This window comes from Chryseobacterium ginsenosidimutans (genome assembly GCF_039536845.1).
In the GTDB taxonomy this organism is placed as follows: domain Bacteria; phylum Bacteroidota; class Bacteroidia; order Flavobacteriales; family Weeksellaceae; genus Chryseobacterium; species Chryseobacterium ginsenosidimutans_B.
Genome location: NZ_BAAAZJ010000010.1, coordinates 782,778 through 898,120, shown reverse-complemented (window position 1 = coordinate 898,120; position 115,343 = coordinate 782,778). Strand labels below are relative to the sequence as shown.

The window sequence follows — 115,343 nt, the reverse complement described above, 5'->3', positions numbered from 1 at the left end:
CGGCTGAATGCTTTAAAAGCAAGTTTCACCGCAAAAGGAATGACTCCCGATGCAGCGACGAATGCCGCTTACAAAATGCTCGATCTATCGGTAACGAAACAGGCAACGGTACTTTCTTATATGGATGTTTTCCTTTATTTAGGGATTGCGTTTCTTATCTGTATTCCGTTTATATTGTTTATAAAAGAAAGAAAAAGTAAAGAAAAAATAGATTTGAGTGGTGTACACTAAATTTAAATTAATAGAAAAAACCTCCGCAATTGTGGAGGTTTTTTTTATGTCTAAAATCAATGTCGTTATTTTCACACTGTCATTCCGACGATAGAAGGAATCTGTTTGTGTATTTTACCATGGATGATGCTTCATATGAATTTTATTCTGAGGCATCTTAGTTTAATTAAATGCTTTCTCTTTTTCTAAAGATATTTATTTTCTATTTACAAATCTAAAGGAGGTTCTCGAAGTATCTATAAACCACTCATAAAAGATTTTAAATATCAAACCACAAAAAGTCTGTTCTTTTTTGAACAGACTTACCGATAACCTAACTGAAATTAAGGGAATTAATTAAACATTGTAAACACATTTTCCCATATATCTTTATGTTGACATTTGTATTTTTAGAGTAATGAAAAATGAGGGAAATTTCATTACAATGTATTGCTGTAGCAACTGATTAATTATGAAGATAAAAATCAGAACTGCTAATTATTAATATAAGATGCATTGAAAGACATGGATATAATTCTGCAAGTCATATTAACACCCGATGTGGTTCCGTTATTTACAGCTCTGATCATTCTCGCATCGATGGTATGACTACCTTCTGACAGTGATTTAACAGTGCTGAAAGAAAATGAAGCGTTACTGCCTCCCTGATCTTTTTCCTGAACGGTTAAATAAACATTTGTAGGCTGATTGTCTATAAACAATTTTGCTTCATAATAAGCGGCTCCTCCTCCTGCAGGGAAACTTCCGTAATCTACTCCCAACATAAAATTAATAAATACAGCCTTACCTCCCGCCGGAATATTAAGGATTTGTTGAGTCGTAGGAATCATGGTATATGCCAAATCGTTCACAAAGTACCCTGTATTGGAAGTATTAGCTACTTCTGCAGTAACGACACTTGGTGCAGAGGCATTGGGAACGGTAACAAGATTTCCTGAGGTATCTACTCCCAAAGTTTGTCCGGCTGAAGCCACAGGTGTAGATGATGTAAGATTTGTAAACTTTAAGCCGCTGGTGTTGGTAGTTCCTGAAGTGATTTCCACCTTTGAGGTAGGTGTTGAAGTTCCTATACCAAGACTTCCTGAAGAAGTTGTTGTAAAATCATTGAGCTGTTGGGCTGCAGTAGGAGCTCCGGAAGTATTGTTATCTTTTGCTCCGTCTACATGAAAAGCCGTCTGAGGATTTTGGGTGTTTATTCCCACTTGTGCAGACAAAGTATTTATGACTAAGAATCCTGCAAATAATAGATACTTTTTCATAAATCATTTAGTTTAAGTAAGAAGCATTGAATGACATGGAAATAGGTTTACATATGTTTACCGCTCCTGCTGCAGTACCATTACCTGCTGTTCTTCTCATCCTTACATCAAGCGTATGAGTACCTGCCGGAAGTTCTTTTACAGCACTTAAAGTATATTGAAGCTGTTGTCCTCCAGTATTCGGAGTTGCTGTTGAAACAGGCTCCTGTGTAATAAGATAAGTGTTGGTAGCCACCCCGTCGATAAACAGCATTGCTCTGAAATATCCTGCTCCTGTTCCTGCATAAGGAGCGACAAAATCAATACCTAACATAAAATTAATAAACACGGCTTTTCCACCGGTAGGAATTGTAATTGTTTGTGTTGATCCGGAAACTACAGTATCTGAGCTGTCATTCACATTAAAGTCTGCTCCTGATGAAGAATCTACTTCTGCTGTTGTAACGCCTACAGCTGTAGGATTGGGTAAGGTAACCACATTTCCTGCAGCATCTACGCCGATGGTTTGCCCGGCTGAAATTGGTGTTGTAGAGGTTAAATTGGTGAGTTTAAGCCCGCTTGTATTGACTGTCCCCGAATTGATTTCTATTTTAGCACTTGGCGTTGTGGTTCCTATTCCTACATTTCCAGTACTTGTGACTACAAAATCATTAAGTTGCTGAGTTGTGGTTGGAGTACCCCCACTGTTGTTATCTTTTGCTCCGTCAACATGGAAAACTCCTTGTGGGTTGGTAGTATTTACACCTACTTGTGCAAATGTAGCACTGAAGGTTGCCAAAGAGCAGATTAAAATAAGCTTTTTTTTCATTGTTCTAAATTTTTGTTATGCTTGACATTGAGTACAAAAGTATAGGGAAGCCTATTTCAAAAAAAGAAATACCCTTTTCGTTTTCGGAAAACAGAAAGGTTTTTGTTTTTAAATTATTGAAATTAAGTTGTTTATATTTTTATGCTAAGACGCTAATAAATCTTATTTTGGTGATAAATTTTGTGGCTTTACAAATTTTAATGTGAAATGATAGCCTGATAAAGATTCTTTTTAACATTCGGAACATAGGGGCTACGGGTAATTTTTTAGGGGGAGGTTAGATACTTCGGTAGTCGCTGCAGATCGTTCGATAAGTTACTGCAGACACTTAAAGAGAAACGTTTAATTAATACATGGGAAAAATTGATTAAAAAATAAATTCTTAACTGATAAAAAAAGAATACAGGGATTTGACCCCTGTATTCCAGTCAAAAACCGTGACTTCATATCAATTGAAAAAGTATTAATAAGGGACATAATAGCAAACAATTGTTCCGACCGGAAAATGTTTTAAAACATGTGTTTGTAAATTCTGTCAAGCCTTTACATATCCTGTCGGATATCCGTCACGGTTGGTTTACGATTGATTCGTATTGCCTTACAAATGTATCGCGAGATATCTTTTTCTAAAAGTGAAGGTCTTTTCATTTTCGGAAAAGAGAAAGTTATCTGTTTTAAAGTGTTGATTATAATTATTTTATTTTTTATATATTAAATCTTTATTAGGTGATTATTATGGCGTTTTTATTATGATGATTACTGAAAACCCCTCAAAAACACAAAAAAGTCTGCACCAAAATGGTACAGACTGCTGTAAAAAATTAATAATTGTATTTTCTAATTTGATGCTTTCTTTTTAGCCTCTTCCTGCTCTATAAATGAGATGAAAACGGAAGGGGATATTCCTGTAATAGATTTGAAAATCGTTGTGAATTTACTGTGTGATGAAAAGCCACACTCTTCAGCTAAAGCTCCGACTTTGTATCTTCTGTATTTTTCGGAGGTATTCAGTTTATGGATAATAAAGTTGATTCTGAGTTTATTGATATAACTCTTAAAATCGGCATTTTTATGTTTTTTAACGACATAAGAAATGTATCTGATATTTGTATTAAATTCTATAGCAAGATAAGAGAGAGAAACATTACTGTTATTGAACATTTCGGCTTTTTCAAACTGATCAAGCTGTGTCAGGATTTTTGCTTCGGTTTCTTTGTTAATAGCAATATCGGTCGGTCTGTTTTCAGTTTCTATCTCTTCTGCAACAGTTTCTTCTTCATTTTCAGTTTCTTCAATATGGGAAGTATCGACTTTAGTTTCCATGACATATTCCTCTTTTTCTTTGTAATGATCAATAATGCTTTTGAACTTTTGGTATTTTTCTTTATGCTTTCTTCTGTTAATAATGAAGATAACAATCAGACCTAAGATCAATAAAGATGCGATAATAATAAGTATATTTTTGGTGCTGTTCCAGCTTGCGTATTGGTCTTTTTCTTTTTCTACTTTGTCATAATCCTTATCAACTGTTTTGTTGTACTTTTCTTCTGTTTTCTTGAATACTTCTACATATTTTTTTCTGTAAATACTTGCTTTTTCGTATTGTTTTGTCTGTTCATAGTATTTTGCCAAGCCATCATAAGCTGTTCTTTTTGCTGCCGGATGATCAGCAGTTTCAGCATATTGCAACCCCTTTAAAAGATATTTTTCGGCTTCATTATATTGTTTTTGATTGGTTTTTGATATTCCTAATCCAATATAGCTTATTGCTGTACCAACATATTTTTCCGGTAAAATTTCTATCGCTTTCAGATTATAGTTATCTGAATTTTTGTAGTCATGTAATTCAAGATAACTTTCTCCTAAAAGTTGATAAGTCTTTCCTAAATTAATTTTATCACTAGGTATTTTTGAAAGATATTCAAGAGATTTGTTAAGATTGAGAATGGCTCCGGTATAATTTTTTTTATCAATTTCATAGTATGCTAATTCCTGATAAAATAGAGATTTTACTTGAGCTTTTTTTTGTTCGTCTGCAATTTTATCAGCTAGTTGTAAGCCTTCATCGGCATATTTTTTAGCTTTGTTATTAAGTCCTATAATTCGGTATTCAGAAGTTAAAAGCCCCCGGATTTTTGCTTTTAGTTCATCATTTTCTGAAGTATCCAGAATATCTTTTGCTTTTTCTGCAAACTTTATACTTTCTTCATTTTTATTTTGTTGTAAGTAAAGATTGGCACTCAGCATAAGACTTCTGCCTTTATGTGCAGGAGTTTTAGCTGTTGCAGCCATAGAATCAGCAATTTTCAATGCATGGGGCATATCTTTTGCGGCCACTTCAGTTAGCGTTTTCATGTAAAGTTTTTCAAAAGGATCATCATTTTTCTGAGCTCCAATTATTGAAGAATAAAGAAGAATGAGAAGAAATAGACATCTAGTCATAGTTTATTTTAATGTTAAAATTTTGTAATATTAACTGTTTGTTTGTAAGTATTAACAAAGATATGTTAAAAATTAAGCATTATGGTTAAATTTTTCATTAAATGTGATAGCGTCTGAAAACCAGATTTTTAACATTTATAACCGATAAAATAAACGTTTGGTTATTAACTGGACGTTGTATTAGTATAAAATTTTTTAAATCTTATTCCTTCTTTTTTTTCAAAGTTTGTCGAAGTATTTTGTTTCAATAGTATTTAGAGTGGCTTGATCTTATTCTTGAAACATTCACCAAAATTAGATTCCTGTTCTGATAGTTTGATAACCGAATGTCAGGGTTGGTCAGCTTTAAGAAAGTAAATCATATGGAAGAATAAAAAATAGAAGAATTCGAAATAGTTCAGGAATTAATTAAAATTCAGGATCCGTCAAAACAGCTACAAATAAACTCAATTCGGCTACGTGAGAATTTTCGGATTTAAGGAATTTTGCATGATAAAATTAAACAAAAATCAAAATGCAAAAAACAATTTTTATTACAGGAACATCATCAGGCTTAGGAAAAACAACGGCAAAATTATTTCAAAGTAAAGGCTGGAATGTTATTGCAACCATGAGAAATCCTGAAAGCGAAACAGAACTTATCCAATTGGAAAATGTTACGGTTTTGAAGCTTGATGTTTCAAAGAATGAAGAATTGGAAAAGACAATCGCTGAAGTATTAGAGAGTCACAATGTTGATGTTGTTTTAAATAATGCGGGCTACGGATTAATCGGACCTTTGGAAGCATTCACAGACGAGCAGATTCATAAACAGATCGAAACGAATTTAATGGGAGTAATTCGTGTTACAAAAGCTTTTACGCCTTATTTCAGGCAGAAAAAAAACGGAGTTTTGATTAATATTACTTCCACTTTCGGATTGATGGGCTACCCGACATGTTCGATTTACAGTGCCACAAAATTTGCGGTTGACGGATTTTCAGAAAGTTTAGGATATGAATTGGCTCAGTTTGGTATAAAAGTAAAAGTGGTCGCTCCGGGCGGTATTCAGACCGATTTTGCGGGACGTTCTTTAGATGGAGCTTTTCATGAATCTTACGGAAAATTAATTTCAAAAGTTGAAGAGGGATACAGTCCGGAACAGATTGCGAATTATTCAAAACCGGAAGATATTGCCGAGATTATTTTCGAAGCGGCAACCGATGAAAAGGAACAATTAAGATATGTTGCCGGAAAAGATGCCAATGCTTTATATCATGAAAGAAATGAAATCGGTGTTGAAAATTATGTGCAAAAAGTAAAATCTGGATTTATACTGTAGAAACAGAAATTAAATAACCGTTTTTCAACTCATAATTCATAACTTATAGCTCCTAAATTATCAGCCTCCTGCCAAACAGTTGTCACAAGCCCATCTTATATTTGCAGTATGAAAACAGTAAAATCTCCGGTTCATTTCAGATCTTTGTCTGCGTTGCATGAAGCAATGGGACAATCTTCACCGTTGCATCCGTTGATGAGTGTTATTAATTACGGCGACGCGGTTTTTGATCCGAAAGATTTTGAAAATGGGATTAAACTTGATTTTTATAAAATTTCATTCAAGACAAAATTCAACGGAAAAATAAGATACGGACAGGGATATTACGATTTTGAAGAAGGTGGAATGTCTTTCGTTTCACCCGGTCAGATTCTTAAAATGAATGAAGAGGAAGCCGATTACAGCGGAATGTCTCTGCATATTCATCCGGATTTTCTGCAGCCTTATTCTTTAATTCAGAAAATAAAAAAATACGGATTCTTTTCCTATTCTGCGGCGGAAGCACTTTATCTTTCTGAAAAAGAGAAGAGAACAGTTTTAAGCATTTTCGATAATATTCAGGGGGAATTGAATGAGAGAATAGACCAGTTTAGCCAGGATGTGATTATTTCACAGATTGAATTGTTGTTGACTTACAGCAATCGTTTTTACAACCGGCAATTTATCACCAGAAAAGCTGTGAATAATGATCTGGTGTCAAGAATGGAAAAGATTCTGGATGATTATTTTAATGATGAAAAGAGTCTTCAGGGTCTTCCTACAGTAGAATATCTCGCTTCTGAACTGAACCTTACGGCAAGATATTTAAGCGATATGCTTCGACAACACACCGGACAAAATGCACAGCATCATATTCACGATAAACTGATTGAAAAAGCCAAAGAATATTTATCAAACGAACAGTTTTCTGTTTCTGAAACGGCTTACCAACTGGGTTTTGAGCATTCTCAGTCTTTCAGCAAATTCTTTAAAAAGAAAACCGAATTGACCCCAAACGAATTCAAACAATCATTTCAAAAATAAAAATAAATGAACCAGAACAATTTAGATATCATCATTGAACGTTCTCTCGAAATCAGAGAAAAATATCATCAGCTGGAAATTCGTCAGAACGGCCAGGAGTGGACCGTAGAGCAGGACGCTTTAGCTTTTCTGACAGATGCAGGTTTGGCAGGAAGAAATATCATGTCTCACGAGAAAACATGGTCAAAATCCAATTCTGCGGAAGAACTTGAGCATAAATTAGCCGAAAATATCTGGTGGCTGATCATTTTGTCAGACCGTACGGGAATTGATATCAAAGAAGCTTTAGATAAATTTTTAACGAAAACGGAAAATATACTGAAATGAGTTATTGTGTAGCCATAGATAAAATGCAGCCTGAAAGCAGGAGAGAACTTCATAAAAAATACCATGACAATCATTACGGTTTCCCGATTCATAATGATAATGAATTATTCGGAAGGTTGATTATGGAAATCAATCAGGCGGGTTTAAGCTGGGAAACGATTTTAAAGAAAGAAGAAAGTTTCAGACTGGCTTATGATAATTTTGATGTTCAGAAAGTGGCGGCTTATACAGAGCAGGATCGCGAAAGATTATTAGCAGATCCCGGAATTATCAGGAATAAGTTAAAAGTAAATGCGGCCATCGAAAACGCAAAAACAATTATCGGATTGCAAAAAGAGTTCGGTTCTTTCGAAAAGTGGCTGGAACATAATCATCCTAAAGATTTGCAGGAATGGATGAAGTTATTCAAGAAAACCTTCAAATTCACAGGCGGTGAGATCGTAAATGAATTTCTAATGAGCATCGGCTATCTTAAAGGTTGTCACACTGAAAGTTGTCCCATATTCGATGAGGTTTTGAAGCATGATCCTATGTGGATGAAAGGGTAATTTATTCCCATAATCTGTCATTTCGACGAAGGAAAAATCTATAAATAATAATGTGCTAATGCTTCGAGAGCTTCAGCATGACATCTTTAATACTATCTGTTTTTATTAATAGAATTTTTAGTATTGTTATGCTGATACTCTTGAAATATCCGGCACATTATTAGCGATGTCATGCTGAGATTCTCAAAGCATTCATTAATAACAATTAAATTAAAAATTGCTATTTTTAATCATTAAGCTGCTGAAGTAGTTTATAATTTATTTTCTCGCTGTCCATCTCATTGATTCAAATTATTTGTAAAGATTCTCTTAGATCTAATTTGTTGATCATTCTTTTTGTTGATTAATTTGAAATTATTTCAGCTGTTTTTTACCCCACCGTCTTCGTATCCTCCTCCTTCAAAATCTTTTTCTCCTTCATCGACAGCATCATTCTCTCGTATTTATATTTTTCCCAGTCGAAATTATTGAGAAAATCTAAGGCAGCGACAAATCCGCGGTTGAAAAGTTCTTCTTTTTCCTCTTTTTTCATAAAGAAATTCAGCCAGTTGCTTGTTCCGCAATTCACGGTCTGAATACTGAAAAGGTGATAAAAAGTATGTTTTGTAAGGAAAGTTTTATCGTTAAAACCTTTTAAAGTACTGATGATATTTCCGGCAAATGATAAAGGTGATTTCAGGATTTCTTCACTTGTTTTTCCTCTTTCGGAAAGAATGTCGGAATCGCTGGTCAGTTGTACTCCAAACAAAGGCATTCTCGGATAAAAAATATCGGCGGAGTGGAAAAGGTCGATCGGGAAATTGGAAATACTTCCGCCGTCAATGAAAACTCCGACAGGATTGATGTTTTCCTGTTGTGTATTCATCCAGAATTTCCATGCATATTTTACAGAATCATCATCTTTATTGATTCTTTTCTGCATGGGTTCAAAAAAGAAGGGAACCGACATCGAAGCACGCACAAATTCAGCCGGACTGATGTGCTTCATTTCGTCTTCAGACCAATACAGATTTGCCATTGTAGGAAGTTCAACCTTAATTTTAGCATTAATATCGGTGGTGATTACGATGTATTCGGATTTTAATAAATAGAAAGGATCTTTTCTGTAATAATCGTTGTTTACTGCACTTTCGTAGAAAATTTTGTAGCGGATTTCGTCGATGTGTTCTTTATTGTTTACCCTGATTTCTTCGATGCTGTTCAATGCAATAGCGTAATATTCCATTCCGTTTCCGTAGCGGTAATCGAGGTTGAGGTCTTTTCCCGATTGTACAAATTTTTCATTAAGTCCGGCAACGGTTTTTATCCCGAAACCTTCCAGTACTTCTGTCATTTGATTCAAAAAAGTATTTCCCGGATTCAGTCCGGAATTCTTTTTCTTCAGATCAGAATATAATTTCCATAAAAACAGGATTCCGATAATTACAAGTAATAGAGGGATGGAAAATAGAATTTTTGTTTCCCAAATTGCTTTTGTAGGAAAAACAAACGCCAGAATTCCAAAAAATACAAGAATTGCAATGGCAATGTAACTGTTTATTTTCAGGAAGTTTTTGTTGTTCAGCATCGCATGAATGGTGGTTTTTACATATGTTTTTCCATCCATAAAATCGGCAAAATTCCAGTTGAACAAAATATCTTTGATTACTTCACTTTTCGCTTCTTCTTTTGTTTTACACGCTGCGATAAGCATGGTATTAATCGCACCTGCGCTTGTTCCTGCAACCTTCAGAAAACGGATTCCGAAAATTTCCAGACCATACAGATAACCAACTAATGCACTTCCCCAAACTCCGCCGCCTTCCTGCACAAATTCCACATATTGATTGCCTTGCGCATCCAAAAGGTCAGAAAATTCTTTAGACGAAATATTTTCATGCAAAGCGGCAAGCTTGTCTTTAGAATCTTTTGAAAGAACGTCTTCTTCAAGGATTTTGTTTAGGATTTCGGGTTTCATGGCGTGGTTTGGTTTTGGTTATTGTAAGTTGGTCAATCACAAAAGCGCAAGTATTTACTCTTTTTACTGTTTGTAAGGCGCAAGAAAATCGAAGATTTTCATTTTTATTATTTCAATTTTCCATCCAGTTTGTCATTCCGTAGGAATCTGAGCTTGGCTGTTTATTTATAGCTGAGATTCCTACGGAATGACAAACATGGTGTTTATAGGATTAATTCAATGAACGTGGTGTCTTTATGTTTTTAACATAATAAAAATACAACGATTTGATAATTAGTTTGATATTTTAAAATTAATTATAATTAAAATCTTTACTTACAGTATTTTCACGATACTTTACAGGTGAAATTACCATTGTTTTCTTCTTGCATAAATAAATGTACAGATCACAACAACAGCCATTAATCCCAATGTGAAAAAGTACCCGTTTTTATGATGAAGTTCCGGCATATTGTCGAAATTCATCCCGTAAACTCCGGCAATAAAAGTGATGGGTAAAAAGTAAACCGAATAAATCGCCAAAACTTTCATCACCTGATTCGCTTTCTGATCCGAAAGAGCCAGAAACATCCCGATTAAGTTGGTGATCTGAATATTCAGATGATCAAAATCGGCAACAACATCTTTGTGCTTATCTTTCAGATCGACCACTTCAGAGTCCTGTAATCCCAGTAATTTAAATTTATCAATGGCATCTGTAGAAATTGTCAACACTCTTGAATTTAACCCGGATTTACGTTTTAGTTTATATAATCTTTTGATCTGACTGGTATGGTTTGTGTTTTTCAGGAAAATTTCGTTTTCGATATTGTCCATTGTTTCTAATAAACTTACAGATTCATCATCGAAACTTTTCATAATTAATAATGTAATTCTCAGTGCGATATTCTCAGCGGTAGTTTCCTTTTTAAGACATGAAACCTGTTTTTTTGTTTCATTGATGCTTTTGGTTTTCATCCTGTGAATCGTGATGATTGTTTTTCCTAAAAGAAAAATCCCGATTTTAGTACTGATATCGCTTATGGTGTTGAGGTTTTTACGCTCAAGTTCTGTGCTTTCTCGGAGGAGGAAAAATTTTACGTCTCCGTCTTCCTCGTATTTCGGTAAGTGATTAGGGTCCAACGTGTCTTCGAGAAGAAGATTATTGATCTCGTATCTTTCATGTAAAAATTTCAGGTCTTCCGCTGTCGGAGCCTCTACATCCACCCATTCGCATTGGGAATCTCTGTAAATCGTGTCAATTGGCATAGAGTAAAAATAGTAATATTTTGAAAAACTATGTGTTAAATAAGTTTTATCTTTGCCAAAATTAAAAAACTATATGATTAAAAGTACAATAAAAGGAATCGGATTCCATGTTCCGGATAACATTGTTACGAATGATGATCTAGCTAAATTAATGACCACCAATGACGAATGGATCACGGAAAGAACGGGGATAAAAGAAAGAAGACACAGAAAAGACAGAAACGATTCTCAGGAAACTACAGCTTATTTAGGTTTTAAAGCATCAGAAAAAGCTTTGGAAAAGGCGGGTATGACGGCTAAAGATATCGATTATATTGTTTTTGCGACGCTTTCTCCCGATTATTATTTTCCGGGTTGTGGAGTTCTATTGCAGGATATGCTGGGCTGCGATACGATCGGAGCTTTGGACGTGAGAAATCAGTGTTCCGGTTTTGTGTATGCGATGAGCGTGGCAAATGCTTTTATTAAATCAGGGACTTATAAAAATATTTTGGTTGTAGGCGCTGAAATTCATTCTTTCGGACTGGATTTTTCTGATGAAGGAAGAGGTGTTTCTGTGATTTTCGGAGATGGGGCAGGAGCGATTGTGCTTTCTGCAACGGAAGATGAAAATGCAGGAGATATTTTAGCGGTAAACATGCATTCTGAAGGTAAATTTGCTGATGAATTGTGTACTCAGTTTCCGGGTTCTAAATTCGGATGGAGCGACAGGATGAGAAAAGAGCCTGAAAACGTAACCAATAAAGAAGTTTACCCGATCATGAACGGAAATTTCGTTTTCAAACATGCGGTAACCAGATTCCCCGAAACGATGCAGGAAGCTTTGGATAAAGCGGGAAAAACGATTGAAGATCTTGACATGTTTATTCCGCATCAGGCGAATTTGAGAATTGCACAGTTTGTGCAGCAGAAATTCGGATTGCCGGATGAAAAAATTCATAATAATATCCAGAAATACGGTAATACAACGGCAGCTTCTATCCCAATTGCTCTAAGTGAAGCTATTGAACTCGGCAAAATAAAGAGAGGAGATTTGGTGCTTCTTTCGGCTTTCGGAAGTGGTTTCACTTGGGGAAGCGTTTTGTTTCAGTATTAATAATGTAGCAAAAGCTTTTAAAATAAAAAAAACCGCAGAATGTTCTGCGGTTTTTTGTTTTATGAGATACTTTTAATTGTTTAAAAGCTTTTCTATCAGTTTATTCTGCATTTCCATTAATTGACTGATTTGTTGTTGATTTTGCATTACACTTTTAAATAAATCTCCATCAACAGTATTATTTACAGTAGGTATATTACCAATAGCAGAATTATTACTCGTTTCAACATTATTATTAATAATGGTATCACCTTCCAAGAAATACTGTGGTTCTACCTTAAAGAACTCAGCAACTTTCTGCATGAAAATAAAGTCTAATTTTTCAATTGCACCATTTTCAATTTTACTAAGATAGCTTTGAGAAACATCAAGCTGAAAAGCCAGATCTTCCTGAGATATTTCTTTCTGTTCTCTCAACTTTTTTATTTTAAAGCCAACACTGTTATTCATAATTATGGAAATTGAAATGTAAAGATAATGTTTTTGCAAGAATATTTTTATTCCAAATGGAATTGTATTTTATTCTATTTGGAATAGATAGTTAGGGAGCGGGATTCTATTTTTGAAAAAAGTTTCGCGAAATACTTTTAGTGTAAAAAATTTATTTTAATTTTAAATTCAAATCAAATGAAAAAAATTATTTTATTGGCAGCTTTTAGCGTTGCTGGATTAGTAAGTGCTAATAATAGCATCTTTAAAAAGGAAGAACCAAAATCTAAGGAAAAAACACAAGTAAAAGAAAGCTCTTCAAAAGAAAATGAAAAAGAGAACAAAAATGAAACAGATGATGAAAACTCGAGAAGAACTTGTACTCTTTGGTATACAGTAGAAGCTCCTTGTGGAGCTGTTTATTATCTTTGTGGTAATAACTATTGGGACTATCATGATTTGCATCAAGCAATGGATGAAATTAACGAAATTAAATGTAATTAAATCTTTTTAGAACTGTGTAATATTATACAGTTCTTTTTATAATAACAATAATGAAAATATATTACTTGTATTTAATACTGATATGTAGTTTCTGTAATGCACAAAAAATATCTTTAACAAGTGCATCAATGAAACCATTTCCTTACAGTGCAACAATTATAGAAGAAAGTAATCAAAATATATATTATGATTTAAAATTCGTACGTGATACAAAAAATACGCAAAGTAAAAGACAGGCGATTTGTATATTACAGATAGGAAGTATATTTTCGAGATTTGCGGATAATAATTTTGTAAAATTAGATTCTCTAGATGAAAAATATAGCCATCAGCAAGAAATTACTCCGAAAGAATTTGGTGTATATAATTCTTTCTTTGGTAATTGGGACAATGTTTTGGTGAAAAATTTAGTAGACAAAAAAAATATTATACAAGACTACGCAAAAAATAAATATCAATACGAAGAATTACAACCAAATTTTAATTGGAAATTAGAAAAAGACACTAAAGAAATTTTGGGATATGTATGTTATAAAGCAACGACAGAGTTTCGAGGAAGAAAATATATAGCTTGGTATGCCAAAAATATTCCTATTAATAATGGACCATATATTTTTGACGGGCTTCCTGGTTTGATCATGGAGATCGAGGATATAAATGATCATTATCATTTTACAGCTATTGCAATGGATAAAAAAACAAAAGATATCTATTTGAGGAAGGAAAAGCAAATTTTACATGTGACAAGAGAACAATTTAGGAAAATTCAGAAAGATCTTCATGATAATCCCGGATTTTTCTATGGAGGAAACTCTTATGATGCAAACGGAAATCCTATAAATGAAAAATGGAAAAAGAAGCCATACAATCCAATAGAATTAGATTAAAAACAATAAAATCCGCAGAACACTCTGCGGATTTATTTTTATTGAACACTCAAACTCTTCAGTAATTTTTCAGTATCACCGGAATCCTGTCCTGTCTTTTTCGCCAGTTCGATGGATTTTTCTGCCCAAAGTTTAGCGTTTTTCTTGTCACCAACTTTGTTGTAAAGATTTGCTAAAGTGTCGGTATTTGCGTAATTCTCGTCTTTCTTTACAGATTCCTGAGCCCAAACAACGGCTTTTTCTAAAGATGCCTTATTTGTCACATTTTCAAAGAAATTCCAAGCCAGAGAATTTAATTCTTCTGAACTTGCTGCAGATGTATCTTTATTTAATTCTAAGCTTAATTTCTCATACGTTGCAATGTCTTTTGCTCTTAATGCTCTTGAAGCCTGTGCTTTTTTCAAGATTTTTTCAGCTTCGCCCTTTGATAAGAATTTCTGAGCTTCCGTTAAGAAATAATCATCATTCCATTTCTTAGTTTCAGTATTGTATGATTTCTTGAAGATATTGCTGATTTTTATATTTTTGTCAAGTTCTTCATACTTTTCAGATGTAATAACTTTAGCAATTTCAGCCTTTTTTGTTTGGAAAATTTTGTAAAGCGGACTGTCCATATTCTGTGCTCCTGAAAGTAACATTTGAATATCATCTCTGTCAAAATCAGTTTTTACCTGAAAATAACGCTCTATAACTCTGGTTGAGAACGCTGCATCACTATACATGGTAAGTTCTGCAAGATTTTTCAAAAATTCAGGATCTTTTTCTCCGTCTTCGAATTTTTGCTTTAATGTTCCTATTCTTTTGCTGGGATCTCCTGCATCTTTTGCAAACTGGATAAAGTCATTTTCTTCCACATATCCTAAAGTTCTGTGTACCACTTCACCGTTTCCGTCTACGAAAAGATAAGTAGGGAAGGCTTTTACGTTATACTTTTTAGCAAGGTCAACTCCTTCACCTTTTTCCATGTCGATTTTTGCATTCACAAAGTGAGCGTTGTAGTAATCTCCGACAGGCTTTTGCGGGAAGACATTTTTTACCATCAGTTTACAAGGTCCGCACCAAGAAGCATACGCATCGATAAATACAAGCTTGTTTTCTTTTTTTGCTTTGGCAAGAATGGTTGTGAAGTTGGTGTCCTCAAATTTTATCCCTTGTGCAAGAGCAAACGCTCCGATGAAAAGGGCTGAGAATATTGATAATTTTTTCATAATACTTTTTATTGATTGCAAATGTAATAATTATGTTAATAAATCAGTCTGTATAAAATAAAAATAGTTACAGCTACAATTTGATTATTTTTTTTAATTTAAGTTAAAAGAATGTGATCATTAATAAGATAGATGCTGATAATTCTTTAATTATAGAAGCAATTGGGGATATTAGATTTTATTAAAAACTAAATTATTCTTAATTTTGTGAAAAACAAAAAGACACCCCCGGAAATGATGAACTATTATAATAACCAACATAATAATTTGTTCATCTATGTCTAAGAATTTTCATAGGCTTGTGTGTTTTTTAATGACTGCTGTCCAAATATCAGCTCAGAAAAAAAGGAATTTCGATAAAATCTGCGATAAAAAACTTATTACCGCTACACAAAAAGAAATGTCTTCAATTTTACTGACTTCTGTAAATAATACATATGACCAGATCAGTATTGCCAAAAATGTTATCATTATAGTTTTATGCTCTGCCTTGATTGGTTCTTTTTTACACTTTAGATCTAAGCAAAGAAAACAGCGTTCAAAATTCAGAAATATTATAAGAAATCTAAACAAATCAACTCATAATAATTCTGAAATTCTTCTGCGTAAAAGCGAATCAGATTTTTCTCATATTTCGATAGAGGAAGTGTCTGAAAAAGACGGAGAAACCAATAAAAAGCGGAACGAATCTTTAATGACCTCCGAAACCGAAACTAAATTACTGGAACTCCTCGATGATTTTGAAAAAGGCGTTTTATATAATAATAAAAATATGTCTCTGCCTTTTCTTGCAGGAGAATTAAATACGAATACAAAGTATCTTTCGTACGTGATCAATCAGCACAAAAGTTCAGACTTTAAAACCTACATCAACCGATTGAGGATAAATCACATTGTTGATAAACTCATTAATGACGATAAATACCGCCAATACAAGATCAGTATTCTTGCCGATGAATGCGGATTTTCTTCTCACAGTAAGTTTGCTTCTGTTTTTAAAATAGTTACCGATTATTCTCCTTCAGCCTATATAAAGCTTATTGAAACTGAAAATCAGACAGATAAGATTAGCCGTTTTCAGGAAAATAGTTAAACAGCATACTCTTTTGATACTCTGTTCTTTTCATTTTCAGGAAAACAGATAAGTATTTATTTTTTTGTGGGATAAGCACTTTTATATATTTGCGCCAGTTTTACGGGACAAACCAATACTGCAGTTTTATAATTTTTCTGGAAAAAATAAAATTCCTTACTCACCTAAACACTAAAAACTAAGAAAACCAGGAACAGTGGTTAATAATCTTGGTGCAGGCTGTTATCAGAGTGATGGAAACTCAACGGTATGGAGAGGTATTGGCTGCTTGGAAATACTGCACCTGCGGGAACCCATATCCATACTGTTTCCGGAACTGCACCAGTATCAATAGGAGATACCGGAAAGTCGATAGATAAAAGATCTGCTTATTTGGTGGTAGATATGTTTATCTATTTGGGAGAATAATTGTTAGAATTAAAAAATATGATCGGGATTGCCCGGTTTTTTTCAGTCAAGTTTTTTTAAGTGCAAAACCGCAGAATTTTCTGCGGTTTTGTTTTATTCTATTTTGTTTTTGTAGTATCTGTTTTTACTTTTACCGTATCAGAAGGAGTGGAAGGAACTGGTTCAGAATTGGCAACGGCAGAATCTCCCATTTTATTTCTTAAAGAGTCTTTATCATGAGATTCTTTAAATTCTTCCCTGTTTTCTTTTTTATCAGCACAGCTTCCTAAAAATAATAAGCCTAAAACAGCACCTATCCATAATTTTTTCATAGCAATTTCTTTTTTTAATGTTTAGTATTAGATCAAATATAGTGATTTAATTAAAATTTTACGGGAAACAAAGGCATAGTGTTAGAAATTTTAAGATATTCTGTACAAAATTTAAATGAGAAAAAATACAAACAATTTTGGAATCTAGGATAGGATGAAAAATCTTATTAACTGTATCATAACCGATCAAAAAAAACAAAAAAATCCTCAGAGCTTTCATCTGAGGATTTTCCATTTTAAAGTTAAACTTTTATTATTTAACAGTAGTTGCTGAATCCATTTTTATCTTGATACTGTCAGGATTGGCTGTCTTTGTAGTCATGGTATCCGTCGTGGCAGGTGATACAGTTTTTGAATTATCTACCGCCGTCGAATCTATATTACTTGTTGACATAGAGGATTCTTTTGTTCCGCAACTGACTGCGAATATTGCGACTGTTGCTATTAACAATAATTTTTTCATAATATTTTGGTTTAGTGTGTATTAATAGTATTTCAAGAATTATTCCGAAGTAGAAAATTAAATATTAAAGTATTAATAAAGTAATTTAAATTTTGTTAATTATCAAAATTAGGATAGTAATAAAAACAAAAAAGCCCCGAAACCGAAATTCCGAAGCTGTATTTAATTAACAGGCAATTACTCATTACCTATTACTCATATTATCCTAGGTATGGATATTTGTAATCTTTAGGAGAAACAAAAGTTTCTTTGATACTTCTTACAGACGTCCATCTTAGTAAGTTCATTTTAGAACCTGCTTTATCATTCGTTCCTGAAGCTCTGCCACCACCGAAAGGCTGCTGACCAACAACTGCACCCGTAGGTTTGTCGTTGATATAGAAATTTCCTGACGCATTTTCCAATGCTTTGAAAGCTTCATTTACAGCATAACGATCTTGTGCAAATACAGAACCAGTCAATGAATAAGGAGAAGAAGAATCAACAACTTTCAACGTTTCTGCCCAGTCTTTATCTTCATAAACGAAAACAGATAAGATAGGTCCGAAAATCTCTTCAACCATACTTTCGTATTGAGGATTTGTAGTTTCGATTACTGTCGGATATACAAACCATCCTTTAGAATCGTCAGTTTTTCCACCGATGATAACGTTTGCTTCGCTTGATGCGTTGGCTCTGTCGATGTAACCCTTGCATTTTTCGAACGAATTTTTATCGATTACGGCATTCACAAAGTTGGAAGGATCTTCAGGAGAACCGATTTTTATAGAAGAAATCTGAGCTTCCATTACTTTTTTCACATCAGCCCAAAGAGACTGAGGAATATAAGCTCTTGAAGCAGCAGAACATTTTTGTCCCTGATATTCGAAAGAACCTCTCACCAAAGCAGTTGCAACTGCTTCTACATTAGCAGAAGGGTGAGCGATAACGAAATCTTTTCCACCAGTTTCACCAACAATTCTTGGGTAAGTTCTGTAATTGTGAATATTGTCACCGATCATTTTCCACATTCCCTGGAAAACTTTTGTAGAACCTGTAAAGTGAAGTCCTGCGAAATCTCTGTGTGCCAAAACTTTCTCGGCAGTTTCTTTTCCATCTGTGAAAATCATGTTGATTACCCCTTTCGGAAGACCTGCTTCTGTAAGAACATCCATGATTACTTTTGCAGAATAAACCTGCTTGTCGGATGGCTTCCAAACCACTACGTTTCCAAGCATTGCCATACAAGTCGGCAGGTTTCCGGAAATCGCTGTAAAGTTGAATGGAGTTACTGCAAAACAAAATCCTTCTAATGGTCTGTACTCAACTCTGTTCCAGATTCCTGCGTCAGAAACCGGCTGTTCAGAATACATTTCCGTCATAAATTCTACGTTGAATCTTAAGAAATCAATTAATTCACAAGCAGAATCAATTTCAGCCTGATGAACATTTTTAGACTGTCCGATCATTGTCGCAGCGTTGATTACATCTCTGTAAGGTCCTGCCAATAGATCAGCAGCTTTTAAGAAAATCGCTGCGCGTTGTTCCCAACCTAGCTCATTCCATTCTTTTTTTGCAGCCAATGCAGCGTTGATGGCGTCATCTACGTGTTGCATTGTTCCTCTGTGATAAAAACCGAAATCATGAGCATGATCCTGAGGCGACTGAAGCTGAACCGTATCACCGGTTTTTACTTCTTCACCATTGATTACCATTGGAATTTCTATCTTTTCAGCCCACATTTTTTTGTATTGAGCGATAAGGCTTTTTACTTCAGGAGTTCCCGGTGCGTAAGAATTTACCGGTTCGTTTACTGCAAATGGTACTTGCGAAATTGCTTTAGACATATTACGTTGTATTATTTTTTAATTTGCTAATGATACAAATTTACAACTTTTAATTTGGACAAAAAATCGACAGAAACTATTTGCATTTTATTATTTATTAGTTAGAATGATTATATTTGATTTGTTCTTAAACTTAAAAAAATGAAAAATATTTTTTTAGCCTTTTTGCTTGTATCACAGGTCGTTGCTGCACAACATAAAAAGAAAGTGCAGAAAGAAATTCCTTTAGCACCACAAATTGAAGTATATAAATATCCTGATAACGAGCTTTTAAATGGCATTTTAAAAGGCTCAAAATGGTATTTCGATCTTGCCAGTAAAGTTGAAAAACAACTTTTTTTAGACAAAGAAAAAATGAAACCTGATGTTTTGTATTTTGTTGATGCTGAGAATTTTCAAATTAACATTAATCAAAAAAACTGCAAAAGTATTATAAAAGGAACTTATCAAATTTTGAAAGAAAGAGATGAAAATACAACTGTACAAAAAGGGCTTCAGCCTTTTAAAATTACTTCACCTCATCAAAAATGTAGTGCAAAATTATCCGGATTTCTATCGGGAGCACTCGATGTTTTTTTTAATGAAAGAGAACAGACGATAGAATTGAGAGAGGGGGAGACTTCGTCACCAATTACGGTTCCTGGTTTTTAATCCGGATATTAAAACTACATCTTTTCATTTTCTAATATTTTCAAGACTAGCTTTTCTTCATGAGTAAGGTCTGCTTTGCCATCATTTTCTTCTATTTCTTCCAGCTCATCAAGATATTTTTTGATGGTATTATTTTCATAAAGATTGATAACCAGTGGATGAACATAATATTTCCGGCAAACCGTACTTGTGTTTCCGAGATGAGAAGCAACAATATCTAAGGCTTCTTTTACTTTTTTCTTGTATTCTGTGTGAGTTTCGGCATATCCGATTTCTTTAAAAGCTATTAAAGCACTTACTGTTCCCGACCACGTTCTGAAATCTTTAGCTGTAAAATCTTCACCGCTGATTTCTTTTATATAATCATTTACCATACCCGAATCGATGGTGTGGCGGTGTCCTTCATCATCCAGAAACTGAAAAAGTTCTTTTCCGGGAATGTCTTTACATTTCTGCACCAATCGGGCTAATTTTTTGCTTTTAAGATCGATATTGTGCATAACTCCTTTTTTACCTTTAAAATTAAAAGTAATTTTTGGCCCCTTAATTTTGACGTGTTTATCTTTTAAAGTCGTTAACCCAAAAGAACCATACAGTTTTTCATATGCATTATTGCCGATTCTAATGTTTGTTCTTTGCATTAAACTAACAATGAGTGCTAATATTTTTCTTTTTTCAAAATTCCTTAATGCTAAATCTTTTTCTACATGAAGTCTGATTTCGGGCAAAGCATACCCAAACTGAAGCATTCTGTAAAATTTTGTATGGTTTCTCAACGCACTCCACAAAGGATGATAACGGTATTGTTTTCTCTTTTTAACATCAAAACCTGTTGCCTGAAGATGCCCATTATCCAAAGCACAGATCCACACGTTTTCCCAGGCGGGAGGTATAACCAGCTTGTTGATTCTTGTGATTTCGTCTTTGTCTTTGATTTTTTCGCCGTCTTTGAAATAGGAATATTTTTTTCCTGTCTTTTTGCGTGTGATACCGGTCGTTTCTGCATCGGTGGTATATATGAGATGTACCGCCTTTGCAGAAGCCTCCGGATCCTTCATAATTTTTACAATCTTTGCGGGTTTCAGATGGGAAATGAGGTCTAAGTCTGAATTTTCCATAAGATTATTTGGTTAAGAGTTCTTACCCCTTGAAAATAGCCATAATATAACGGCTACTACGCCAACTACTAATATTATTCCCCACCACATTCCTGCTTTAAAGATTGTTTCTACCGCTTCACAACTCGTTAATGTCAGTAAACAAATCAATGTTATACTGTATAAGGTCCATTTTTTCATGATAATTTATTTTTGGTGTTTTATTATTTTAAATTCTTTGAAGGTCTGCTTTCCATCTTTTAATGGACTTTTTAATTTCGTCTCCGGAAATATTTTCTTTTAATGCCTTTTCCAAAAGAATTTTAAACTCATCGTCGTAAGCAAACCTTAAAGCTGCAATCTGGCTGAACTTCAGTTTTTCTTCAACTTCATCGGATCTTACATTGAAAATCTCAAAATATCTTTGTTTGAATTCCAATCTCACCAAACGGTTTTGAAGTCCCAACGCATAATGCTGCCGAACCATAATTGCCAAATAGAAAATCAGAAAAATTACAAGTGAAAATAAAATCCAGATCAGTTGATAAAGTTCATCATTAAAAATTTTCCAGATTCCGAAAATTTCCAGAAAAATTAATAATGGAAGATAAATAAAATGATGCGGAGGATAAAATTTCCTGTGATTTTTATAATTCTGGCTTTCCATGGAAGCAATACTGCAAGAATCTTTCCAAAAAGTTAAATTTTTGCTGTTAATTACTATTTGTGGTATGCGAAAATTAGAAAATTAAGTTTGTTTACTTTAAAATATTATGATTTAAATAATAATGATATTAGAAATTAAAGTATCATAACTATTTGTTATCAGCTAAATTTAGATTTTAGTTTAAGGAAATAGTTTTCAAAATATTTGTAAGATATATGAGAAATAAGAAAAGTTAGGATAAGGGTAATAGGGTAAATAATCCAGTTCATCTGGAAATAGATCGAAGCTTTTAAAGCTATTATAATTGCTATACCATGCCACATATAAATTCCGTACGAAATTGATCCCAGATAATTGGTTATTTTATTTTCAAGTAAGGTTGAATACCTATCGTTACAAGCTAAATTGATAATAATAACAGCAAATAAAAAGGAGTAAATGTCATCATGAAAATATGGAAATTTTACACCAAATAATATTAATACAGAAGCTATCAATGAAGCTATCAATAAAACATGTTTTTTGAATAAAATATCTATTATAAAAGATTTTTTATAAATTAATATGGCGAAAACACCACCAATTGCCATACAATTTATTTTAAATTGAGATAAAAATCCTGTCAGAGCATTTTGTTTGAAACTTGAGAATAATTTGATACCTGTATGATTAAGAATAAAGCTAAGAATCCAATAAAATAAAAGTATTGAGATAACGAAATAAAAATATTTTCTTTTCAAAAAAAGAAACGGCCAGATAAGATAAAATTGTTCTTCTGTTGCAATTGACCATGTTTGAGAAGTATAGGCTATTTCCCCAAATAAAACAACACCAAGATTGGCAAAAATAGTTAAATAGTATATAATGCTAGAGCTTCTATGATCCAAAACATGAGTAAAGATTGTTCCGGGAATATCAAAAAAATGAATGTATGGAAAGACAAAAAAACCTAAAAGAATTACCAGATAATATAATGGCCATATTCTTAAAATACGTCGGATGAAAAAATTTTTAATACTAACTGTTCCCTTAAATTCTCTCTCATGTAATAGTAAAGAAGTGATAAGAAAACCACTTAAAACAAAAAATAAGACCACACCTAGTTTGCCGACTATTTGAAAAAAGGGGACATTGGCTAAATTTTCTATGCCAAATAATGATTTGTATAATTCAACATGACTGACAATAACAAGCGAAGCAGCTATAAATCTGAGGGAATTAAGATTAGGATAAAATTTTTTCATGGACAAAAATAAAGAAAATCATTTAAAGGCTATTTAACATTTTCTTAAAATATGAAGGTGAATATGAAAGCAGTGAATTAATATTAAATTCAAATTTTTCGTAACTTCCCGTCTTTAAAAAATTATAGAAAAATGACTTCAAAGGAAAAAGTAGCTGCGCTTCGTGAAGAGATGCAGAAAAATAATGTTGATGCATTTATAGTATATTCTGCGGATCCTCATATGAGTGAATATCTGCCTCAGGAATGGCAGGAAAGGTCTTGGTTGTCCGGATTTTTGGGTTCTGCGGGTTTTGTGGTAGTGACAAAAGATAAAGCAGGACTTTGGACAGACGGAAGATATTTTACTCAGGCTCCTATCGAATTGGCAGGGTCGGGAATTGATCTTTTCAAAGACGGAATGGAAGGAACCCCAAATTATATCGACTGGATTATTTCTGAAATTCCCGAAAACGGAAAAGTAGCGGTAAATGCTGTTGCCACGTCTCATGCCAACTGGGAACTTTTAACTCAAAAATTAAATTCGAAAAATATAACGCTGGTTGATTCTCCACTTTTAAAGGAAATCTGGAAAGACAGAGGAACGCCGTCAGAAAATCCAATTTTTGTACATCCGGTTGAAAGAGCAGGAAAATCTGTTGTAGATAAAATAGCAGCGATCCGTCAGAAAATGGAAGACCAGGAAGCAACGGTTCATATCATTTCAAGTTTGGATGATGTTGCATGGACATTGAATTTAAGAGGAAGTGATGTAGAAAGCAATCCTGTATTTTTAGGATATATTATTATCACTAAAAATGATGCAATATTGTTTACAGGGCTTGAAAAATTAGAAGTTGAATCAAGAAGGTCAATGGATGAATCTTTCGTCAAGATGATGCCTTATGAAGAATTTTACAATCATTTAAAAATATTCAAAAACGAAAAAGTTTTAGTTTCTCCAAATAGTAATCAGTCGATTTTTGAAGCTTTAAAATCAGATAATCAATTTATCAAAGCTCCGGTTCCGGGAAATTTAATGAAAGCTCAAAAAAACGAAACTGAGCTGGAAGGTTTCCGAAAAGTAATGGTAAGAGACGGCGTTGCTATGGTGAAATTCCTGTATTGGTTAACTCACAACGCAGGAAAAGAAGCAATGAACGAATATTCTATCGGCCAAAAGCTGAGAGGTTTCCGTGCAGAAGGTGAAAATTTTGTCGGAGAAAGTTTCGGAAGCATTGTTGGATATAAAGATAACGGTGCAATTATGCATTATTCTGCGAAAAGTGAAGGAAGTAAAGAGGTTACAAACGATGCAAGTATTTTAGTAGATTCAGGAGGTCAATACCTTGAGGGAACTACTGATATTACGAGAACTTTAGCTTTAGGTGCTGTTTCTGATGAATTTAAAAGAAATTCGACATTGGTTTTACAGGGATTGATCCGTCTGTCGATGGTGAAATTCCCGAAAGGAACAAGAGGTGTTCAGTTGGACGCCATTGCGAGACTTCCTTTATGGATGGAAGGTAAGGATTACAACCACGGAACAGGTCATGGCGTAGGAAGTTTTATGAATGTTCATGAAGGTCCGCAAAACATCAGAAAAGATATGAATCCGCAGGAATTATTGGTAGGAATGGTTTGTTCAAACGAGCCGGGGTATTATCTGGAAGGAAAATACGGAATCCGTCATGAAAATTTAATTGCTGTAAAAGAATCTGAAACAACCATTCACGGTACATTTTATGAATTTGAAACTTTAACGTTCTGCCCGTTCTTTAAAGACACAATCGTTAAAGAAATCCTTTCTGAAAATGAAATCGTTTGGCTGAATAATTACCATAAAACATGCGAAGAAAAAATCGCTCCGTTTTTAGAAGGAGAAGTAAAAGAATGGTTTTTGGAACTGGTAAGTCCACTTTAAAAATTAAATTTATAGATTTCAGATTTTAGAACTTATAAATAATAAATAAAAGTCTTGTAAGTTACATTACAAGGCTTTTTTATTTGCACAACCGTATTTTTACGGATAAAACTTTAGGGTTTATCCTGAGTATTTGAAGAGCGAGTGAGTCTATCTTTGTATCAACAAAAAGAAACATCATTCATACTTCATATAACTTAGTAAATTCAAAGCAGCAATCACCTCAGTTCTTGAGGTGATTTTTATTTTATATCAGGATTTCTTTATGAATTAAAATCATATCTCCATTGGGAATCTATTATCCGAAAAACGTCTGATACAAAAGATAGAGATTTAAAATAATAATAATAAATGAAATAAACCAAACAGATATTTTCATGACCGGTTTGTTTACAAATTCGCCCATTTTAGCCTTATCGCTTGTAAACATCACTAACGGAACCACCGCAAAACTCAACTGCATCGATAAAATAACCTGACTTAAAACCAATAATTCCGTTGTACCTTGTTCACCATAAAGAATAGCAACAATCAAAGCCGGAATTACCGCAATTAATCTGGTAATTAAACGTCTGAGCCAAGGTTTTAATCTGATATTTAAGAAACCTTCCATTACGATTTGCCCGGCAAGAGTTCCGGTTAATGTAGAATTTTGTCCGGAAGCTAACAATGCAATCGCAAAAACAATACTCGCCATTGAAGCACCCAAAATTGGAGTCAGCATTTTATACGCATCATGAATGTCTGCAACATGTTTGTTTCCGGTTATATGAAAAGTTGCGGCGGCAAGAATTAAAATGGCTGCATTAATGAAAAATGCAAGCATCAAAGAAACTGTACTGTCTAATGTTGCAAATTTTATCGCTTCTTTTTTACCTTCTTTGTTACGCTCATAATCTCTTGTCTGAACAATACTGCTGTGTAAATATAAGTTGTGAGGCATTACCGTTGCTCCTAAAATCCCGATAGCAATATAAAGCATCGCAGGATTCTGAATAATTTCTTTTTTGGGGACTAATCCTCCCAAAAGCTCATTAATAGCGGGTTTTGAAATTATCAATTCATAAACGAAGCAGGCGAGAATAATGAAAATTAATCCGCCAACAATACTTTCGATCCAACGAAAACCTTTTGACTGAAGCAAAAGAATGACAAGAACATCAATTGTTGTGATCACAATTCCCCAGGTTAAGGGAATATGGAAAAGTAAATTTAAAGCAATCGCAGAACCGATAACTTCTGCAAGATCACAGGCGGCAATCGCAATTTCACAGAAAACCCAAAGCATAAAATTAGTTTTCGGACCAAAATGATCTCTGCAAGCCTGAGCTAAATCTCTTTCTGCTACAACGCCCAATTTTACAGATAAATGCTGCAAAACCATGGCGAAAATATTAGAAATTAAGATCACGGAAAGCAGAGTATAACCAAATTGCGCACCTCCCGCAATATCGGTTGCCCAGTTTCCAGGGTCCATATATCCAACAGCAACCATTAATCCCGGACCTGCAAAAGCCAGATATTTTCTCCAGAAACTACCATTTTTTGGAACTTTTACAGAGGAATAAACTTCTGATAATGAGTTTGATATTTTATCTTTTCGCCAAGCGGGTTTTAAATTCAGATTCATAAAATGTTAGAAATGACTAACAAATGTAATTAAATAAATGAAATTGAGAAAATTATATATGAAAAATCCCGGAAAATATTTTCCGGGATTTAGCTATTTTATGTTTTTAAGATTATTTTGCGAATCTTACTGCCATTTTTCTGTCAATAGCTCTTTCAGCATCAGATGCTTTAGCATCAACTGTTGCAAACTGGCTTCCGTATCCGTCAGCTCCTGCAACCTGAGAACCTACACCTTGCTTGTCTAGCCAAGATTTGATGTAGTTTGCTCTTTCGGCAGACAATTTTAAGTTTTTAGCTTCATCTCCTGTTTTATCAGTATATCCTCCGATTTTTACTTTCGCTTCAGGATATGCTTTTAAAATAGCAACTAAGTTTTGTAACTGTCCTTCAGAACCTGCTTCCAATTGATTAGAACTACCCATTTTGAAATTTACATGGTCAAAGTTATACCAAGTTGTTTTCAACGCGGCATCGTCTTTTGCATTTTTATAACCGTCAGATTTCAGGAAAGTGATCATTTGATCCTCCATTCCTCCTTTGTAGCCTTTCAATGAAGTACCGTTTAAGTCAATATTTTCATCAACTTTAGAAGTAGTAGCTGCTGTTCCTGCCGTATCAGCTGGTGAAACTGTATTTGCTGTGTCGGTAACAACCTTACCTGAATCTGTTGCTGTTGTAGTAGTGGTCGTTTGCTTTTTATCACATTGTTTCCAAATGAAATATGCTGCCGCAATTAAAAGCAAAAGCGGAAGCAACCATTTCCAGATCGAGCTTCCGCCTTCATTATTGTTTCTGTCAGGAAAAGTTCCTGAAGATGTTGTACTTCTTGTAACCTCAATTTTAGGTTCTTCCGAAGCAGTAGTTTTTATTGTATCATTATCGTTATCAAACTTGTATCCTTTAGCCCAATCTCCAATATTTAAAGAAGCTAAAGAAAGTCCTGCAGGTAATAATGTAGAAACAATTCCTTTTTGGTCATTCAATAAACTTGAAATTCCGGATTTGTCTAAATTATTATCAGTTGCATATTTTCCGATCGATCCAACAGTAGCTCCTGTAACCAAATTCAGTAAAGAACTTGAAGAGTTATTGCTGATTCCTGCAAAAGTGGCAATAGAATTAACCAAACCACCCAATTTATCACCAAAAATAGTAGATAATAAAGTTGTAATGATTGAATTATTGGAAGATCCTCCCAATAAATTTCCTAAAATTCCACTTGATGAAGCATTTGTAATGGCATCCAAAACACCCGGATTACTAGAATTGTTTGCCAATCCACCCAAAACGGCAGGTAATAAACCTCCGATTGCTTTTGAAATTCCTGATTCACTTTCTCCAAGCTGTGATGAAGCTTGAGATACTAAAGCGGGACCTAATTGTCCTTTAATTAAATCGATAACATTTAAAGACATAATAAATTTATTTTAAAGATTAATGTTGAAGTAAATTTAAACAAAAAATAGTCCAAACATCATTTTTTAAAAAAAATCTGCAAAAATTCATGGAATTTTTGCAGATTTAATAATTTATTATGTTAAGTTTTAATAGGCTTTTGCGAATAAAACTCGTCTTTTAGATGGCTTTCCGGAGATTAGGGAAACTCCTTCTTCGATATCATCATCCAAAGGAATACATCTGATTGTAGCCTTGGTTTCTTCCTTAATCTGCTCTTCTTCTTCAGCAGTTCCGTCCCAATGTGCATAGATGAATCCAGCTTTTTCTTCTAAAACTTTTTTAAACTCTTCATAAGTGTCAACTTTTGTAATGTTGTCTTTTCTGAAATTTACAGCTTTAGTATATAGATCTTGTTGGATTGTTTTTAATAAGTCCTCGATATAAGAATCCAATCCTTCGATAGAACGAACCTCTTTTGTTAAGTTGTCTCTTCTCGCTATTTCCACAGATTTGTTTTCTAAATCTCTTGGTCCCATTGCGATTCTTACAGGAACACCTTTCAATTCGTATTCAGCAAATTTCCAGCCTGGTTTGTTTTGAGTATCATTATCAAATTTCACAGAAATTCCTTTTGCTCTCAATTTAGCCTGAATATCTAAAGCTACTTCACTTATCTGCTCCAATTGTTCTTCTCCTTTGAAAATAGGAACAATCACTACCTGAATCGGCGCCAAAGTAGGAGGTAATACCAATCCGAAATCATCCGAGTGAGTCATAATTAAAGCTCCCATCAGACGGGTAGAAGTTCCCCAAGATGTTGCCCAGGCATGTTCTATTTTTCCTTCTTTGTTTGTGAATTTTACATCAAATGCTTTCGCAAAATTCTGTCCTAAGAAGTGAGAAGTTCCTGCCTGAAGAGCTTTTCCATCCTGCATTAAAGCTTCGATACAATAAGTTTCATCAGCTCCCGCGAATCTTTCCGAAGGTGTTTTTATCCCCTGAATTACTGGCATTGCCATAAAGTTTTCTGCAAAATCTGCATATACTTTATTCATTTTTTCAGCTTCTTCCACTGCTTCATCTTTTGTAGCATGAGCGGTATGACCTTCCTGCCATAAAAATTCTGCTGTTCTAAGAAACAGACGGGTTCTCATCTCCCAACGAACAACATTTGCCCATTGGTTAATTAATATTGGTAAATCTCTGTAAGACTGGATCCAGTTTTTATAAGTATTCCAGATAATTGCCTCTGAAGTAGGACGTACAATAAGTTCTTCTTCTAATTTGGCATCAGGATCTACGATAAGCTTACCGGGATTATCAGGATCATTTTTTAATCTATAGTGAGTGACAACTGCACATTCTTTTGCAAAACCTTCTGCATTTTTTTCCTCGGCCTCAAACAAGCTTTTGGGCACAAAAAGCGGGAAATAAGCATTAACGTGACCTGTCTCTTTGAATTTTCTATCCATTTCGTCACGCATTTTCTCCCAGATTGCATAGCCATATGGTTTGATAACCATGCATCCTCTTACTCCTGAGTTTTCAGCTAAATCGGCTTTTACAACCAACTCATTATACCATTTGCTGTAATCTTCGCTTCTTGAGGTTAATTTTGCCATTATTTTTTTTAATTTTTTTAACTTTTTGCTATTATTGTTATCTAAAAATAAAAATCTATTTTTGATAGATTTTTGTACCCGTGTTTTGGTACATTTTTGGTACAGATTGCAAATATAATTTAAATTAAAAATCTTTACGTTATCATGAAAAGAAATATACATAAAAATTTGCTTGGTATGTTAAAGTCTAAAGGGATTTTAGCAATATCAGGCGGATTATTACTTGTGTCTTGTGGTGCTCAGATGGGCGGCTACAGTGAGACCGATGGCGTTTACTACGACCCTAATAAAGATACACTTCCTGAAGGAGTGATCATCAGTGATAGAGGAAACAGGGTAGGAGAGAACTACGATTATTATCAAGATGATACAAACGTTGTTCAAAACGCCGAAGATAATTCCCGAGAAGGAAGGTATGATTCCTGGAACGATTATGCCTGGAATACAAATTCTACCGCAACTGATTCTGATTGGGGAAACTATGCCGGAAGCCAGACTAACTATTACGACAATTCTTGGGGATGGGGTTCTCCGTGGGGTTGGGGCGGTTATTATGGTGGTTATAACCCTTATTGGGGATATGGCGGCGGTTTCGGTTGGGGTCTTGGACTTTCATGGGGTGGCTCATGGGGCTGGGGCGGCGGCTGGAATATGGGTTGGGGATATTCACCTTATTGGGGAGGATATAATCCATATTGGGGCGGCTATTATGGTTACGGTTATCCTTATTGGGGATATGGCGGATATTATGGTGGCGGATATTGGGGAGGTAATTACTACAGACCTAATTACAGAAGAAGCGGTGCCGACGGAAGAGGATTTAATTCTTACAACGGAGGATTTGCCAATAAATACGGTATGAATTCAGGAGGTTTCAGAAGAAGCAATACTAATTCAGGTGGATTCAGAAACGGAAATACTACAAATGGAGGCTTTAGAGGATCTGACAATGGAGGTTTCAGACAAGGAAATACTAACGGAGGTTTCAGAGGTCAAAACGGAACAAGACCTCAGGGCGGATTCCGTAATCCAAATCAAAGCCAGCCAAGACCAAGTTATAATTACCCACAACAGTCTCAGCCGAGAAATGACGGAGGTTTCAGAAACAATGGTGGAAGCTTCAACAATTCCAACAGTGGAGGTGGTTTCAGATCCGGTGGCGGTGGCTTCGGAGGCGGAAGCGGCGGCGGATTTAGATCTAGCGGCGGTGGAGGCGGCGGCTTCAGAGGTGGTAGATAATTTTTCAAATTAATAACTATTCAAAAAAATAATGTTAAAAAAATCTTTAGCAATAATGAGCATTTCTGCAGCATTTTTTGCGCAGGCTCAAGATGTTTCTGTGATAAGAAATACTGTAGATGTTTATTCTAATGCTCCCAATGTAGGTTCTGCTAAGTTTAATGCAATGGCGGGTTCCAATGGAGCTTTGGGAGGCGATGCGAATTCTTTATTGACTAACCCGGCAGGTCTGGGTGTGGCAATTTCGGGAGAAGTTTCGGGAACATTGTCGGTTACGAGCAATAAGAATACATCTTCGTATGCAGGATCATCTTATGGATACAATATTAACAAAGGAGATCTTGGAAATCTGGGAGGGGTAATGACTTTCCAGCTGATGACTGAAAGTGCCTGGAAATTTATCAACATTGGGGTCAATTATTCGAACCAGTCTATTGAAAATTATGTTGAAACTCCGGGAAACAGTAATCTTATCTACGATTTTGATGCAACGAACAGCTCTTCTTTCGGAAGACATGCGTATGACAGATACGGTTATTTATCAAAAACGAGTGTAGGTGTAGGTGCGAATTATAACAACAATTTGTATTTAGGAGCCGGATTGAATTTCTTCAATTCATCGATTGATCAGTCTGATACAGCTATTTTCAATTCCTTGTCAAATGGAAGCCAGGAATATTTCAGCAAACAAAATACACCTTTCTATGAAAAAGGAAACGGTTTTTCCGCTTCATTAGGGGTTATTAGCAAGCTAAGTCCGAACTTTAGAATTGGTGCGGCATTAGAAACTCCAACTTTCTGGAATATCGACAGAAGCTATAATTTCTATAATGATCCTATTTATGGAGATGATTATGCTGTTGAAAATAGAAAACTGACTACTCCGCTTAAGGCGACAGTGAGTGCAGCTTTCATTGCCAGCAAAAGTTTCTCTTTAAATGTTGATTATACACTTGGATTAACAAAACCTAAGTATAAAGTTTACGGAGATGCAGAAACTGAATTAAACGACTTCTTTAAAGACAATTATAAAAATTTATCAGAAGTAAAAATCGGAGCAGAATATAGAGTTAAGCAGTTCAGATTGAGAGGCGGTTATTCTTATGCTTCAAGTCCTTTTGATGCGTTAACGGTTAGCAGATATGCTGATAACGGAGATGTAGTAGATAACCAATCATACAACAACTTAATTTTAAGTGACAGAAATGCCTTGTCAGTTGGTCTTGGATATGATTTCAAATCATTCTATGTAGATGCTTCCTATCAGAATATAACTTCAAAATATAGCAATCCATTATTAAGAGGGGTAGTAGACCCGGCTAATGGTATAGAATCTGGTTATTATTCACCAAACAATTTGATCTCAAGCAAGGCGTTTGTAGTATCAGATGTGAAAAACAGCAGAAATAACTTCTTTCTTACATTCGGATGGAAATTCTAACCTTCGGATTGTGTAATGAGTGATTAAATGAGGCTCCGAATTAAAAATTAATTCGGAGCTTTTATTTTTTTATAATTGAATTAATGATGATGTCCCACGGGAGAATGACTGTGGAAAAGATGCATAATTAATGCTAAAGAAACGCCTAAAATCACCAATCCGATTTTTACCCAGTCGATATTGTGATTCTTGTTGCTTTCAAAAATAATTACAGAAGAGATGTGTAAGAAAATTCCTCCGACAATAGCCAGGAAATAAGGCTGTAAATCAGGATTGAAATAATTCCCCAACAACATACCCATCGGTGAAGCCAATGCAAACAGGGCTACAATTAATAAAGAAGGATAAGAACTTGATTTCGAACCTTCTTTTCTGTTAAATAAAAACGCTCCCAAAATAAATGAAATCGGAAGGTTATGAAATACAATTCCCAAAAGATAAGGCGAGAACTCATGCTCTTCATTTGCCAAAGGAATTCCTTCGATGAATGCGTGAATGAAAAGTCCTACCATTAAAGCAACAGGAAGAATATTATGTTCGCTGTGATGATGAAAGTGTCCGTGTTCGAAACCTTTGGTAAGAGCCTCTAAAATCATTTGAAGCAGAACTCCGCCGATGACGAAAATCCCCAGATTACTTCCTGTTTCAGAAGTATAAACTTGTGGAAATACCTCATTCAAACAAATGGTAATCAGAAATCCGGCACTCAGAATCAATAAATTTTTAGCCAGCTTTTCTTTTTTACCAAAATGTTTTCCAAGAAATACTCCTGTAATGACACTTAAGATCAGTAAAAGTACTGTTATCATTATTTTTTCTTAAATAAATTAATGCAACGGAGAGAAGTTTCTTTATTAAATTCATTCAATTGATAATCTCCCCAGATTTTTATCCTTTCAAAACCACAGTCTGTTGCGTAAGAATTAATGGCTTCCAAGGTGTGAAGTTTTACTTTTTCAAAGAAATGGTAAGGTTTTCCGTCGGCTTCGAATGTAATATCTTTTACAATATGTCTTCCTTCGATTTTTTTGCAGATTTTAAATTCTATATCACCTCTTTTGATAAGAGATTCAGGAACGATATTTTTCCTTACATATTCTTCGTTAAGATAATCCAAAACAAAAAAACCTCCTGGTTTTAAAGCATTATAAACGGATTGAAAAACTTTTTTATCATCATTTTCATTATCAAAATACCCGAAACTTGTAAAAAGATTGAAAACTGCATCCGTAGGATCAGCGTCAATCGGATTTCTCATGTCGTGAACATCGAACAGTAAAGTCTGATTCTCAAACTGTTTGTCGAATTCTATACTCTGCCTAGAAAGATCAAGCCCTAAAACATCATAGCCTAATTTATTAAGAAAAACGGAGTGTCTTCCTTTTCCGCATGCAAGGTCGATAATTTTAGAATTTGGCGGAAGCTGCAGATCTGCAGTCAGTTTTGTAATGAAGTTTTCCGCTTCTGTATAATCTCTGTTGTTGTAAAGTAAATGATAATAAGGGGTATCAAACCAAGATTCAAACCATTCCATAATGCAAAAATAGTGTTTTTTGGCTGATAGTTCATCGTTGTCAGCTGATGGTTTTTATCAGTTGCAACGATTTCTATCAACTATAAACTGACAACCAACAATTAAAATTGTTTATTTTTGCAAAATGAATATAGAAAATATACAGATTCAGATAAAAACTTTCTTCGGATTAGAACAAATTTTGGCTGAAGAGATCAAAAAATTGGGCGGAAGAAATGTTGAAGTAAAAAACCGAGCGGTAAATTGCGAAGGTGATTTAGGCTTTCTTTATAAAATTAATTATTCTGCGAGAACGGCTTTAAAAATATTAGTTCCGATTCATGAATTTAAGGCTTTCAACCAACATCAGTTTTATGACAGGCTTTTTAAAATGGAATGGGAGCAGTTTATGGATGTTGACCAGTCTTTTGCGATTGATGCAACAGTGAATTCTGAAACTTTCAAGCATTCACAATTCGTGACTTTGAAAATGAAAGATGCAATTGTTGATTATTTTCAGGATAAATTCAAAAGACGTCCTAATGTAGAACCTAAACATCCGGACATTAAATTTCACCTTCATATCGACAGAGAATTGGTGACGATATCTTTAGATTCTTCTGGTGACGCTTTGTTTAAAAGAGGGTACAGAAGAGAACAGGGTGAAGCTCCTATTAACGAGGTTTTGGCAAGCGGAATGCTTCAATTGGCAGGTTGGGACGGAAAAGGGAATTTCCTTGATCCAATGTGTGGTTCCGGAACGCTTTTGATCGAAGCGGCGATGATTGCACTGGATCTTCCGGCACAGATTTTCAGAAGAGGATTTGCTTTCCAAAACTGGAAAAATTATGATGCTGATTTGTTTGCTAAAATTAAAGAATTCAGAATCAATCGTGTAAGAGAATTTACCGGAAAAATTGTTGGGTACGACATCGACGGAAAAATGCTGAATGCCGCAAGAATGAATATCGAAGCAGCCGAAATGGAAGACGTTATTGAAGTGACAAGACAGGATTTCTTTGATTCTAAAAAGGAACTTTTCCCGTTATTAATGGTCTTCAATCCGCCCTATGATGAGAGAATTTCTATTAATGATGATGATTTTTACAAGAAAATAGGAGATACTTTCAAAACGCATTACCCGAATACATTGGCTTGGCTGATTTCTTCTGATCTGGAAGCGGTGAAGAAAATCGGTCTTCGTCCGTCAAGAAAAATCAAGCTTTTCAACGGAAAATTGGAAACGAGATTCCTTCAGTATGAAATGTATGAGGGAACGAAGAAAGTACATAAATTAGAAGAAAAATAAGAGCAAAACCTTCCTGTTTACGGAAGGTTTTTTATTTTTTTTCCAATTCTGAAATTCTTCCCTTCAATTCCTGAATTTCTTTTTTCAATAAATTGATATATTCCTGTTGATTTTCAAGTAAATATTCAGGAACGTTGCAATAAACATTATTACTACCAATATAATTGCCCGAATTATTTTCAAAGTTCTGGTTTATTGAATTCTCTTTCTCTGTTTGTTTTATATCATCAATCTCCACATTCAATAATTTTGCAATGCGTTCCCATTCGTCATCTCTAATTTCAACTTCGCCTTTTTCTTTGCGTAAATAATGAGTTTGGCTTATTTTCAGATGTTCAGCTATATCTTGCTGAGAAAAATTTTTTTCTTTTCTTGCCCGTATTAATTTTTCCTTTATCATAGATAATTTTTTTTACAAATATAAAACAAAATTATGCGAATAAATTCGAATAATTTTTATTTGGTTTTTAGAAGCTAGGGATATAGATTTGCAACAAAGTTATCCGGAAATACTTTTAATGAAAATAATTTATTAACAATTCTAAAACAAAGAAATGAAAAAGAAAATTTTATTTTGTGCTATGATAGGAATTTCTGTTATGGCATTTGCGAGAACTCAAGCGGTGTGGATGTCTACTTGTGGTGTGAAACATTATACTACATTTTCAGATAGTGCAACTTATCAACAAATGGCAGATGCTATTGCAGCAATCAACCTTCTTGAATGTGGTACAAGCCCACATGTTACAATCAATCCTTAATATCAGATTTGGGCGGGAATTTTTTCCGCCCTTTATTCAAATATAAGAAGCATGAAAAAAGAAATTATTTTATTTTTAACGATTTGTTCTTTACACATTTTCGGGCAAAAAATAAATTTTAACCCTACTATAAGGGTAAATTATGACTCATCATTAAAATTCGGTGAAAAATTTCAACAATTTCAAAAATTTGTATTAGTTGGAAATTCTCAGGATTATTATTTTGCTGCGGGTCAAAATTATCTTAATGATACAGGTCAGTATAAAGCAAAAGCAGGAATAGACCTACAAACAGTAAGTGATTATTTTCAGGAAAGATTAATAAAAACCGAAGGAAATACAAATATTTTTTTTAGATATGGAGAAGATAAAATTCGTTATGAAGAAAAAGTAAATCTGAAGTGGGTTCTATATGCGGAAACTAAAATGATAAATGGTGTAAAGTGTCAAATGGCAGCGACTAATAAATATGGCAGAAGATGGATTGCCTATTTTTCTAAAGATTATCCTCAATCTTTGGGACCATATAAATTTACAGGTTTACCGGGATTGATATTTGAACTGTATGATACGAGAGATGATTATCATTTCACATTGACAAAGATCGAAAGGTTTACAGATGATTTTACCTTCAGCCTTTCCGCGTTCAAAGATTATTCAAAAGACAAATATTTAAAAGCTAAATATAATTTAGAAAATACATTTTTAGCTTTTCCTGGGCTAGAGATAAATGCAGAGGAAAGAAAATATTACCAATCTCTTTTAGATAAGAGGAAAAAAATGTTTAATAATCCATTAGAACTAAAGCCTTTTGAGTAAAACTTCATTTTAATAATAGAATTTTAACTTTATTTCATTTCATCAATAACGGCTCGAAACCATACTGTTTTTAAAAGCAAAAGAAAAATGTGAAAGATCTTCAAATTAATTTCTATTTTTACCAAAACCCCAATTATGTCTTGGAATGCATTTGATTTTATAGATCTTGTTCTTGATCTTTTAGAGTTGATATTTACCGGATCTAAAAGAAAAGACAATAAATAGAGACTGTTTCAAAAAGTAAGCAGTCTCTATTTTTCTATTTTACTAAAGACGGCGCAAAACCATACTGCTTTTTGAAAGCAAAAGAAAAATGCGAAAGATCCTCAAAACCGACTTCCATAAAAACATCCGACGGCTTTTTATTTTTTTCAATTAAATGATAATATGCCAGTTCCAGCCGCTTTTGGGTAAGCCAACGTTGAGGTGTCGTCTGAAAAATTTTCCTGAAATCTCTGTTAAAAGTAGATAAACTTCTCCCTGTCAAATATCCGAATCTTTCCAGAGACATATTGAACATATAATTTTTCTCCATGAAATTGATGAGGTCAATCTTTCCGGGTTCATTAAAATCGGCAAGAACTGAGTCGATGTTTTTATCTATTTCCCTTAAAATACTGATAGCTTCGGTGATTTTTAAAGCTGCAATATTTTCAGGAAGAGAATCTTTCATATCAAAATAAGGAATCAATGAAGCGAGACAGCTTTCCAGTAAAGGATGTTTGTCGAAACTGTGAATTTTTACTTCCTCACGAATGTTTTTTTCCTTAATCTCAATATTGGAATAAAAATCTTTCAAAAATTCTTTCGTAAGATGCATTACAACAGCTTTGTGCGGAAGTCCGTCTTTTGGATAATTAATGATCGTCGCCAAATGATTTCTCGGAATCAGAAAAATATCACCGGCTTTAAAAAGATAAGATTTATCAGCCTGAATGATTTTCGTTTCTCCGGAAATAAACCAAACCAGCATATGAAATTCGAAAACCGTTTCTGTTTTGAAAAGCTTGTCATCATACGTTGAAAGTTTGATATCGGGTGTGATATATTTAATTTGAAAATCCATTTTTAGCTCATTTTCAGGAATAAATTTAATGAAAACAAATTTACTCTACATTGAATTTTATACCAATCATTTCTTCGCTCAATTTCCAAAGGCGTTCTGCATTTTCGTGATCGATAGAATAAGACTGAACTCCTCTGATTGTTGATGGCTCATCATATCTGTGCTCAATTTGTCCGTTGTCGATTTCTGCAATATCACAGTTTTCACAATAAACACCGCCAATATTTTCAAGAATCGGACTGGTAGCACACCAAACCGTTGTGGCAGCACCTTGCGGGATGGTTTTTAATTTGGCTTCCACTTCAGGTTTTATTTTTCCGTTTTCGTTATGAGTTCCCATCTGAATAAACAAATCGATCGGCTCTTCTCTGCCCAAATCTGTTCCGTAAACAGAACCGGGATGCAAAGAATAAGCTCTCACATTGAATTTTTTTGTTCTTTCATCCAAAGCAACAGCAAATAAATTGCTCGCCGTTTTCGACTGTCCGTAACCCAATAAAGTCTGATATTCTCTGTTTTCGAAATTCGGATCTTCAAAATCGAAAGGGGACATCTGATGTCCGTAAGAAGATACATTAATAATTCTTGCTCCATCGGTTTTTTTCAAAGCTTCCCATAATTTTGCAGTAAGGTGAAACTGTCCCAAATAATTCGTTGCCAACTGTGATTCAATTCCTCGGCTGTCTCTTTTTAAAGGAACCCACATAATTCCGGCGTTGTTAATCAATAAATCTAATTTTCTGCCGGAAGAAATGAACTTTTCAGCAAAAGCATCAATGGATTTAGGATCAATTAAATCCAGTTTTTCAATTTCAATGTTTTGAATTCCTTCAAGATTTTTCTTTGCTTTTTCAAGATCTCTTGCAGGAACGATCACGGTTGCACCTGCTTCTGTCAATATTTTTGTTGTTTCCAAACCAATTCCGGCATAACCACCTGTAACGATTGCAATTTTTCCTGTAAGATCAATTCCGCTAATGACTTCTTGAGCTGTTGAATGTGCATTAAACCCAGAATTGATCGGTTGTTGTAAATTATTAAGTCTCATTTTTAAATTGTTTTAAAATTTTGTTGAGACAAAGTTATGGTGGGAATGAATTTTTGATTTTGTTTAAAATGTCAATTTGTTTTGTTTAAAGTTTCAGTTTGGATTTAAATTGATTATCCAATCAGATTTAATTAATAATTAGTATTCGCGCTGTCATCCTGAGGCTCTCGAAGGATCTTTTGAATAAGGCTTCGAGAACCTCAGCCTGACAGAGTGTGTAATTTTTTAAACTATTGAATTTTTATAGAAGCAAACAATTAGTATTCGCAATGTCATCCTGAGGCTCTCGAAGGATCTTTAATAAGGCTTCGAGAGCCTCAGCCTGACAGCGTGTGTAATTTTAAACTATTGAATTTTTACTAAATCAAACAATTAGTATTCGCAATGTCATCCTGAGGTTCTCGAAGGATTTTTTAATAGGGCTTCGAGAGCCTCAGCCTGACAGCGTGTGTAATTTTTTAAACTATTGAATTTTTACTAAATCAAACAATTAGCATTCGCAATGTCATCCTGAGGCTCTCGAAGGATCTTTTTAATAGGGCTTCGAGAGCCTCAGCCTGACAGCGTGTGTAATTTTTAAACTATTGAATTTTTACTAAATCAAACAATTAGCATTCGCAATGTCATCCTGAGGCTCTCGAAGGATCTTTTGAATAAGGCTTCGAGAACCTCAGCCTGACACAACGTGTGTAATTTAAGGTATTGAATTTTTACTAAATCAAACAATTAGTATTCGCAATGTCATCCTGAGGCTCTCGAAGGATCTTTTTAATAGGGCTTCGAGAGCCTCAGCCTGACAGCGTGTGTAATTTTTTAAACTATTGAATTTTTACTAAATCAAACAATTAGCATTCGCAATGTCATCCTGAGGCTCTCGAAGGATCTTTAATAAGGCTTCGAGAGCCTCAGCCTGACAGCGTGTGTAATTTCTTAAACTATTGAATTTTTTAGAAATAAACATTTAGTATTCGCAATGTCATCCTGAGGCTCTCGAAGGATCTTTTGAATAAGGCTTCGAGAACCTCAGCCTGACAGCGTGTGTAATTTAAGGTATTGAATTTTTACTAAATCAAACAATTAGTATTCGTGCTGTCATCCTGAGGCTCTCGAAGGATTTATTTATTAGGAGTTCTTCTTTTAGAAAGATTGGGAAGTTTTTCCCATTCATCATTAATAATGGCTTCTTTCTTTTTTCTACTCCAGCCTTTTACTTGTTTTTCAAAAGCTATCGCTTGATTAACATCATTAAATTCTGTATGAAAAACTACCTCAACTGGTCTTCTTGTGTAGGTATACGAATCGGGGCTGATCCCTTCTTGATGATATTGTAATCTTTGTTCAATATTGTTTGTAACACCTGTGTAATAGGAATTGTCGGAACATTTAAGAATGTAAACGTAGTATTGTTTCATGTTGTGTTTTTATTTGGTTAAAAATAATAATTTTTTTGAAATAGGGCTTCGAGAACCTCAGCCTGACAGAGTGTGTAATTTTAAACTATTGAATTTTTATAGAAGCAAACAATTAGTATTCGCAATGTCATCCTGAGGCTCTCGAAGGATTTTTTAATAGGGCTTCGAGAGCCTCAGCCTGACAGCGTGTGTAATTTTGAACTATTGAATTTTTTAGAAATAAACAATTAGTATTCGCAATGTCATCCTGAGGTTCTCGAAGGATTGTCCAATAAAATACCAAAGAAGATAATTTAAACTTCAAATATTATTTTATTATTCTTTCCGTTTAATTATTACAAAACAAGTTTGCGCATTCATCCGTGAATAAGTAATTTTGAAAAATTTTCAGATTTGAAACCTACAATTTCCATCATCGTTGCTATTTTTAATCGTAAAGACGAGCTTTTCGAACTCCTGACTTCTCTCACTGCACAGACAGATAAAGAGTTTGAAATCATTATTGTGGATGATGGTTCTTTAATTGATTTAAAACCTACTATTGCAAAATTTGAAGAATTCTTAAGCATAAAATATTTCCGAAAAGATAATTCCGGACCGGGTTTATCAAGAAATTACGGAGCAAAAAGAGCTTTAAACGAATGGCTGGTTTTTGTGGACAGCGACGTGATTGTAGAAGAAGATTATATCGAAAATATTAAAAAGAGCATTGTTGAAATTCCTTGTGATGCTTTTGGTGGAGCTGATAAAGCGCATAAGGGGTTTAATTTGATGCAGAAAGCGATTTCTTATTCTATGACGTCAGTTTTTACAACGGGAGGAATTCGTGGAAATAAAAAAGCGGTTTCAAAATTCCAGCCCAGAAGTTTTAATATGGGAGTGAAAAAAGAAGTTTTCGAAAAAGTCGGCGGTTTTTCTGAAATGAGAATAGGAGAGGATCCTGATTTATCGATGACACTTTGGGAGAATGGTTTTACGACGGCTTTTTTTGATACCATTGCAGTATATCACAAACGTAGGGTAGACTTCGGAAAGTTTTCAAAACAAGTCTACCAGTTCGGTTGTGCAAGACCGATTCTTAACCAGAGACATCCGAATTATGTGAAAATTTCATTTGCTTTTCCTACATTGTTCATGTTAGGTTACATAATGGGATTTTTGGAGTATTTTATTTTAGGAAGAGGAATTATTCTGGCTTTTTATGGTTTGTATACTTTTATGGTACTTTTCCATGCCTTATTTGTTACTAAAAATATAAGTATTGCCGGAATGGCGGTAATTTCCACCTATATCCAAATGTTTTCTTACGGATACGGCTTTTTGAAATCATGGATTTTATTAAATGTTTTCAGAATGAAACCGGAAGATGCTTTCCCAAAACATTTTCATAAAAATTAATTTAAAACAAAAGCTGTCGAATCAACAACAGCTTTTATTAACAATAATTAGAATATAGAGATAGCTTCATGGCTGAGAACACCTGTTTTTAGCATGCATTCTCTCATCTTTTCATAAGTTCGCTTGATGTCATGATCCAAACCGATTGAAAACCTGATCAATCCATCGGAAATTCCCATTGCTTCTCGCTCTTCTTCAGGTATTTCAGACGAAGTTGAGCTTCCTGAGCAAGAGAATAAAGTTTTGTAAAATCCTAAACTTACCGCCAGATAACCCAGATTTTCCTGCTGCATCATTTCCATTAATTCATTGGCTTTATCGGTAGTTCCTGCATCTAAAGTTAACAGTCCACCAAATCCGTATTCTTCATGCATTATGCTTTTCATTAATTCATGATTTTTATGGGATTTTAATCCTGGATAAGAAACTTTTAAACCATCTTGCTCAAATCTTTTTGCCAAATACATGGCGTTGTGGCTATGCTGCTTCATTCTGATGTGAAGCGTTCTCAGGTTTTTCAAAATACTTGCAGAGCGGAGACTGTCCATTGTTGGTCCCAACAACATACAAGCTCCAGTATTTACATTTTTTGTATCATTAATGAATTCCTGGGTTCCACAGTAAACTCCGCCTACCGTATCGCTGCTTCCGTTAATAAACTTCGTTAAAGAATGAATCACAACATCTGCTCCCAATAAAGTTGGTGAGATGGAAAGTGGCGAAAAAGTATTGTCAACAATCAGTTTTAAGTTGTGTTTTTTACAGATTTCTGACAATTTTCTCAAATCTGAAACCTCCAAAAGAGGATTGCTCACACTTTCGCAATATATAATTTTTGTGTTTTCCTGTATTGAATTTTCAATAGACTCAAAATTGTTGATATCCAGAAAAGTCGTTTCTATATTGAATGGAGGGAGAAAATTTTTCAAGAAAGCAAACGTTCCGCCGTAAATTGTTCTGCTGGAAATAATATGATCTCCACTTTTACAAACCTGCATCAATACGGAAGTTATAGCTCCCATTCCTGAAGCGGTAACATTGGCTGTTTCAGTATTTTCCAGTTTTGCCAATGCCTGTGAAAGATACAGATTCATCGGTGAAGAATGTCTAGAATAAAGATAACATCCGTCTGCATTGCCTTCAAAGGTATCAAACATTGTTTTTGCAGAAAGGAAAGTATAAGTAGAACTGTCTGAAATAGATGGATTTACTCCACCAAATTCCCCGAAATATTGTAGATCCTGAATTTCGTTTGCAGCATTAAAGTCTTTCATATGTACTTAGATTTTTGTCTGCTAAATTTGAATTAATTGCAGAATTATTACAACATAAATTTAATTTATTAGAATATAAATCTATTTAACTTTGATTTAATAGAAATAAAGTTTATTATATTTGGAAATCGTAAACTTTTAACAAAAATTTATCTATGACCTTCGACGAAATCGATAAAAAACTGCTTTTATTTTTACAGGAAGATTCAAAACAAACTACCAAAGAACTGTCTTATAAGTTAGGATTATCAGTTACGGCTGTTTATGAGCGCATCAGAAAAATGGAAAATACAGGGGTGATTTCCAAATACGTTGCGATTCTTGACCGACATAAAATCAGCAGAGATTTTATTGTTTTGTGTCATGTGAAATTAACACAGCATAAAAAAGAATACGTTCTTCAGTTTGAAAAAGAAGTGATGAACTTACAGGAAGTTACAGAATGTTTTCATGTGAGCGGAGATTACGATTATATCCTAAAAATCGGTGTAAAAGACATGGAAGATTACCGGAATTTTATGTTGTCAAAGCTCACGACATTGCAGCATATTTCAAGCACTCACAGTTCTTTTATGATTTCTGAGGTGAAAAATACGACGGCAATTGTTTTGTAATTTTTACATTAAAACTCCATTTTTAGAAGCAATCGGATCGGGAAGATCAGTCTCTCCTGTCATTTGAAGAAGATCAATCTCAATCGTTCTGCAAATCGAAAGTATGGGAACGTCGAACATCAATCCGGCAAAAGGATTTTCAGAATAATCTCCCACCAATTCCATGATAATATAGATCCAGCCAATTGTGATACAAAACGGAATGGATGTCCAGATTCCCCAATCTCCCAATTTTGCAAATTCGCTCACCAAACCTAACGGAAGCAGCATAATAAAAAGAACATTAAAAACAAATGCAGTGCTTGCAAACTGTCTTGGAGAAGGAAACTTTTTGATTCTTTCTGCCTGTCCCTGAAATCCGTAGAATTCATTTAAACATGTCTGCAGCTGAGTTTGATTGAAATCTGAAATAGCTTTAAGATTTTTTAATTCATTCACATCTTTTGCCTGTTGAGAAATCAGGTAAGTTGCAAAATTTTTATAGTGAGACTGAAGCTCGGCTTCCTCTTCCGAAAGATATTTATTAAGAAAAATCGGAGTTCTCCCATAATCAGGAAATCCTGCTTTGATCAATCTGTTACGTCTTTGATTAATGTTGTTATGTGAATGCTCTTCCTCAGCGCTGATGTGTTCCCATTCCGTTGGAACCAAAAGCTGTTCACGAAAAGCGTACAACCAGGCAATATGTCGGTAAACGATTTTCTTTCTTCGGTCTTGAAGGTCAAAAGTTCCTATGTCTTCATTTTCTGTATTAAAAGCATAGACCATTGAAGCGAACGATCGGCTTGAATTCACAATTCCGCCCCAGATTTTTCTGGCTTCCCAAAGTCTGTCGTATGCCTGATTGTTTTTGAAACCAACCAAAAATGCCTCAGCAGTACCGATTAACGCCACCGGAACCCAAGGAATAATCATCCATTCCCAATGAAAAAAGTGAAATAAAATAGCAATCAATGTGCACCAAATTGAAATCCAGATCAGATGAATTCCCGATAGATTAAGAACCTGTTTGTAATTGACGTATTTTGTAGTGATCATAAGTGTTCCTGAAATTTGTAATCCAAGTTATTAAAAATTAACAACAAGACACAAAAAACCTCTAAAATATTTTAGAGGTCTTATATTTTTTATCTGATTAATATTTCAGCATTTCTTCAATTTTTGCGGAAAGTTTTTCTGCGTTTGGAAGCATCTCTTTTTCCAGAATTAAATTGATCGGAACAGCCGGAGTATCCAAAGATCCCATTGTTTCAACCGGGGCATCAAGATATTTGAAGCAGTTCTTCGAAATTCTGTGCGCAAAGGCTTCGGCGAATGAATTATTTAACTGCTCTTCTGTTAAAACGATACATTTTCCGTGAGCTTTTACTCTTTCGAAAACCAGTTCTTCATCAAGAGGAATTAATGTTCTCAAGTCAATAACTTCAACTCTTCCGTTAAAGTTTTTCGCAGCTTCTTTAGCCCAATAAACGCCCATTCCGTACGTTACCACCAATAAAGTTCTGCCTTTTTCAGTCTCCTCTTTGTTTGCTTCGATAATTACTTTTCCTTTTCCGAAAGGTAAAATGTAATCTTCTGCAGGTTCGATTGTTTTTGCATCTTCAGTCCCCGGAACCTTACTCCAGTAAAGACCTTTATGCTCCAACATTATCACCGGATTCGGATCGTAGTAAGCAGCTTTTAATAATCCTTTGAAATCTGCCGCATTACTTGGATAAGCGATTTTAATCCCTTTAATATTCGCTAAAATACTTTCAACGCTTCCACTGTGATAAGGACCGCCACCTCCGTAAGCTCCGATCGGAACACGGATGATATTGCTTACAGGAAATTTACCCTGGCTTAAATAACTTGATTTTGAAATTTCCGTAATCAACTGATTGATTCCCGGATAGATATAGTCTGCAAACTGCACTTCAACAATTGGTTTCAAACCAACTGCACTCATCCCTGTTGTAGAGCCAATAATATATGCTTCCTGAATCGCTGTATTGAAAACTCTCTTACTTCCGAATTTCTTTCCTAAAGTCACCGTTTCACGGAAAACCCCACCGATTCTTTCTCCAACATCTTGTCCGTACAACAAAGCTTCAGGATGTTTCCACATAATCTCCTGAATCGCATGAATGGCTGCATCAACCATTACGATTTTTTCTCCACCTTCAGGTTCACGGGTTCCCACTTCTTCCGTAATCGGAGTCGGAGCGAAAATATGTTGCATCACCGTTTCAGGTTTCGGGTCTTCAGCTTTTTGAGCTCTTTCGAAAGCTTCTTCAACTTCAAAACGCGCTTTTTTAGTAATTTGTTTTAATAATTCTTCATCAACTCCAGATTCAATCAATTGATTTCTAAGGATTTCTCCCGGATCTTTTGCTCTGTGCTTCGTTAAATCTTCCTCATCTCTGTAAAATTCTCTTCTTACTCCGGAAGTGTGGTGACCAATCAACACTGTTTTTGCACAGACAACTAAAGGTTTTCTTTCAGTTCTTACAAAATCAACCGCTTTTTTCATCACTTCGAAACTTTCAATGAAATCGGTTCCGTCCACTCTCATTCTGCTTAGACCAGTGAAACCAGCCACAAAATCGTAGGCATCACAAGTTCTTGCTTCTTCTTTCGTTACAGAAATTCCCCATTCATTATCCTGAACAAGGAAAATGATCGGAAGCTGATGCAACGCTGAAAACTGAAGTGCTTCACTCACTTCACCTTCTGTTACCGAATTGTCTCCAAGACTGCAAACTACAACCGGATTGTTTTCAAATTGTTGTAAATTAAAATCCTGAATATATTTTATTCCCTGAGCAACTCCAGCCGTCGGAATAGTCTGCATTCCTGTTGCCGAACTCTGATGAATGATTTTTGGTTTGTCTTCATCTCTGCTTGAAGGGTGAGAATAATAAGATCTGCCTCCGGAAAAAGGATCATCAGCTTTTGCCAATAACTGCAGCATCAATTGATAAGGTTCGAAACCGATTCCCAAAAGAATACTTTCGTCTCTGTAGTAAGGAGAAACCCAGTCTTCTTTTTTTAACTGATAAGCTGTTGCCAACTGTATGGCTTCATGACCTCTTGATGTACTATGAACATATTTTGTAACATTTCTGTTTTCTTCGTAAATGTCTGCCATAGCTTTTGCAAGCATCATGTGGTTGTAGGCCTTAAGCAAAATGTCCTGTGAAACTTTCTCGTGAAGTGTATTTTCCATAGAAAGCAAAGATAAACAAAAAATCAAAATACTAACAATCGTTAGTGTTTTTGGGGTAATTGAATGATTTTCATTGAGTTTTCATTGAGATAATTGGGTTAAAGTTAATTTAAGATACTCCAATATATATGCTGTGATTCGGAATGATTTATAAAACTAATTTCAAAAGACAAAAAATTGAAGTAACTTTACATTCTCTTTTAATTAAAAGCTGAAAAAAGTTACATGTATTTAGTTTTTGACACAGAAACCACAGGTTTACCAAAGAATTTCAACGCTCCGCTTTCAGACTCAGACAACTGGCCAAGAATGGTACAGATTGCGTGGCAGTTGCATGATGATGACGGAACTTTGATCGAAAATCAGGATTATATTATAAAACCTGAAGGATATGATATTCCCTTTAATGCTGCGAGAATTCACGGGATTACAACGAAAATTGCCAATGAGGAAGGTCGTGATCTTGAAGAAATTTTAAATGAATTTGCTAAAGTTTTAGATCGAGTAAGAGTAGTTTCCGGGCACAATGTTGAGTTTGATTACAATATTGTAGGCGCAGAATTTTACCGAAAAAATATAAAAGACAATCTTCAGGAAAAACCAAAAGCCGATACCATGATTTTGGGTACGGACTATTGTAAACTTGGAGGAGGTCGTGGAGGCAAATACAAGTCTCCGAAACTGGAAGAATTATACGAAAAATTATACGGTCATAAGTTTGATGAAGCCCACAACGCAGCAGCCGACGTAAATGCAACCGCTCAGGTTTTCTTCGAAATGATGAGAATCGGGGTGATTCCTGCTGAAATTTTGAAAACTTCGGAAGATCAGCTTGCCTATTTCAAAACGCTTCATCCGGATCCGATTAAACCTTTCGGAATTGTTATCCGGAGACAGGTTGCAGACTTTAACAACAAGAAAAAACAATCCGATGTCGGAAGTATTGATGATATTGATCTTGGAAGATATTTCAATTTTGATAATCACAGTGTTTTTTCAACATTAACGGCAACTTCAAGCATTAATGATCTGATTAAAAAAGCTACTGATGATAATTTTCCTGCCGTCGGAATGGTGGATTTAGGAAATATGATGGGTGCCTTCAAATTCGTTTCTGCAGTTGAAGGAGCAAATGGAGACAGGGCGAAAAAACATAAAGAATATTTAGCAAAAAAACAGGAAGCAGAAGAAAACGGCGAAGAATTCAATGAAGAAGAACCGGTTTCAGAACCATTGATTCCTGTTGTGGGTTGCGAATTTTATATTTCTGACCGTTACGAGCAGAAGCAGTTTACAAAAGACGATCCAGACAGAAGAACGCAGGTTGTTTTGCTGGCGAAGGATTTTAATGGATATAAAAACTTGGCAAAACTTTCAAGTATCGGTTTTTTAAAGGGATTTTATTTTGGAGTTCCGAGAATCAGCCGAGAATTGATTGCTGAATATAAAGAAGGGCTTATCGCTTTAACTTCGGGGATTCTGGGAGATATTCCCGATGCGATTTTAAATACCGGTGAACAGAAAGGGGAGGAGCTTTTCAAGTGGTGGAAAGATACTTTTGAAGACGATTTTTATGTTCAGATCCAAAATCATAAACTGCCTGAAGAAGAACATTTAAATGATGTTTTACTGCATTTTGCAGATAAATATAATGTTAAAATTTTAGCTCAGAACGAAACTTTTTATTCCAATAAAGACGATTCTAATATTCAGGATATTGTAAGTTGTATCAAAGACGGTGAAAAATTAACGACACCTGTCGGAAAAGGCTTCGGAAAAAGAAGAGGTTTGGCAACAGGTGAATATTATATGAAAAATTCTCATGAAATCAAGGAAACTTTTCTGGCTTATCCGGATGCTTTTGATGCTTATGAAGAATTTACAGCGAAATTTAAACCTTATACTTTAAAAAGAGACGTTTTACTTCCGAAATTTGATATCCCTGAAGAATTTATTCATGCCGAAGATGAAATTGATGGCGGAAAACGTGGTGAAATGGCTTATCTTACTCACTTAACCTATGAAGGTGCGAAAAAAAGATATGCTGCAACAGGAATTACAGATGAAATTAAGGAACGTCTTGATTTTGAATTGGATGTAATTGCCAACACAGGTTATCCCGGTTACTTTTTGATTGTACAGGATTTCTGTAACGAAGCCCGAAATATGGGCGTCTGGGTTGGTCCGGGTCGTGGATCTGCAGCAGGTTCCGCCGTTGCTTATACGATTGGAATTACCAATGTTGATCCTATTAAATACGATCTCCTTTTTGAGAGATTCCTGAATCCTGAGAGGGTTTCGATGCCCGATATTGATATTGATTTTGATGATGAAGGTCGAGATAAAATTATCAAATGGGTAGTTGAAAAATATGGTAAAAATCAGGTCGCGCAAATTATCACTTACTCAGTTTTGGGTGGAAAATCGGCAATTAAAGATGCTGGAAGAGTGTTGGATTTACCGATTCCGGACACAATTAATATTACTAAACTGATTCCTCCAAGTCCGGGAATGAATATAGCGAAAGCTTTAGCAAAATATGATAAATTAAAACCCGAAGAACAGATGCTCGTTGATGAAATGAGATATGTTCTTAATACCCCGGATGATCAGCGTCACGATGTACTGTCGAGTGCCAAAAAAATGGAAGGCTGTATCAGAAACACCGGAATTCACGCTTGTGGAGTGATTATTACACCTGAAGATGTGAGTAATCTGGTTCCTGTGACAATTGCGGCAAAAGATGCCGATATTTTGGTATCGCAGTTTGACAACTCGGTGGCGGAAAGTGCGGGTCTTCTGAAAATGGACTTTTTAGGTCTGAGAACTTTGACCATTATTAAAGATGCTTTAAAATTGGTGAAAGCCAGACATGGAATTGACATTAATCCCGACGATATTGAACTTGATGACGCAAAAACGTATCAATTATTTAAGGAAGGAAGAACGGTAGGGATTTTCCAGTATGAAAGTCCGGGGATGCAAAAGTATATGAGAGAGCTTAAACCGACGGTTTTTGCCGATCTTATTGCCATGAATGCCCTTTATCGACCTGGTCCGATTAAATATATTCCGAACTTTATTAACAGAAAACACGGAATCGAGGAAATTGTCTACGATTTACCTGAAACCGAAGAATATTTAAAGGAAACCTACGGAATTACCGTTTATCAGGAGCAGGTAATGCTTTTATCCCAAAAACTGGCAAACTTTACAAAAGGTGAAGCCGATACACTGAGAAAGGCGATGGGTAAAAAGCAGATCGACGTTCTGAACAAAATGTATCCTAAATTCATTGAAGGAGGAAGAAAAAATAATCTTAATGAGGAAAGATTAGAAAAAATATGGAATGACTGGAAAGCTTTTGCGGAATATGCCTTCAACAAATCTCACTCAACCTGTTATGCTTTAATTGCTTATCAGACAGCCTATTTAAAAGCAAATTATTCTGCAGAATATATGGCAAGTGTTATGAGTAATAACATTAATAATACTGAATCTATTACCATGTTCATGGAAGATTGTAAAAGTATCGGAGTTGATGTTTTGGGTCCTGATGTAAATGAATCTCAATACAAATTTTCGGTAAACGAAAAAGGGCAGATTCGTTTTGGATTGGGAGCGATTAAAGGAATTGGAGAAGGTCCGAGTGAAGCGATTACGAGAGAGAGAGCCAACGGAAGATTTAAAAATATATACGATTTCTTTGAGCGGATTTTACCTTCTCAAATGAATAAAAGAGTATCTGAAAGTTTAGTATTGGCAGGAGCTTTTGACGAACTGGATTCTTTCCACAGAGGTCAGTATTTCGATATTGATATGGCAGGAAGAACCAATTTGGAACGATTGATCAGATACGGACAAAGCTTTCAGGAGAGTAAAAATGAGATGGAACATTCTCTTTTTGCAGATTTTGCGGAAGAAGTTCAGATCGAACAGCCCAAATTAGCACCTTGTCCGGAATGGCCAAACATGCATAAACTTAATAAAGAAAAAGAAATTATAGGTTTCTATCTTTCTGCACATCCTTTAGATGAGTTTAAATTTCAGTATCAGTTTATGCAGGGACAGCTTTCTAAAAATGCCGTTCTGGAAAAGGATCAGGACGAAAAAATTATAGATGAAATTCCGATTTTAGAAAAGGATTCTGTGGATGAAGTGGCAGATCTTATAGAAATTGTTTCTGATGATCTGGAAGTCGGCGAAGAAGAAATTATTGAAGAAGTTAAGAAAAAAGCAGAACCGAAAGGCGTTTTCCACTTTTTGAATCTGGATGAGGTCGATGCCTATAAAGAACAGGCTTTTGCGAATAAGCAGGAAGAATTGTTTGAAGAAAAGAAAAAAGACTGGAAAACGTTGCAAAAAGAAAGAGAAAATGGAGGTGGCGGAAAAGAATATACAGTTGCTGGCTTGATTACAGAATATGTTGTAAAAGATGGTTTCAGAAGTGGTGAAAAGGTAGCTTTTGTCACGTTGGAAGACTATTCGGGATCGTATTCTTTCAGGTTGGGAGACCGGGATTATATGAAGTTGAAGGAAAAGCTTGAAGTTCAGAGATTTGTTATTTTAAAAATAAAATTTGCTCAGGTAAAAGACGGACGTGTTTTTGTGAATGTGAATGAAGTAATTGAGCTTCAGGAGGCTTTTGAAAGATTTGCCAAAAGTATTTCTTTAGTGATGGATGTGATGGATTTCAGACCGGAAGATTTGGCCTTTTTCAGAACAGTTTTGGAAAGAAACCAGGGAAATCAAAAACTGAAATTTTATATAAAAAATGTCGATGAAGATTCTAAAACTGAGCATTTAGAAGTGCAGTCAATGAAACATTCGGTTAATTTGAATGGTGATCTGATTAAAGAAATTCAATTGCTCAATAAATATGAATTTTATCTGAATTAAGGATTTTAAAAGCTTAGTTTAAATTTAAAGTGATTATAAACGCTCAAAAACCAATACAAGTCTGATAAGAGTTATAATCACTTTAAAAAAAACTTCGATGTAACTTTATTTATTATGTTAAGTGAAGTTTTATATTATATTACACTACGGGAAATTAATTAGTTCATTTTATAGAGACTGTCTCAAAAAGACAGTCTCTTTTTTTATAAATATTTTATGTTAAGTTGTATGGTGTTGTAATTCAAACATTTGTGAGTATAAAGCAACTGATTAATAAACAATGTGTTATAAATATTTATAAATTGTGATTATGGTAATTATTCAAATGATTGTTTAATAAAAGTGTATTAAATTCTTCTTTTTGTTGTTGAATGTTAATTATTTGTGAATTTTTGGTTAATTAAATTGAATTTTATTTATACTTTTACATCACCTAATTTTAATTTTTACTATTTATGAAGAAAACTTATCTTTGGCTCTTATTGATTTGCAGTTTTGCAACAATGAAAGCACAGACCACGTATTATTCTAAAGCCTCGGCCACGGATTTTACAAATGTGGCTTCGTGGGGAACCAATACTGATGGGACGGGCACGTCCCCTGGTTCTATTAGCAATGCGGACAATTTTGTTATTCAAAATGCTTCCGCAATGACACTTCCCGGAAATGCTTCAGTCAGACAGCTTACCATTAATACTGGAAGTTTAACTGTTGCAGCAAATATGCTTACGGTAGCAAGAAGTACAGGTAATAATAGTACTTTATTGGTTGCTGGAGGAACATTAAATTTATCAGGTACAGGAAACATTACTTTAAATGGTAATTTTTCTATGACTTCTGGTGCTATTAATCAAACTGGAGGAAGTATAGTATTAGATGGTAATGATAATAATACAGCGGCTTCTTCAGTACCTACAGGGACACATTTATTTAATATTACAGGAGGTACACCTAATTGTTCTGCGGGTACAATAACTATTGTAGATCCTGCAGTTAATACTTATACTGTTTCTACAGGAACAAACAGGTCTGTAAATATTGGAATAACAGCTGGGACAACATATTTTTCAGGAACACACACTTTTATTTTAGGGGATGGAATCAGTACTACTCCAGGAAATACAGATGGTTTTGTTGTAGAAACGTATTCAAGTGGTTATGCTCCTATTCAGAATTTAATAGTCAATGGAGGTGCGGTAACTGGTCGTTGGGGAGCAGCATCTAATAACAATTCTACAAGTTTTGGTTGTCACATTAAAGGAGACCTGACAATTAATACAGGTTCTGAATTTAGACAAATTTATACATTGGGTCTTTTTGCAGTAGGAGGAAACATTCTAAACAATGGAATACTTACAACTCTTGGATCTTCCGCAACTTCTGCATTAGTATTGGGTAGTAATGCTGCTTTTACAGTTACAAATGCTCAAACAGTTTCAGGGACAGGAGTATTTAGAAATGCAGCTTCTTCTCCCACAGCAAATTTTACCAATTTGACAATTAATAATCCGAGTGTTGGAGGAGTAACTTTTTCTGATGCGAACTCATTATTAAGTGGAACAAACACAGGTACTGTTTCAGGAACTTTAACACTTACTAATGGAGTCATCAATACAGGTTCTAATACATTTGTATTGGGAGTATCAGGTACAACATTAGGTACATTGTCTTATACTGCAGGGGGATTCAGTTCAGGCTCTACTTTTAGCAGATGGTATGGAACCACTGGATCGGGGACTACTATAGCGACAGCTACGGTTCCAACCCCAGGTGCAGGTACTTATCCTTTTGTGACGGGGAATTCAGGGTCTTACAATGCTGACCATTTTCACAGAGCTACAGCAGCCTTAACTACAGCAGGTCAAATGGCAGTTAAGTTCAACGGTGCTACGGGTACTTCTGCAATAACCCCTGTAACCGAAAATTCATCAACCTATGACAGGCAAACGAATGCTAATTGGGTAGTAACTACTTCTGCAGGATATGCTTCCTCTGCTGCACATACTCTTGCAATTCAAGGGCAAGGAACTTATACAACACCCACTATTGCAAATATTGCAGTATTAAACAATGGAACATTGGTAGGGACTGCCCAGGCAGGTACAAACCAGCCTATGGGGCAAAGAACTGCAATACCCGCTGCAAATATAGCAGCTACTTATACGTTAGGTTCGATTTCGTCAGAAAATCCTATAGAATCCGCACAATCAGGACCATGGGAAAGCGCAAGTACATGGGTAGGTGGAGTAGTACCTTCTTGTGCTACTGCAGGTATTCTTTCTGGGCATACAGTTACTGTATCTTCTTCTACAACGGCAACCCCAAATAATGTTATCATTAATTCAGGGGGAACTTTAGCAGTTACAGGAGGTTCTATTGCTGTAGGTTGTACTAATAAGAATAATTACATTACTAATAATGGTACAATGAATGTCTCAGGAGGTAGTGTTATTGTTAATGGTAATATTAATAATGCATCAGGCTCTACATTTACTCAATCAGCCGGAGATATTAAAATAGATGGTAACAGTGGTACAGTAGGTACTTCTGTATTAACAGGAACGCCTTTGTTATGGTTTCAAAGTAATACCCTTAATTTGACAGGAGGTAAAATTACTTTTGTTGCGGGTCATATTGGTACAGCAACTGCTGACAGAGTATTAACGTATGTGCCTACAGCAAGCCCTTTTCCTAATGTTACTACATCACATACAATTCAATTTGGAGATGGTGTTTCAACAGTTGCAAACAGTACTAAAGGTTTCGAAACTGCATTAGGAACCAGATTTTATTTTGGTAATGTTATTGTTAATACTTTGGCTTCTGCAAATGCTTTTGTAGTATCAAGTTCTACAACAGTAATTGTTAATGGAGATTTAACCGTAACTGCAGGAGAATACAGAGGAGGTACAACAGCTCAAATCATTGGAGGAAACATTGTTAATAATGGTACTTTAACTAATACAGGAATATTGACTTTTGGACAGGTAGCTCAAGCTAATATATCAGGTCCAACAGTAACTGCACAAACTATTGCTCAATCAATAAGTGGTTCAGGAGTATTCAGAAACTTAACAGCATCGCCTACAGCTAACTTTACCAGTATGACAATTAACAACTCGTCTGCAACAGGAGTTACTTTCTCTAATGCAAATTCATTGTTAAATGGTACAAATATCGGGACAGTTTCAGGAACTTTAACGATGACTACAGGTTTTGTAAATACAGGTGCTAATACTTTTATTTTAGGAACTTCAGCTACTTCTAACGGAACTTTATCATATACTGCAGGTGGCTTTAGTACAGGTAGCACTTTTGCAAGATGGTGGCCAACCACTACGGCTACTGGTGCAAGTATTGCTGCATCAACAACAACAGCTGCAACGGGAGCTGGAGTTTACCCATTTGCAACAGGAACAAGCACTGCATTTGCGGCTAGAAACATGTATTTGTATCAAAGTGCTGCTGCTACAACTGGTGGAAAAATTGCAGTACAATACAATGATGTTGCAGGAACAAATGCTGTAAGCATTGTAGACGGAGCTTATACTGTAGATACTCAAGCAAAATCTAATTGGATTGTTTCACAATCAGGGATTACAGGAACGCCTACTTATAGTATGGCAATAAACGGACAAAATATTTATGGTGCTGCTAATGGAAACAGCAGGATTACTTTAGCAGCAGCTCCAGCTTTTGGAACACACCAGACAGGAACAACTTATGTAAATGCACAAAGAACAGCTGTACCATTGGCTAATTTGGCTGACACTTATTACTTAGGTATTGCAGCTTCGGATATTCCTTTTGTATCTGTAGCAAATGGCAATTGGAGTGCTGCTGCTACCTGGAACAAAGGAACAGTGCCTACTTGTACAGATGTAGTGCAAATTGCAGCGGGTACTACAGTAACCGTAAACTCTGCAGGAAACGTATCTAAAAATGTTACAATTAATGCAGGAGGAACTTTAGTGAATGCTTCAGGAGATTTAACAGTAGGTTGTACATTGAACAATAATTTCCTTACAAACAACGGAACATTGACTGTTTCAGGAGGAATATTAAATATCAATGGGAATATAGCAATTAATTCAGGAGCTACATTCAATCAAAGTGGAGGTAATATTTCCGTAGATGGAAACAATGCAGGTTCAGCTATAGGAAGTGTGGCTTCTGGAACATATATTGTATATTTTGCTCCAACTGCTAATACAGATATTAATCTTACGGGAGGGATTTTTACCATTGTAGATCCACATTATAGTACTACTGAGACTTTCAGAGTGTCAGCTCCTACAGCAGGAGCAATTTCAGCTACGGGAACACATACGTTTAAATTTGGTGATGGAATCTCTACAGATAGTGGAGGAACTAATGGATTTTATTTTTACGGTTGGGCTGGAACAGGAATTTTTAAATTTAAGAATGTTATTTTAGAGACTGTTACTGGAGGATCAAATAGATTCTTTTTAATTAATGGAACATATTATAATTTTGTAATTAATGGAGATTTAACTATTAACCCTGGTGCAGAATTTAGAAATTCAGGAACTAATGCAACTACTGGAGCAAGTTATTTTTCAGGGAATATTATAAATAATGGTACATTTACAAATTTAGTGACAGTTTTTTTTGCAGATGCTACATCTGCTACATCTACTACTTTAACTGTTTCTGCATCAACAAATGCTCAAACTATTTCAGGGAGTGGTGTATTCAGAAATTTAACTGCGTCTCCTACTGCCAGCTTAAATAGTTTAACAGTAAACAATACAGGTACAGCTGGAGTTACATTGAATGTACCGTTATCGGTAAGTGGAACTTTAACACTGACAGCAGGAAAAGTAAATACAACTTCTACTAATTTATTGACATTGGGAACAGTAACAGCTGCCGGAACTCTATCGGGTGGATCAAGTACGGCATATATTACTGGACCTTTTGCCAGAACTATTGCTAATTCCAATACAAGTTATATTCATTATCCGGTTGGAAAAACGGCTTATGCGCCAATTTGGCTATCTCCTGCAACTACTGCAGTTGCTAATATGAAGGCAGAAGCATTTGATTCTAATTCAGGAACAGCATCTGCTACGATCCAAAATTTATCTACAACAAGAAGATGGGAAGCACCTTTAGTATCTGGTACTTTCTCAACAATTAATGTAAGATTGGGAGATAATGCAATTACAAATGTTAATTTCCCAGTAATTGCACCAACTGCAAGTGGAATGTATGATAGTTTATTTGGTACTACAGGTACTTATGCTGCTGGTACACCAAATACCACACAATCTACTACTGCATTAGCATCTGCTAGTTATACAGGTTTTCTGTCTTATGCAGAAATATCTTCTACACTTGGTACGAGCGAAACAATATCTAAAGAAAAAGGAATAAAAGTTTATCCTAACCCATTCTATGATACATTGAATATATCTGATGTTTCCAATGTTAAGAATGTTTTAGTAACTGATATTTCAGGAAGATTAGTTAAAACTATTGCAAATCCTTCTTCTGCTCTTCAATTGGGAGAATTGAAACAAGGAATGTATTTAGTTATACTAGAAATGAAAGATGGTTCTAGACAAGCATTTAAAGCAATCAAAAGATAATTTCTAAATAGATTTTATTTGAAATAATAGTAGCGGCTAAAATTTAGCCGCTATTTTTTTTATTTATTATTATGCATTGAATAGTTAATTTTTTAATAATATAAATGTTTAAGATTGAAATTAAAGAATAAATCATACAATGTTGATAAATTATTAAGTTATTGGATTATAATACATTAAGTAATTTATTTTAATTATTAATTTTTCAATAAAAGGTGAGTTTTATTTTAGATAATTCAATAAAATAAGATTTAAGTTTGTTTAAGTTTGAATATTTGTGTGATTTTGAATTTTTAATGCAAATTGATTTGTAAATTTATAATCCTAATTTTATTTTACTAAGAATGAAAAAACTTTTACTAGCGTGTATGATGGCTTTTGGAATAGGAGCATCTGCGCAAATTTCTTACACCTACGGGTGGGATGTTACAGGCTTAGGTTCCTGGACTACAAGTGGTTCAGGTTCTTTTAGCAGAAGTACAACAACACCTTGTAATGGAGCAGGAAGCGTAAGGGCAAATAATTATTATGCCGGATCTTCTTACCTTGTCTCTCCAGCACTTACAGGAACTAACGGTGGTGATCTTACTGTTGGTTTTTCTTATAAGGTTACGCAGTATTCTGCTAATACAACAGGAGCAACTTCTGCAGACTTTGGAGTGATTAATTTACAGTGGTCAACTTCTACTTCTGGTCCTTGGACTACCGCTTATACAATTGACAGCAGTACACACGTTGTTTCTGCATCTTGTGCCACTAAAACAGCTACCATTTCTGGCTTGCCCGCTTCTGGGAATGTTTATTTAAGATTTGAAGCCAAATCTGGATTGTCCACTTCGGATAATTATGTTTATTTTGATGATGTGACGGTTTCTCAGGGGGCAGCGCCTTCATGTTTGCCGCCTTCAGTGCCTACAGCATCAAATATTACTTTGGCATCTGCTGATATATCTTGGACAGCACCAACTTCGGTACCGGGATCGGGATACGAATATTATTTATCAACATCCAGTACAAGCCCAACTGCAGCAACACCTGCGACGGGAACTTCTGCTACTGCAAATAAAAGCTTAAGTGGTTTGATAGGTAATACAGTGTATTATATTTGGGTAAGATCTGTTTGTTCTACTACTGATAAGAGTGCTTGGTCTCAAGCAGGAACTTTTGTTACGGGATATTGTGTGCCAACAGGAGGAACAGGTTCTACTTCTTATTATCTGAAAACCATCAGTACAACCGGAGCTCTTACTAACTTGTCATACTCAGCAAGTTCTTACTCGGCTTATGTGAATAATTCTGCAACGACTTTTTCAAGTTATCCGGGAGGAACGTTTAATTATTCTTTGGCAAACTCTAATTCTTCAACATGTTATTTCTATATTTGGGTAGATTGGAATAATGATTTAGATTTTGACGATGCGGGAGAAACTGTATTAGCAACAACTACTTATTCCGCCGCTAATTCTGGAACGATTACAATTCCTGCTGCTCAGGCTTTAGGTTCTTACAGAGTAAGAATTGGTGAATCAGAATCTGGAGCTATTACAAGCTGTGGTCCTTCTGCATATGGAAATTATGTAGACTATACACTTAATGTAGTTACGCCTCCAAGTTGCGTAGCTCCTACTGCGGGTACAATTACCAATATTACAACAAGTGGGGCAGATGTTTCTTGGACAGCACCTGCAACAGCACCTGCAAATGGTTATGATCTTTATTACAGTACAAGCAGTACAACTCCAACTTCTACAAGTACTCCTAATTATTCAAATATTAGCGGAACTTCTAAAACATTGTCAGGTCTTACATCTTCTACAACGTATTATGTGTGGATAAGATCAAGCTGTACTACAACTGATAAAAGTGCTTGGGCAGGTCCTTACATGTTTTCTACTGCTATTACAAATGACAATTGTAGTTCTCCATTACCTTTAACAGTAGGAACTTCATTTGCATCAAATGCGATCGTAGCTTCAAATATTGGATCTACAACAGACGAAACACCATTATCTTGCCAGTCAAATTCAAACAATAATGTTTGGTATTCGGTAGTGGTTCCGGCTTCAGGAAATCTAACTATTGAAACTAACGCTGTTTCAGGCTCACCATATACGGATTCGGTTGTCAATGTATTTTCAGGAAGTTGTGGGGCTTTAACAGGTGTAGGTTGCGATGACGATGGCGGAGATGGAGCTTTTTCTAAATTAGTTTTAACAGGTCAGACTCCAGGAGCTACATTATTAATAAGTGTTTGGAGATGGAGTAATAGTAGTGTATTTGATGGGCAATTCCAAGTTTCTGCTTATGATTCAACTGTTTTAGCAACAAATGAAGTAAAAGACACTAAAAACAATATCAAAGCTTATCCAAACCCATTCTCTGATGTAGTCAATATTTCTGATATTAAGAATGTTAAAAATGTTTTGGTAACAGACGTTTCCGGAAGATTAATAAAAATAATTGCAAGCCCTTCTTCATCTCTTCAATTAGGAGAATTGAAACAAGGAATGTATCTATTAATTTTAGAAATGAAAGATGGTTCTAAGCAAACGATAAAAACAATTAAAAAATAATTTTTAATAATTAATTATAGATAATTATAGCGGCTAATTTATTAGTCGCTATTTTTTTTGTTAAAAAAATTAAATATTAATCCTCATATTTAATTTTTATTATTAATTTAGTAATCCAATCAGCAAAATATAATAGTTTATGACAAAATTTCTACTCTCATGCTTATTATTCTTAAGCATGACTCTTTCTGCTCAAATAAATTTGGGCACTGGAAGCACTAATGTTGGAGCAGCTCCAATTAGCACGTATTACGGATATTCTTATGCACAACAGATTTTCACGAAACAGGAAATCAATGCTAATGCAGCAGGCAACATTACCGGGCTTAAATTTTACATAGATCCGGCTATGTCTATCGCAAGCTCTTCACAATGGGTTGTATACCTTGGGCTTACCACAAAAACATCATTTACAACAGATTCAGACTGGGTTCCTCTTGCGCAATTAACGCAGGTGTTTTCAGGAACTGTTACTAATGCCAACGGAGTAATTGACATTACTTTTGCAACACCTTTTCCTTATGACAATATTGCTAATTTGGTAGTAGCTGCAGAAGAAAACTCGTCAGGTTATGATAATAATGATTATGACGAAGCCATGTATGTATATTCCGGTGCACAAAATTCTACTATTTATTACAAGAATGATTATACTGATCCGGATCCAGCATCACCACCAACGGATGGTAATTTGGTAGATTATAAATCTGTAATTACTATTGAAGGTTTGTCACCAAATCCTATTCCTGGTTGTCCATTGATTACATATCCAAGTAATAATGCGACATTTGTTCCTTTAACTTCAACAATTAATTGGAACAATTCTTCAGGAGCGACAAGCTATAAGGTTTCTATAGGAACAAGTCCTGGTGCAACAGATATAGCAAATCAGTTATCTGTAGCTACGAATAGTTTTACACCTCCAACACCATTTGCTCCAGGCGCAGATCTTTATCTTAAAGTAATAGCAGTTGGTCCTGGAGGAGAATCTTCAGGTTGTACCGAAATAATGTTCACGACTGCACCGCCGCCGCCAACAAACGATGAGTGCGTAACGGCAATTACTTTAACAGTAAATCCTGATTTGAATTGCGGGACCGTTACTTCAGGATATACGATCGGAGCTACAGATTCAGCAATTATTCCAGATCCTTGCTATGGAAATCCTGATGATGATGTTTGGTACAAATTTGTTGCAACATCAACCAGTCACAAAATTTCATTATCGAATATACAGGCTGTCGGTACTAATACATGGGATTCCGATGTTTATTTCCAGGTTTTCAGTGGAGGATGCGGAGCATTATTAAGTAGTGTATGCGGTTCTACTTCTGCTTTAGCAACAGGACTTACGGTGGGAGAAACTTATATGATAAGAGTTTACAGTTATGGTGACACGGGAAGCCATCAAAGTTTTGATATCTGTGTTGGTACATTGCCACCACCACCTGCAAATGACGAGTGTTTTGGAGCGATAGCTGCAGCTACAATTCCATATACTTATTCACAAAATGATGGAGGAGGAGCTACCAATAATGGCGGAATGATTACGTCTTGCAGTGATGAGATGAATGATGGAACATGGTTTACTTTTATAGGAGATGGTGATACATTTAATATTACAGTGACAATGCCTGCCGGAAGCGATTTTGATGCTCAAATTGGAGTTTACAGCGGAACTTGCTCAAGTTTATCATGTGAAAATACAGTGGATAATACAGGAGAAGGACAAAGCGAAACCATTGCTATTCCTACGCTTGCAGGAAATACATATTATGTGAATGTTGGTCATTACAGTGGCTGGTCAGATGAAATGGAAGGAGCGTTTACGATTAATATCAGTAAGAATACTTTAGGAACTTCTGATGTTAAGGCAAATAAAAATAATATCAAATTATATCCAAATCCTTTCACGGATGTATTGAATATTTCAGATGCAGCCAATGTAAAATCAGTTTCTGTTTCTGATGTTTCCGGAAGATTGGTAAAAGTAATTGACAATCCTGGTTCTGCACTTCATTTAGGAGAATTAAAACAAGGTATGTATTTAATGAATCTTACGATGAAAGATGGTTCTAAACAAACGATTAAAACAATTAAAAAATAGTTTGTATTTTTAAAATAATTAGAGACGATCAGCTTTTGGTCGTCTCTTTTTTTGAAAGATATATTAAAATAAAAAGACGGTAAAATTTCCGTCTTTTTTTATTGTATTTTAATTTTATTTGTTTGGAACAGGTTGTATATCTCCCGTATTCATATGTTCAAAGACAGTCGGGAAAAACATTGCAAGAATAAAATAGATGATAATCATTAATACAACTAAAGCAAAAAGTATAATTACTAAACTGTTTGGCTTATTTTTCTTTTTTGGTTCCATGATGTTTGTGGTATTTGGTTAATAGATTACATTAATATTTAATACTAAGCTAATTTCTTGCCACATTGTTTGCAGTACCTTGCATCGTCATCAATATCTTCATTTCCGCATCGTTCGCATATTTTTTCTAAATTTTGTCTTTTGTTTCTCATCTCGGCAGTTACAATTCCCGTGGGGACGGCGATGATGGAATATCCGGCTAACATTAAAACTACAGCAAAGAACTTTCCCATCGGAGTAATTGGGGAAACATCACCATAACCAACGGTTGTTACCGTAACGACTGCCCAGTAAATCGCTTGAGGAATAGTTTCAAATCCTTCTCTTCCGCCTTCTACCATAAACATCAAAGAACCTACGATCACGGAAAAAATAATAAGAAATAAAAGGAAAATATAAATTTTTCTTGAGCTGTTTTTTAAAGCTCTCACAATTACAGTACCGTCATTCATAAAATCCAGAAGATTGAAAACCCTGAAAACTCTAAGCATTCTCAGCATTCTAAAGATCAGAAAATATTTTGTCACAGGAAAAACAAAACTCAGATAAAAAGGAATAAGTGCCAAAAAATCAATAATCCCGAAGAAACTGAAAATGTAATTCTTTTTGTTTTTTACAACTGCAATCCTGCTGAAATATTCTAGGGAAAAAAATATAGAAATAATCCATTCAAGGATAATGAATGTGTAATGAAATCTTCTGTCCAGTTTGGGTATACTTTCCATCATGATAATGGCAGTGCTAATAAGAATTAACGATAACAAAATAATGTCAAACAGTTTACCAAGCCTTGTATCGGAGCGATAAATTATTCGATAAATGTGTCTTTTCCAGATTTTTTCTTCAGGAACAAGGTTATGTTCTTTTTCCATTTAATTTTGTTTATATCACTGCGAAGTTAGTAATTTTAATAGTGGGGCAGAAGAAAGTACGAGTGTTAAAATATTTCTAAAAATGTTAATAGTTTTTTCGTCATTTAAATGTGAATTATTACAGTTTAAAGTAATGGTTTTCAGTTACTTAATTTATGTAAATTTACGAATAAAAAACGGGAAATAAAAGTGTGTTTTTTAACATGAATTTGCTGAAACAGTGTAATTTTATTTTATAAAAGCTTACATCATGAGAAAAATTTTAACTTTGTTCATCCCAATTATTATGTATAGTTTTTTACAAGCTCAAGTTGGGATTAATACTACTACTCCAAATGGAGCAACCGTATTAGATATTTCTTCGAATCAGAAAGGTATTTTAATTCCTCGGCTTACAGATGCCGATAGAAATACAAATTTGGCAGACAACGACCCTCTTACAATTCCCCCTGTAGGTGTCGTGAATCCTAATCTTACTACCGGAACTCTTATTTTTAATACCACATCCAATAACTTTCAATATTGGGACGGTACTGTCTGGAAGCAGCTTTTTGTTCCCACATCTTCTCAGGCTGGAAATGACGGTGTTGTCAAAGTGAATTCTGGAAACGCAAATGTGAAACCTTCTATTGCCTTAAGTTCTTCAGGAAGTGGTTATGGCTCTAAACAGCAGGTGCTTTACACGGCACCGTTGGTTTTTGCCGCAAGTCCTACTACAAGCTGGCCTGAAACGACAGTTCCTTTTCCCGGTATTACGTCTAATATTTATACGGCAGCAACAGGAAAATGGAGAGAAAATGAAATTTATGGGCAGGTTCATATCTGGAGACTTATAGCGAATGTAACTCCAGGGAATAATTCTTCGGGATCTATAAAGGCTACCTTTAGAAATCCAGATTCTGGTTTTGAAATTACTTCTATTCAGTTCGTTCCGAGTGGTTCCAGTGGAGTAGGAAACCTGTTAACTTTTTATTTCTATACCATTGCAGATGCTGCAAGTCTGGATCCGGGAAGAGGTTATCAGCTTTTTCTGGAATCCGACAGTAACTGTAATGTTATGGTAGATTCTTTTACCAGAGTGTCCTTATTTAAGGATTAATCGTGGTTTTTTAGTTTTTGAATGTGATCCGGCTTAATGAGTTGGATCATTTTATGTAATAATTACAGTTTTACTATTTTATTTGTATCAAAAATATCATCATAATTGTATTATTTAAAGGTGTTGAGCTGTGTAGGTTTCAGGCTCAATAAAAATTAATATCTTCGTTGCAATTACAAAAATTTTACATAATGAAGCTAAAAGCAGTAATTTCAAAGATTGAAGAAAGGATAAAAATAAATCAGGCGGAAGATTTTGATAATGTAGGATTGTTATGCGGATCGTGGGATCGCGACGTTAGTGGAATTTTGGTTTGCCACGACGCTTTGGAAAATGTCGTAGATGAAGCAATTCTTAAAAACTGTAATTTAATAGTATGTTTTCATCCGATTATTTTTTCAGGATTAAAATCTTTAACAGGAAAAAACTATGTTGAAAGAGCTGTTTTAAAAGCCATTGAAAATAAAATTGCAATTTATGCGATTCACACCGCTTTCGATAATGATTTCTTTGGGGTAAATCACGGAATTTGTAATCAATTAGGATTAAAAAATTTAAAAATTCTTCAGCCTAAAAAGAATAATTTGAAGCAGTTAACGGTTTTTGTCCCAAAAGAGTATTCCGAGAAAGTAAAAGAAGCTCTTTTTAATGCAGGAGCCGGAAATATTGGTTTTTACGACGAATGCAGTTTTACAATTAACGGAAACGGAACTTTCAGACCGGTTGAAGGTTCAAACCCTTTTTCTGGACAGCAAAATATCAGAGAAAATGCTGATGAAGATATGATTTCCGTGATTTTTGAAGATTATAAACAAGGACAAATTGTAAATGCAATGAAAACTTCGCATCCTTATGAAGAAGTTGCTCATCAGATTTACAGTTTGGATAATACAAATCATTATTCGGGATTGGGAATGTATGGCGATTTTGAAGAACCGATGGAGGAGACAGATTTCCTGAAATTTGTGAAAGAAAAATTCAATCTGGAAATGATCAGGCATTCTGATTTTAACGGTAAAAAAATTAAAAGAGTAGGAGTTTTGGGAGGTTCCGGAGCAAGCGGAATACGATCTGCAATATCCAGAAAATGTGATGCTTATATTACAGGAGATGTCAAATACCACGATTTTTTTCTGGCGGAATCTAAAATGCTGATTTGTGATATAGGACATTTTGAATCAGAACAATTTGTGACTCAACAATTATTTGAAATTTTGTCACAAAAATTTAGTACATTTGCAATCTCAAAATCTATTGAGAAAACAAACCCGGTAAATTATTTCATTTAAAATATGGCAAAAACCAACGATATTTCAGTTGAAGAGAAGTTAAGAGCTTTATACGATTTGCAGATCATTGATTCTAGATTGGACGAAATCCGAAATACAAGAGGAGAGTTGCCAATCGAAGTAGAGGATCTTGAGATTGAAATCGAAGGTCTTGAAAAAAGAGCTGAAAAGTTTCATGCAGATATCAAAGATCAGGACGACCAGATCAAAACGAAGCATGAAGTAATCAACCATGCAAAATCTTTAATTGAAAAATACAAGTCTCAACAGGATAGTGTAAGAAACAATAAAGAGTTTGAAGCATTAAGTAAAGAAATTGAATATCAGGAACTTGAAATACAACTTTCTGAGAAGAGAATCAAAGAATTCGGAGCTAAAATTGCTCATAAAAACGAAACTTTGGATGAGTTGAATACAAAAATCAACGATCTTAAAAATCACTTGAAATTCAAAAAAGAAGAATTAGAAGGTTTAGTTTCTGAAACTCAGAAAGAAGAAGAGTATCTAATCGAGCAGTCTAAAGAATATTCTACCAAAATCGACGAAAGATTATTGGCTTCTTACAACAGAATCAGAACAAATTCTCCAAATGGTCTTGCAGTAGTAGGATTGGAAAGAGGAGCTCCAAAAGGATCTTTCTTCACAATTCCGCCTCAAAAGCAAATGGAAATTGCTCAGAGAAAGAAAATTATTATCGATGAACATTCAGGGAAAATCCTTGTTGACGATGAGTTGGTAATGGAAGAAAACGAAAGAATGAATTCTGTGATTAAGTTTTAATTTTAATTACAACTAAAAAATATAAAAGCTGTTTCAATTTTGGAACAGTTTTTTTTGTTTTATTGATACTTAAAGCATCTCGCATAATTAATAATTTTAATCTAAAACGATTTTAAGCTTATAAAATAAAGTTAAAAAATTATAAAGTTTAGAATGTATTTCTCTTTTGATAAAATAATTATTTTTTACATTTAATTTTCATATATATTTGACATCTCATTAAAAAACACAAATAGCTTATTTTTTTCCAAAAGCTGTTTTAATGTATTATAATAAATGGTTTTGTTTTTAAACAAAGCAGTAAAAAATATGTTGCGCAACAAAAGGTGGGAACGAACCGAAAACCTGCCCCCGAAAGGAAAGTTGAAAATTTCTCTGTTGAAGTTTTTAACAAAATAAGTAGGAAGATGAAAATAAATTATTACAAATGAAAAAACTAATTGTTTTATCGGTATTGTTGGGCAGTACACTTTTGCCTTACAACCACGTCAGTGCTCAAAGTGAAAAAGAAAATACTGAAACACAAGAGACTGGAAAAAAAGGAGGATATATTTATCTTAGTAATGATGGTTGTTATTATCAGGTTGTTACACATAGTATTTTATGGGGATTAATTGAATGGGAAGATGAACCAAGACAAATTGGTTGTGGAAGTGGATTCGCATAATTAAGCTGAAAATTAAGGCTTTCTTTTTAAGAAAGCCTTTCTTAAAATAAAGTATGAAAAATATATTAAAATTCTTTTTACTATTTTTTACTGTTTTTGTCAATGCACAAAAATTAACAAAAGATACCCTACCCGAAAAATATAAGGATATAGAAACAGTTGTTATTAATGACAAAGATTATGAAAAAATAGATTATTCCTTTGCACTGAAACAGGAAATTAATTTTAGACTAAGATCTGTTAATCCTTATTCTTCCTATGAACTTGGACTAAAATTTAAAAATGATCTGAAACAAAAAGGAAGAATAAGTAATGTAATTTTATACTTACATAAAACGGAATCTGATGTAAATCTTACTAATCTGGAAATTAATTTTTATAAGATGGATCCCGTATCAAATATACCTGTAGAAAAATTAAATTCTCAACAAATAATTTATACTCCTAAAAATAAAAGAAGAGGACAGGTAAAAGTTAATGTAGAAAATTATCATATTCCTTTTCCTGAGGAGGGAGTATTAGTATCAGTAAAATGGCTTCCCAATGCATCTAAAGATAAAAGCGTAGGACCAGCTATTCGACTGACTAATTATACTGAAAGACTAACTTATGTAACGTTTGATAATGATATGACAAAATGGAATAATGGATTTAATTTTTCTAAAAAAAATAATGTTTATACCAATGTTATGATGGGTTTAGAGGTGTATGTAAAAAGAAAAAAAATTGAATAAAAAAAGCCTCCTATTATTCATTATGAAAAAAATAATATTTTTATTCTTGATTTTTTTTATGATCAGTATAAGATCTCAGGAAACAAAAAGAGACACTTTCCCTGAAAAAATTACAGACATAGAAAGGGTAACTATCAATGATAAAGACTACGAAAAAATAAACTATTCTTTTGGCCTTAAAAAGGTAATCAATTATGGGTTTGGATCCGGTACTGCAAACTCCAGTTTTGAAATAGGACTGAGATTTAATAATAATCTTGGGCAAAAAGGCAGAATAAGTAATATCACACTGTTCTTACTGAAAACGAAGAAAGAATGTAAACTGGCAGATCTGGAAATCAACATCTATAAAATAGATACTTTAACCAATAAGCCTTCTCAAAGACTCAATAAAGAGCAGATTATCTATACTCCTACAACATGGAAAGCAAACAATGTAGATATTGATGTTACAAAATATAACATTTCTTTTCCTGAGGAGGGAGTTGTGATAACCGTAAAATGGCTTCCTGTAAAAGGATATTATGGATACGTTGGTCCTGGGATAAGGTTTACCAATTACACTGAAAGATTAACTTATACCCGTTACAACAATGATGACTCTAAATGGGGAAATAATATTAATTTTTCTAAAAAAAATGGTTTATATACCAATGTTATGATGGGTTTAGATGTGTATGTAAAAAAGAAAAGAAGTGAATAAAAAATACCTGTATATAATAATTTCCTTATTGGTTATTGTAATCTTATGTTTGCTTACTTATAAAACTTCTGAAAAAGTAGTTTTTAACGGTAATAAGGAAACTATGGTTCATGATTTTGGGATTTTGGATAAAAATAAAACTCCTATTTATGAATATACTTTTAAATATATCAATACAAAATATGATAGTTTAAAAATATATGGAGTAAGAGATGGTTGCGACTGTACCGAAAGTGGGGTAAAAAAGGGATTTTATTCAAAAAATGACACAATTATTATCAAGACTAAGTATGATCCTAATAAGTATAAAGATTCCGGAATCATCATTAAGCAGGCTTTCCTGATTACAAATAAAAATGTTTCCAAATTTGATACGATATTTCCTTTGACTTTAAAAGGCAATGTTAAATAAAAAACCGCCTCAACAGAAGCGGTTTTTATTTTATTCATGATGCTCATACATCTTATTATAAAGATCAATAAATTTCTCTTTAATCGCTTTTCTTTTTAGTTTTAAAGTAGGTGTTAAAAGTCCGGTATCAATGCTCCATACTTCTGGTGTCAGCTCGATTTTTTTAATCTGTTCCCAGTTTCCTAGATGTTCGTTGATATCGTCTATTTCTTTTTTGATTCTGTCTTTTAATTCGGCGCTTTTTGCAATTTCCTGCGGAGTTGAACCTATATTCAGATTGTTTCTCATTGCCCAGCTTTTTGCAAATTCAAAATCAGGCTGCACCAATGCCGTTGGCATTTTTTCGCCGTCACCTACAACCATAATCTGCTCGATAAATTTCGAAGCTTTTGCTAAATTTTCAATCGTTTGAGGAGCAATATATTTTCCTCCGGAAGTTTTGAACATTTCTTTTTTACGGTCTGTAATCTGCAAAAATCCATCAGTATCGATATGCCCGATGTCTCCGGTTCTGAAATATCCGTCATTGGTAAAAGCCTCTTTCGTCATTTCATCATTTTTGAAATAACCTTTGAAAATGGAAGGACCTTTTACGGTAATTTCACCATCTTCCTGAATTTTCACATTTAAATTGTCTAACGGTAAACCAACAGTTCCGATCTTCATTTTTCCGAAAGTATTTACAGAAATTACAGGCGATGTTTCCGTTAATCCATAACCTTCCAGAATCGGAATTCCTGCGTTTTGGAACATTAAATTTAATCTTGTAGACAAAGCAGCAGAACCTGAAACTAATGTGATAATTTCGCCTCCCAGACCTTCTCTCCATTTCTTAAATACCAGTTTATCAGCAATGATTTCCGACAAGCCTGATGGTTTCGAAACAGTTTTCTTTTTAGAAATTAAATCTAATGCCCAAAAGAATATTTTTTGTTTCAAACCTCCCGCTGTTGAACCTGTAGCATAAATTTTATCATAAACTTTTTCAACCAATCTAGGTACAACACTCATGTAATGTGGCTTTACTTCCTTCACGTTTTCGCCCATTTTATCGATGCTTTCTGCGAAATAGATCGAAAACCCATTATACTGGAAAAGATAAAAAAGCATTCTTTCAAAAATATGACAGATAGGAAGAAAACTTAATACTCTTGTATCCTTATAATCAAGGCTTTTCTTTCTCGGGATTCTTGGAAGTGAACCTAAAATATTAGAGACGATATTATGATGCGTCAACATTACACCTTTTGGTTTTCCGGTTGTTCCGGATGTGTAAATGATCGTTGCCAAATCTTCAGAATTAATAGCATTCGAAAGATCTTCCACTTCAATTTGGGTAGAATCGTCTTCACCAAGATCCAGGATTTCTTTCCAGTTTGGAGCGCCGCTGATATTGTCAAAAGTGAAAATTCCCTGCAATGAGGGGATGTTGTGTTTCACTTTTACCACTTTATTTAAAAGATCTTTATCAGAGACAAAACAATACTTAATTTCCGCATTGGTGAAGATAAATTCATAATCTTCGGGAGAAATGCTTGGATAAACAGGTACTGAAACCACGCCGATCTGGGAAAGTCCGAGGTCCATAATTGCCCATTCTGTACGGGAATTTGTAGTGATTAAAGCAATCTTATCACCGGGTTTTATTCCGAGTTTTAAAAGCCCTCTTGAAATCTTATTCCCTTCATTAATAAACTCTTGTGTTGAGGTTTTTTTCCATTCACCATGATATTTTGTGACAAACATATCCGATTTCGGATATGTTTCCAGAGCATGGTGAGGTATATCGAATAATCTTTTGATTGTCATGATTTTTATAGTAATTGTTAAAGGATTTTAAATATAAGCATTTTTTTTAATTATGGAAATTAGAAGTGATCAATTAGAAATTAATAAAATGTGTGCCATAATATATTTAATAATTCAAATTTATTTTATATATAATGAATATTTAAAAATTCGCCTAAACCCTTGATTTACTCCTAATTGATGATTCTATTTTCAGATTTGGTTAAAAAGTGTAAATTAGCGACCATCTAATTATTCAATTTTTATGGACTTTAATTTATCAGAAGAACAGCTGATGATTCAGCAGGCAGCAAGGGATTTTGCACAAACCGAACTATTACCGGGAGTTATTGAAAGAGACCGAGACCAGAAATTCCCGACTGAGCAAGTAAAGAAAATGGGAGAAATGGGACTTTTAGGAATGATGGTTGATCCTAAATATGGTGGTGCAGGAATGGACAGCGTTTCTTATGTTCTGGCAATGGAAGAGATTGCAAAGGTTGATGCTTCTGCAGCTGTTGTTATGTCTGTAAATAATTCATTGGTATGTGCAGGGCTTGAAAAATTCGCTTCTGAAGAACAGAAAGTGAAATATCTTACACCTCTTGCTAGCGGACAGGTAATCGGAGCTTTTGCTTTATCTGAGCCAGAAGCTGGTTCTGACGCTACTTCTCAGAAAACTACAGCAGAAGATAAGGGAGATTATTACCTTTTAAATGGTATCAAAAACTGGATCACAAATGGTGGAACTGCATCTTATTATGTTGTAATTGCACAGACTGATCCTGAGAAAAAACATAAAGGAATCAATGCATTTATCGTTGAAAGAGGTTGGGAAGGTTTCGAAATCGGGCCAAAAGAAGACAAATTGGGAATCAGAGGAAGTGATACTCACTCTTTGATCTTTAATAACGTAAAAGTACCGAAAGAAAACAGAATCGGTGAAGATGGTTTCGGATTCAATTTTGCGATGGCTGTTTTGAACGGTGGTAGAATCGGTATCGCTTCTCAGGCTTTAGGTATTGCTGCAGGAGCTTACGAATTGGCTTTAAAATATGCTAAAACAAGAAAAGCTTTCAAAACGGAAATTATCAATCACCAGGCGATTGCTTTCAAATTAGCGGATATGGCAACTCAGATCACGGCGGCAAGAATGCTTTGCTTCAAGGCGGCTGTTGAAAAAGACGCAGGAAAAGATATTTCTGAAAGTGGAGCTATGGCAAAATTATATGCTTCTCAGGTTGCGATGGATACTACAATTGAAGCTGTACAAATCCACGGTGGATACGGATATGTGAAAGAATATCACGTAGAAAGAATGATGAGAGATGCAAAAATCACCCAGATTTATGAAGGAACTTCTGAAATTCAGAAGATCGTTATCTCAAGAAGCATTGCAAAGTAATTGCTTAATCATAATGAAATAGTAAAAGGCTCTCAATTTGGGAGCCTTTTTACTTTCACACGAACCACAAAATATTAATAATATATGTATTACTTTTTATTACTTAATCTATCTGTTTGATTAGAATTTTACATTGAAGTTAAATTAACTTTGGATATCTTCTTGTTATTCTTTTTTATTACATTAAAATTAGGAATAAGAATTTTTCAAAAAACGAAAATTTGATTAAAATATTATTAAAATAAAAATCCATCACTGGGATGGACTTCGAAATTTAATTAGAATCATTGTTTGTTGTGTTTTTACCTCTCCTTTTATAAAAGTAATATCCAATGCCAAGAATTAAAAATAATGGCCACAACGGAAGTATAAACAGTACAATAGACATAATGACTTCCCAACCTGAGGAGATTGCCGTGAAAGATTTTTCACCAAAGGTTTTAGGCTCTTTATTTTCCGAATAGTCGCCGGTTTTTCCATAAAGTGTAACGTCAACTTCACACATGGTATTTTGTACAAAATCCTGTCCGGAAAGCTCAATACTTTTATTTTCAACTTTCCCAAGGTTGTAACTTAGATCTTCCATCAAATCATCAAATTTTTGAATCGGAACTTTTACTTTTAAATAAGCAATTTTCTTTTCGTCGTTATTTAATGAAATATTTTCACTCCTCACGAAACCGTCATATTTTGAAACTTCTTCTTTTACAATTTCTTTTGCGGTTTCGGCATCGTCAACAGTAAGTTCAAGAACTCCGGTTTTTACTAATTTATTTTTCGGAACATTCAGTTCGTAATTTTCGTTTTTGGGTTGGTCTTTGTAAACAATTTTCGTTTCCTTAATCACCTTTGGGGCAGGAACATTCACTATAATTTTTTCTTCTTTTTTAGCTGAATCTTTTTTGGTTTCAAGCTTAACAGATGAAATTTTTTCAGATAAAGAATCCACAATTTTTGAAGTGTTCTCAATTTTGTCTTTTACTTCATTTTTGGCGTTTTCAAAATCTTTGATTTTCACGTTTGCAGAATCCAAAGCGGCGCTTGCCTGATCGCTTACATTATTTAATTTTTCGGAGGCAACAGAAATTGCGCTATCTGCAGAATCTGCAGTACTTTCCAGTTTAGAAACAGCCGACTCTCCCTTTTTACACATAATGAACGTGCTTGATACAGCAACGAGTAATATGAACTTTTTCATAACATTAATTTTTTCGATGAAGTAAAATTAGGAGGGAAGTTTTTGTAAAGATTGTAAAGGAGTTGTTTTGCTTGTGTAAATTTGTAATTGGTTGATTTTTAAATTTTTGTAAAATAAAAATAGGCTGTTTTACAAAGTTTTTTTGAAAATATAAACATTACAAAGTTTATTTAGAATCTAATTTCTTTATTGATTTTAAATCTGTTTTGTTGAAAAATCGCAAAGACGCAAAGAATTTAAATAATTTGGTTTTGTTTAAGAGAACACTTCGAGAGGCTCAGTGTGACAAAAGATTTTCATCTAAATGGAATGACAGAAAATTTTATCGAAGATAAAATCCTTGCGCCTTACAGCATTATATTAATTTTAATTGTTGTGCCTTTGTGATTTTCCAACGATTAAATTTAAGGCAAATAAAAAATCCGCAGAAAAATTTTCCACGGATTATATAATTACTATAGAATGTAATATTTCTTATTCATCAGACATAGAGTCCCAGAAATCACTATCCATTTTCTTAATTTCTATTAATTGCTCTACTTGCATTCCAAGTCCGAAATTATAAATGTATTCAGCTAATTTAATTCCGTCAATTAACACTACAGTTGTATTCCCATAAAGATTTTGAACATACTCGATTGCTCCTTTTGAAAAATAAGATGTTGTAATAAAAACACCTTTGTTTGATTGTGCAACCATTAAAGCTCCTACAAATTTTTGTATTTCTTCTCTTCCTATTACCAATTCTCTCTTATATCTTTTTGCCTGAATATTGATTCTCCCAAATCCCAAAATATCTTCTTTTATTATTCCATCAATACCTCCATCATTAGATTTTTTAGTTATTAAACCAGAATCTTTAATCTCTCCACCGTAACCCATCTTTTGTAATAATAAAACCACAAGTTTTTCAAATGATGATGGACTTTTACTTAATATAGTATTTAAAATTTCATCATAAACTGTATCGCGAATTTTATTGAAAGAATTATATAGTTTTTCCTGCGGAGTTAAATTTTCTACCTTATTTTCGGTTATTTCAATTGGAGAAATCTCCAATTCTTTTTTTTGTTTGTAACTTTTTTGAACTGATTTTTCTACATAAGACGACAGTTTTTCTGGACTTTGTAACAATTCTATTCCTTTTGAATTTATTTTAAATAATCCTCTTCCTGGCTTTTCAAGTAAACCTGCTATATTCAAATAGCTTAATGCCCAAGAAATTCTATCGTAAAAAATATGTCCATTTCCTGAAGGATACATTTCATTAATTTCATCATTAGTAAGAGAAAACTCTTTTGCTATGGGTTCAATAAAGTCTTTTAGTTTGAGAATTTTACCATCAGATAAAATTTTAAGAACCGGTAATTGGATTTCGTTATATTTTGGTATTGCCATTAGTTTTTATTAAGATAGTAATCAAATATACAATAATTATAAAAAAATAAAAATCCGCAGAAAAAATTCCACGGATCTATATTTAAAGCTAATTATTTTTTAACTAAGCATTCTGAAACTCACTGATAAAATGCAGCTTCACATTCGGGAATTTCTCCTGCGTCATGTGAATTGTGAAAGAAGAATCGGCAAGGAAAACCAATTGATTGTATTTATCTCTCGCCAAAAACCTCTGCTTCAATCTCGCAAATTCTTTGAATTCATCAGACTTTTCATCTGCTTCAATCCAACAGGCTTTGTGCATAGAAAGTGGTTCGTAAGTACATTTTGCGCCATATTCATGCTCCAGACGATATTGGATAACCTCATATTGAAGGGCACCAACAGTTCCGATAATTTTTCTGTTGTTCATTTCAAGTGTAAATAACTGGGCAACACCTTCATCCATCAACTGATCGATGCCTTTTGCTAGCTGTTTTGCCTTCAAAGGATCATTATTATTAATATATCTGAAATGTTCCGGAGAGAAACTTGGAACACCTTTAAAGCTAAGTTTTTCACCTCCAGTCAACGTATCACCAATTCTGAAACTTCCCGTATCGTGAAGTCCGACAATATCTCCCGGGAAACTTTCGTCTACCACTTCTTTTTTATCTGCAAAGAATGCGTTTGGAGAAGAGAATTTCATTTTTTTGCCTTCTCTTACCAATAAATAATTTTCGTTTCTTTTGAAAACTCCTGAAACAATTTTCACGAAAGCGAGTCTGTCTCTGTGTTTCGGATCCATGTTTGCGTGAATTTTGAAAACAAATCCTGTAAAAGTACTTTCTTCAGGCTTTACCAAACGGGTGTCGCTTTCTTTTGGCTGTGGCATCGGAGCAATATCGATGAAGGCATCCAATAGTTCACGAACTCCAAAATTATTTAATGCTGAACCAAAGAAAACCGGTTGCAAATCACCTTTCATATAATCCTCACGATTAAATTCCGGATAAACGGATTGAACCAGATCAAGTTCTTCTCTTAAGTTTTTTGCAGCTTTTTCACCAATAACTTCATCAATTGAAGCATCATTAATATCATCAAACTTAATCGCTTCACCAACTTTCTGTTTTTTCTCTTCTAAGAATAGCTGAATATTGTTTTCCCAGATATTATAAATTCCCTGGAAATCAGCTCCCATACCGATTGGCAAAGAAAGCGGACAAACCGTTAATCCTAATTTCTGCTCAACTTCATCCAGCAAATCGAAGGCGTCTTTACCTTCACGGTCAAGCTTATTAATGAAAACCAACATCGGGATATTTCTCATTCTGCAAACCTGAACCAGTTTTTCAGTCTGTTCCTCAACTCCTTTTGCAACGTCGATAACAACGATTACGGAATCAACCGCAGTTAAAGTTCTGTACGTATCTTCTGCAAAATCCTTGTGACCCGGAGTATCCAGAATGTTGATTTTGTGATCTCTGTATTCAAAAGCCAACACGGAAGTTGCTACGGAGATCCCTCTCTGTCTTTCAATTTCCATGAAATCGGAGGTTGCTCCTTTTTTTATTTTATTGGATTTTACCGCACCCGCTTCCTGAATTGCACCCCCGAAAAGCAACAGCTTTTCCGTAAGAGTGGTTTTTCCGGCATCGGGGTGAGAGATAATTCCGAAGGTTTTTCTTTTTTCTATTTCTTTGATTAAGTCTGACATATCGTATTTTGAAGTTGCAAAAATCGTGAATTTTGTCGAATCCTGAAAATTTGATTTTGTTTAAACACAAACGGCACTAATTTAATACGAATAAGCACTAATTTTATTTAACCACAAAAGAAGCAAAAGTTAATTTTTAAAGCTTTGCGCTTAGATTTAAAAAAGCACACAAAATAAAAATCAAAAATTTTTTAAAAACTAATGTGAACTTCTCTGTAATAAAAATGTAAACTTAGTTAAACTAAAGTACAAAAATCTTTTGTGACTTTTGTGGTTAAAAAAGCTTATCTGGTTTGTGAAATTTGTGTAAATATTTGTGTAATTAGTATTTTAAAGTTTTCATTTTAAGCAAACAAGCCAATCCCAAACCCACAAAAACCATTGCCGCACTGAAAGGAAAAATATAACTCATTCCATAAATATCTGCAACACCGCCAATCAAAGGACCTGCAACACCAAGTGAAAGATCGATAAAAAGTCCGTAACCCGCCAATGCAGAACCTTGATTTGACGGAGAAACGCTCTTTATTGCAACAACACCTAATGCAGGAAAAATTAATGAAAATCCTAGACCCGTAACTCCAGCTCCAACGAGAGCCATTTGTGAATTGGTAGCACAAGCAATAACCAAAAGTCCGATGGTTTCTACCAAAAGACAGGCGATTGCCACTTTTATTCCGCCATAATTATTAATGACATTACTGAAAACCAATCTTCCCGCAACGAATAATCCTCCAAAAACACTTAAACATAAAGCGCCGTTATTCCAGTGAAAATAATTGTAATACAAAGTGATAAAGGTAGAAATACTTGCAAAACCAAGACCTCCCAAAGCGAGACAAACTCCAAACGGAGCTACTTTTCCCAAAACTTTCCAGAAAGATTGAGATTCTTTTTGATTACTATTGGTTTTATTTTCTTTCGTTCTGGCAAAAAGAAATCCTAAAATTCCTAGTATAATAGAAAGAACTCCAATGCCATAAAGACTGAATTTTTGTTCAATGAGTATTCCGAGAGAAGCTCCGATTGCCAAAGCTCCGTAACAGGCAACGCCATTATAAGAAATGATTTTTGCCGTATATTTTTCTCCGACTGCCATAATTGCCCAATTGATAGGACTTGCGCCAATCATTCCTTCTGCACAACCAGTGAGTAAACGTGTAACCACAAGGAATGTAAGACTGATGAAAGGGGAGAATTTAAAATAATAAGCAATAATTAAAAAGATCCCTGTAAGAGAAAAACTTAGCATACTGAATAATACAGCAGGTTTCGGACCTTTCCCGTCAATGATTTTCCCGGAGTATGCTCTCAGAAAAAATGTAGACACATATTGTAAACTAATTACCAATCCGGCAACAACCAAACTAAAACCTAAATTTTTATTAATAAAAATCGGAAGAACAGACAGAGATAATCCTATAATGAAATATCCTACAAAAGTAAAACACACATAAGTAATCAAGGATAAGTTAACATTCTCTGACCGATTTACTAAATTATCCATGTGAAAAAATTAAGCTGCAAAGTTACTTCATAAAAATAGCTTTGTAGGGAAATTTAAATTAAAAAAATATAAAATTTGTCAGGTTTTTCAGTTCAAAGTTTTTCCGGAATTCTCTTTTCTGATAATTTGAATTATCTTTGTTTTCAAATAAAATCAATGGCAGATATGGAAAACAAATATCCTAAATTTACATTTACATGGATCGGAGGTCTTGTTTTGTTGGCGGGATTATTTGTGGGAACAACGATCACTTCTTTTTTTAATGTTTTCTGGATGTTTACGTTCAAAGAGAATCTTCAGTATAAAGATTGGTTTTTCATGATTTCTAATGCGACTGGATTTGTTGGGGCAATTGCTTTTTTTGATTTTTTTATTGTAAGAAGAACGACGGGAAAGAAGCTTAATTTCAATTTTTCACCTACAAATTTTTACACCTATCTTCTGATTTTTCCAATGATGATCGGGATGATGTTCGTTTCAGAATTCATTACGGCTCAAATTCCTACAACAGGACCATTTTTTGGTAAGTATTACGAATTTTTCACTCAGTTAATGGAAAAATTAACCGATGATCCGGTTGTGATGATCATTACGGCTGTAATTTGTGCTCCCATTTTCGAAGAAATTATTTTCAGAGGAATTATTCAAAAAGGATTTATGAATAAAGGTGTTGAACCATGGAAAGCAATTGTTTTTTCATCCATTATTTTTGGGTTAGTTCATGCAAATCCCTGGCAGTTTGTTGGGGCGGTCTTGCTAGGCTGCGTTTTAGGATTGGTTTATTACAAAACAAAATCATTGCTTTTGCCGATGCTGTTACATGGTTTTAATAATTTATGCTCGACATTATTAATAATATATACTAAAAACGAAAGTTTCGCAGATGCTTTTAAAGTTTCAGAATGGATTATATTGACAATCGGAATTGTACTTTTTTTATTGTTTTATTATCTTTTTACCAAAAAATATAGAGTTCATTATTCTGAAATTTAATTTAAACACTAATTACACAAATGTTTTCACAAATTTCACAAGATTTATTGGTGTTTATTTGTGTAAAAAATCCGTGCGATTTGTGTTTAAACAAAAAATAGAAATTAAATAAATGAAATTGAATATGGAATTACTGGTAGCAACCCACAACATACATAAAAAAGAAGAAATCCAGCAGATTTTAGGAAACGAATTTGTCGTAAAGAGTCTTACTGATTATAATATTCATGAAGAAATTGTAGAAGATGGAGATTCTTTCAATGCGAATGCTTTGATTAAAGCTAAATATTGCTTCAAAAAAACAGGAATTCCAAGTTTAGGTGATGACAGCGGTTTGGTTGTAGAATCTTTGGACGGCAGACCCGGAATTTTTTCCGCACGTTATGCAGGTGATCACGACTTTGCAAAAAATATCGAAAAAGTATTGAATGAAATGGAAGGCATTGAAAACAGAAAAGCTTATTTCATCACGGTTTTATGCTATTATGACCAAAACGGAGCAAAATATTTCGACGGCAGGGTTCACGGAAATTTATTGACAGAAAATAAAGGTTTCAAAGGTTTTGGCTACGATCCGATTTTTGTTCCGGAAGGTCACAAAATGACTTTTGCGGAAATGAATCCTGAAGATAAAAACAGAATCAGCCACAGAAAACAGGCTTTGGATCTGTTCCTGGATTTTTTGAAAGTAAAAGAATGATTTTTAGGTTAAGATTAAGGTTTAAGCTAAGTTTTAACTTAAGTTTCAGTCTAAACCTTAATCTTAACCTAAATCCGTACATTTGTCATTATAATAAACAATTAATTTGAGTACTTATTTAACGATATTAGGCTTTAACTCAGCGATTCCTACGATCAATTCTTCTCCGACTGCACAGTTTTTGGAAATGGAAGAAAGATCTTTCCTGATCGATTGTGGAGAAGGAACTCAGGTTCAGTTGAGAAAGGCAAAAGTAAAATTTTCAAGGATAAATCATATTTTTATTTCGCATCTTCATGGGGATCATTGTTTTGGTTTACCGGGATTAATTGCGTCTTTCAGATTGTTGGGAAGAGATACTCCGCTTCATGTGTACGGTCCGAAAGGGATTAAAAATATGTTGGAAACGATCTTTACAATTACCGAAACGCATCGGGGTTTTGAAGTGGTTTATCATGAATTGGATAAGAATTATTCCGAGAAAATTTACGAAGATAATAGAGTAGAGGTTTATACAATTCCTTTAGATCACAGGATTTACTGCAACGGTTATCTGTTTAAAGAAAAACCGAAAGACAGACATCTGAACATGAAGGAAATTGCAAAATACAGTGAGATAGAAACTTGTGATTATCATAATATAAAAGCAGGAAAAGATTTTGTACTGAGTGACGGGTATGTTCTTAAAAATGAAATTCTTACCCTTGAACCGGCTCCTCCTGTTTCATATGCATTCTGCAGTGATACAAGATATTTGGAAAGCGTAATTCCCATCATTAAGAATGTATCGGTTTTATATCATGAATCTACATTTTTGCATGATCTGAAAGAAATGGCAGATTATACAGGTCATACAACGGCTTTGGAAGCGGCTACAATTGCTCAGAAAGCTCAGGTCGGAAAGCTGATTTTAGGACATTTTTCCAATAGATATGGGGATTTGACTGTGTTTACGGACGAAGCAAGAACAGTTTTCCCAAATTCATATTTACCAAAGGCTTTAGAGCCAGTGAAAATTTAAAAAAATGATGTTGAAATTTGAAGAATTAAAAGTCTTCTTAGATGAAAAGGCAGATCAGTACAATCATCCCGATTTTATAGAAAATGATCCGCTGCAGATTCCGCATCGTTTTTCTTTGAGACAGGATATTGAAATTGCCGGATTTTTGACAGCTACAATTTCTTGGGGAAACAGAAAAGCGATCATAAAGTCAGCGGAGAAAATGCTTGATATCATGGGGAATTCTCCTCATGATTTTGTGCTGAATTATTCTGAAAAAGATCTAAAGCAAATTCAGGATAAAAGCATCCACAGAACTTTTAATGGGGAAGATTTTACCTATTTTATTAAGCAGTTTAACAGAATTTATAAAGAAAATGAAAGTCTTGAAAGTTTATTTAAAGTAAATGATTCAGAAATTAATTTTTCTCATGCTATTGAAAGATTCAGAAGCGAGTTTTTAGGAATTGAGAAGCACAGAACTCATAAGCATGTAAGTTCACCTTACAAGAACTCTTCTACAAAGAGAATCATCATGTTTCTTCGTTGGATGGTTCGTAAAGACAAACGCGGAGTGGATTTTGGTATTTGGGAAAACATAGATCAGAAGTATCTTTCGATTCCGTTGGATGTGCATACAGGAAATATTTCGAGAAAATTAGGATTGATTTCAAGAACTCAGAATGATTGGAAAACGGTAGAAGAACTTGATTTTGTCATCAGAAAATTTGACGATAAAGATCCTGCAAAATATGATTTTGCGCTGTTTGGATTAGGAGTGACCAAAGAATTATTTTAAAGCAATACACAATGAAAAATAACGAGGAAAAAATTGAAGTTTTAGAAAAAATTGCCAACGGAATTACATGGTGGATCGGTTCTATCCCGTCATTGATTGCGCATACTTTGTTTTTTATGATTTCATTCCTGTTGCCTTTGCTTCATATTGTGGAATTTGATAAGATGCTGTTGATCCTTACAACAGTTGTTTCTCTGGAAGCGATTTATCTGGCAATTTTTATCCAAATGTCGGTGAATAAAAGCCATGAAAAGATTGAAGACATCCAAGAAGATATTGAAGACATTCAGGAAGATATTGAAGAGATCAGCGAAGATATTGAGGAAATCAGTGAGGACATTGAAGAGATCAACGAAGACATTGAAGATATTCAGGAAGATATTGAAGAAATCAATGAAGATGAAGACGAAGAAGACCATAGTGAGAGAGCAAAAAATGTTATGCTGAAAAGTAATGTAAGCTCAAATAAGAATGAAATAAAATCTTTAAAGGATAAAATTGAGGAGCTTCAGAATAAAATTAACGAGCTTAGAAAAGAATAAACAAATAAGTGATAATTATATTTTAATAAATAATATATATTGAGGGGCTGATAAAATTATCAGTCTTTTTTCATTATTTAGATAAATTATCTTCTAATTATTAAGATTGTAAATAATTTAAATTTTTGACAATAATAATGCTTTATTTGTCCATATTTAAATAAAAAAAGTAGTATTTTTGAACAAACAACGACAAAATGTTAAATTATAGACTAAAAAACTACCTTTTATCTTTACTGACATTGGCTGTTTCTACTACAGTATTTTCTCAAAGAAAAGCCCCCAAGAATATTGTTACTTCGATTAATAATAAGGCTGGGGTTTTTATAGATGTAAATGCTGCGGGTTATGCACCTTCTAATTACAGTGCCGAACAGCTTGTGAAAGATATTCTTATCAACGGAGGGTCGACCTGTTCGGTTCCCAATGTAACGAATGTAACGGTTACTCCCAATCAACCGACAACTAATAATGACAGGTTTTGGGGATATTTCCATAAAGGAACTACTAATTTCCCTTTTACAGATGGTATTGTTTTAACTACAGGTCGTGCCAGAGAGGCAGGAAATGTAGCGTCATCTGTAAGTACAAATGTCATTGGTGCCGGTATGGATGATCCTGATCTGGTAGCAGCAGTTCCTATCACCAATCCTACTGATCATTATAATGATAATGTAATGCTGGAGTTTGACTTTGTACCAAACTCTAACCAGGTGAAGTTTAATTATCTTTTTGCTTCCGAAGAATATACAGGCAGTTACCCATGTCAGTATTCTGATGCATTTGCTTTATTGATCAAACCGGTTGCCGGAGGTCCTTATGTAAATGTGGCTGTTTTACCGGGGACGGCAGGACCTGTAAGTATGACAAATATTCACCCTGCTATTGCAGGAGGTGGAGGATGTCCTGCTATCAACGAAATATATTTTGCAGGATATAATACTGCTTCTAATATTGTAACAAATTACGAAGGAAGAACAGTTCCTTTAACAGCAACTGCCAATGTTACACCGGGAGTTGCTTATCATTTTAAAATGGTCTTGTCTGATTATAGAGATACGGGGTATGACTCTGCCGTATTCATTGAAGGAGGATCTTTTGATATAGGTATTAAAATTGTTGACGGAAATGGAGTAGTTTTACCGAGTACACTTAATATATGTGATAATATTCCACAAACTTTGGTTGCTCAGGTTTCTGCTATACCAGGAATGACGTATCAGTGGTATAAGGACGGAACGATTATCAATGGTGCTACAAATGGTACTTATGTCGCAACTTCGCCCGGAGTATATGAAGTAAAAGTTTCTGTGCCGGGAAATAACTGTCCGGGATCTGCAACAATAACAATTGTCGGAGGAACAACACCTCCTGCACAAAATGCAACGCTGAAACTTTGTACAACACCTTCTCTTTTGACATTTAATTTAAATACTGCAACACCGATGATCACAAGTTCAACTTCTGCAGTTGTGCATTATTATGTCAATCAGTCGGATGCAGTTGCTCAAAACAGTAATTATCTTAGTGCATCAGCAATGAGCAACTATCCCGGTACAGATGGACAAGTATTATACGTTGTTGTTTCAAACGGATCTTTTTGTAGTAAAATGGTTACCTTAACATTGAACAAAGAAGCAACACCTATTGCTCAGCTTACCGCTACAAAAGTGAGAATATGCGCAGGCGAATCTACAACTTTAACAGCTGCTAACGGAGTAACTTATCAATGGATAGGATTAACCGGAACAGGTGCTACGCAAACAGTTTCTCCAACTCAAACAACGACATATTCGGTATATGCGATTGGTGCACAGGGATGTAAATCTTTACAGCCAGCTTCTATCGTGGTAGAAGTTGTTCCCGCAATTACGTCAAACCTTTCCGGAGGAATGATCTGTCAGGGTGATGTAATTACTTTAGACGCCGGAACAGGACCGAACTATCATTATACATGGAATACAGGTGATACAACACAGACTATCTCAGTAGGAACACCAGGGACTTATTCTGTGGTAATTAATAACGGTGTTTGTACAAAGGAGTTTAAAACACAGGTGATCCAGGCGATTATTCCGGAAATTATTAATGTAAATTATAATGAAAACGGAACGATGGTGCTTACAGCAAGTAACCCAAGCAACGGACCATTAGAATATTCAATTGATAATGGTCTTACTTGGCAGAATTCAAATACATTTACGAATGTCCCTAGAAACATTATTGTTTCTATCAGGGTAAGAGTGAAGAAAACAAGTTGTGTAGGATTCTTACAATATTTCACATTTGTAATGCAGAATGTAATCACTCCGAACGGAGATAATATTAACGATATTATTGATTTTAGAGGAGTGAATCAATATAAAGACTTCAAGGCATCTATTTTTGACCGTTACGGAAAAGAAGTTTATAAAGCGAGCAGCTTACAGCCTTATTGGGATGGATATTTTCAGGGAAAACGTCTTTCCACTTCATCTTACTGGTATCAGGTAAGTTTTGAAGATCCAGCAAGCAAAAAACCGGCACTGAAAACCGGTTGGATACTGCTGAAAAACCTTGACTAATATTTTAAGCTATATTAAAAAAAGACCGACAATTTGTTGGTCTTTTTTTCGTTTTTAAACTAATTAAAAATGGTATTTCTAAAATAAATGTAATTGCATTAGTGATAATGTAATTTAGATTGAATTGAAATTCAATCAAAAAAAATAGTATTTTTGTGTAAAATAATATAAAATGTTAAATAGGAGGACAAGAAGTTTATTTTTGGCTTTATTTTTAGTTTTTGCAGGGTGCTTTGTTTTTGCTCAGGACAGGCAGAGTAAAGGCGTTGTCAAAAAACCTACCGCTGCAAGCATGAAGGCGGGAGTTTTTATTGATGTAAATGCTGCTGGCTATCCGGAAACAAACTATAGCATAACGCAATTGGTAAAAGACGTACTCATCAGTGGTGGATCTACATGTTCTGCTGCTAATGTAAGTAACGTCGTTGTTTCTCCTAATTTAGCGGTTACCGACCAAAACAGAAGTTGGGGATATTTTAATAAAGCAACGACCAATTTTCCTTTCGCTAAAGGGATTGTTCTTACAACCGGATATGCGAGAAAAACAGGAAACACTTTTCAGGGAACTTTGAGTGATGCTCTTCCTACCAGTGGAGATGCTGATTTGGCAACCGCTTTAAGTGTGAGTAATGCAAATTTAAGAGATGCAACTTATATAGAATTTGATTTTGTGCCTGCTTCTACAAAGGTTTCTTTCAGATATTTATTTGCCTCTAAAGAATATCAAAGTAACTTTACCTGTAGTATTTCTGACGGTTTTGCATTATTATTAAAAAAAGTCGGAGATCCTACTTATACCAATCTTGCAGTTCTTCCGGGAGCAGGAGGACCTGTAAGTGTTACGAATATCATCCCTGCAAGCTTACCTTGCGGCCCAAAGAACGTTCAATATTTTGCAGGAATAAACAATCCTCAGATTGAAACTAACTTTGATGGACGTACAACTCCTTTAACAGCAACAGCAACAGTAATTCCAGGACAGACTTATCATTTCAAAATGGTTTTGGCAGATTATCAGGATTCAAATTTTGATTCTGCTGTTTTCCTTGAAGCCGGATCTTTTGATATTGGTGTTCAACTTTTAGATCCTGCTGGAGTAGCACTTCCTTCATCTATTAATGTATGTGATAATGTGCCTCAGACGTTTACGGCTTCAGTTCAGGGTGTTGGTGCGACTTATCAATGGTTGCTAGGAACTACGCCAATTCCTGGAGCTATTAATGCTTCTTACACAGCTACTCAACCGGGTACTTATACTGTTCAGGTATTTTTACCGGGAAATACATGTCCGGGAACAGCTTCTATAACCATCGTGGGTGGAACTTCACCTACGGTGCAGAATGCAACACTTACTTCCTGCTATACACCGGGAAATGCTACCTTCAATTTAACATCAGCTCAAGCGGCAATTAGTTCAACTCCTGGAGTAACATTTACCTATTATGTTAATCAGGCAGACGCTTTGGCTGGAAACGGAAATACCATTGCAACTCCTACTGCCTTTTCAAGTGCAGGGCAAACTGTGTATGTGTTGGTTAAAAACGGATTTTGTTCAAAAGTTGCCGAATTACAATTGATAAAAGCTCCTCAGATAACGGCTAATATTGCACCTCCGGGTATTTTAACCTGTACGAATTCACAAATAACATTGAACGCCTCGACTTCTGTTTTCCCTGCGGGAGCTACATTCAGCTGGACAACTACAGGTGGAAACATTGTTTCAGGAGCAAATACATTAAATCCGGTTATAAATCTAGCGGGAGTTTATACCTTAACAATTTCAAATATTTATCAGCCTGGAAATTTAACATGTACAGGTACAGCAAGTGTAACAGTTACAGGAGACAGTGCACCGCCAACTACCGGTTTAACAGCTTCAAAAATATTGATCTGTTCCGGGGAATCAGTGACTTTAACGGCTTCTGGAGGTGTAACCTATAATTGGACTGGTTTACCGGGAACGGGAAATACTCAAACAGTTTCACCAACTGCTACAACTACTTATACAGTAACAGCAGTAGGAGCAAACGGCTGTGTTTCTGCAAATCCTGCTACAATTACTATCCAGGTGTCTCAGCCAATAACTGTACAGAATGCTACTTTGTTTAAATGTTATCAGGCAGGAGGTATTAATTATAATTTAACAGAAGCAGAACCTCAGATTACTTCTGCAGGAGGTGTTACTTTTGCTTATTATGTTAATCTTGCTGATGCGAATGCGGGAAATACAAATACAATTGCCACTCCGGCATCTTTTAACAGTGCAGGGGGCCAGACAATTTATGTTTTGGTTATAAGTGGAGGATGTAGATATGTTGTAACGTTACAGTTATTATCAACACCACAAACAACTTTAACAATTGATCCACCACAGCAAATTACATGTACAACAGCTCAGATCACATTGAATGCTGCAGCATCAGTGATTCCCGCAGGTTCCACAATTGCATGGACTACTACAGGTGGAAATATTGTTTCAGGAGCAAATACTTTAACTCCTGTTGTAAATGCTGGTGGAGTTTATACTTTAACAGTAAGTAATGTTAATCAACCGGGAAATTTAAACTGTAATTATACATTAAGTGTAACAGTGACTCAAAATACAACGCTTCCTGTAGCAACGGTAACTTCTACTTTTTCGCAGATTTGTCCGGGAGAATCTGTTACTTTAACGGCTTCAGGTGGTGTTACTTATAATTGGGTCGGTCTTACCGGAAACGGAAATACTCAGGTGGTTTCTCCCGCAAATACAACTACATATACCGTTTTTGCTGTAGGAGCTAATGGATGTGTTTCTGCAACTCCTGCTACAATTACCATAGTTGTTGGTCCTCCGGTAGCTATTTTGGCTGCTTCAAAATCTAAAATTTGTGCTGGAGAATCTGTTACATTAACAGCATCAGGCGGTATTACTTATGAATGGGTAGGATTACCAGGAAACGGAAATACTCAGGTGGTTTCTCCTACGGTTACCACTACTTATTCTGTTTTTGCTTTAGGTGGAAACGGGTGTAAAGTAGCTAACCCTACTTCAATTACAATTGAAGTTGTACCTGCAATTGTATCAACATTAAAAGATGTATATGCTTGTGCCGGAGATTTTGGAATTTTAGATGCGGGTTCAGGACCAAATTATACCTATGTATGGAGTACAGGTGCAACAACACAGACAATCTCTGTAAACACACCGGGAGCATATTCTGTGACAATAAGTAACGGAACCTGTTCTAAGGTATTTACTGCTCAATTAATAAACCCTACATTGCCTCAGTTTACGAATGTTACTTATGAAAATCATGTGTTAACATTATCAACAACAAACCCAACAGGCGGAATTTTAGAATATTCTATTGATGGTGGTATTACTTGGCAGAATTCCAATATTTTCTATAATATTCTGGATAATACCAATTACAATATGATGGTGAGAGTGAAAGACGCAAAATGTAATACAACATTATCCTTTTTTACGTTTGTAGTGATTAATGCAATCACTCCGAATTCTGACGGGAAAAATGATACGATAGATTTTACAGGAATTAGCAAATACAATAATTTCGCTGCTTCAATCTTTGACAGATATGGTCAGGAAATGTTTAAAGCTACTAAAAACGATACGGTTTGGAACGGGATGCTACGAGGCAGTCTCGCTATTCCAACTGCTACTTATTGGTATCGTGTACAATGGGAAAATCCGGCAAGTAAGAAACTTGAGCTTCGAAGCGGATGGATTTTGTTAAAAAACAGAAATTAAAAGATAATTAAATTAAAACCTCTCAAGTTGAGAGGTTTTTTTGCTTTTTATACATAAAAATGCCAAATTTATGTGTGGTATTAGCAAAAAAAAATTAAATTTGTTGAAACAAAATTATTATGAAGAGATATCTACTATTGTTTTCCTTATTTGTAGCCTCGTCGTCGAGTCTCTTTTATTCACAGAATACTGCTCCAAGAAAACTTCAAAAAGAAAAGGCGTCAGCTTTGACAATGAAGTCAGGAGCATTTATTGATGTTAATGCTGCAACGTATCCTGCATCAGCCTATGATCCTTTACAATTGGTGAAGGATGTTTTAATATCATCAGGTACCAATTCATGTGTGACACCAAACGTATCGAATGTTCAGGTAAGCCCGAATCTGCCGGCAACCAGTGCTAACAGATCTTGGGGATATTTTCATAGAGGAACTACTGCTTTTCCTTTTAAAGACGGGATTGTTCTGGCAACGGGGTATGTAAACAAGGCTGGAAACAGTTATATCAGTACAACTCTTGGAGATGCCTTACAGTCAGGAAGTGATCCTGATCTTGTAGCAGCAACAAACCCTTCAGGAAACCTTAATGATGCTGTTATTTTGGAATTTGACTTTGTACCGACTTCAAGTCAGGTAAAATTTAATTATTTATTTGCTTCTGAAGAATATACAGGTTCATTCCCTTGTAGCTTTTCAGATGCTTTTGCTTTATTGTTAAAGCCAACTGCAGGAGGACCTTATGTAAATATGGCTATATTACCAACTCCGGGAACAGGACCTGTAAGTGTTACCAATATTCACCCTGCGACAATGTTTGGTGGCGGAACTTTATCTTGTGGTGCTGCTAATCCAACATTTTTTGGTGGTTATAATACAGCGGCTATCGAAACAAATTTTAACGGAAGAACGATACCTCTTACAGCTACGGCTACAGTAACTCCGGGGCAATCTTACCACTTCAAAATGGTTTTAGGTGACGCTTTAGATACAAGTTATGATTCTGCAGTATTCTTAGAAGGTGGATCTTTCAACATCGGTGTTGAATTATTAGATCCTTCAGGAGGTACTTTACCGGAAGAAATTAATGTTTGTGATAATGTACCTCAGGTAATTACAGCTTCTGTAAGTGATCCTATCATGACTTATCAGTGGTTCTTCAATGGAGTTGCTATTCCGGGTGCTACAACACCTACCATTACGGCGACTCAACCGGGTAATTATGAAATTCAGGTATCTTTCCCAGGAAATCCTTGTCCGGGGAAAGCAAATATAAAAATTAACGGAGGAACAACGCCTTCAGCAGTCGATGCTTCATTGCTGCTTTGTACAACTCCGGATGTCACGTGGTTTGACTTGAGTACTGCAATGCCTTCAATTAGTACAACACCGGGTGCGGTTTTCCATTTTTATGTAAATCAGGCAGATGCACTTGCTCAGAATAATAATTATATCCAGGATATTTTACATTATAACGGTACCGACGGACAGATTCTTTATGTTGTAGTTTCAAACGGAGGTTTCTGTAGTAAAACAGTCAAATTAACATTATCAAAAGAAGCTACCCCTACAGTAAATGTTGTTGCATCAAAAATAAAAATATGTCCCGGAGATACTGTTAATTTTACAGCTACAGGAGGCGTAACTTATGAGTGGGCGAATTTCCCTGGTAGCGGAAACACTCAGTCTGCTACTATATACAATACAACTACGTTTTCAGTATATGCTATAGGAGCAAAAGGATGTAAATCTTTACAGCCTGCTAAAATTACAGTTGAGGTAGTTCCTGAGCTAACATCTCCGTTAGCAGACGTAGAAATGTGTCAGGGAGACAGAGTTACTCTTGATGCAGGAGCAGGACCGAATTATACATACTTATGGAGTACTGGTGCAGTAACACAGACCATCAATGTAGATCAGTGGGGAATCTATACAGTTGTAGTTAAAAACGGATTTTGTGAAAGAACTTTCACATCTCATGTAATCGCTGCGGCTTCTCCATTTGTTTCTAATATTGATTACAGTAACAATACATTGACGATCACCGCTGAAGTTCCGATGATTAATAATATTCCTCAAACGGCAGAGTTCTCTATCGACGGGGGAATTTCTTGGCAGCAATCAAATGTATTTACAGGTCTTCAAAATAATACAACCTACCAAATTCAGGTAAGAACAGTGGGAACTCATTGCGTTGGAGCATTAGAATTCTTTACATTACATATCTCGAATATTATTACTCCAAACCAAGATGGTATCAATGATACTTTAGATCTTACGGCTCTTGGAAACTTTAATAATTTTACAGGATCTATTTATGACAGATATGGTTCTGAAATGTTCAGATTCACGAAACAGAATCCTATTTGGGATGGTACTGTAGGAGGTAAAAAATTACCAACTGCAACTTACTGGTACAAGTTTAACTTCCTGTATCCGAAATCAAAAACAAATATGAGCCAATCTGGTTGGATCATGCTTAAAAACAGAGAATAATATATAATAGATAATGCAAAAAAGCCTTTCAAATTTACTTGAAAGGCTTTTTTATTTTTAGTTTAATAATAAAATTAGTACTTAAATTTTCACTGATTTAAATAGTCTACTTAATGAAAATTATTGATTCTCTCTCCAGAATTGTGTAAACGAAATGAAATCCGCAACACTCAATTCCTCTGCTCTTTTATCCATAAAATCATGATCTTTCAAAGCTTCCGGAATATTTAAAATTTTCAAAGCGTTTGAAAGTTTTTTTCTTCTTTGGTTAAAACCTGCTTTCACGATTTGTTTAAACAAAACCTCATTTCCTGCCAATCCTTCTTTTGGATTTCTGGTAAGCCTGATAACTCCGGATTTTACTTTTGGAGGCGGATTAAATACATTTTCATGCACTGTGAACATATATGAGGTATCATAATAAGCCTGAATCAGCACGGAAAGGATTCCATAGCTTTTTGTTCTCGGAACGGCAGCAGTCCTCTCTGCAACCTCTTTTTGAAACATTCCCACCATTTCAGGAATCAGCTCATAATGATCCACAATTTGAAATAAAATCTGTGAAGAAATATTATAAGGAAAATTTCCTATGATGGCAATCTGTTCTCCATTTGTAAAGTTGAAATCCTGTTTCAAAAAATCACCGACAAAAGTCTCTTCCGTTACTTTAGAATAATTATTTTTAAGGTATTCAATTGATTCTTTATCAATCTCTGCAAGATAAATGTTCTGGTCTGTTTCCAGAAGGTATTTGGTAAGAACGCCCATTCCGGGACCCACTTCCATAACTTTGTTATAACCCTCAAAACTAAGACCCTCAACGATTTTTTTTGCGATGTTTTCATCCGTCAAAAAGTGTTGACCAAGATGCTTTTTTGCTTTTACACTCAATGTTTTTTATGATTTAATTAACAGTGATTTTCTCTTTTTCGTTCCCAAATTTCGGAAGATTTTTTCTATTTTAGCCAAAAATTTTAATATTAATGGCTAAATCTGTAGATGAGTTTAATAAGAAAAGGCTTAGGTCTAGCAATATTACAGTAGTAATAAGTATTGCCTTAGTGTTATTTTTGTTAGGATTAATGGGGCTTATTTTAATTAATGCTCAAAAATATTCTGACTATATCAAAGAACAGCTTGTAGTAAATGCTTATTTTGATGAAAACTACGAAGCTAAAGATTCTGTAAAAATTGCAAAGATGGAAGCTGAGGTTTATAAAGAAATTCAGACATTAGCTCCTGTAAAAAAAGCGACTTACATTACCCGAGAAATGGCTTCACAAGAGGCTAAAAAAAGTATGGGAATCGATACTGATGCGCTTTTCGAAGAAAATATTTTCCCTTCATCTATAGAAATTGCCCTAAAACCGGAATATGTAGATCCAGCAAAAATTGGTGAAGCAATAAAGGTGATCAAAGCTGTTCCGGGAATTATTGATGTGAAGAACGACAGCACTTTAATGGTGGATGTTTACAATAACCTTAGTCGAATTCTTAAATGGATTTTAGGCTTCTCTATATTATTTTTAATCTTAGCGGTTGTATTAATTAACAATTCGATCCGTCTGAAAATATTCTCTAAGAGATTTATTATCAAAACCATGCAGTTGGTAGGTGCCAAGAGAAGATTTATCTTAAAACCTTTCATTATTGAAGCTGTTATTTTGGGAGCTATCGGTTCAGGAATCGGTCTTCTGGCATTATTTGGAGTTTGGTATTACTTCACAAGCCAGATCGGATCTGCATTTGTACAGGACAATAATCAATATTTCTGGTTGGTTTTACTGGTAATTGGAGTAGGTATTTTCATTACGGTTTTAAGTACGGTGATTGCAACATGGAGGTTCCTAAAATCAAACGTTGACGACTTATATTACTCTTAAAAATGAGCAAAAAAACAAATAAATTTTCCGCCGAAAACTTCGGAAAAGAAACAAGTGAAGTTCCACAGGAAAACACTTTTTACTTCGGAAAGCAAAACTTTAAGTGGATGCTTATCGGTTTAGCATTTATCGTGGGTGGTTTCCTTCTGATGATGGGTCACGATGCGAATACAGTAGATGGAAAATTTGATCCGAACTCATGGAACGAAGATATTTTTTCCATCCGTAGAATCAGAATTGCACCGTTGTTTGTCGTAATTGGCTTCGCAATTGAAATTTATGCGATTTTAAAAAGAAAATAATTAATAAATTTTTATTTAGAGATTAAAAGATTCGGAAATTTAGAACGTGTTGTCTAAATCTCTTAATTTCTTAATCTCTAAATTTTTGTAGATATACTATGGATTTAATCAAAGCAATTATTATTGCCATTATCGAAGGATTAACGGAGTATCTTCCGATTTCTTCCACCGCACACATGGGTTTCACAGCAAACCTGATGGGATTACCGGAAGATGAATTTTTAAAAATGTTTCAGGTTTCCATACAGTTTGGAGCTATTCTTTCGGTGGTAGTGGCATACTGGAAAAAATTCTTTGATTTAAAAAATTTACAGTTTTATTTTAAACTGGGTTTTGCGGTGATTCCTGCTTTAGTCTTAGGATATTTACTGGATGATAAAATAGAAGCAGTCTTAGGTAATCAGATTGCAATTTCATCGGTTTTAGTGATTGGCGGAGTCGTTTTGTTGTTTGCTGATAAATGGTTTAAAAATCCAAAAATCGATGATGAGAAAGGTATTACTATAAAAAATGCGGTAGCAATTGGTTTCTGGCAATGTCTTGCAATGATGCCCGGAACGAGTAGAAGTGCTGCTTCCATCATCGGTGGAATGGCGCAAGGCTTAACAAGAAAAGCTGCTGCTGAATTTTCTTTCTTTTTGGCGGTTCCTACGATGTTGGCGGTGACAGTTTATTCTGTTTTCGTAAAAACTTGGGGAAAAGAAACGGCAACTCCGCAGAAAGGATATGAAATGATCATGTCTTCACAAGATCATATTACCATTTTCATTGTTGGAAATATTGTGGCATTTATCGTTGCATTAATCGCAATTAAAGCATTTATCGGAGTTTTAAATAAATATGGCTTTAAACCTTGGGGTTGGTATCGTATTTTTGTAGGATTAGCTTTGTTGATTTATTTCTATTTCTTTAAATAATAATCAAAGATTTTAAAATTACTCACCATTCGTAATAAAATGACAGCTGAAGAATTACAATCAGGACACGTATTTTTATTAGACAAACCCTTGGATTGGACCTCTTTTCAGGCAGTCAATAAAATGAAGTATAAACTCAAAAGAGAGTTTAATTTACCCAAAAAATTTAAAATCGGTCACGCCGGAACGCTTGATCCGAGAGCAACCGGACTTTTAATCGTCTGTTGCGGAAAATTTACCAAGAAAATCCCTGAAATTCAGGATGCTCCAAAAGAATACTGGACAGAAATAAAAATCGGTGTACAGACAGAATCTTACGACACAGAAAAACCGGAAATCCTTCATCAGGACATTTCAAATGTTACAGAAGAACAGATTAAAAATGCTTTAGAAAAATTCATTGGTGAAATAGATCAGACTCCACCGGTATTTTCTGCTATTAAAATTGATGGAAAAAGAGCGTATGATTTGGCGAGAGCCGGAGAGGAGGTTGAAATGAAATCGCGAAAAACGACTATTCTTTATATTGAAAATGTAAAAATTGATCTTCCTTTAATAAGTTTCACAGTGGGTTGTTCGAAAGGAACTTACATTCGAAGTCTGGCTCACGATATTGGACAGGAATTGGGAGTAGGAGCATATTTAACACAATTAAGAAGAACAAAAATAGGTGATTATAAAATTGAAGATGCAACATCTGATTTTTTGGAAAACGATTTTAAATTTGTAACTGAAGAATGAAAAAAATATTATTAATTCTGAGTCTGTTTCTTTGTTTTAAAGTATTTTCACAGGAAAAAGAGACAAAAAAACAGAAAATGGATTTCTATTTTAATCCATCTTTAAATGTGGGATTGAATTTGTCTAAAGAGAAGGAAATTCCTAATAATACGCAATATATCCAGCCAAAAGCACCTAATAAAATCACTTACGGAATCACTGCAATCGGAGGTTATAATTTTCTTCCTAACTTTGCACTTGGAACCGGTCTGAAATATAGCTTTATCGAAGACAATTATCATCTGGTGTATTGGGTAATCCAGCCGAAATTTATTTTTGCTCCGGGAGATCAGCCTTTTTACATTGATGTTAATTATGGAAAGCAGATCAATAATTCTGTAGTATCGGATTCTGAATTTTGGGGAGCGAGATTGGGAATTCAGGTTTCTTATTCGAAAAGACTAAGCCAGGAAGGCGGAATATTTTTCGAAGGATATAAATTAGGAAATTCTAATCCGTTTTTCATTGGATTAAGCTATGGAATTACGATTTTCAGTAATAAAAATTATACAGGTTACGGAGAAGATTAATGGAAAAAACACGTATCAATAAATATTTATCAGAAGTTGGATACTGCTCAAGGAGAGCGGCGGATAAGCTTTTGGAAGAAGGTAGAATAAAAATAAACGGAGAAATCCCTGAAATGGGAACAAAGGTTTCCGATGAAGATGTAATCGAAGTTGACGGCAAACCAATTCGTGAGCAGGAAGAAGATCATGTATATATTGCCTTCAACAAGCCTGTCGGAATTGTTTGTACGACCGATACAAAAAGAGAGAAAAATAACATCATCGATTATATTAACCATCCGAAAAGGATTTTCCCAATCGGAAGACTTGATAAACCGAGTGAAGGATTGATCCTTTTAACCAGTGACGGTGATATTGTAAATAAGATTCTAAGATCAAGAAATAATCACGGAAAAGAATATATCGTAAGAGTTGATAAGCCTATCAATCCGAGATTTATTGAAAAAATGCGAAACGGAGTTCCGATTTTAGATACTGTCACCAAAAAATGTGAAGTAGAAAAAATCGATGATATGAATTTCAGGATCGTTCTTACACAAGGTTTAAACCGACAAATCCGTAGAATGTGTGAATATCTTGGTTACGAAGTTAAAAAACTGAAAAGAATTCGTGTATTGAATATCAAACTTGATCTTCCGATCGGAAAATGGAGAGATTTGACGGAAGAAGAGCTTCTAAATTTGAATAAACTTTTAGAAGGATCCAGTAAGACTTTTAATTAATAAAGTATAGATGCTTCGAGAGCCTCGGCATGACATTTCTAATACTAACCGTTTATTATGTAACAGTTTATTTGTAGCGATGTCATGCTGAGGTTCTCGAAGCATTCTCATAATTCATAACTTATCATTACTTCAAGTAAAGCCTCATCCTCGTTTCATATTCTGGCTTCACTTTCAATAATTTCCAGATTTTCCGTTCATCTTTTTCGCTTATTCTGTAAAAGATAATTTTATCCGCAGAATATTTGAAATAAGGGTGGTTTTTCAGCCAGTCTTCCGGAGCATCGACTAATGTATATTTCGGAACAGTTGATGTATTTAATTGTGCAGTAGAAAGTAGTTTTTTCATTAACTCGACATCAATATTGTAGGTTGTCAGGATCTGTTCTTTATTCACGAATCCTCCTAATTTTTTTCTAAAACCAATCACCGAACCTGCTGCTCTTTCATCCAGACCAAATTCTAAAAGCTGTTTAAAGGTAATCACATTAAGGTCTACTTTTGAAAAATCTGTTTTCTCCTGCTGTTTTATTTCAATTTTATGGATGTCATTATTTTGAGCAATAGTTAACGGATTCATTTTTATAAAAGGTCTCATTTCCTCAAACTTTTCAGCTGAAATAACAAAGCATTTTTGAATATCTTCTAAGCTTTTAAAACTGCCCTTTAAATTTCGGTCACGAAAATTGACGATTGTCTGCGCTTGTTTATCGGAAAAACCAAAAGATTTCCAGCCTTCAAAATCTAATGCATTCGGATCAAATTGATGATATTGGATTTTAGTTTTTTCAGACTTAAAATTTTTTGCATAACTATTGAAGTTTGCAGGTGTTTTTTCCGGTAAAATCAGATAAGGATTAATCTTTTGAAAATTTTCTTCACTAATGATGAAACATTCTTTAAACTTTTCCTTACTTATAAAACTGCCACCCAAATAACTTTTATATTTTAAAATCGCTGCAGCCTGCTTTTCGCTAAATCCAATTTTTATCCAGTCATTTTGAGAATACTGATCTGGATTAAATCTTCCGGAAATAGTAATGGCTCTTTTCTCAGAGCTTTTAAAACCAGTAGATTTAGCTTCTTTATTTGTCTCCGGTAATAAAATATAAGGATTTAACATGCTGAACTTTTCTTCCGAAACAGCAAAACATTTTTTGAACTGTTCTTTGGAAGAAAACCTGCCACCGACGATCTTTTTATAATTGAGAATTGTTCCAATTTGTTTTTCAGTAAAACCTAGATTTTCCCATTGTTTTTCATCCAGATCATTCGGATCAAACTCCGTCAGATGTAAAGGGACGGAAGGAGTAGCTATAAATTTTACATCAGTAAAATCTTCTTTTTCCTTACTGGTATATTTTTGAAATGTAAAAAGGATAATCAGCATCATTCCCATGAATGCTAATTTCTGGTAATAAATTTTTTTCATCACTGCAAACTTAATAATTTTATTAAGCATTAGCAATGAGTAAGTTGCAATTGCATTATTTTAGAATACAAATTCTAATTTTCGATTAAAAAAATAAAGGAATAAAAATAAATTGGTTAAAAATTTTAAGTATTGGGAAGTGTCTATTAGCTGAAATTTTATTGAAATACTGTTCTAAATTTCCCGAAAATTTTCTGCAGCGTGCAGGAAGTTTTCGGAGCTTTCCGAAACTTCGTTGCGAGGGTGCAGGAAGGTTTCCCGCCTTCGGGAAAGGTTGTCGCAGGGGTGCAACAGACTTTCCCGGTTACAGGAAAAGTCATTACTAGGGTGCAGCGACCTTTCCTGTAGGGTAGTTTGCTGGTTTTAGCCCTTAGACTGGTTTTTCCAGAATTCTACCTGCTCTTTTAATTCTTTAATACGTTCTTCGTATTGTTCGATGAGTTTTTCGGAAGCATTATAATTTATAGTTTGATTTTGAATAACACCACTTCCGTTATCATTTGTAGATTCATTATTGTTATTTACTTGAACATATCCTTCTTCTGGTTTTAAAAGATCATCCATATTTACTTCTAAGGATGTGCAGATATTTTCAATATGATTAATCCATGAATTGGTTTCTCCGTTTTCTATTCTTTGATATGTTGAACGCGAAACATGTAGCTTTTCTGCGAGTTCTTCCTGAGAAAACCCTTTTTCTTCCCTGTACTTTCTGATTCTTTTTCCAATAGTTGCATTCATAGCTGTATCAATTTGAACAGAACAAATATAATTTTTTTCTAAAAATAAATGTGCATCAAAAATAGGGCATTGTCATTATTTTTATTTTTCACATCTTTGAGAACGAAAAATCAACAAAAAAAATTTTATATTCTTTCCAACCCAAAGACAAAATGATGCATCTATAGTATTAAAGATTATATTTAACCCATAAAACAACAAATGATTATGACGAGAAAAACTATTCTCAGGCTATCCTTACTGATAGTCTTTCTGACCTTTCTGTGGTCGTGCCAACAAGAGCTTTTGCAGACCGAACAGGACTACTCGCTAAAATCTAAGCAATATACCATCCAGCAATTATTACGTTCTCAGCTGGAGAAAAAAGATCCGCAATTGGTAAGTAAAGTAGATCGGTTACAGGGAAAGAAAGCTTCCGGAAATGCCAGAATCTATACCGATGCAGAAAACGGATTTTCTGTAGATACAGAAAAGGCAATCTATGTGGAAGATACCAACGGAAACAAAACGTATACCTTTAAAATTGAGAGGAATGGTACGGGCTCAGGTTTTCTGGAAAATCTTATCCTGAAACAGATCGCAGCTTCGGAGTATTCTGCCTATATCGTAAAATACGATCAGACGGCGGTGGAAAATCTGGGGAGCATTGCCCAAAACGATCTTAAAAACCACATTACCTTTACCTCATTAGGTACGAAAACAGGAGCAGAGGTTTTCGGGAAATATAATGCTGACCCATGCCAGGTAATGATGCCGGTTTCGTCTAATTGGGTGCTTGTGGGTGGTACCATGTGTTATACGGGAGATCATGATTATGCGCACATCGGAGATTGTAATTATGCAACTAACAATGGATATCCTCCCACACCGGGATATTATACCTATGAAATTTCTTATGGAGCTGTTGATATTTGTGGTGGCGGAGGTGGTTTTACACCAGGGAATAGTAGTGGTGGAGGAACCACACCTATTGGCGGTGGTGGCAGTGGCGGAGGAACTGGTACATATATAGATCCTTGTACAAAATTGAAAAATGTTTTAAGCAAAAAATTTGTAGATCCACCAAATACTACAGTAAATGATGCACTTGGTGTTTTGGAGAATCATTTACCTGTTAATAATCCACAAAATGATGGAACTCAGGAGCTTTTATTATTTGCAAATACAATTGCCAATAGCAATGATGTGGAATTTTCTTCAATGCAGACAAGTGGAACTCATGGTGAGGTTGACGGAAATGTAAACCCTGCATTAAAATATATATTTTTAGGACATGATCATCCTGGTGAGAATGATTTATCTATTTTTTCACTTTCAGATTTATATACAATTAAAAATCTTATCAACAAAGGGGTTGTTGATTCTACCACAGTTTTCTATGTAACAACACATCTTGGTACAAAATATGCTTTTACGATTTCCAATATAGAGAGCTTTAAGACCTGGGCAAACCAGTTTTTTATGGGATGGGAAGGTCAACTTGATCCTGGAGTGGGAAATCCAATGATTATTGCTCGAGAGAATGATTATGAAAATGATGTGAAAAAAGGTAATACAAATGTAGATAATGAGAAAGGATTTTTGAAATTCATTGAAAGAAAATTACTTTCTCTGCAAATGTTTACATTAGAAAATAACCAGTGGAAAAAAATGACTTATAGCTCATTGAACGATCAAATAATTAAGATAAACTGTAATTAATAATAAAAATGAAAAAAATAATATATTTTTTAATAGCATTTATAGCAATAAATACCAATGCTCAAATGATTGTAACTATGACACATAATAATTCAAGAGATGCGCAAGATGGTAACTATATCAAAGATACCGAAGGTTATCTTGATAAATTTTTAGGAACCTGGAAATATACCAACAGCACAGAAGAATTTATAATAAAGATTGTTAAAGGAGAACAAATAGCTGGTGATGGGTATTATATAGATAGGTTATTTGGAGGATATAAATATATGAAAGATGGCATTGTAAAAGTTAATAATCTTAATTTTCAATATACGGATTACAGCAGTCCACAAAATTTTGCTGATTTTTCAGGGAGTGGTTTATCTACAAACTATATGATAATTGGTTTACCTGGTTATGATAGGGTTGGCTATAGAAGGGTTAGAATTACTTTAGAGGTAATTCCTAATACTAATCCTATACAGATGAAATGGAAGATGGAAAATAGAGAAAATATTGTTATCAATAATGAGGGGTTTAAACAGGGGACAGGACCCGGACTTCCTAATAATATAATCTTAATTAAACAATAAAAAGACAGCCTCTAAAAAGAGGCTATTTTATACTTACAAATCATGAAAAAAATATTTTTATTAATAATATTTTCAATTTTATTTTCTCAGAATGTAAAATCACAAATAATTACAGCTCCAGAACCTTATACAGAGTATGATCTTGCACAAGGTATAGACTATCATGTTGAGGATTTACGCTATTATAAAGATATTAATGGTTCATTAAATCCTTTTATCGGTGTTTGGAAAAATACTGCAGGAAATAAGACCTTTAAATTAACTCTTTGGAAAAAGGAAATGGTTTCATATTTAAGGAAATTTTATATGGACGAAATTCATGGAGATTATATAGTGATAGAAAATGAAGGACAACCAAATGAGACTATACTTTTCAATTCAAGATTTCCTTCAACTACATATTCTAATCCTTCTTCACCGATGATTATGCTTATGGGAAATTATCCCAAGTTAAATGGGGTTATATTTGATAACTCTCGTTTTCATATTGATCCTACTACTTGGAAAGGACTCTTAATACAGATTACAATATTGCCGGGTAATACTATGCAATTGAAAACAGCGGAAAGAAAAGGGCTGAGAGGTACAGATTCTTATGTAAATCCATATATTCCTAAAGATATAATTCTTACTAAACAATAATAAAACTAGCCTCTGAAAAGAGGTTATTTTGTTTAATATATAAATACAATTATGAAAAAGTTATTATTTATTTTAGTTTTTATTACGTCTTTTCTTAAATCACAAGTTATAAAAGACACTGTTTTAGGAAAGCCTAAATCTGTAAAAGAATATGCCGTTTTTCTCAATAATTCTGGTCCGTTTACATTTATGAGCGGAGATAACGAATACGGTCATGCGGTAAGGATGATACCTAAAAATCTAAGATCAAGGATGTCGGGAGTATGGTTTGAGACCAATTTTTGCCGATATATCAACAACGAAACATTTTATGATAAAAACCGAAACATTACTAAAGAAACATGGTATTACAGATCTGGAGCAATTGTTGGTGATTATAATTATACTTATGATAATTTGGGAAGACTGGTTAATGAAAAATCTAATAGTAAATACTCTACAGCTAATAAAAAGTATATTTATAAAAGTTCAAGTAAAAAATTAAAATTCATAGAAAACCGTTCAAAATGGGAAAATGAACCAGATAAAATTTATTTTAATAATCGTGAGGATGATGCTCCATTGATGGTAACAAAATTTGATGCTCTATCAAAAACCGACAGTATTTTTGCTATAACCGATTTCGTATGGAAAAAGATCGAAGAAAATTCTTTTCAGAAGGGAAATGATTCAATTTTTCGAAAAAAACTTTATCAGGTTAATTTTTATGACGAAGAGTTCCAAATTAAAGAATCAAAGTTCTTCGATTATCAAAGTGACTATGATAATAAAAAACTTTATCAAAATGGATGCACAAAATACAAATACGATTCATTAGGAAGAATAAAAGAAGAAACAAAAATTAAGGATGACAAATACCATTATCTCATACTAGAAAAAAGCGGAAAATATCGTGAAGAAATAAAAGAGGGAGGCTATGCAACTACATCGAAAACAGTCTATGAGTATTACGATGATGGTAATCTTAAAGCAAGAACATATTTTTTTCAAGGAAATATTTCAAATCAAATTCAGTTTGTATATAAAAATAACCATATAGAAAAGCTTTTTTATTTAGATACTTGGGGAAAAAAAGATAAAAACGATTTAAAACCTACCGAAGTTATATTCAAATATAAATTTGACAAACAGAAAAACTGGACAGAAATCGTAAAAAATGTAGATGGTAAGGATTTGTATAAATGGGTGAGAGAAATTGAATATTATAAATAATCTAAATCGTAGAATTTCTGCGATTTAGATTTCTAACATGATCAACAAGTAATGCATGTAAAAATTTAGAGTATTAGTAGTAAACCAATAAATGTAGATAATCCAGAACCTGATTTTTCTTTACCTTCGGGAGAGTTTACAATAATAATAAAAGCTTGATTTTATAATCAAACTTTTATTATTTTAAGAAAATATTACTCGTTGTCCTTCTCCCCCAAAGAATCCTTCAATTTCAACAATTCAGCTTTCACAAATTCCAGTCTGTCGATCAAAGTAATGGTTTCAGAGATTTTGCTGTTAGTGGTCAAAGCAATTTTAGCTCCGTCAAGCGTGTAGCCTTTTTCTTTCACCAAATGATAGATCATCTGTAGATTCTTGATGTCTTCAGGCGTGAAGTATCGGTTGCCTTTTTTATTCTTTTTGGGCTTAATGATGGGGAATTCCTGTTCCCAATAACGTATCAGTGAAGTATTTACATCAAATGCTTTTGCCACTTCTCCTATCGAATAATACAGCTTATCGGGTAAATTTATTTTCATTTTTAGAATCCTAATCTTCAAAGATAAAAATTTTTTAATTTTCCTCAAAAATAGAAAGCGTAAAAGTTGAGTTTTTGCTTTGTAAATCAAGGATAAATGTCATTTTTTATTCAGAGAAAAATATTTTTGTTTTTATTACATTTGGGTTAAAATAAAAATTAACGTGGATTCTATTTCGGTACTTAATATTGATCTTTTTCAAGGGGGTAAAAATACCCCTTATTTTTATTTCAGTACGATGCAGAATCACTTAATTGTCGGTCATCGGTATCTTGAAAAAGCGCATCGTCACGACTTTTATGCCACCATTCTTTTCACAAAAGGAAGCGGAGTTCATGAGATCGATTTTCAGAGATATGACGTTTCGGCGGGGAGTTTATTTTTTATGTCTCCGGGGCAAATCCATAGTTGGGAACTTTCTGATGATATTGAAGGGTATCTTTTCTTTTGTCTGCAGGATTTTTACGAAATGCATTATGTAAATCAGAAACTGAGGAATTTTCCTTTTTTCGGTTCTGTCAATTTTCCTCGAAAACTTCAGCTAAATAAAGAAGAATTGCAGGAAAATATCAGCTTAATGCAGCAGTTGCAGAAAGAATATCAATCTCAGAATGTCATGAAGAATGGTTTGATGCTATCATTACTATCTCAGATTTTTATCCATTCTACAAGGCGGTTTTCCAGAGATTTTGATAATCTGGCTTCGTCGGCGAGTCTTTCTTATTTTAAACATTATCAGGAATTTGAAGCTGTGATTGAACTGTATTTTGCAACCGAAAAATCTATTACATTTTATGCTTCTTTACTAAATATTACCTCAAAGCATTTAAATAGAATTACCCAAACAGTAGTTCAAAAAACGGCAACCGAAGTAATTACAGAAAGGGTTATTCTGGAAGCAAAAAGAATGCTGATGTATCTTGACGAAAGTCTTGTGGAAATCGCTTTCAGATTGGGTTACGAAGAATATTCCTATTTTGTGAGAGTCTTCCGGAAAACTTCAGGAATGACTCCCACACAATTCATTAAATTGTATAAATCATAGAAATTTTACAGAGGTAATTGGAAAGGTCCTTCAAAAACGGTTTCAAAAGAATCTACCAGGTTTCCTTTTTCGTCAAACACTCCGATAGTCATATTTTGTTTTGAAAATCTAATTTCTTTTTCAGGAAAAGTGATATTGATATTTCCTTTTAAAATCTGATCTCCTTTTAATGTAATTTTATCAGAACCGAAAAAATCAATCTCTGCATTTTTAGGACTGATGACTTTGATGGTTAATTTTTTTTGTTCATTGGATTTATTTAAAAGGGTGTAGATAAAAGTATTCGTTATTTTTCCGTTTTTAATGAAAAATGTTGATCCGGCTGGTTTAATAAATTTTGCTTCCATTGAACCTCTGTCATACATTAAAAATCCTAGAAAGCCGATTAATAAAACTAAAAAAACAGTGGTTGCTTTCATTCTTGAAGTGAATTTAAATTTCTCCTGGTTTTCAATTTCCGCTTCTGTGGCGTAGCGAATCAAACCTTTAGGAAGTCCGACTTTTTCCATTACTTCGTCACAGGCGTCGATACAAGCCGTACAATTCACACATTCCAATTGTTGTCCGTTTCTGATGTCAATTCCGGTAGGACACACTACGACGCATTGGTTACAGTCGATACAATCGCCTTTTCCAACAGCTTTTCGGTCTTCATTATTTCTCCATTTTGAACGACCTTCACCTCTTTTGAAATCATAATGTACATTGATTGTTTGCTTGTCTATCAATACTCCCTGAAGCCTTCCATATGGACAGATAAGCGTACAAACCTGTTCACGAAGCCATGCGAAAACAAAATAAAAAGTCATGGCAAACCCGATCATTCCTAAGAATTTCAAAGAATTATCGGCAGGTCCTTCCATCATTATTCTATAAACTTCTTCATAACCGACTATATAGATGAACATGAAATGTGTAATAATTACCGAAATCAGGGCAAAAACCAACCATTTTGTTACTCTTTTCCTTATTTTTTCTGCGTCCCATTCCTGTCGGTCGAGTTTCATCTGTTTATTTCGGTCACCTTCGATCCAGTATTCAATTTTTCTGAAAACATTTTCCATAAAAATCGTCTGCGGACAAAGCCAGCCACAAAATATTCTTCCGAAAACTACGGTGAAAAGCATTACAAAGATTACGGAAGTTACCGCTCCCAAAGCCAGAATGAAAAAATCCTGTAAATAAAACGGCTGCCCGAAAATGAAAAATTTCCTGTCAATAACATTAAACAGTAAAAATGGATTATTATTGATTTTTACAAAAGGTAATCCGAAGAATAAAAGTAACAGAAAATTACTCGTATAATTTCTGTAATTGGTATATTTTCCTTTTGGCTTTTGGGGATAGACCCATTTTCGGTTTCCGGTTTCATCCATTGTTCCTACCGAATTTCTGAAATCATCGTAATCTGCTTCCGGAACCTGAAAATTATCTGATTGTATGCTCATCGCCTTAGATTTGTATTTGAAAATTGTAAAAAAGAATCTTATTTGAAATAAATTCTTATTTTAATTATTTGAGCTAAAATTTTTTTATGATTTTAATCTATGCAAAGCTCCGGATTAAAGATTTTCATTACTAATATTATCTACTTCTTAAATGGTACAATTCAGACATTTAAAAAAATGTTTTTAATTAATCAAAATGAGAAAATAATTTTTGAATCCGATGTTACAAGTTGTAAATTGTACGCTTTAAAATAATGTGGTATGAAAAATATCTTGAAAATAGGCTTGATTGGTTTGGTTTTCGCATTAGTAAATTGTAAATCAGTAAATTATAGCAAAATGTTTTATGATGGAGTACAACCGGAGAGGATTTCGGATAAATTTAGTTTTACGGAAGGCCCGTCTTCGGATAGAGAAGGAAACGTCTATTTTACAGATCAGCCAAATGATAAAATTTATTATTGGGACTGGAAAACAAATAAAATTGTTGAGTTTTTGAATAAAACCGGACGTGCAAACGGAACGCATTTCGATAAGGATGACAATTTAATTACGTGTTCGGATGATAATGGTGAAATATGGAAAATTTCAAAGGACAAAAAAGTTCAGGTTTTACTGAAAGATTTTGAAGGGAAAAGATTTAACGGACCGAATGATGTGTGGAATGACGAGTTTGGCGGAATGTACTTCACAGATCCTTTGTATGAAAGAAACTATTGGAAAAACTTTAAACAGGAAATTTCGAATAAAAGTTTATATTACAGAAGCAAAGAAGGAAAAATTTCAAAGCTTGAAACTTTTACTCAGCCGAACGGAATTGTAGGAAGTGAAAAGTTTAAGAAATTGTACGTTTCGGATATTGATGCAGGAAAAACGTATGTTTACGATATTCTTGGCGAAGGAAAATTGTCTGAAAAAAAGCTTTTCTGCGAAATGGGTTCAGACGGAATGACATTGGATAAACATGGAAACCTCTATTTGACAGGGAAAGGTGTTCATATTTTCAATCGTGACGGAAAAAAGATGTATCATATTCCGATTGAAGAAGAATGGACTTCTAATGTCACTTTTGGAGGTAAAAATAATGAGACCTTATTTATCACTGCTTCAAAATCGGTGTACACTTTGCCGACGAAAGTGAAAGGGGTGAGATGATTTTGTAAAACGTCATTGCGAGGAGCAAAGCGACGAAGCAATCTCAATAATATATTTGTATTTTGAGATTGCTTCACCTTCGGTTCGCAATGACATTTTAAATCAATAAGAACGGGCTTTAGCCCGTTTTTTATTAAAAGAAATCAATATTGGCTTTAGGCAAAACTTAAAAATAACTATAATTAAGCTTTTTGTGTTATTCGTGAAAATATTTGTGTAATTTGTGTTTAAATTAATAAGCAACCTCCATTTTCACTTTCTTGCCCTTCAATTTTTCATTAGCTAGTTTTCTCAGCAAAGAATTGACTTTATTTCTGGAAACAGCAACATAAGAAGTGGTATCTTTTACTTCTATCAGACCAAGCTCTTCTTTTTGAAGTTCCCCTTTTTTAAGCAAATACCCTACAATATCAACTTTATTAACCTTATCTTTTTTTCCGGCACTGATATAAATGGTTTGGAAAGGTGTTTTTTCAGGAATTTTATTGAATCCAACAACATTTTCTTCCGGAGTATTATTTTTAATGAAAGGGAAATTTTCGTCCGCAGTCATTATTAAATAAGCAAAACCTTTGGCATTCATCCTCGCGGTACGACCGTTTCTGTGGATAAAAGCATCTTCTTTCGGGGGCAATTGATAATGAACGATAGATTCAACTTCCGGAACGTCTAAACCTCTTGAAGCTAAGTCTGTTGTAATTAAAATCCTTGCAGAATCATTTCTGAATTTCAATAAAGCACGTTCTCTCTCGTCTTGCTCCATTCCGCCATGGAAGGTTTCTCTGTCGATTCCTTTTTCTGCTAAAAGATCAGAAATACGGTCAACGGCTTCACGGTGATTACAGAAAATTAAGGTTCTTTTATTCCCTATTTTACAGATCAAATTAAACAAAGTATCCAGTTTTTCCTCAGAAATCGTCATTACTTTTCGCAACTGAATATCCGGTTTTACTTCGCTTAATTTTAGGAAATCAACAAGTTTTTCATTTTTTAATCCTGTAAACTTTGGAATTTCATCCATTGCCGTTGCAGAAGTTAAAATCCTTTGAGAAAGACCTTTTAAAGAATTGGAAATGAATTCCATATCTTCATGAAAACCTAATTCTAAAGCCTTGTCAAATTCATCCAAAACCAAAGTCTGAATCGTTTTTGGATCAAAATTGTTATTTCTTAAATGATAAACAACTCTTCCGGGAGTTCCAATCAGAACAGCCGGAGCTTCAATTAAATTATTAATCTCAATTTTTTTATCATGGCCTCCATAGCAAACCGAAACTTTAAAATCCATTCCCATAGATTTAAAAACCTGCTCGATCTGCAATGCCAATTCTCTCGCCGGAACCAAGATTAATGCCTGAATTCCGGAAATATCTTTTTTCAGATTTCGAAGAACAGGAAACAAAAAAGCAAGCGTTTTCCCTGAACCGGTAGGAGACAGCAAAACAACGTCTTGGTTGTTTTCAGTAGATTTATATGTAGATTTCTGCATCTGATTCATATCCTGAATCTGCAGTTTTTGATATATTGATTCTAATTCCATTTTGCAAAGGTAATAAATTAGAAGAGGAATTAGGATTTAGAGCTTAGTTTGTGCTACTGTCATTCTGAACGGAGCGAAGCGGAGTGAATAATCTATTATTACTCATTACCAAATTACTCATTAATTATTTTTTGGAGCTTTTTCCCGCTTTCCATTACAATCTTTTTTTTCAAAAAAGGATTTTCTTTACAATCGGGGCTAGGGTTGTTGTAGGTATTTCAACGGCGCAATATAACCGCAAAGTTTGTCATTCCGTAGGAATCTAGACAATGCTTTACAATCTAATCTCTACAAAATGAGCCTAGATTCCTACGGAATGACAAAGTGAGTGGATAATGAGAATGTACTATTAAAAGGATTTTAAGATTGCCTCGTCGCTTCGCTCCTCGCAATGACAAAACATCTATTATCTGATTATTAGTGAGTTATGTATCAATTTAATAGCTTTAAAACCCTTGTTTATTTTAAATAATATTCGTATCTTTGCACCACTTTTTGTGGGTAAGGTTTGAAAAGGTAAATTATTATAAATTAATTACTTCCGTATTTTTTAAATCCACATTTATTCAGACCATTAAAAAAGAAGGAATACAAATTTTATTAGAAAATGTCAAAAGAGACAAATTCAGCAGAGGTTATTTTAAACCAAAACGTAGCACCAGAACAATTTGATTGGGATTCTTTCGAATCAGGTCTTGATGCAGATGCGAGAAAAGAAAAAAGCGATTTAGAGGAAATTTACAACGGATCTCTTAGCAGTTTAAACGATAACGACGTTATCACTGGTAAAGTTGTAAGATTAACTGATAAAGAAGCTATCGTAGACATCGACTTCAAATCAGAAGGTGTTATTTCTCTTAACGAATTCCGTTACAACCCAGGCCTAAAAGTAGGTGACGATGTGGAAGTAATGGTTGACAGAAGAGAAGACAAAACTGGACAATTACAGTTATCTCACAGAAAAGCTAGAACGCTTAAAGCTTGGGATAGAGTAAACGAACTTCACGAAACTGGAGAAATCGTTAACGGTTTTGTGAAATCTAGAACTAAAGGTGGTATGATCGTTGACGTACACGGAATCGAAGCATTCTTACCAGGTTCTCAAATTGATGTTAAGCCAATTAAAGATTACGATCAGTTCGTAGGTAAAACTATGGAGTTCAAAGTTGTGAAAATCAACCCTGAGTTCAAAAACGTAGTGGTATCTCACAAAGCATTGATCGAAGCAGATATCGAAGGTCAGAAAAAAGAAATCATCGCTCAGCTTGAAAAAGGTCAGGTTCTTGAAGGTACTGTTAAGAATATTACTTCTTACGGTGTATTCATTGACTTAGGAGGTGTTGATGGATTGATTCACATTACAGACCTTTCTTGGTCTAGAGTGAACCACCCATCTGAAATCCTAGAGGACGGACAGACTGTAAAAGTTGTTATCCTTGATTTTGATGATGAGAAAACAAGAATCCAGTTAGGTATGAAGCAATTAGAAGCTCATCCTTGGGATGCTCTTTCTGCTGATATGAAAGTTGGTGACAGAGTAAAAGGAAAAGTAGTAGTTCTTGCTGACTATGGTGCATTCGTAGAAATCGCTCCAGGTGTAGAAGGATTAATCCACGTTTCTGAAATGTCTTGGTCTACTCACTTAAGATCTGCAGGTGATTTCGTGAAAGTAGGTGATGAAGTTGAAGCTGAAGTACTTACTTTAGATAGAGAAGACAGAAAAATTTCTCTTGGTATCAAGCAATTAAGCAAAGATCCATGGGAAAATATCGAAGCTAAATATCCGGTAGGATCTAAACATGTAGGAACTGTAAGAAACTTTACTAACTTTGGTGTATTCGTAGAGTTAGAAGAAGGTATCGACGGATTAATCTACATCTCTGATCTTTCTTGGACTAAGAAAATCAAGCACCCATCTGAGTTCTGTGCAGTTGGTGATAAATTAGATGTTGTAGTTCTTGAACTGGACATCCAAGCCAGAAGATTATCTCTAGGTCATAAACAATTGACTGACAATCCTTGGGATGCATTCGAAACTAAATATGCTGAAGGAACTATCCACGCTGGTAAAGCGGTAGAAGTACACGATAAAGGTGCTTCTGTACAGTTCGAAGATGCTGAAGTTGAAGCTTTCTGCCCTTCAAGATTATTAGAGAAAGAAGATGGATCTAAAATCAAAAAAGGTGAAGATGCTCAATTTAAAGTAATTGAATTCAACAAAGAATTCAAGAGAGTAGTAGTTTCTCACACAGGTATCTTCAGAGACGAAGAGAAGAAAAATGTAAGAGAAAATTCTAACAACAGATCTAATAATAATACATCGTCTTCTTCAAACAATGAAGAAAGATCAACTCTTGGTGATATCGATGCATTAGCAGAATTGAAAAGAAAAATGGAAGAAGGTAAATAATCCTTAATTCATTTATAATATTGAGCCACTCGTTAGAGTGGCTTTTTTTATTTTTGAATATTAATAATGTTGAAACTATTCCTAAAAATATACTCATTAATTTTATAATCAATAAAGTTGAATTATTTTTAAATAAAGTATTAATTTTTTATTAAATATTTGTAGATTAGCGACTTTATTAGTGTATATGAAAAAAGTAGCTTTACCCCTTTTGTTTGCAGCATCTGCAATTTTTCCTTCGATCTTATTTGGACAAGATAATGAGAAGTTGATTAAAGATTATATCTCTCAAAATAAGATTAGAGAATATAAAAAATCTGATCTTACTAATTTTATTATTGGTAATACAGATGAATCTAAATCACTGAATGGGAATGTTGTAAAATTCCAACAGACTTATAACGGACTTCCAGTATATAATGCGGAAGGTACTGTACTTGTAAGAGATAATAAAATTATTTATTATTCGGATAGTTTTTTGAAGGATTATAGTTCTGCAGTTTCGAACACTGCAACTGTAAGTAAAGCTATAGCACTTCAAAAAATTTCACAGAATCTTCAAAAACAACAGATTGAGTCATATCCTATACTTGGCTTCTCTGATGTAGAACCACAGAATGGGAAGGCTGCTAAACAGAGATTGGTATATGTTGAGGATGCAGGAGCTTTAAAATTAGCTTATCAGTTCTCACTTCCAGAACCAAATTCACCAAGTTATTGGGATATTTTGGTTGATGCCACGAATGGAAATATAATCAGTAAACTTGATATGAATTTGTCTTGTAATTTCCATGATGATGCTTTTTCTCATGATCATATACATTTTCAAAACAATTTTGTTGGTCCTTTGAATAGTGTTGCTAACCAAAGTGCAGCTTTTTTAGTTCCGGATAATGCTTCATATAATATTTTTCCTTTACCCTTGGAAGCACCTACTTTTGGATCAAGAGCAACTGTAAACAATCCTTGGATTCTTACGGCTTCTCCGGAAGGATGGCACTATGATGGCACTACTCGTTATACAATTACAAGAGGAAATAATGTGCATGCTTATGAGGATACTGGAGGGTTTAATACAATTGGTTTCTCTCCTGACGGAGGATCTTCAAGAAATTTTAATTTTCCATTTAGTATTAATGCAGATCCATCTACAAACCAAAGTGCGGCTATTACAAATTTATTTTACATAAATAATAAAGTGCATGACATATTTTACATGTTTGGTTTTACACCAACAGCAAGAAATTTCCAAGCAACAAATTTTGGACTAGGAGGTGCTGGAAATGATTATGTTCTTGCAGAAGCTCAAGATGGTGGTGGAACTAATAATGCAAATTTTGCAACTCTTTCAGATGGTAATAAGCCAAGAATGCAAATGTACCTTTGGTCAATAGTAAACAGACAATTTTTTTATAATGCTCCAACAGCTGCTGTTCCTCGTCAACCGGTAAATGGAGTTGCTCTATTTGGTAATCCTTTGGATGCTACAGGAGTTACAGGAAATGTTCAGCTTTCTCCGGTTTTAGATGGATGTACAGCTTTACCCGGAGGATCACTTGCAGGTAAAATAGGTTTGGTAGAAAGAGGTACTTGTGCTTTTACAATTAAAACAAAAAATTTACAGGATGCAGGAGCAACAGCTGCGATTATTTATAATAATACAGCCAATGGAAATACGATCGGAAATATGTCTGGTACAGATGCTACTATTACAATTCCGTCAGTGTTAATTGGTAATACGGAAGGTGAATATATTAAAAGTCAACTTTCAGCAAATACAGCTGTAAATGTTACTTTAAAAGATGATCCTGCAACAAGTATAACACCAGATGGAAGTTTTGATAATGGGATTGTAATCCATGAATATGGTCACGGTATTTCAAATAGATTAACAGGTACCGGATCAGGTTGCTTAAATTCTACATCAGACAAAGAACAGATGGGAGAAGGATGGTCTGATTTCTTTGCGATAATGCTTACAAATAAAGCGGGGGATAATGCTTCTGTAGCGAGAGGAACAGGAACTTATGCAATTGGGCAGCCAATTACAGGAAGCGGAATCAGACCTGCAAAATATTCACCGGATTTTACAATTAATGACTATATGTATGGTGATACAAACGGAATGGAATATACAAACTCAAGTGGACAAATAGTTCCAGATGTACACTCAATCGGTTTTGTATGGGCAACCATGTTATGGGATCTTCATTGGCAATATGTTGCTAAATATGGGTATTCATCTGATGTAATGGCAAATACTACAAATGGTAGCTCAAGAGTTTTACAATTGGTAACAGATGCTTTAAAACTTCAGGTTTGTAATCCAACCTTTATAGATGGTAGAAATGCAATTTTGCAAGCAGAATTGGCAACTACAGGAGGTGCTGACAGATGTATGATTTGGAGAACGTTTGCAAAGAGAGGTTTAGGAGTTAATGCTTCTGCTGGGTCTAAAACGAATATCAATGATCAGGTTCAGGATACTACAGTACCTGCAGATTGTGTATTGGCAACAGATGAAGTGAAAGTTGTTAAAAATAATATTTCTATTTATCCAAACCCAGCTAAAAATGAATTCTTCATTAATTTCCCTAGCAATACTTTAGGAAAAGTAAGTGTTGAGATTTACGATATGTCAGGAAAATTAGTGTCTTCAGAAGATAAAATTTCTCCTGATGCAAAAAAATCAATTTCTACAGATAGATTAATTAACGGAACTTATATGGTGAAAGTGAAAGGTATCGGTATCGATGCTGCATCTAAAGTTATTGTTAAAAAATAACAAATAATTAATTTAAAACATAATGATAATGACTGTTCTTAATAGAATGGTCATTATTGTTTTAAAATATATTTTAAAAAAAGTTTTTGATTGAATAATATTTGTAAATTAGCGACTTTATTAATCAATATGAAAAAGAGAACTCTACCCCTTATGTTTGCTGCTTTAGCAGTTTTCTCATCTTCAAGTTTATTTTCTCAAAATAACGAGAAGTTAATCAAAGATTATATCTCTCAAAATAAAATTAGAGAATATAAAAAAGCTGATCTTACTAATTTTAGTATTGATGTGAATGACCATTCTGAAAGTATGAATGGAGATGTTGTGAAAATACAACAATTGTATAAAGGTATTCCTGTTTATGGATCTTTAGGTTCAGTTTTGATAAAAAACAATCAGGTAGTATTCTATAATGATACTTTTGAAAAGGATTATCAGAATGTTGATGCGAATGTTCCTTCAATTACGAAAGAAGCTGCTTTTGGATTCGCTTCAAAAGGGACAACCATAGAAGATCCTAGTAAAATTACGATCTTGAATTTCCATGATGCGGACACAAAAAATATGCTATTTGCTAAACAGCAATTGGTATATGCAAAAAAAGATCAAAATCTTGTTTTGTGTTACGAATTTACTTTTCCTGAAAAGAAAACACCAAATTATTGGAATGTTTTAGTAAATGCAACTACTGGAGAAATTGTTCAAAAAAATAATTTAAACCTTAGCTGTAATTTTGTTGATCATCCATTTGGACACTCTGATGAAAATAATTTAGCTATATTTCCATTAGAAAAAGAAAATTATCAACAGACAAATACTAAAACAAGCCTATTATTGTCTCCGGATAATGCGTCTTATAATGTATTTCCTTTTCCAATAGAGGCGCCTACTTTTGGATCAAGATCAGTTATTACAAACCCTTGGAATCTTACTGCTTCACCTGAAGGATGGCATTCTGACGGAACAAATCATTATACAAATGCACAAGGTAATAATGTTTTTGCCTATCAGGATTTATTTGATGATGACTTTTTTGGCGGTATAACTGCAGAAGGAGGAGCATCAAGAAATTTCAATTTTCCATATACTTCGGGAGCATTAGCTTTAACAAACCAAGATGCTTCGATCACAAACTTATTTTATGCAAATAATATGGTGCATGATATTTTTTACAAGTTTGGTTTCACTCCCGTAGCAAGGAATTTTCAGAAAAATAATTTTAATTTAGGAGGTGCTGGAAATGATTTTGTAAATGCTGAAGCACAAGATGGTGGAGGTACTGCTGTAACTGCTACTGTTCAAAATTATAATAACGCAAATTTTGCAACACCGCAGGATGGAGGTAGTGGTAGAATGCAAATGTATTTATGGGTAAACGATTCTCAAAAATTATTCTATAATGCCCCTGCTTCTGCAACTACAAGAACTCCTGTTACTTATACTGCTCAGTTTGGTCAACTAATAACAGGTGTGCCAGTTACAGGAGAAGTAAAATTATCACCAGTTTTAGATGCTTGTACAGCTCTTCCTGCAGGTTCTTTAACAGGTTTTATCGGTTTGGCAGAAAGAGGCACGTGTGACTTTGTTACAAAAGTTGAAAACATGCAGAATGCTGGAGCAACTGGAGCAATTATTTATAATGCAGTTAGTTCTGCAGCTCCTGGAAATATGGGAGGAACTAATGCGAATATTTATATCATGTCTGAGCTTATTGATAATGCAGAAGGAGAGTATATCAAGTCGCAATTAGCAAATAATGTTCCTGTAAATGTTTCGATGAGTTATAGTACTAAACAGGATGGAAGTTTTGACAATGGAGTTATGATTCACGAATATGGACATGGTATCTCTAACAGATTAACTGGAAATGGATATACTTGTTTACAATATACCCAAAGTAAAGAACAAATGGGAGAAGGATGGTCTGATTTCTTTGCTATGATGCTTACCAATAAAGCTGGAGATAATGCATCTGTTGCCAGAGGAATGGGTACTTATGTGTCAGGACAAGGTATTTCAGGGGCAGGTATCAGGCCAGCAAAATATTCACCGGATTTTACAATTAATGACTATATGTATGGTGATACAAATGGTATGGAATTTAATAATGGTTCGGCAATTGTTCCCGATGTACACTCAATTGGTTTTGTATGGGCAACCATGCTATGGGATCTTCACTGGCAATATGTTGCTAAATACGGATATGCTTCTGATGTAACTTCAAATACAACAAACGGTAGTTCAAGAGTTTTACAATTGGTAACAGACGCTCTGAAGCTTCAGGTTTGTAGCCCGACCTTTATTGATGGTAGAAATGCAATTTTGCAAGCAGAATTGGCAACTACAGGAGGTGCTGACAGATGTATGATTTGGAGAACATTTGCAAAGAGAGGTTTAGGAGTTAATGCTTCTGCTGGA

The 115,343-nt window shown here is 34.4% G+C and carries 93 protein-coding genes (1 of these 93 only partly in view); 55 read left to right on the top strand and 38 right to left on the bottom strand.

Annotation, left to right across the window (positions count from 1 at the left end; genetic code table 11):
- Positions 1–231 carry the end of a DHA2 family efflux MFS transporter permease subunit gene (locus ABD745_RS15950; protein WP_344832104.1) on the top strand. 1,344 nt of this gene lie to the left of the window's left edge, so only the last 231 of its 1,575 coding nucleotides appear in the window; its start codon lies beyond the left edge, outside the window; the stop codon is at positions 229–231.
- 473 nt (positions 232–704) lie between these two features.
- On the opposite strand, the gene ABD745_RS15945 is transcribed toward ABD745_RS15950, so the two are convergent.
- From ABD745_RS15945 to ABD745_RS15935, 3 genes are all read right to left on the bottom strand, one after another.
- A complete protein-coding gene (locus ABD745_RS15945) occupies positions 705–1,490 on the bottom strand; it encodes a hypothetical protein (protein WP_344832101.1) in 786 nt (261 codons plus the stop codon).
- A gap of 7 nt (positions 1,491–1,497) precedes the next feature.
- On the bottom strand, positions 1,498–2,298 hold the full coding sequence (locus ABD745_RS15940; RefSeq protein WP_344832098.1) for a hypothetical protein: 801 nt from the start codon (positions 2,296–2,298) through the stop codon (positions 1,498–1,500).
- Between the two features lie 837 nt (positions 2,299–3,135).
- Positions 3,136–4,653, bottom strand: coding sequence for a tetratricopeptide repeat protein (locus ABD745_RS15935; RefSeq protein ID WP_344832095.1), 1,518 nt, complete (start codon positions 4,651–4,653; stop codon positions 3,136–3,138).
- Positions 4,654–5,254: 601 nt separating this feature from the next.
- Between ABD745_RS15935 and ABD745_RS15930 the strand changes: the two genes are divergently transcribed.
- From ABD745_RS15930 to ABD745_RS15915, 4 genes are all read left to right on the top strand, one after another.
- On the top strand, positions 5,255–6,061 hold the full coding sequence (locus ABD745_RS15930; RefSeq protein ID WP_344832092.1) for an SDR family oxidoreductase: 807 nt from the start codon (positions 5,255–5,257) through the stop codon (positions 6,059–6,061).
- Positions 6,062–6,169: 108 nt separating this feature from the next.
- Positions 6,170–7,084, top strand: a complete 915-nt coding sequence (locus tag ABD745_RS15925; RefSeq protein ID WP_344832089.1) for a helix-turn-helix domain-containing protein — start codon at positions 6,170–6,172, stop codon at positions 7,082–7,084.
- Between the two features lie 6 nt (positions 7,085–7,090).
- Positions 7,091–7,411: a nucleoside triphosphate pyrophosphohydrolase family protein gene (locus ABD745_RS15920; protein WP_344832086.1), complete on the top strand. Its 321-nt coding sequence runs from the start codon at positions 7,091–7,093 to the stop codon at positions 7,409–7,411.
- Positions 7,408–7,959, top strand: a complete 552-nt coding sequence (locus ABD745_RS15915; protein WP_344832083.1) for a DNA-3-methyladenine glycosylase I — start codon at positions 7,408–7,410, stop codon at positions 7,957–7,959. The genes ABD745_RS15920 and ABD745_RS15915 overlap by 4 nt, the downstream gene beginning before the upstream one ends.
- Positions 7,960–8,329: 370 nt before the next feature.
- Here ABD745_RS15915 and ABD745_RS15910 read toward each other — a convergent pair whose 3' ends face one another.
- Both ABD745_RS15910 and ABD745_RS15905 read right to left on the bottom strand, forming a co-directional pair.
- A complete protein-coding gene (locus ABD745_RS15910) occupies positions 8,330–9,916 on the bottom strand; it encodes a patatin-like phospholipase family protein (protein WP_344832081.1) in 1,587 nt (528 codons plus the stop codon).
- Positions 9,917–10,264: 348 nt separating this feature from the next.
- Entirely contained in the window at positions 10,265–11,164 is a 900-nt protein-coding gene (locus tag ABD745_RS15905; protein WP_344832078.1) for a magnesium transporter CorA family protein, read from the bottom strand.
- Positions 11,165–11,237: 73 nt separating this feature from the next.
- Between ABD745_RS15905 and ABD745_RS15900 the strand changes: the two genes are divergently transcribed.
- A complete protein-coding gene (locus tag ABD745_RS15900) occupies positions 11,238–12,260 on the top strand; it encodes a 3-oxoacyl-ACP synthase III family protein (protein ID WP_344832074.1) in 1,023 nt (340 codons plus the stop codon).
- A gap of 72 nt (positions 12,261–12,332) precedes the next feature.
- Here ABD745_RS15900 and ABD745_RS15895 read toward each other — a convergent pair whose 3' ends face one another.
- Positions 12,333–12,710 (bottom strand): helix-turn-helix domain-containing protein, encoded by a 378-nt coding sequence (locus tag ABD745_RS15895; protein ID WP_344832071.1) that lies wholly within the window; start codon positions 12,708–12,710, stop codon positions 12,333–12,335.
- Positions 12,711–12,887: 177 nt separating this feature from the next.
- Between ABD745_RS15895 and ABD745_RS15890 the strand changes: the two genes are divergently transcribed.
- Both ABD745_RS15890 and ABD745_RS15885 read left to right on the top strand, forming a co-directional pair.
- On the top strand, positions 12,888–13,193 hold the full coding sequence (locus ABD745_RS15890; protein WP_344832068.1) for a hypothetical protein: 306 nt from the start codon (positions 12,888–12,890) through the stop codon (positions 13,191–13,193).
- Positions 13,194–13,243: 50 nt separating this feature from the next.
- Entirely contained in the window at positions 13,244–14,080 is an 837-nt protein-coding gene (locus tag ABD745_RS15885) for a GLPGLI family protein (RefSeq protein ID WP_344832065.1), read from the top strand.
- 38 nt (positions 14,081–14,118) lie between these two features.
- Here ABD745_RS15885 and ABD745_RS15880 read toward each other — a convergent pair whose 3' ends face one another.
- Positions 14,119–15,288, bottom strand: coding sequence for a thioredoxin family protein (locus ABD745_RS15880; RefSeq protein WP_344832062.1), 1,170 nt, complete (start codon positions 15,286–15,288; stop codon positions 14,119–14,121).
- A 400-nt stretch (positions 15,289–15,688) separates the two neighbouring features.
- Between ABD745_RS15880 and ABD745_RS15875 the strand changes: the two genes are divergently transcribed.
- Complete coding sequence (locus ABD745_RS15875; RefSeq protein ID WP_344832059.1) at positions 15,689–16,381, top strand: helix-turn-helix domain-containing protein; 693 nt, start codon at positions 15,689–15,691, stop codon at positions 16,379–16,381.
- Between the two features lie 249 nt (positions 16,382–16,630).
- Positions 16,631–16,789: a hypothetical protein gene (locus tag ABD745_RS15870; RefSeq protein WP_344832056.1), complete on the top strand. Its 159-nt coding sequence runs from the start codon at positions 16,631–16,633 to the stop codon at positions 16,787–16,789.
- Positions 16,790–16,887: 98 nt separating this feature from the next.
- Here ABD745_RS15870 and ABD745_RS15865 read toward each other — a convergent pair whose 3' ends face one another.
- The 3 genes from ABD745_RS15865 to pruA form a co-directional block, all read right to left on the bottom strand.
- Positions 16,888–17,100 (bottom strand): hypothetical protein, encoded by a 213-nt coding sequence (locus ABD745_RS15865; protein WP_344832053.1) that lies wholly within the window; start codon positions 17,098–17,100, stop codon positions 16,888–16,890.
- Between the two features lie 253 nt (positions 17,101–17,353).
- Positions 17,354–17,494: a hypothetical protein gene (locus ABD745_RS15860; RefSeq protein ID WP_344832048.1), complete on the bottom strand. Its 141-nt coding sequence runs from the start codon at positions 17,492–17,494 to the stop codon at positions 17,354–17,356.
- A 269-nt stretch (positions 17,495–17,763) separates the two neighbouring features.
- Positions 17,764–19,389, bottom strand: coding sequence for an L-glutamate gamma-semialdehyde dehydrogenase (gene pruA, locus ABD745_RS15855; RefSeq protein ID WP_344832043.1), 1,626 nt, complete (start codon positions 19,387–19,389; stop codon positions 17,764–17,766).
- Between the two features lie 141 nt (positions 19,390–19,530).
- Here pruA and ABD745_RS15850 point away from each other — a divergent pair, with 141 nt between their 5' ends.
- Positions 19,531–20,040, top strand: coding sequence for a hypothetical protein (locus ABD745_RS15850; protein WP_344832041.1), 510 nt, complete (start codon positions 19,531–19,533; stop codon positions 20,038–20,040).
- A gap of 14 nt (positions 20,041–20,054) precedes the next feature.
- On the opposite strand, the gene ABD745_RS15845 is transcribed toward ABD745_RS15850, so the two are convergent.
- From ABD745_RS15845 to ABD745_RS15835, 3 genes are all read right to left on the bottom strand, one after another.
- A complete protein-coding gene (locus tag ABD745_RS15845) occupies positions 20,055–21,158 on the bottom strand; it encodes a DNA topoisomerase IB (protein WP_344832038.1) in 1,104 nt (367 codons plus the stop codon).
- Between the two features lie 208 nt (positions 21,159–21,366).
- Positions 21,367–21,804, bottom strand: a complete 438-nt coding sequence (locus ABD745_RS15840; RefSeq protein ID WP_344832035.1) for a DUF6526 family protein — start codon at positions 21,802–21,804, stop codon at positions 21,367–21,369.
- A 158-nt stretch (positions 21,805–21,962) separates the two neighbouring features.
- Positions 21,963–23,048, bottom strand: a complete 1,086-nt coding sequence (locus ABD745_RS15835) for an acyltransferase family protein (protein ID WP_344832032.1) — start codon at positions 23,046–23,048, stop codon at positions 21,963–21,965.
- Positions 23,049–23,180: 132 nt separating this feature from the next.
- Here ABD745_RS15835 and ABD745_RS15830 point away from each other — a divergent pair, with 132 nt between their 5' ends.
- Positions 23,181–24,950: an aminopeptidase P family protein gene (locus tag ABD745_RS15830; protein ID WP_344832029.1), complete on the top strand. Its 1,770-nt coding sequence runs from the start codon at positions 23,181–23,183 to the stop codon at positions 24,948–24,950.
- A 298-nt stretch (positions 24,951–25,248) separates the two neighbouring features.
- Here the strand turns inward: ABD745_RS15830 and ABD745_RS15825 are convergent, their stop codons facing one another.
- From ABD745_RS15825 to proS, 3 genes are all read right to left on the bottom strand, one after another.
- Entirely contained in the window at positions 25,249–26,580 is a 1,332-nt protein-coding gene (locus ABD745_RS15825; protein ID WP_344832026.1) for an Nramp family divalent metal transporter, read from the bottom strand.
- A gap of 112 nt (positions 26,581–26,692) precedes the next feature.
- Complete coding sequence (locus tag ABD745_RS15820) at positions 26,693–27,997, bottom strand: OmpA family protein (protein ID WP_344832023.1); 1,305 nt, start codon at positions 27,995–27,997, stop codon at positions 26,693–26,695.
- Between the two features lie 129 nt (positions 27,998–28,126).
- Positions 28,127–29,602, bottom strand: coding sequence for a proline--tRNA ligase (proS, locus tag ABD745_RS15815; protein WP_344832020.1), 1,476 nt, complete (start codon positions 29,600–29,602; stop codon positions 28,127–28,129).
- A gap of 177 nt (positions 29,603–29,779) precedes the next feature.
- Between proS and ABD745_RS15810 the strand changes: the two genes are divergently transcribed.
- Together ABD745_RS15810 and ABD745_RS15805 are read left to right on the top strand one after the other, a co-directional pair.
- Positions 29,780–30,841 (top strand): prolyl-tRNA synthetase, encoded by a 1,062-nt coding sequence (locus tag ABD745_RS15810; protein ID WP_344832018.1) that lies wholly within the window; start codon positions 29,780–29,782, stop codon positions 30,839–30,841.
- 31 nt (positions 30,842–30,872) lie between these two features.
- Positions 30,873–32,282: an OmpP1/FadL family transporter gene (locus ABD745_RS15805; RefSeq protein ID WP_344832016.1), complete on the top strand. Its 1,410-nt coding sequence runs from the start codon at positions 30,873–30,875 to the stop codon at positions 32,280–32,282.
- Positions 32,283–32,362: 80 nt separating this feature from the next.
- Here ABD745_RS15805 and ABD745_RS15800 read toward each other — a convergent pair whose 3' ends face one another.
- Together ABD745_RS15800 and ABD745_RS15795 are read right to left on the bottom strand one after the other, a co-directional pair.
- The gene (locus ABD745_RS15800) at positions 32,363–33,088 is read right to left on the bottom strand and encodes a ZIP family metal transporter (RefSeq protein WP_344832345.1); all 726 of its coding nucleotides are present in this window, start codon (positions 33,086–33,088) and stop codon (positions 32,363–32,365) included.
- A gap of 2 nt (positions 33,089–33,090) precedes the next feature.
- Positions 33,091–33,816 (bottom strand): class I SAM-dependent DNA methyltransferase, encoded by a 726-nt coding sequence (locus ABD745_RS15795; RefSeq protein WP_344832014.1) that lies wholly within the window; start codon positions 33,814–33,816, stop codon positions 33,091–33,093.
- A gap of 124 nt (positions 33,817–33,940) precedes the next feature.
- Between ABD745_RS15795 and ABD745_RS15790 the strand changes: the two genes are divergently transcribed.
- The gene (locus ABD745_RS15790) at positions 33,941–35,104 is read left to right on the top strand and encodes a THUMP domain-containing class I SAM-dependent RNA methyltransferase (protein WP_344832012.1); all 1,164 of its coding nucleotides are present in this window, start codon (positions 33,941–33,943) and stop codon (positions 35,102–35,104) included.
- A 31-nt stretch (positions 35,105–35,135) separates the two neighbouring features.
- On the opposite strand, the gene ABD745_RS15785 is transcribed toward ABD745_RS15790, so the two are convergent.
- Complete coding sequence (locus tag ABD745_RS15785; protein ID WP_344832009.1) at positions 35,136–35,504, bottom strand: helix-turn-helix transcriptional regulator; 369 nt, start codon at positions 35,502–35,504, stop codon at positions 35,136–35,138.
- A gap of 154 nt (positions 35,505–35,658) precedes the next feature.
- Between ABD745_RS15785 and ABD745_RS15780 the strand changes: the two genes are divergently transcribed.
- Positions 35,659–35,865, top strand: coding sequence for a hypothetical protein (locus tag ABD745_RS15780; RefSeq protein ID WP_344832007.1), 207 nt, complete (start codon positions 35,659–35,661; stop codon positions 35,863–35,865).
- Positions 35,866–35,916: 51 nt separating this feature from the next.
- A complete protein-coding gene (locus ABD745_RS15775; protein ID WP_344832006.1) occupies positions 35,917–36,684 on the top strand; it encodes a GLPGLI family protein in 768 nt (255 codons plus the stop codon).
- Positions 36,685–36,943: 259 nt separating this feature from the next.
- Here ABD745_RS15775 and ABD745_RS15770 read toward each other — a convergent pair whose 3' ends face one another.
- The 3 genes from ABD745_RS15770 to ABD745_RS15760 form a co-directional block, all read right to left on the bottom strand.
- Positions 36,944–37,750 (bottom strand): helix-turn-helix domain-containing protein, encoded by an 807-nt coding sequence (locus ABD745_RS15770; protein WP_344832004.1) that lies wholly within the window; start codon positions 37,748–37,750, stop codon positions 36,944–36,946.
- A 40-nt stretch (positions 37,751–37,790) separates the two neighbouring features.
- Positions 37,791–38,798, bottom strand: coding sequence for an SDR family NAD(P)-dependent oxidoreductase (locus ABD745_RS15765; RefSeq protein WP_344832003.1), 1,008 nt, complete (start codon positions 38,796–38,798; stop codon positions 37,791–37,793).
- A 1,115-nt stretch (positions 38,799–39,913) separates the two neighbouring features.
- The gene (locus tag ABD745_RS15760; protein WP_344832001.1) at positions 39,914–40,210 is read right to left on the bottom strand and encodes a GIY-YIG nuclease family protein; all 297 of its coding nucleotides are present in this window, start codon (positions 40,208–40,210) and stop codon (positions 39,914–39,916) included.
- A 393-nt stretch (positions 40,211–40,603) separates the two neighbouring features.
- Between ABD745_RS15760 and ABD745_RS15755 the strand changes: the two genes are divergently transcribed.
- A complete protein-coding gene (locus ABD745_RS15755) occupies positions 40,604–41,608 on the top strand; it encodes a glycosyltransferase family 2 protein (RefSeq protein ID WP_344832000.1) in 1,005 nt (334 codons plus the stop codon).
- A 47-nt stretch (positions 41,609–41,655) separates the two neighbouring features.
- Here ABD745_RS15755 and ABD745_RS15750 read toward each other — a convergent pair whose 3' ends face one another.
- On the bottom strand, positions 41,656–42,882 hold the full coding sequence (locus tag ABD745_RS15750) for an aminotransferase class I/II-fold pyridoxal phosphate-dependent enzyme (RefSeq protein WP_344831998.1): 1,227 nt from the start codon (positions 42,880–42,882) through the stop codon (positions 41,656–41,658).
- A gap of 155 nt (positions 42,883–43,037) precedes the next feature.
- On the opposite strand from ABD745_RS15750, the gene ABD745_RS15745 reads away from it, so the two are divergent.
- Positions 43,038–43,496 carry an Lrp/AsnC family transcriptional regulator gene (locus tag ABD745_RS15745; protein WP_344831996.1) on the top strand — a complete coding sequence of 153 codons (459 nt, stop codon included), beginning with the start codon at positions 43,038–43,040 and terminating at the stop codon, positions 43,494–43,496.
- Between the two features lie 3 nt (positions 43,497–43,499).
- Here the strand turns inward: ABD745_RS15745 and ABD745_RS15740 are convergent, their stop codons facing one another.
- Together ABD745_RS15740 and ABD745_RS15735 are read right to left on the bottom strand one after the other, a co-directional pair.
- On the bottom strand, positions 43,500–44,534 hold the full coding sequence (locus tag ABD745_RS15740) for a bestrophin family protein (RefSeq protein ID WP_344831993.1): 1,035 nt from the start codon (positions 44,532–44,534) through the stop codon (positions 43,500–43,502).
- A gap of 97 nt (positions 44,535–44,631) precedes the next feature.
- Positions 44,632–46,704: an alpha-ketoacid dehydrogenase subunit alpha/beta gene (locus ABD745_RS15735; RefSeq protein ID WP_344831991.1), complete on the bottom strand. Its 2,073-nt coding sequence runs from the start codon at positions 46,702–46,704 to the stop codon at positions 44,632–44,634.
- A 225-nt stretch (positions 46,705–46,929) separates the two neighbouring features.
- Here ABD745_RS15735 and dnaE point away from each other — a divergent pair, with 225 nt between their 5' ends.
- The 4 genes from dnaE (at position 46,930) to ABD745_RS15715 (ending at position 61,898) form a co-directional block, all read left to right on the top strand.
- Positions 46,930–51,603 (top strand): DNA polymerase III subunit alpha, encoded by a 4,674-nt coding sequence (gene dnaE, locus ABD745_RS15730; protein ID WP_344831988.1) that lies wholly within the window; start codon positions 46,930–46,932, stop codon positions 51,601–51,603.
- A 455-nt stretch (positions 51,604–52,058) separates the two neighbouring features.
- Positions 52,059–57,218, top strand: coding sequence for a T9SS type A sorting domain-containing protein (locus tag ABD745_RS15725; protein WP_344831985.1), 5,160 nt, complete (start codon positions 52,059–52,061; stop codon positions 57,216–57,218).
- 344 nt (positions 57,219–57,562) lie between these two features.
- The gene (locus tag ABD745_RS15720; protein WP_344831982.1) at positions 57,563–59,791 is read left to right on the top strand and encodes a GEVED domain-containing protein; all 2,229 of its coding nucleotides are present in this window, start codon (positions 57,563–57,565) and stop codon (positions 59,789–59,791) included.
- Between the two features lie 139 nt (positions 59,792–59,930).
- Positions 59,931–61,898, top strand: coding sequence for a T9SS type A sorting domain-containing protein (locus ABD745_RS15715; protein WP_344831980.1), 1,968 nt, complete (start codon positions 59,931–59,933; stop codon positions 61,896–61,898).
- A 114-nt stretch (positions 61,899–62,012) separates the two neighbouring features.
- On the opposite strand, the gene ABD745_RS15710 is transcribed toward ABD745_RS15715, so the two are convergent.
- Positions 62,013–62,171, bottom strand: coding sequence for a hypothetical protein (locus tag ABD745_RS15710; protein WP_156062471.1), 159 nt, complete (start codon positions 62,169–62,171; stop codon positions 62,013–62,015).
- 44 nt (positions 62,172–62,215) lie between these two features.
- The gene (locus ABD745_RS15705) at positions 62,216–63,043 is read right to left on the bottom strand and encodes an ion transporter (protein ID WP_344831976.1); all 828 of its coding nucleotides are present in this window, start codon (positions 63,041–63,043) and stop codon (positions 62,216–62,218) included.
- 250 nt (positions 63,044–63,293) lie between these two features.
- On the opposite strand from ABD745_RS15705, the gene ABD745_RS15700 reads away from it, so the two are divergent.
- The 7 genes from ABD745_RS15700 to ABD745_RS15670 all read left to right on the top strand — a co-directional run bounded on the left by ABD745_RS15700 (position 63,294) and on the right by ABD745_RS15670 (position 68,727).
- Positions 63,294–64,142 carry a hypothetical protein gene (locus ABD745_RS15700; RefSeq protein ID WP_344831973.1) on the top strand — a complete coding sequence of 283 codons (849 nt, stop codon included), beginning with the start codon at positions 63,294–63,296 and terminating at the stop codon, positions 64,140–64,142.
- A gap of 191 nt (positions 64,143–64,333) precedes the next feature.
- Positions 64,334–65,431, top strand: a complete 1,098-nt coding sequence (locus ABD745_RS15695) for a Nif3-like dinuclear metal center hexameric protein (protein WP_344831971.1) — start codon at positions 64,334–64,336, stop codon at positions 65,429–65,431.
- 3 nt (positions 65,432–65,434) lie between these two features.
- Positions 65,435–66,211, top strand: a complete 777-nt coding sequence (locus ABD745_RS15690) for a zinc ribbon domain-containing protein (protein ID WP_344831969.1) — start codon at positions 65,435–65,437, stop codon at positions 66,209–66,211.
- 427 nt (positions 66,212–66,638) lie between these two features.
- A complete protein-coding gene (locus tag ABD745_RS15685) occupies positions 66,639–66,878 on the top strand; it encodes a hypothetical protein (RefSeq protein WP_344831967.1) in 240 nt (79 codons plus the stop codon).
- Between the two features lie 53 nt (positions 66,879–66,931).
- The gene (locus tag ABD745_RS15680) at positions 66,932–67,612 is read left to right on the top strand and encodes a hypothetical protein (RefSeq protein ID WP_344831964.1); all 681 of its coding nucleotides are present in this window, start codon (positions 66,932–66,934) and stop codon (positions 67,610–67,612) included.
- 58 nt (positions 67,613–67,670) lie between these two features.
- Positions 67,671–68,315 (top strand): hypothetical protein, encoded by a 645-nt coding sequence (locus ABD745_RS15675; RefSeq protein ID WP_344831960.1) that lies wholly within the window; start codon positions 67,671–67,673, stop codon positions 68,313–68,315.
- Positions 68,308–68,727, top strand: coding sequence for a DUF1573 domain-containing protein (locus ABD745_RS15670; protein WP_344831956.1), 420 nt, complete (start codon positions 68,308–68,310; stop codon positions 68,725–68,727). The genes ABD745_RS15675 and ABD745_RS15670 overlap by 8 nt, the downstream gene beginning before the upstream one ends.
- A 30-nt stretch (positions 68,728–68,757) precedes the next feature.
- On the opposite strand, the gene ABD745_RS15665 is transcribed toward ABD745_RS15670, so the two are convergent.
- Positions 68,758–70,536, bottom strand: a complete 1,779-nt coding sequence (locus tag ABD745_RS15665; protein ID WP_344831953.1) for an AMP-dependent synthetase/ligase — start codon at positions 70,534–70,536, stop codon at positions 68,758–68,760.
- 244 nt (positions 70,537–70,780) lie between these two features.
- On the opposite strand from ABD745_RS15665, the gene ABD745_RS15660 reads away from it, so the two are divergent.
- Complete coding sequence (locus ABD745_RS15660; protein WP_344831950.1) at positions 70,781–71,920, top strand: acyl-CoA dehydrogenase; 1,140 nt, start codon at positions 70,781–70,783, stop codon at positions 71,918–71,920.
- A gap of 274 nt (positions 71,921–72,194) precedes the next feature.
- Here the strand turns inward: ABD745_RS15660 and ABD745_RS15655 are convergent, their stop codons facing one another.
- From ABD745_RS15655 to ABD745_RS15640, 4 genes are all read right to left on the bottom strand, one after another.
- Entirely contained in the window at positions 72,195–73,118 is a 924-nt protein-coding gene (locus tag ABD745_RS15655; RefSeq protein ID WP_344831946.1) for a DUF4349 domain-containing protein, read from the bottom strand.
- 474 nt (positions 73,119–73,592) lie between these two features.
- Positions 73,593–74,516, bottom strand: coding sequence for a restriction endonuclease (locus tag ABD745_RS15650; RefSeq protein WP_344831944.1), 924 nt, complete (start codon positions 74,514–74,516; stop codon positions 73,593–73,595).
- Positions 74,517–74,619: 103 nt separating this feature from the next.
- The gene (locus ABD745_RS15645; protein ID WP_344831940.1) at positions 74,620–76,215 is read right to left on the bottom strand and encodes a peptide chain release factor 3; all 1,596 of its coding nucleotides are present in this window, start codon (positions 76,213–76,215) and stop codon (positions 74,620–74,622) included.
- Positions 76,216–76,537: 322 nt separating this feature from the next.
- Entirely contained in the window at positions 76,538–77,722 is a 1,185-nt protein-coding gene (locus ABD745_RS15640) for an MFS transporter (RefSeq protein WP_344831937.1), read from the bottom strand.
- A gap of 156 nt (positions 77,723–77,878) precedes the next feature.
- On the opposite strand from ABD745_RS15640, the gene ABD745_RS15635 reads away from it, so the two are divergent.
- From ABD745_RS15635 to ABD745_RS15600, 8 genes are all read left to right on the top strand, one after another.
- Positions 77,879–78,715: a CPBP family intramembrane glutamic endopeptidase gene (locus ABD745_RS15635; RefSeq protein ID WP_344831935.1), complete on the top strand. Its 837-nt coding sequence runs from the start codon at positions 77,879–77,881 to the stop codon at positions 78,713–78,715.
- A gap of 124 nt (positions 78,716–78,839) precedes the next feature.
- Entirely contained in the window at positions 78,840–79,415 is a 576-nt protein-coding gene (gene rdgB, locus ABD745_RS15630) for an RdgB/HAM1 family non-canonical purine NTP pyrophosphatase (protein WP_425549803.1), read from the top strand.
- 106 nt (positions 79,416–79,521) lie between these two features.
- On the top strand, positions 79,522–80,436 hold the full coding sequence (locus ABD745_RS15625) for a ribonuclease Z (protein ID WP_344831932.1): 915 nt from the start codon (positions 79,522–79,524) through the stop codon (positions 80,434–80,436).
- Positions 80,437–80,443: 7 nt separating this feature from the next.
- Positions 80,444–81,214: a TIGR02757 family protein gene (locus ABD745_RS15620; protein ID WP_425549810.1), complete on the top strand. Its 771-nt coding sequence runs from the start codon at positions 80,444–80,446 to the stop codon at positions 81,212–81,214.
- A gap of 11 nt (positions 81,215–81,225) precedes the next feature.
- Positions 81,226–81,756: a DUF1003 domain-containing protein gene (locus ABD745_RS15615; protein ID WP_344831929.1), complete on the top strand. Its 531-nt coding sequence runs from the start codon at positions 81,226–81,228 to the stop codon at positions 81,754–81,756.
- Positions 81,757–81,953: 197 nt separating this feature from the next.
- Complete coding sequence (locus ABD745_RS15610) at positions 81,954–84,320, top strand: choice-of-anchor L domain-containing protein (protein ID WP_344831926.1); 2,367 nt, start codon at positions 81,954–81,956, stop codon at positions 84,318–84,320.
- Positions 84,321–84,492: 172 nt separating this feature from the next.
- The gene (locus tag ABD745_RS15605; protein ID WP_344831922.1) at positions 84,493–88,074 is read left to right on the top strand and encodes a choice-of-anchor L domain-containing protein; all 3,582 of its coding nucleotides are present in this window, start codon (positions 84,493–84,495) and stop codon (positions 88,072–88,074) included.
- A 119-nt stretch (positions 88,075–88,193) separates the two neighbouring features.
- Positions 88,194–90,566, top strand: coding sequence for a choice-of-anchor L domain-containing protein (locus tag ABD745_RS15600; protein WP_344831920.1), 2,373 nt, complete (start codon positions 88,194–88,196; stop codon positions 90,564–90,566).
- A 120-nt stretch (positions 90,567–90,686) separates the two neighbouring features.
- On the opposite strand, the gene rsmA is transcribed toward ABD745_RS15600, so the two are convergent.
- On the bottom strand, positions 90,687–91,457 hold the full coding sequence (gene rsmA, locus ABD745_RS15595) for a 16S rRNA (adenine(1518)-N(6)/adenine(1519)-N(6))-dimethyltransferase RsmA (protein WP_344831917.1): 771 nt from the start codon (positions 91,455–91,457) through the stop codon (positions 90,687–90,689).
- A 92-nt stretch (positions 91,458–91,549) separates the two neighbouring features.
- Between rsmA and ABD745_RS15590 the strand changes: the two genes are divergently transcribed.
- The 6 genes from ABD745_RS15590 to rluF all read left to right on the top strand — a co-directional run bounded on the left by ABD745_RS15590 (position 91,550) and on the right by rluF (position 95,700).
- Positions 91,550–92,449, top strand: a complete 900-nt coding sequence (locus tag ABD745_RS15590; protein ID WP_047398070.1) for a permease-like cell division protein FtsX — start codon at positions 91,550–91,552, stop codon at positions 92,447–92,449.
- 2 nt (positions 92,450–92,451) lie between these two features.
- Positions 92,452–92,751, top strand: a complete 300-nt coding sequence (locus ABD745_RS15585) for a DUF3098 domain-containing protein (protein WP_047398078.1) — start codon at positions 92,452–92,454, stop codon at positions 92,749–92,751.
- A 98-nt stretch (positions 92,752–92,849) separates the two neighbouring features.
- Positions 92,850–93,668, top strand: a complete 819-nt coding sequence (locus ABD745_RS15580; protein ID WP_344831909.1) for an undecaprenyl-diphosphate phosphatase — start codon at positions 92,850–92,852, stop codon at positions 93,666–93,668.
- 39 nt (positions 93,669–93,707) lie between these two features.
- Positions 93,708–94,409: a tRNA pseudouridine(55) synthase TruB gene (gene truB, locus ABD745_RS15575; RefSeq protein ID WP_344831904.1), complete on the top strand. Its 702-nt coding sequence runs from the start codon at positions 93,708–93,710 to the stop codon at positions 94,407–94,409.
- Entirely contained in the window at positions 94,406–94,978 is a 573-nt protein-coding gene (locus tag ABD745_RS15570; RefSeq protein ID WP_344831898.1) for a hypothetical protein, read from the top strand. Before truB ends, ABD745_RS15570 begins: the two co-directional genes overlap by 4 nt.
- Complete coding sequence (rluF, locus tag ABD745_RS15565; RefSeq protein WP_344831893.1) at positions 94,978–95,700, top strand: 23S rRNA pseudouridine(2604) synthase RluF; 723 nt, start codon at positions 94,978–94,980, stop codon at positions 95,698–95,700. Before ABD745_RS15570 ends, rluF begins: the two co-directional genes overlap by 1 nt.
- A gap of 127 nt (positions 95,701–95,827) precedes the next feature.
- Here the strand turns inward: rluF and ABD745_RS15560 are convergent, their stop codons facing one another.
- A complete protein-coding gene (locus ABD745_RS15560) occupies positions 95,828–97,132 on the bottom strand; it encodes a ComEA family DNA-binding protein (protein WP_344831890.1) in 1,305 nt (434 codons plus the stop codon).
- Between the two features lie 201 nt (positions 97,133–97,333).
- Between ABD745_RS15560 and ABD745_RS15555 the strand changes: the two genes are divergently transcribed.
- Positions 97,334–97,480, top strand: a complete 147-nt coding sequence (locus ABD745_RS15555; protein WP_344831888.1) for a hypothetical protein — start codon at positions 97,334–97,336, stop codon at positions 97,478–97,480.
- A 15-nt stretch (positions 97,481–97,495) separates the two neighbouring features.
- On the opposite strand, the gene ABD745_RS15550 is transcribed toward ABD745_RS15555, so the two are convergent.
- Positions 97,496–97,873: a helix-turn-helix domain-containing protein gene (locus ABD745_RS15550; RefSeq protein ID WP_344831886.1), complete on the bottom strand. Its 378-nt coding sequence runs from the start codon at positions 97,871–97,873 to the stop codon at positions 97,496–97,498.
- A gap of 285 nt (positions 97,874–98,158) precedes the next feature.
- Here ABD745_RS15550 and ABD745_RS15545 point away from each other — a divergent pair, with 285 nt between their 5' ends.
- From ABD745_RS15545 to ABD745_RS15530, 4 genes are read left to right on the top strand one after another with little or no spacing between them, the layout of a single operon-like run.
- Positions 98,159–99,574 carry a hypothetical protein gene (locus tag ABD745_RS15545; protein WP_344831883.1) on the top strand — a complete coding sequence of 472 codons (1,416 nt, stop codon included), beginning with the start codon at positions 98,159–98,161 and terminating at the stop codon, positions 99,572–99,574.
- An 8-nt stretch (positions 99,575–99,582) separates the two neighbouring features.
- The gene (locus ABD745_RS15540) at positions 99,583–100,149 is read left to right on the top strand and encodes a DUF6705 family protein (protein WP_344831880.1); all 567 of its coding nucleotides are present in this window, start codon (positions 99,583–99,585) and stop codon (positions 100,147–100,149) included.
- Between the two features lie 42 nt (positions 100,150–100,191).
- Positions 100,192–100,791 carry a DUF6705 family protein gene (locus tag ABD745_RS15535; protein ID WP_344831877.1) on the top strand — a complete coding sequence of 200 codons (600 nt, stop codon included), beginning with the start codon at positions 100,192–100,194 and terminating at the stop codon, positions 100,789–100,791.
- 51 nt (positions 100,792–100,842) lie between these two features.
- On the top strand, positions 100,843–102,003 hold the full coding sequence (locus ABD745_RS15530) for a hypothetical protein (protein ID WP_344831874.1): 1,161 nt from the start codon (positions 100,843–100,845) through the stop codon (positions 102,001–102,003).
- Positions 102,004–102,197: 194 nt separating this feature from the next.
- On the opposite strand, the gene ABD745_RS15525 is transcribed toward ABD745_RS15530, so the two are convergent.
- A complete protein-coding gene (locus ABD745_RS15525; protein ID WP_344831871.1) occupies positions 102,198–102,542 on the bottom strand; it encodes a MerR family transcriptional regulator in 345 nt (114 codons plus the stop codon).
- A gap of 163 nt (positions 102,543–102,705) precedes the next feature.
- On the opposite strand from ABD745_RS15525, the gene ABD745_RS15520 reads away from it, so the two are divergent.
- A complete protein-coding gene (locus ABD745_RS15520; protein ID WP_344831868.1) occupies positions 102,706–103,587 on the top strand; it encodes an AraC family transcriptional regulator in 882 nt (293 codons plus the stop codon).
- A 5-nt stretch (positions 103,588–103,592) separates the two neighbouring features.
- Here the strand turns inward: ABD745_RS15520 and ccoG are convergent, their stop codons facing one another.
- On the bottom strand, positions 103,593–105,035 hold the full coding sequence (gene ccoG / locus ABD745_RS15515; protein ID WP_344831866.1) for a cytochrome c oxidase accessory protein CcoG: 1,443 nt from the start codon (positions 105,033–105,035) through the stop codon (positions 103,593–103,595).
- Between the two features lie 261 nt (positions 105,036–105,296).
- Between ccoG and ABD745_RS15510 the strand changes: the two genes are divergently transcribed.
- Positions 105,297–106,190: an SMP-30/gluconolactonase/LRE family protein gene (locus tag ABD745_RS15510; protein ID WP_344831864.1), complete on the top strand. Its 894-nt coding sequence runs from the start codon at positions 105,297–105,299 to the stop codon at positions 106,188–106,190.
- Between the two features lie 232 nt (positions 106,191–106,422).
- Here the strand turns inward: ABD745_RS15510 and ABD745_RS15505 are convergent, their stop codons facing one another.
- Positions 106,423–107,730 carry a DEAD/DEAH box helicase gene (locus ABD745_RS15505; protein ID WP_344831862.1) on the bottom strand — a complete coding sequence of 436 codons (1,308 nt, stop codon included), beginning with the start codon at positions 107,728–107,730 and terminating at the stop codon, positions 106,423–106,425.
- A 607-nt stretch (positions 107,731–108,337) separates the two neighbouring features.
- Here ABD745_RS15505 and rpsA point away from each other — a divergent pair.
- The 3 genes from rpsA to ABD745_RS15490 form a co-directional block, all read left to right on the top strand.
- Positions 108,338–110,140, top strand: a complete 1,803-nt coding sequence (gene rpsA, locus ABD745_RS15500) for a 30S ribosomal protein S1 (protein ID WP_047398102.1) — start codon at positions 108,338–108,340, stop codon at positions 110,138–110,140.
- Positions 110,141–110,327: 187 nt separating this feature from the next.
- Positions 110,328–112,925, top strand: a complete 2,598-nt coding sequence (locus tag ABD745_RS15495) for a T9SS-dependent M36 family metallopeptidase (protein ID WP_344831859.1) — start codon at positions 110,328–110,330, stop codon at positions 112,923–112,925.
- A 129-nt stretch (positions 112,926–113,054) separates the two neighbouring features.
- Positions 113,055–115,343 (top strand): T9SS-dependent M36 family metallopeptidase (locus tag ABD745_RS15490; RefSeq protein ID WP_344831856.1); only part of this gene is annotated, 2,289 nt, incomplete at its 3' end.

Excerpts from the sequence above, each read along its gene's own strand:
- ABD745_RS15750 (WP_344831998.1), bottom strand. The coding sequence starts at position 42,882 with ATGAAAGACTTTAATGCTGCAAACGAAATTCAGGATCTACAATATTTC.
- ABD745_RS15650 (WP_344831944.1), bottom strand. The coding sequence starts at position 74,516 with ATGGCAATACCAAAATATAACGAAATCCAATTACCGGTTCTTAAAATT.
- ABD745_RS15905 (WP_344832078.1), bottom strand. The coding sequence starts at position 11,164 with ATGCCAATTGACACGATTTACAGAGATTCCCAATGCGAATGGGTGGAT.
- ABD745_RS15830 (WP_344832029.1), top strand. The coding sequence starts at position 23,181 with ATGACTTCAAAGGAAAAAGTAGCTGCGCTTCGTGAAGAGATGCAGAAA.
- ABD745_RS15910 (WP_344832081.1), bottom strand. The coding sequence starts at position 9,916 with ATGAAACCCGAAATCCTAAACAAAATCCTTGAAGAAGACGTTCTTTCA.
- dnaE (WP_344831988.1), top strand. The coding sequence starts at position 46,930 with ATGTATTTAGTTTTTGACACAGAAACCACAGGTTTACCAAAGAATTTC.
- ABD745_RS15805 (WP_344832016.1), top strand. The coding sequence starts at position 30,873 with ATGTTAAAAAAATCTTTAGCAATAATGAGCATTTCTGCAGCATTTTTT.
- ABD745_RS15865 (WP_344832053.1), bottom strand. The coding sequence starts at position 17,100 with ATGAAAAAATTATGGATAGGTGCTGTTTTAGGCTTATTATTTTTAGGA.
- ABD745_RS15600 (WP_344831920.1), top strand. The coding sequence starts at position 88,194 with ATGAAGAGATATCTACTATTGTTTTCCTTATTTGTAGCCTCGTCGTCG.
- ABD745_RS15665 (WP_344831953.1), bottom strand. The coding sequence starts at position 70,536 with ATGACAATCAAAAGATTATTCGATATACCTCACCATGCTCTGGAAACA.
- ABD745_RS15740 (WP_344831993.1), bottom strand. The coding sequence starts at position 44,534 with ATGATCACTACAAAATACGTCAATTACAAACAGGTTCTTAATCTATCG.
- ABD745_RS15880 (WP_344832062.1), bottom strand. The coding sequence starts at position 15,288 with ATGAAAAAATTATCAATATTCTCAGCCCTTTTCATCGGAGCGTTTGCT.
- ABD745_RS15620 (WP_425549810.1), top strand. The coding sequence starts at position 80,444 with ATGTTGAAATTTGAAGAATTAAAAGTCTTCTTAGATGAAAAGGCAGAT.
- ABD745_RS15605 (WP_344831922.1), top strand. The coding sequence starts at position 84,493 with ATGTTAAATAGGAGGACAAGAAGTTTATTTTTGGCTTTATTTTTAGTT.
- ABD745_RS15860 (WP_344832048.1), bottom strand. The coding sequence starts at position 17,494 with ATGTCAACAAGTAATATAGATTCGACGGCGGTAGATAATTCAAAAACT.
- ABD745_RS15530 (WP_344831874.1), top strand. The coding sequence starts at position 100,843 with ATGAAAAAGTTATTATTTATTTTAGTTTTTATTACGTCTTTTCTTAAA.
- ABD745_RS15560 (WP_344831890.1), bottom strand. The coding sequence starts at position 97,132 with ATGAAAAAAATTTATTACCAGAAATTAGCATTCATGGGAATGATGCTG.
- ABD745_RS15610 (WP_344831926.1), top strand. The coding sequence starts at position 81,954 with ATGTTAAATTATAGACTAAAAAACTACCTTTTATCTTTACTGACATTG.
- ABD745_RS15780 (WP_344832007.1), top strand. The coding sequence starts at position 35,659 with ATGAAAAAGAAAATTTTATTTTGTGCTATGATAGGAATTTCTGTTATG.
- ABD745_RS15685 (WP_344831967.1), top strand. The coding sequence starts at position 66,639 with ATGAAAAAACTAATTGTTTTATCGGTATTGTTGGGCAGTACACTTTTG.
- ABD745_RS15885 (WP_344832065.1), top strand. The coding sequence starts at position 13,244 with ATGAAAATATATTACTTGTATTTAATACTGATATGTAGTTTCTGTAAT.
- ABD745_RS15715 (WP_344831980.1), top strand. The coding sequence starts at position 59,931 with ATGACAAAATTTCTACTCTCATGCTTATTATTCTTAAGCATGACTCTT.
- ABD745_RS15680 (WP_344831964.1), top strand. The coding sequence starts at position 66,932 with ATGAAAAATATATTAAAATTCTTTTTACTATTTTTTACTGTTTTTGTC.
- ABD745_RS15675 (WP_344831960.1), top strand. The coding sequence starts at position 67,671 with ATGATCAGTATAAGATCTCAGGAAACAAAAAGAGACACTTTCCCTGAA.
- ABD745_RS15640 (WP_344831937.1), bottom strand. The coding sequence starts at position 77,722 with ATGGATAATTTAGTAAATCGGTCAGAGAATGTTAACTTATCCTTGATT.
- ABD745_RS15835 (WP_344832032.1), bottom strand. The coding sequence starts at position 23,048 with ATGAAAAAATTTTATCCTAATCTTAATTCCCTCAGATTTATAGCTGCT.
- ABD745_RS15900 (WP_344832074.1), top strand. The coding sequence starts at position 11,238 with ATGATTAAAAGTACAATAAAAGGAATCGGATTCCATGTTCCGGATAAC.
- ABD745_RS15935 (WP_344832095.1), bottom strand. The coding sequence starts at position 4,653 with ATGAAAACGCTAACTGAAGTGGCCGCAAAAGATATGCCCCATGCATTG.
- ABD745_RS15735 (WP_344831991.1), bottom strand. The coding sequence starts at position 46,704 with ATGGAAAATACACTTCACGAGAAAGTTTCACAGGACATTTTGCTTAAG.
- ABD745_RS15920 (WP_344832086.1), top strand. The coding sequence starts at position 7,091 with ATGAACCAGAACAATTTAGATATCATCATTGAACGTTCTCTCGAAATC.
- ABD745_RS15840 (WP_344832035.1), bottom strand. The coding sequence starts at position 21,804 with ATGGAAAGCCAGAATTATAAAAATCACAGGAAATTTTATCCTCCGCAT.
- ABD745_RS15870 (WP_344832056.1), top strand. The coding sequence starts at position 16,631 with ATGGAGAGGTATTGGCTGCTTGGAAATACTGCACCTGCGGGAACCCAT.
- rdgB (WP_425549803.1), top strand. The coding sequence starts at position 78,840 with ATGGAATTACTGGTAGCAACCCACAACATACATAAAAAAGAAGAAATC.
- ABD745_RS15705 (WP_344831976.1), bottom strand. The coding sequence starts at position 63,043 with ATGGAAAAAGAACATAACCTTGTTCCTGAAGAAAAAATCTGGAAAAGA.
- ABD745_RS15645 (WP_344831940.1), bottom strand. The coding sequence starts at position 76,215 with ATGTCAGACTTAATCAAAGAAATAGAAAAAAGAAAAACCTTCGGAATT.
- ABD745_RS15540 (WP_344831880.1), top strand. The coding sequence starts at position 99,583 with ATGAAAAAAATAATATATTTTTTAATAGCATTTATAGCAATAAATACC.
- ABD745_RS15760 (WP_344832001.1), bottom strand. The coding sequence starts at position 40,210 with ATGAAACAATACTACGTTTACATTCTTAAATGTTCCGACAATTCCTAT.
- ABD745_RS15825 (WP_344832026.1), bottom strand. The coding sequence starts at position 26,580 with ATGAATCTGAATTTAAAACCCGCTTGGCGAAAAGATAAAATATCAAAC.
- ABD745_RS15495 (WP_344831859.1), top strand. The coding sequence starts at position 110,328 with ATGAAAAAAGTAGCTTTACCCCTTTTGTTTGCAGCATCTGCAATTTTT.
- ABD745_RS15940 (WP_344832098.1), bottom strand. The coding sequence starts at position 2,298 with ATGAAAAAAAAGCTTATTTTAATCTGCTCTTTGGCAACCTTCAGTGCT.
- ABD745_RS15525 (WP_344831871.1), bottom strand. The coding sequence starts at position 102,542 with ATGAAAATAAATTTACCCGATAAGCTGTATTATTCGATAGGAGAAGTG.
- rpsA (WP_047398102.1), top strand. The coding sequence starts at position 108,338 with ATGTCAAAAGAGACAAATTCAGCAGAGGTTATTTTAAACCAAAACGTA.
- ABD745_RS15765 (WP_344832003.1), bottom strand. The coding sequence starts at position 38,798 with ATGAGACTTAATAATTTACAACAACCGATCAATTCTGGGTTTAATGCA.
- pruA (WP_344832043.1), bottom strand. The coding sequence starts at position 19,389 with ATGTCTAAAGCAATTTCGCAAGTACCATTTGCAGTAAACGAACCGGTA.
- ABD745_RS15745 (WP_344831996.1), top strand. The coding sequence starts at position 43,038 with ATGACCTTCGACGAAATCGATAAAAAACTGCTTTTATTTTTACAGGAA.
- ABD745_RS15720 (WP_344831982.1), top strand. The coding sequence starts at position 57,563 with ATGAAAAAACTTTTACTAGCGTGTATGATGGCTTTTGGAATAGGAGCA.
- ABD745_RS15810 (WP_344832018.1), top strand. The coding sequence starts at position 29,780 with ATGTTAAAGTCTAAAGGGATTTTAGCAATATCAGGCGGATTATTACTT.
- ABD745_RS15725 (WP_344831985.1), top strand. The coding sequence starts at position 52,059 with ATGAAGAAAACTTATCTTTGGCTCTTATTGATTTGCAGTTTTGCAACA.
- ABD745_RS15695 (WP_344831971.1), top strand. The coding sequence starts at position 64,334 with ATGAAGCTAAAAGCAGTAATTTCAAAGATTGAAGAAAGGATAAAAATA.
- ABD745_RS15655 (WP_344831946.1), bottom strand. The coding sequence starts at position 73,118 with ATGAAAAAGTTCATATTACTCGTTGCTGTATCAAGCACGTTCATTATG.
- ABD745_RS15790 (WP_344832012.1), top strand. The coding sequence starts at position 33,941 with ATGAATATAGAAAATATACAGATTCAGATAAAAACTTTCTTCGGATTA.
- ABD745_RS15850 (WP_344832041.1), top strand. The coding sequence starts at position 19,531 with ATGAAAAATATTTTTTTAGCCTTTTTGCTTGTATCACAGGTCGTTGCT.
- ABD745_RS15845 (WP_344832038.1), bottom strand. The coding sequence starts at position 21,158 with ATGGAAAATTCAGACTTAGACCTCATTTCCCATCTGAAACCCGCAAAG.
- ABD745_RS15795 (WP_344832014.1), bottom strand. The coding sequence starts at position 33,816 with ATGGAATGGTTTGAATCTTGGTTTGATACCCCTTATTATCATTTACTT.
- ABD745_RS15945 (WP_344832101.1), bottom strand. The coding sequence starts at position 1,490 with ATGAAAAAGTATCTATTATTTGCAGGATTCTTAGTCATAAATACTTTG.
- ABD745_RS15505 (WP_344831862.1), bottom strand. The coding sequence starts at position 107,730 with ATGGAATTAGAATCAATATATCAAAAACTGCAGATTCAGGATATGAAT.
- ABD745_RS15615 (WP_344831929.1), top strand. The coding sequence starts at position 81,226 with ATGAAAAATAACGAGGAAAAAATTGAAGTTTTAGAAAAAATTGCCAAC.
- ABD745_RS15535 (WP_344831877.1), top strand. The coding sequence starts at position 100,192 with ATGAAAAAAATATTTTTATTAATAATATTTTCAATTTTATTTTCTCAG.
- ABD745_RS15890 (WP_344832068.1), top strand. The coding sequence starts at position 12,888 with ATGAAAAAAATTATTTTATTGGCAGCTTTTAGCGTTGCTGGATTAGTA.
- ABD745_RS15785 (WP_344832009.1), bottom strand. The coding sequence starts at position 35,504 with ATGATAAAGGAAAAATTAATACGGGCAAGAAAAGAAAAAAATTTTTCT.
- rluF (WP_344831893.1), top strand. The coding sequence starts at position 94,978 with ATGGAAAAAACACGTATCAATAAATATTTATCAGAAGTTGGATACTGC.
- proS (WP_344832020.1), bottom strand. The coding sequence starts at position 29,602 with ATGGCAAAATTAACCTCAAGAAGCGAAGATTACAGCAAATGGTATAAT.
- ccoG (WP_344831866.1), bottom strand. The coding sequence starts at position 105,035 with ATGAGCATACAATCAGATAATTTTCAGGTTCCGGAAGCAGATTACGAT.
- ABD745_RS15660 (WP_344831950.1), top strand. The coding sequence starts at position 70,781 with ATGGACTTTAATTTATCAGAAGAACAGCTGATGATTCAGCAGGCAGCA.
- ABD745_RS15590 (WP_047398070.1), top strand. The coding sequence starts at position 91,550 with ATGGCTAAATCTGTAGATGAGTTTAATAAGAAAAGGCTTAGGTCTAGC.
- ABD745_RS15700 (WP_344831973.1), top strand. The coding sequence starts at position 63,294 with ATGAGAAAAATTTTAACTTTGTTCATCCCAATTATTATGTATAGTTTT.
- ABD745_RS15925 (WP_344832089.1), top strand. The coding sequence starts at position 6,170 with ATGAAAACAGTAAAATCTCCGGTTCATTTCAGATCTTTGTCTGCGTTG.
- ABD745_RS15915 (WP_344832083.1), top strand. The coding sequence starts at position 7,408 with ATGAGTTATTGTGTAGCCATAGATAAAATGCAGCCTGAAAGCAGGAGA.
- ABD745_RS15580 (WP_344831909.1), top strand. The coding sequence starts at position 92,850 with ATGGATTTAATCAAAGCAATTATTATTGCCATTATCGAAGGATTAACG.
- ABD745_RS15510 (WP_344831864.1), top strand. The coding sequence starts at position 105,297 with ATGAAAAATATCTTGAAAATAGGCTTGATTGGTTTGGTTTTCGCATTA.
- truB (WP_344831904.1), top strand. The coding sequence starts at position 93,708 with ATGACAGCTGAAGAATTACAATCAGGACACGTATTTTTATTAGACAAA.
- ABD745_RS15895 (WP_344832071.1), bottom strand. The coding sequence starts at position 12,710 with ATGAATAACAGTGTTGGCTTTAAAATAAAAAAGTTGAGAGAACAGAAA.
- ABD745_RS15775 (WP_344832006.1), top strand. The coding sequence starts at position 35,917 with ATGAAAAAAGAAATTATTTTATTTTTAACGATTTGTTCTTTACACATT.
- ABD745_RS15875 (WP_344832059.1), top strand. The coding sequence starts at position 15,689 with ATGTCTTCAATTTTACTGACTTCTGTAAATAATACATATGACCAGATC.
- ABD745_RS15635 (WP_344831935.1), top strand. The coding sequence starts at position 77,879 with ATGGCAGATATGGAAAACAAATATCCTAAATTTACATTTACATGGATC.
- ABD745_RS15585 (WP_047398078.1), top strand. The coding sequence starts at position 92,452 with ATGAGCAAAAAAACAAATAAATTTTCCGCCGAAAACTTCGGAAAAGAA.
- ABD745_RS15550 (WP_344831886.1), bottom strand. The coding sequence starts at position 97,873 with ATGAATGCAACTATTGGAAAAAGAATCAGAAAGTACAGGGAAGAAAAA.
- ABD745_RS15770 (WP_344832004.1), bottom strand. The coding sequence starts at position 37,750 with ATGGATTTTCAAATTAAATATATCACACCCGATATCAAACTTTCAACG.
- ABD745_RS15690 (WP_344831969.1), top strand. The coding sequence starts at position 65,435 with ATGGCAAAAACCAACGATATTTCAGTTGAAGAGAAGTTAAGAGCTTTA.
- ABD745_RS15820 (WP_344832023.1), bottom strand. The coding sequence starts at position 27,997 with ATGTCTTTAAATGTTATCGATTTAATTAAAGGACAATTAGGTCCCGCT.
- ABD745_RS15710 (WP_156062471.1), bottom strand. The coding sequence starts at position 62,171 with ATGGAACCAAAAAAGAAAAATAAGCCAAACAGTTTAGTAATTATACTT.
- ABD745_RS15570 (WP_344831898.1), top strand. The coding sequence starts at position 94,406 with ATGAAAAAAATATTATTAATTCTGAGTCTGTTTCTTTGTTTTAAAGTA.
- ABD745_RS15930 (WP_344832092.1), top strand. The coding sequence starts at position 5,255 with ATGCAAAAAACAATTTTTATTACAGGAACATCATCAGGCTTAGGAAAA.